Source organism: Kitasatospora sp. NPDC002522 (assembly GCF_053595195.1).
Genome location: NZ_JBSFXE010000031.1, coordinates 1 through 101,593, shown reverse-complemented (window position 1 = coordinate 101,593; position 101,593 = coordinate 1). Strand labels below are relative to the sequence as shown.

The following is a 101,593-nucleotide window of genomic DNA, read 5'->3' as shown; positions in this document are numbered from 1 at the left end:
CGCACCCGGGCGCACTCCACCAGCGACCGGAGTTCCGCGCCGCGCCCTTCGAGAACGGGCGCGGGCGGCAGCTTCGACGGCGCCCGCCCGGTCCGGCCGGCCGGCTGCCCCTCACGCGGCGGTCCGGACCGGCCCAGCAGCGCGGAGACCGGCGCTCCGCGCAGCATCCGCTCGTGCAGCCGCCGCAGCGGCTCGGCCGGCTCGGTGCCGTGGTCCGCCCGGATCCTGCGGCTGGTGTCGCGGAACAGGGCCAGCGCCTCCGCCTGCCGCCCGCTGCCGTAGAGCGCCGTCATCAGCTGCCCGGCGAGCCGCTCGTCCTGCGGGCGCTGCTCCACCAGCGGGGCCAGTTCCGGTACGAGGTCCGCGAACCTGCCGAGCCGCAGCTCGAGTTCGACCCTGGCCGCGGTGGTGGCCAGCCACTGGTCGTACATGGTGGTCCGGGTCAGCTGGGGCCAGACGCCGGGCAGACCGGCCAGCGGCTCGCCCTGCCAGAGGTCCTGGGCCCGGGCGAACGCCTCGAGTGCCTGCCGGTCCGCACCGGTCTCCGCCAGGTGGCGTGCCTCCTTGCCGAGCCGCAGGTACAGCTGCCAGTCGACCTGGTCGGGCCGGGCGTTCAGCTGGTACGTCCCGCGGCGTGAGGCGAGCTCGACGGGTGGCGCGCCGGCGGCCGCGGCCCGGGCGTTGGCCTCGCGCAGGACGGTGCGCAGCTTGGAAACGTAGCTCTGCAGGGTGCCGGCCGCGCTCGGCGGGGGCTGGTCGTCCCAGAGCCGCTCGGCCAGGACGGCGGCCGAGACCGGGCGGTTCAGGTCCAGGGCGAGGCAGGCCAGCAGGGCCCGGGCCTTGTGCGAACTGATCGTCAACGGTCGTCCTTCGACCGAGAGTTCGACAGTTCCCAGAAGATGGACGTGCAATCGAATGCCCCCCGTCGCCTGTTCCCCGGACGCGCAGGAGGCGAGCATGGCATGGGCGCGGGCGGCGATCCATAGCACTGCGGTGATTCGGAGTTCTGCTCAATCCGAATACTCTTCATGCTTATCGTGGCTTTCCGGTATACAGCGGACCCCCACCCGGGGCGCTCCCCCGCGCGCCCCGCGCCGTGCCGACCGATGCTCTAACTGGCGGAAGGAGAACCGGAGTTGACGGACCATACCGATCGCACGCCGAACTCCCCAGCTCAGCCGCATCCCATTCCGGGGGACGAGTACCGCAACACGCTGGCGGGGCGGGCGAGAGTCGAGGGGAGCGTCGTCCAGGCCCGGGACATCCATGGGGGCGTACACATTCGAATGCACGCTCCGGCGCAGCTTCCGATTCCCCGTCAGCTTCCGCCCGCCCCTGTGCACCTCCTCGGCCGCCGCCCCGAATTCGCCGCCCTCGACGAGGCCGCCGCGGACGCGGCGCCGGAGCGGGGCGGGCCGGTGGTGGTGCTGCACGGGCCGGCCGGGGTCGGGAAGAGCGCACTTGCCGTCAGCTGGTTACGGGAGCGGACCGACCGGTTCCCCGACGGGCTGCTCTACGCCGACCTGCGCGGACACGCGCCCGGCGGACCCGCCGACCCGGCCGAGGCGCTCGGCGGGTTCCTGCGCGCCCTCGGCCGGCGCACCGTCCCCGCCGACCTCGCCGAGGTGAGCGCGCTGTGGCGCTCCACCGCCGCACCGCTGCGGCTGGCCGTCCTGCTGGACGGCGCGGCCAGCGCCGCGCAGGTCAGGCCGCTGCTGGCGGGAGCGGCCCACACCGTCACCGTGGTCACCAGCCGGACCAGGCTGACCGGGCTGGCCCTGGACGGCGCACGGCTGCACGGCGTCGGGCTGCTCGACGCCGACCACGCCACCGCCGTCCTCGCCCAGCGGGTCGGCGCCGAGCGGATGGCCGCCGAACCACGGGCCGCCGCCGCGGTGGTGGAGCACTGCGCCGGCCTGCCGCTCGCCCTGTGCGTGGCCGGCGCCCGGATCGCCGCCCGCCCGCGCCACCCGCTGTCCGCCACTGCGGAGGCGCTGCGCCGCGAGGCGGACCGGCTGGCCGCGCTGCGGCTGGACGGCGACGCCGCCACCGCCGTCGAGGCCGCGCTGGACGCCTCGTACGCGGTGCTCGCGCCGGACGCCGCCCGGCTGTACCGGCTGCTCGGGCTGCTGCCCGTGGCCGAGTTCAGCTCCGCGGTGGCGGGCGCCGCCGCGGAGCTGCCGCTGCCGGAGGCCGACCGGCTGCTCGACGCGCTCGCCGCGGAGCACCTGCTGGAGGAGCTGGACGGCGAGCGTCACCGGTTCCACGACCTGATCCGGCTGCACGCGGGCGAACTCGGCCGCACCGGGGAGAGCGCGGCGGACGGTCGGGCGGCCGTCCGCCGGGTCGGCGAGCACCACCTGGCCGCCGCCACCGCCGCCGAGGCGGCGATCCACCCCGGCCACCGCACGCTCGCCCGCGACTACCGACAACCACCTTGGCACGTAACGGAGTTCGCCGACAGTGCGGCCGCCGTCGACTGGCTCGACCGGCACCGGGCCCAGCTCACCGCGGTGCTCCGCGCCGCCGCGCGCGACCAGCAGGACGGCCTGGTCTGGCAGTTGACCGACGCGATGTGGCCGCTGTTCAACCGCCTGCGCCTGCACCGGCTCCAGGTGGAGGCCCACGCACTGGGCCTGCAGGCGGCCCGGCGGGCCGGCGACCGGGAGGCCGAGAAGCGGATGCTCACCTCCGGCGGCTACGGCCTGCGCAGCGCCGGACGCCCCGCCGAGGCGGCCGACTGGTACCGGCAGGCACTGGAACTCGCCCTGGCCGACGGCGACTCCCGCACCGAGGCGCAGGCCCGCAGCGGCATCGGCAAGGCCCACCGGCTGGCCGGTGAACTCGACGCGGCCCGGGCGCAGTTCGAGCAGGTGCTGGGCCTGCGCGCGGCGATCGGCTACCGGCGCGGCGTGGGCCTGGCACACGTCGCGCTCGGCGAGGTCGCGGTGGACGCCCGCGACCTCGCCGAGGCGGTGCGCCAGTTCACCGACGCCGTCACCGCGTTGGCGCAGACGCCCGACCTGCACGAACTCGCCCGCGCCCGGGCCATGCTGGGCCGGGCCCACACCGCGACCGGCCACCACCGCCGGGCCGAACGCGAACTGACCACCGCGCTGGCCGAGTTCAGTGCCGCGGGCTCCACGCACTGGGCCGCCCGCACCGTCGAGTGGCTCGGCGAACTCGCCCTGGCGGAAGTCGACTTCGACCTCGCCCGGGAGCGCTTCGCCGAGTCGCTCGCGCGGTACCGCGAGCTCGGCGCACCCGACACCGCCCGGCTGGCCGACCGCCTCGAGCACGTGGCAGCGGGCGAGCGCACCCAGGCGCGCCGGGCGAGTGACAGGGCGACGGACGGGCGGCCGGAGGGGTGGGCTGACCTCCGGCCGCCGTCGACCGGCTAGGTTCCGGTGGTCAGCCGGGCGTGGGCGAGTGCGCCGGCCAGTGCCGCCGCGGTGCGGGCGTGGCCGGTCAGCAGGCGGTAGCGGCGGATCGCCGGCCGGTGGCGGGTGCCGATCCGCAGCACCCCGTCGGGGCCGTGCAGAGCGACCACCGCGCAGCCGGGGCACCGCCGGAGCAGGTCGCGCAGCAGGTGCTCGTCGCCCTCGCCGTACAGGACGTCGGCGCAGTGCAGGATCCGGCGGTCCTCGCCGAGCCAGGCGGCAAGGTGGTGGTCGGGGTGGGCGCTGCCGGGCAGGCGGACGGTGACGGTCAGTGCCATCGTTCGCCGCCGGTCAGCGGGGCGGGCAGGGCGAGCGGTGCGGGTTCGGGGGTGTGGGCGGGTTCGCCGAGGTCGAGGACGCGGTAGAGGAGTCGGCGGATCTTCTGCCGGAACCGGCCCGGTTCGGAGGAGATCCGCCGGCCGATCGCGGCGTACGCCGCGCGGTCGTAGCGCTGGTCGGCGTAGCCGAGTTGGGCGGCCAGCGGGTGCGCCGGGTGGAGGGCCGGCGCGGTGCGGGCCAGTTGGACGCCCGGCGAGCGGGGGTTGACGTCGCGGTGCGGGAACCGGGCGAGCAGGATCCGCGCCTCGGTGAGGGCGGCGTACAGCGTGACCGAGCCGTGGTCGCCGATCACGTAGTCGGCGGCGATCAGCAGCGGACGCCAGTCGGCCTCCGGGGTGACCAGCGAGACGGCCCCGCCGGAGATCCCCTCCACCCACCGGCGGACCTGCCAACCGCCGTGCCCCGCACTGACGTTGGGGTGCACCAGCAGGGCCGTGCGGTACTGGCCGGCCGGCAGCTCGCGGACCAGCCGGGGCAGCAGCGCGTCCAGCCGGCCGAAGACCGACAGCGGCCCCCAGGTCGAGGAGATCAGCACCAGCCGCTCCTCGGGCCCGAGGCCGAAGGCCGCGCGGAACTCGGCGCGACGGGGCAGTTCGGCGGTGATCCGGTCGTGGTCGCCGTCGCCGACCACCTCCGCCAGCGGCAGCGCCTCCGGGCAGGCCCGGGCCAGCTCCGCCAGGTCGTCGCGGTGCGCGAAGGCGTACGCCGCGGCGTTCGGCCGGCCCTGCCACAGCAGGTAGTCGCGGCCGAGGCCGGAGACGGGGCGCTGCCCGTCCGGTCCGGCCGCGCGACTGCCCAGCTCGTCCGGCGCGCCGGAGACCGAGGCCACCGGCGTGTGGCGGCGGGCCAGCTTGAGGTGGCCCGCCCCGTGCGGCAGCCGCACCAGCGGGCCGCGCAGCTGTTCGACGCCCTGCGACCCGGCCGCCAGGACCAGGTCGAACTCCGTGCGCACCGCCTCCTCCCAGGGCACCACGGTGCCGCCGACCGCGAGCAGCAGCGCCGCCACCCCGCCGTTGAAGGCGTGCGGCGCGACCGTGAACACCACCTGGACCCGCAGGTCCGACCCGAGCAGTTCGTAGATCTCCCGCAGCCGGTTCCCGTACACCACCGTGTGCACCACCACCAGGACCCGCTTGCAGTCGGGCAGAGTCGCCCAAGACACGACGCGTTCCCCCCTTCCCGGCCTCCCGCCGGACGACGGGCACCGTGCACCGCCGTTGCCGGGTGGATGTCCGCCCGTGGTGGCGGAACGGCTGGAGAACCCTTGCGCCGCCTTGCGGAAACCTTGCGTCCGGACGCACCGTCAGAAGCCGTGCGGGGCACCGGGGTTGGGTGCCGCCGCGGCGGCGGGTTAATTCGGTGGCGCGGCGGGACGCACGGGGCTAGCGTGGCGTCCGCCGATCGAGGCGCCCCGCGGCGGGGCGTACGAGGCGTGTGCCGAGAACAGGAGGTGAGGGCCATGACTGCCGAGCTTGCGCAGGCTGCTGCCCGCGTCCGGAAGTCCGTCGAATCCACCTCCCACCGCCTCCCGGCCGACCTCACCCAGGCGTCACCGACACGCTGACGCCGCCACCGCGCCCCACGGCGCCGGCCGGGGAAACCTCCTCGAAGGGTCACCCCCGTTGTTCTCCCTGTCTTCCGCTGCCCACCCGCTCTCCGGCCTCGGCTGGACGGCGGAGCGGGCCGTAGAGTTCGCCCCCCTCGCCGAGGCGGGCCTGCTCCCGGGCCGCATCTCCCGCGTCGATCGCGGACGCTGCGAGGTGCTGCTCGCCGATCCCGACACCGGCGGGCTGCGCACCGTCCGCGCGGAGTCCCCGCCGGTCGGCGCCGCCGACCGGACGGACGGGCCGTGCACCGGCGACTGGGTCGCCGTCGACCCGTCCGCCCAGCCCGTACCCGCGATCTCGGCGGTGCTGCCACGCACCACCGCGGTCGTCCGCAAGGGCGCCAACAAACGTTCCGAAGGCCAGGTGCTGGCCGCCAACGTCGACACCGTGCTGATCGCCGTCTCGCTCGCCGCGGAGCCCGATCTCGGCCGGGTCGAGCGCTTCCTCGCGCTCGCCTGGGAGTCCGGGGCCGAACCGCTGATCGTCCTCACCAAGGCAGACTTGGTCAACGACGCGGAGTTCGTCCGGGCGGATGTGGAGGCGGTCGCGCCCGGAGTCACCGTCCTGGTGGTCAGCGCCGAGGCCGGCCAGGGCGTCGACGAGCTGCGCGCCTGTGCCACCGGGACCTGCGCGCTGATCGGCCAGTCCGGCGCGGGCAAGTCCACGCTCACCAACGCGCTCGCCGGGGCGGAGGTGATGACGGTCCAGCAGACCCGCGCGGTCGACGAGAAGGGCCGGCACACCACCACCACCCGCGAGCTGATCCCGCTGCCCGACGGCGGCGTGGTCATCGACACCCCGGGGCTGCGCGGCGTCGGCCTGTTCGGCGGCGAGGGCATCAACCAGGCCTTCGCCGAGATCGACGCCCTCGCCGAGCAGTGCCGCTTCGACGACTGCGGCCACCGCACCGAGCCGGGCTGCGCCGTCCGCGCCGCCCTCGAGGACGGCGAGCTGCCCGAGCGCCGCTGGGAGAGCTACCTCAAGCTCCAGCGCGAGAACGACTGGATCGCCTCCCGCACCGACGCCCGGCTGCGCGCCGAGCGGGCCCGCCACTGGAAGATCGTCACCAAGTCCGCGCGGACGCTCACCCGGCCCTGACCGCGGAAGGCACCGGGCGCCGCCAGCCCCAGGCAGCGGCGCCCGCCCCGCCACCTGCGGCGACCCGCGGCCACTACTGCGGGAGCACCGGCCACGGCGATGTCCGATTCCCGCCAGTCGCCGCCGCCGGGATGTCGCAGACTGGATGACGTGATCGACGACGAGACCAGGTACCGCGCGGTGGACAGCCGGGACGCCCGCTTCGACGGGGTGTTCTTCACGGCCGTCCGCACCACCGGCATCTACTGCCGTCCGAGCTGTCCGGCGATGACCCCCAAGCGCACCAACTGCACCTTCTACCCGACCGCGGCCGCCGCCCAGGGCGCCGGCTACCGCGCCTGCCGCCGCTGCCGCCCCGACTCGGTGCCCGGTTCGCCCGAGTGGAACCACCGCGCCGACCTGGTCGGCCGCGCCATGCGGCTGATCGGCGACGGCGTGGTCGACCGCGAGGGCGTCGCCGGGCTCGCCACCCGCCTCGGCTACAGCGCCCGCCAGCTCCAGCGGCAGCTCACCGCCGAGGTCGGCGCCGGCCCGCTCGCCCTCGCCCGCGCCCAGCGCGCCCAGACCGCCCGCCTCCTCCTGCAGACCACCGAACTCCCGGTCACCGACGTGGCGTTCGCCGCCGGCTTCGCCTCCGTCCGGCAGTTCAACGACACCATCCGCGAGGTCTACGACCGCACCCCCAGCACGCTGCGCGTCGAACGCGGCGGCCACCGCCGCGTCCCCGCGCCGGCCGGCACGCTCAGCCTGCGCCTCGCCTACCGCGGCGCGATCGACACCGCCCACCTGCTGGACTTCCTCGCCCTGCGCGCCGTGCCCGGCGTCGAGGAGGTCGTCCCCGCCGACCGCCCCGGCGTGCGCACCTACCGCCGCACCCTCACCCTCCCGTACGGCCACGGCATCGCCGAGGTGGACGGACTCGCCCCCGGCGACGGCCCGACCCGCGGCTGGCTGGACTGCCGGCTCACCCTCACCGACCTGCGCGACCTCACCACCGCCGTGCACCGGCTGCGCGCCCTGTTCGACCTGGACGCCGACCCGGACGCGGTCGACGGCCGGCTCGCCGCCGACCCGCTGCTCGCCCCGCTGGTCGCGGCCCGCCCCGGGCTGCGCTCCCCCGGCCACGTCGACCCGCACGAACTGGCCGTCCGCGCCGTCCTCGGCCAGCAGATCACCGTCGCCGCCGCCCGCACCCTGGCCGCCCGGCTCGCCGAGACCTACGGCGCCGTGCTGCCCGCCGCCGACGGCGGCCTGCGGCTGCTCTTCCCCGGCTCCGCCGCGCTCGCCGCCGCCGACCCCGAGCACCTCGCCATGCCGCAGGCCCGCCGCCGCGCCCTGCTCGGCCTGTGCGCCGCACTCGCCGACGGCGCCGTCCGCCTCGACGCCGGGGCCGACCGCGAGGAGGCCGCCGCCGAACTGCTCGCACTGCCCGGCATCGGCCCGTGGACCGTCGGCTACCTGCGGATGCGCGCCCTCGCCGACCCCGACGTCTTCCTGCCCACCGACATCGGCGTCCGGGACGGCCTGCGCCGCCTCGGCGAGCCGGGCGACCCGCGCACCGCCGCAGCGCTCGGCGCCGCCTGGGCGCCCTGGCGCTCGTACGCCCTCCACCACCTGTGGTCCGCCGCCTCGGCCGACCGACCCGCCCCACCGACCCGGACCACCCGCGAGATGTGCAAGGAACCGGTATGACCACCGTCTTCACCACCATGGACAGCCCGCTCGGCACGCTGCTGCTCAGCGGAACCCTCGACGAGGAGCACGGTTTCGCGCTGACCGCGGTCACCGCGCCCCGCCAGAAGGGCGCCCTCGACACCCCCGCCGACGACTGGCGGCCCGACGCCGACGCCCTCGCGCCCGCCGTCGAACAGCTCACCGCCTACTTCGCGGGCGAGCGCACCGCCTTCGACCTCCCCCTCGCCCCGGTCGGCACCCCGTTCCGGCAGCAGGTCTGGGAGGCGCTCGACGACATCCCCTACGGCAGCACCGTCACCTACGGCCAACTCGCCGACGCCGCCGGGCAGTCGCCCCGCGCGGTGCGCGCCGTCGGCGGCGCGGTCGGCGCCAACCCGCTGCTGATCGTCCGCCCCTGCCACCGGGTGATGGGCGCGAGCGGCGCCCTCACCGGGTTCGCCGCGGGCATCGACGCCAAGCGCTGGCTGCTCGCGCACGAGAGCGGCCAGGCCCTGTTCTGAGGCAGGGCCACCCGGTAGCGGCACCGCTCCCCCGACCGGGCGGCTGACGCTGCGTCAGGCGACCGCGTCCGCCGTACGGGTGGCGGTCGCCGCGGTGCGGGCCTGGTCGTAGCGGGTGAGCAGCAGACGGGCCAGCTCCGGCGCCGGGCCGAGGACGGGCGCGAGGTGGTCGGCGCCCGCGGCCCGGGCGGCGGCGGCGATCCGGTCGGGGAGCAGCCCGGGGGCGAGCAGGTAGGGCGCGACGGCGGTGGCGGTGACGGCCGGGACGGCCCGCAGGGCGGCCAGCGCGTCGGCGACCGTGGGGGCGGTGGCGGAGGCGTACGCGGTCTCCACGGCGGCCCAGCCGCGGGTGCGGCGCCACTCGGCGGCGACCGCGCGGGTCGCGGCGTTGGCGCCCGCGTCGGAGGAGCCGGCCGCGGCGAGCACGACGCCGGTGCGGGCCCGCACCGCGGGGTCGGCGACGTCCAGGCCGGTCTCGGCGAGGCGGCGGTCGAGCGCGTCCAGCAGCAGCGGGGACGGTCCGAGGACGTTCGCGACCGGGACGGCGGACCCGGCGGCGCGCAGCGCGGCGGGGATGTCGTGCTTGGCGTGGAAGGCTCGGCCGAGCAGCAGCGGAACGGCGATCGCGTCGGTGAGCCGCGGGGCGACCTGCGCGATCCGGGGCGCGCAGTGGTCCAGGTAGGCGGTGGTGACCGGGAGTTCCGGGCGCAGCGCGCGGACGGCGGCGGCCAGGGCGTCGACGGTGGCGGCGTGGCGCGGGTCGCGCGAGCCGTGGGCGAGCAGGAGCAGTGCGGCCGCGCCGCGCCCCGGACGGGGCGCGGACGCGGAGCGGAGCTGATGGAGCGTCATGGTGGGCTACCGGGAGGTGACGAGCAGTCCGCGGCTGCGCAGCACGCGGCGTTCGATCGGGGAGAACACCAGCAGGTCGATGGCGACGCCGACGAAGAGGATCAGGATGATGCCGAGCAGGACGCCGGACATGTCGGAGAACTCGCGCTGGTTCTCCAGGTAGCGGCCGAGGCCGACGCCCAGGTCGGGCGAGGCGGCGATGAGTTCGGCGGCCATCAGGGAGCGCCAGGAGAAGGCCCAGCCCTGCTTGAGGCCGGCCAGGTAGCCGGGGAGGGCGGCGGGCAGCAGGATGTGGCGGGCGCCGCGCAGTCCGGTGGCGCCGAGGGTCTTGCCGGCCCGCAGGAACAGCGGGGGGACCTGGTCGACGCCGGCGATCAGGCCGTTGGCGATCGAGGGGACGGCGCCGAGCAGGATGACGGCGTACATCGCGGAGTTGTTGATGCCGAGCCAGATGACGCCGGCGGGCACCCAGGCGACCGAGGGCAGCGCCTGCAGGCCGGACAGCACCGGGCCGACGGCCGCGCGGACCGGCTTGACCTGGGAGACCAGCAGGCCGATCGGGGTGCCGATCACGACCGCGAGCGCGAAGCCGGACAGGCCGCGCCAGACGCTGGTCCAGATGATGGAGAACAGCGTTCCGGCGTACCAGAGGTCGGTGAGCGAGTGCCAGACGTCGGCGGGGCTGGGCAGCTTGTCGGGGGTGGTCAGCTCCAGGCTGTAGGCGAGCTGCCACAGGGCGAGCACCAGCACGATGCCGAGGACGGGCGGCAGCACCTTCTGACGCAGGATCACCGACGCCGGGGTGCGCTGGGCGTGGACGGTCTCCAGCGCGTCGAGCCCGGCCTCGACGCTGGCGGAGTCGACGGGCTGGTCCTGGACGCGGGCGGCGGTGTCAGTGCTGGACATGGCGGCGGATCTCCCCACGCAGTTCTTCGGTGATCTCGACGGACAGGTCCGCGACCCCGGCGGACTCGATGCGCCGCGGCTGCGGCAGGTCGATCCGCCACTCGCGGGCGATCCGGCCGGGCCGGGAGGAGAGCAGGACGACCCGCTGGGCGAGGCGGACGGCCTCGCGGACGTTGTGGGTGACGAACAGGACGGTGAGCTTGCGCTCGGCCCAGATCCGGGTGATCTCGTCGTGCAGCACGTCGCGGGTGATGGCGTCGAGCGCGGCGAACGGCTCGTCCATCAGCAGCACGTTGGAGCCCTGGGCGAGCGAGCGGGCCAGGGCGACGCGCTGGCGCATGCCGCCGGACAGCTCGTGGACGCGCTTCTTGTAGGAGCCGCCGAGCCGGACCAGCTCCAGCAGCCGCTCGGCCTCGGTCTCCCGCTCGGCCTTGCCGACGCCCGCCAGGCGCAGCGCCAGTTCGATGTTCTTGCCGGCGGTGAGCCACGGGAACAGCGCGTGGTCCTGGAACATCAGGGCGGGGCGGCCGCCGGGGACCTCGATGGTGCCGGAGGTCGGCTGGTCGAGGCCGGCGACCAGGTTGAGCAGGGTGGACTTGCCGCAGCCGGAGGCGCCGAGCAGGGTGGTGAACTCGCCGGGCGCGACGGTCAGGTTGATGTCCTCCAGCACCGGGGCGGAGCTGCCCGGGCGGCCGAAGGTCTTGTGCACGTGCGAGAGGCGGACGGCGTACTCGCCGTCCGCGCGGCCGACGCCGGGGGCGTCGGGCGACGTGGTCAGTGCCGTGGTCACGGGCACCTCCTGCGGGTGGGTTCCGGGCAAGGGCTGGATCCGGGCGGGGATCCGGGGTCCGGCCCCGCGCCCGCCCGGTGACTGGGCATCGGGTGGGCGGGCACGGGGCGCGGACCGCGGGGCGGTGGGGGGAGCCGGCTACTTGGCGCCGAGGCCGGCGTCGGCGACGGCGCTCTGCCCCTTCTCCTTGAGCACCTTGTTGAGCGGGGCCAGGTCGTAGATCCCGGCCAGGTTGGGCTTCTTCAGCAGGCCCGCGGTGACCGCGTGGTCTGCCTCGGCCTGCAGGGTGTTAGCCAGCGGGTCGTCGATGAAGTCGATGTCCTGCCACGCCGGGTCGAGGATCGCGGCGTCCAGCGCGTTGCCGGCGTCGGCCTTGATCTGGTCGTTGGCGGCGGCCTTGGCCTGGTCCGGGTTGGCCTTGATCCAGGCGTTGGTGTTCACCGAGCCGCGCAGCACGGCCTCCACCACGTCCGGGTGCTCCGTGAGGAACTTCTGCGAGACGATGATGTTGGTGATCACGAACTTCTTGTCGGGCCAGATGTCCTTCTCGTTGAGCAGCACCTTGGCGCCGAGGGTGACCAGCTTGGAGGCGGTCGGCTCGGGGACCCAGGCGCCGTCGATGGAGCCGGACTTGTAGGCGTCGGGGGTGACCTTGTTGTCGCTGCGGACCACGCTGACGTCGCCCGCGCCGGACTGCGCGTCGACCTTCCAGCCCTTGCCCGCGAGGTAGTTGAGCAGCGCCACGTCCTGGGTGTTGCCGAGCTGCGGGGTGGCGATCTTCTTGCCCTTGAGGTCGTCCACCGTCTTGATCTTGTCGGGGTTGACCACCAGCTTGACGCCGCCGGAGGCCGAACCGCCGATGATCTTCAGGGACTTGCCGCCGGACTGGGTGTAGCCGTTGATGGCCGGCGAGGGGCCGATCCAGCCAATGTCGATCGAGCCGGCGTTCAGCGCCTCGATCTCGGCCGGGCCGGCGTTGAAGACCTGGGTCTTGATCTGGGTGCCGCCGAGCTCCTTCTGGAAGAGGCCCTGCTTGAGGCCGACCAGCGCGGTGCCGTGGGTGAGGTTGGCGAAGTAGCCGATCTTCACGGTGTCCGCGGAGAGCTTGGCGCCCGAGGCCGCCGGGGCGGCGGACGCCTTGTCCGTGCTCTTGGAGCCGTAGGAGCAGGCGGTCAGCAGGCCGGTGGTGGCGACCAGGGCGACGGCCGCGACGGCGGCCCGTCTGATCCGGCCGGCGTTCGGACGGATCGGGGTATGGGAGGGCTGGGCGCTCGGTGCCATGAGGTGTCCCGTTCGTGAGAGAAGGAAGGTGTGCCTGACATCGGGCCGGGCCGCCCGCCGTGCCTGCTGTGGGAAGGCACGGCCGGGACGGGCTCGGTGACAGGGGATCAGTGCCCCTGTCCGCCCCCACATCGCGTCAGGCCGCCCTGGCCGCTGCCGAGGACGCCGCTGCCGATGCGGCCGCCTTCCTTGTCCATGCCCGAGAACGCCTCGCTGGGCATCAGACCCAGTCCTCCTCTGTCGGAGCGTCGGGAGCGTCGATGGTGCTGACGTTGTCGAAGGCCTCGCCCGCCATGCCGGCGGTGAGGGTGCTGCCGTCGGCCGGGTCGATCAGGATGAACGAGCCGGTCCGGCGGTTGTCGGTGTAGTCGTCGAGGGCCAGCGGCTCGGCGGTGCGCAGCACCACGTGGCCGATGTCGTTGACGTTCAACCCCTCGGCGCCGGAACGCCGTTCGAGGCTGTCGATGTCGATCCGGTAGCTGATCTCCTTGACCAGCGCGCGCACGGTGCGGGTGGTGTGCTTGAGCAGCACCTTCGCGCCGACGTGCAGCGGACGCTCGTTCAGGTGGCAGACGGTCGCCTCGATGTCCTTGGTGGGGACGGGCACCGCGCCGGCCGCGATCAGGTCGCCGCGCGAGATGTCGATGTCGTCCGCCAGCCGGACCGTCACCGACTGCGGGGCCCACGCCAGGTCGGTCGCCACGCCGAGCGCGTCGATCGCCGCGACGGTGGTGGTGTGGCCCGAGGGCAGCACCGTGACCGCGTCGCCGACCCGCAGCACACCGGAGGCCAACTGGCCGGCGTAGCCGCGGTAGTCGTGGTGCTCCTCACTCTGGGGACGGATCACGTACTGCACCGGGAAGCGGGCCGGCTCGAGGCTCGGGTCGGAGCCGACCGGGACGGTCTCCAAGTGCTCCAGCAGCGTCGGGCCGCCGTACCAGTCCATGTGCGCGGACGGCTCGACCACGTTGTCCCCGGCGAGCGCCGAGATCGGCACCGCCACCACGTCCTTGACGCCGAGCGAGGCGGCGTAGGCGGTGAACTCCTCGGCGATGGCGGCGAACACCGGCTCCGCGTAGTCGACCAGGTCCATCTTGTTGACCGCGAGGACGACGTGCGGGACGCGCAGCAGCGCGGCGACCGCGGCGTGCCGACGGGTCTGCTCGACCACGCCGTTGCGGGCGTCGACCAGCACCACGGCGAGTTCGGCGGTGGACGCGCCGGTCACCATGTTGCGGGTGTACTGCACGTGGCCGGGGGTGTCGGCGAGGATGAACCGGCGCCGGGCGGTGGCGAAGTAGCGGTAGGCCACGTCGATGGTGATGCCCTGCTCGCGCTCGGCGCGCAGGCCGTCGGTGAGCAGCGCCAGGTCGGGTGCGTCCTGGCCGCGGCGGCGGGAGGCGTGCTCGACGGCCTCCAGCTGGTCGGTCAGCACCGACTTGGAGTCGTGCAGCAGGCGGCCCACCAGGGTGGACTTGCCGTCGTCGACGCTGCCGGCGGTGGCGAAGCGCAACAGCGAGGTGGCGGTGGCTTCCTGGATGGTGCTCATGGTTAGAAGTACCCCTCGCGCTTGCGGTCTTCCATCGCGGCCTCGGACATCTTGTCGTCGGCGCGCGTCGCCCCTCGTTCGGTGAGGCGGCTGGCGGCGATCTCGGTGATCACGGCGTCGATGGTGTCGGCGTCGGAGTCGACCGCACCGGTGCAGGACATGTCGCCGACGGTGCGGTAGCGCACCAGGCGGCGCTCCACGGTCTCCGACTCCTTCGGGCCGCCCCACTCGCCGGCGGTCAGCCACATGCCGTCGCGCTTGAAGACGTCGCGCTCGTGCGCGTAGTAGATCTCCGGGAGCTCGATGCCCTCCCGCTCGATGTACTGCCAGACGTCCAGCTCGGTCCAGTTGGAGAGCGGGAAGACCCGGACGTGCTCGCCGACCGCGTGCCGGCCGTTGTACAGCGACCACAGCTCGGGGCGCTGGCGGCGCGGGTCCCAGGCGCCGAACTCGTCGCGCAGCGAGAAGACGCGCTCCTTGGCGCGGGCCTTCTCCTCGTCGCGGCGGCCGCCGCCGAACACCGCGTCGAACTTGTTGGACTCGATGGCGTCCAGCAGCGGGACGGTCTGCAGCGGGTTGCGGGTGCCGTCGGGGCGCTCGCGCAGCACGCCGCGGTCGATGAAGTCCTGCACCGAGGCGACGTGCAGCCGCAGGCCGTGCTCGGCCACCGTGCGGTCGCGGTACGCCAGCACCTCGGGGAAGTTGTGGCCGGTGTCCACGTGCAGCAGGGCGAACGGCACCGGCGCGGGGGCGAAGGCCTTCAGCGCGAGGTGCAGCATGACGATGGAGTCCTTGCCGCCGGAGAACAGGATCACCGGCCGCTCGAACTCGCCCGCCACCTCGCGGAAGATGTGCACCGACTCGGCCTCGAGCGCGTCCAGGTGCGACAGCGCGAACGGGCTCTCCCCGGTGTGGATCAGGCTCTGCGTCGCGACGGTCATGCCAGGCCCCTCTCGGTCAGGAAGGCGTGCAGCTCGGTGGCGGACTCGGCCACCGACCGGCCCTGTGTCTGGATCCGCAGCTCCGGGTCCTCCGGAGCCTCGTACGGGTCGTCGACCCCGGTCAGGCCGGAGATCTCGCCGGCCGCCTGCTTGGCGTACAGGCCCTTCACGTCCCGCTCCGAGCACAGCTCGACCGGGGTGGCGACGTGGATCTCCAGGAACTCGGTGCCGTTCGAGGCGTGCCGCTCGCGGACCGCGGCGCGGGAGTCGGCGAACGGGGCGATCACCGGGGCGAGCACCTTCACACCGTTGGCGGCGAGCTTCTCGGCGACGAAGCCGATCCGGGTGACGTTGGTGTGGCGGTCCTCGCGGCTGAACCCGAGGCCCTTGGAGAGGAACTCGCGGATCTCGTCACCGTCCAGCACCTCGACCTTGTGGCCGTCCGCGCGCAGCCGCTCGGCCAGCGCGAAGGCGAGGGTGGTCTTGCCCGCACTGGGCAGCCCGGTCAGCCACACGGTGGCGCCGCGCTCGCGGCCCGCGGCCAGAGTGTCGGCGGTGGTCACGGTGGTTACTCCTGACGGTCGGTGACGGTTGATCAACGGGGGGCGCGGGTCAGAGGTGGATGCCGCACTCGGTCTTGCCGGACCCGGCCCAGCGGCCGGCCCGGCCCGCCTCGCCCTCGCCGGGCTTGGCGGTGCACGAAAGCGGCGAGCAGCCGATCGAGGTGTAGCCCTCCCACAGCAGCGGGTTGAGCAGCACGCCGTTGGCCTGCACGTACGCGTCCACGTCGTCCTGGGTCCAGCGGGCGATCGGGGCGAGCTTCACCTTGCGGCGCTTGGCGTCCCAGGCCACCACCGGGGTGTTGGCGCGGGACGGCGACTCGTCGCGGCGCAGCCCGGTCGCCCAGGCGTCGTACGCGCCGAGGCCCCGGTTCAGCGGTTCGACCTTGCGCAGCGAGCAGCACAGGTCGGGGTCGCGGTCGTGCAGGTGGGGCCCGTACTGGGCGTCCTGCTCGGCCACGGTGAGCTTCGGGGTCAGCGTGATCACGTTGACCGGCATGGTCGCGGCGACCGCGTCACGGGTGCCGATGGTCTCCGCGAAGTGGTAGCCGGTGTCCAGGAAGACCACGTCCACGCCGGGCAGCGCGGTGGAGGCCAGGTGGGCGACGACCGCGTCCTCCATCGAGGAGGTGACGCAGAACCGCTTGCCGAAGGTGTCGGCCGCCCACCGCAGGATCTCCTGCGCGGTGGCCTCCTCCAGCTCCTGCCCGGCCTTCAGCGCGAGCGCCTCGTAGTCAGTCGCGGTCGTCATGTCCGGTACCCCCGTTGGTCGGTGACAGCAGGCCGAGGAACTTCAGCTGGAAGGCCCGGCGGCAGCCGCGGCATTCCCAGGCGCCGTGGCCGCTCTCGTTGGGGAAGAGGTCCTCGTCTCCGCAGTACGGGCAGAAGAACGGGGCCGCGCGCTCACTCACGACAGCTGCTCCTCACTGGCCCGGGCCGCCCACTGGGCGAAGCGCTCGCCGTCGTGGCGGTCGGCCTGGTAGCGGGTCAGCAGCCGCTCGACGTAGTCGGGCAGGCCCTCCGAGGTGACCTTCAGGCCGCGGACCTTGCGGCCGAAGCCGGCCTCCAGGCCGAGCGCGCCGCCCAGGTGGACCTGGTAGCCCTCGACCTGGTTGCCCTGCTCGTCGGTGACCAGCTGGCCCTTGAGGCCGATGTCGGCGACCTGGATGCGGGCGCAGGCGTTCGGGCAGCCGTTGATGTTGATGGTCAGCGGCTCCTCGAACTCCGGCAGGCGGCGCTCCAGTTCGTCGATCAGGGTGCGGCCGCGCTGCTTGGTCTCGACGATCGCCAGCTTGCAGTACTCGATGCCGGTGCAGGCCATCGTGCCGCGGCGGAACGGCGAGGGGGTGACCCGCAGGTCGAGCGCCTCCAGGCCGGCCACCAGCGACTCGACCTGCTCCTCGGCGATGTCGAGGACCAGCATCTTCTGCTCGGCGGTGGTGCGCAGGCGGTCCGAGCCGTGGGCGGCGGCGAGTTCGGCGATCTGGCCGAGGACCTTGCCGGAGACCCGGCCGACCCGCGGCGCGAAGCCGACGTAGAACCTGCCGTCCTTCTGCCGGTGCACGCCGACGTGGTCGCGCCACTGGCCGGTGGGCTGCTCGGGCGCCGGGCCGTCGACCAGCTTGTACTTGAGGTACTCGTCCTCCAGCACCTGGCGGAACTTCTCGGTCCCCCAGTCGGCGACCAGGAACTTCAACCGGGCGCGGTTGCGCAGGCGGCGGTAGCCGTAGTCGCGGAAGATCCCGATCACGCCGCCGTAGACGTCCGCGACCTCGTCCAGCGGGACCCAGGCGCCCAGGCGCACGCCCAGCTTGGGGTTGGTGGACAGGCCGCCGCCGACCCAGAGGTCGAAGCCGGGGCCGTGCTCCGGGTGGTTCACGCCGACGAAGGCGACGTCGTTGATCTCGTGCGCCACGTCCAGCAGCGGCGAGCCGGAGACCGCCGACTTGAACTTGCGCGGCAGGTTGGAGAACTCCTTGTTGCCGATGAAGCGGCGCTGGATCTCCTCGATGGCGGGCGTGCCGTCGATGATCTCGTCCTCGGCGATGCCGGCCACCGGGGAGCCGAGGATGACGCGCGGGGTGTCGCCGCAGGCCTCGGTGGTGGACAGGCCGACGGCCTCCAGCTTCTGCCAGATCGCCGGGACGTCCTCGATCCGGATCCAGTGGTACTGGACGTTCTGCCGGTCCGTCAGGTCCGCGGTGCCGCGCGCGTACTCCTCGGAGACCTCGCCGATCGCCTTCAGCTGGGCCACCGTCAGGCGGCCGCCGTCGATCCGCACCCGCAGCATGAAGAACTCGGCGTCCAGCTCGTGCGGTTCGAGGACCGCGGTCTTGCCGCCGTCGATCCCCTCCTTGCGCTGGGTGTACAGACCCCACCAGCGCATCCGGCCCCGCAGGTCGGCCGGGTCGATCGAGTCGAAGCCCCGGTGCGCGTAGATCGTCTCAATGCGTGTCCGCACATTGAGACCGTCGTCGTCCTTCTTGAACTGCTCGTTGGCGTTCAGCGGCGTGAAGTGGCCCATGCCCCACTGGCCCTCACCGCGGTGGCGGGTGACCTTGCGGGCGGCGGGGCGGGGCGCCTGGGCGGCGCCGGCCGGAGCGTCGACCGGTTCGGGAGTGCGGGCCATGATGTCAGTCCTTCGAGCGGCTAGGCAGGTGCGAGGGTGGTGGCGCCCCGGACGCGTGCCGCTCCGACCTGCGGTGTTGCACAGGCGGCAGGAGAGGTGACGCTGGGCCGGGAGGCGTCCGCGCATCCGCTACGGCGGGGATGGGCGTAGGGTGCGCCGGGTGCGGTGCTGCGACGCGGGTGGGGCTCAGGTCACCGGACAGATGGCGCTGGACACGCGAAGGAGGTCGACGTGGAGTCGACCAACCAGGGTGGTTCCGGCGCTAGACATGGCAAGAGATTCGCACGGGGAGCTACTCCCGGTCCACTAACGTCCGCATTGTGGACGTGTGCGTTTCGGATACTGGGACACCGCTGCAAACCCGCGGTCCGGCGGTCCTGTCGGGGCGTCAGATCCGGCCAGAGCGCCGGGCGCCCGCAGGCCCGGCCCCCGCCCGGGCGGGGGCCGGGGGCGCTCCACCGGCCGTGGGGCGCGGGCCGATACCGTAGGGGCGTGCAAGCAGCAGGCAGTACCCCGCACCCCCCGGGCAGCACCGTCCCGGCCGGCGACCGCCCGGCCCGCCGGCGCCGCGGACGGCGGCGCGCCGTGAAGCGCACCACCTGGTACCGCACCCTGTGGGCGCTGCTGAAGGACACCACCAACACCTGCGTCGAGTACCGGGTCACCGGACTCGCCGCCGAGGCGGCCTTCTTCACCCTGCTGTCGATCCCGCCGCTGCTGCTCTGCCTGGCCGGCACCCTCGGCTACCTCGACGACATCCTCGGCGCCGGCACCATCGAGAAGCTCAAGGCGGACATCGTCTCAGCAGCTGGGACGGTGCTCTCACCCTCGTCGATCGACCAGACCGTCCAGCCGCTGCTCACCAGCGTCTTCGACGCCGGCCGGCCCGACCTGATCTCGCTGGGCTTCCTGCTCTCGCTGTGGTCGGGCTCACGGGCGCTGTACATCTTCATCGACACCATCACCGTGATGTACGGCCTGGACGGCAAGCGCGGACTGGTGAAGACCCGGCTGATGTCGCTCGGCCTCTACCTGGGCGCGCTGGTGATCGGCTCCCTGGTGCTGCCGCTGCTGGTCGCCGGGCCCGGCCTGGTGGTCGGCGCGGTACGGGGCTCCGGCGCGGTGGTCAGCGCACTGTACTGGCCGGTCGCCATCGTGCTGCTGATCGTCTTCCTCACCACGCTCTACCACCTGGCCGTCCCGGTCAGCACGCCCTGGCGCGAGGACATCCCCGGCGCGCTGGTCGCCCTGCTGGTCCTGGTGGTCTGCAGCGTCGCGCTGCGGGTGTACCTGGTCAGCTCCGTCGAGGGCCACTCCGTCTACGGCTCGCTGGCCGCCCCGGTCGCCGTCCTGCTGTGGATCTTCGTGGTGGCGCTGGCGGTGCTGATCGGCGCCGCCATGAACGCCGCGATAGACCGCCGCTGGCCCACCGTGGAGACCGCCGACGCCCGCGCCGAGACCGAGCGCCTCAACGAGGACGCCGCCGTCCAGCGCGGCCGCGAGGCCGCCGCCCGCCGCGCCGTCGAACGCGCGGACCGGGCCCGCCAGTTCGGCCTCGCCGAAGGCCACGACGAGGAACTGTTCGACGAGGACGACGACCTCCCACCCCCGTCCGAGTACCCCGAGCGCTGGGCCGGCTTCCTCCCGCACGACGACGTCCGCCGCCGCCTGAACACCCGCCGCCGGCGCCCGCCCGGCCACTGACCGCCGTCCCGCCCGGCCTGACGGCATATCAATCCCCATGAACGGGGCGCGAGTCGGTAAAGAGAAGCCCGCGCCCCCACCCACTGCGGGAATCCGCCGATCGGTTCGTCGACGCAGCCCGCACGCGAACGGCCGCCGCCCGGCTCAGCCGGCCAGCCGCTCCCGCGCCCACGGGTCCGCGCACCGCCCGGCCGCCTCCCGGCGGGCCGCCAGGAAACGCTCCCCGAGTTCCCCGTACGGGGCGTCCGCCCACCGCCAGGCGCCCACCGCGCAGGCCTGCCGGTACGGCCCGCCGCGCTCCACGGCCTCCACCAGCGCCTGCTGCAGCCGCCCGCGCCCGCCCGCGGCGAGCAGCACCTGGGCCAGCCAGCGCGGCGAGCTGGGGTCGTCGTCGGCGAGCAGCGCGTCCAGCACCGCCGGGTAGTGCCGGTCGGTGGCCGCCCGGTCGGCGGCCAGCAGCCGGTAGGCGGCCTGCCGCTTGTGGCCGATCCGGTGGTACTGGGCATACCCGGGCGCGCGCTCGTCGAGCCTGGCCACCCGCGCGTCCTCGACCGGCTCGAACTCGGCCCCCACCGCGGCGAGCAGCGCGTCCAGCGCCGCCTCCTGCGCGTCCAGCCGCGCCTGCTGCTCCATCCCGCCACCCTATGCGGCCACCGGCCCACCAGGCGGCAGATAGTTGCACGCGCGGGCATTTGCGCCCTTGGACTAAACTGGGGGCCACGACACCCGAAGGGAGCGCGGCCCATGACCCGACCGGACCCAGGCCTGGCGCACGGCTGGGGCGCGCTGTCCGCGCTGCACGGCCGGATCGAGGCGCACGTGGAGCGCGCCCTGCAGGCCGGGCACGAGCTGAGCGTCCGCGAGTTCTCCGTCCTCGACGTGCTCTCCGAGCAGCACGACGGCGACGGCGGCCACTTCCGGATGAACCAGCTCGCCGACGCGGTGGTCCTCAGCCAGAGCGCCACCACCCGCCTGGTCACCCGCCTGGAGGACCGCGGCCTGCTCGCCCGCTACCTCTGCCCCACCGACCGCCGCGGCATCTACACCAACGTCACCCCCGACGGCCTCACCCTCCTCGAAGCGGCCCGCCCCACCAACGACCGCGCCCTGCGCGAGGCCCTCGACGCCGCCGAGCAGCGCCCCGAACTGGCCCCCCTGGTCACCGCCGTCCGCGCCCTGCAGCCCGCCCGCACCTGACCCGGGAGGCGCCCACCGGCGGCCCGCGTCGCCCCGCCCCGACCGCAGCCCTCACCAACGCCGAAGGCCGGCCCCCGTACGTTCCGGGGGCCGGCCTTCGTGGTTCGACGGTGCGTCAGTCGCTCTTGCGGCGCTGGCGGCCCGTGCCGTAGTTGGAGCCGCTCTTGGTGCCGGAGCCCGGCTTGGCGCGGCCCGCGGACTTGCCGATGAAGCCCGCGGCCATCTGGCCGGAGCCGCCGCCCGCGGCGCCACCGGGACGCTGCTTGGGGCGCGGACGGCGCGGGTTGCCGCTCATGTCGACGTCCTTGGGCAGGCCGCCGCGCTTCGCCGGACGCCGCCGCGCCTCGCCCTCGTGCTTGGGCGCGCCCTCGCCGCGACGCCCGTCCGCTCGCCGCCCGTCGCCCGCCTTCACGGCGGTCGCCGCGGCCGCCTCGACCTGCACCGCGGCCGAGGCCGGGAGCACGACCGGGACGCCGGTGGGGGTGCGGGCGCCGGTGATCCGCTTCAGCTCGGCGTCGGCGGGGCGGATCTTGGTGATGGTGGGCCGGATGCCGGCGATGGTCATCAGCCGGTTGACCTCGCGGCGCTGCTCGGGCAGCACCAGCGTGACGACGGTGCCGGACTCGCCGGCCCGCGCGGTACGGCCGCCGCGGTGCAGGTAGTCCTTGTGGTCGATCGGCGGGTCCACGTTGACGACCAGGTCGAGGCCGTCGATGTGGATGCCGCGGGCCGCGACGTTGGTGGCGACCAGCGCGGTGACCTGACCGTCGCGGAACTGGTCGAGCACCCGGTTGCGCTGCGGCTGCGACTTGCCGCCGTGCAGCGCGGCGGCGACCACGCCGTGGGCGCGCAGCTGCTTGGCGAGCCGGTCCGCACCGTGCTTGGTGTGCACGAACATGATCACCCGGCCCTCGCGGGCGGCGATCCGGGCGGTGGCCTCGGCCTTGTCGGTCGGCTCCAGCTGGAGCAGGTGGTGGTCCATGGTGGTCACCGCACCGGCGGACGGGTCCACCGAATGGGTGACCGGGTCGCTGAGGAAGCGGTTGACCAGCCGGTCCACGTTGCGGTCCAGGGTGGCGGAGAACAGCATCCGCTGCCCGCCCTCGGCGACCTGCTCCAGCAGCTTGCTGACCTGCGGCAGGAAACCCATGTCGGCCATCTGGTCGGCCTCGTCGAGGACGGTGATCGCCACGTCGTCCAGGAACGCGTCGCCGCGCTGGATCAGGTCGTCGAGCCGACCGGGGGTGGCGACCAGCACCTCGGTGCCGCGGCGCACCTGGTTGGCCTGCCGGGTGATCGACATGCCGCCGACCACGGTGGTGATCCGCAGGCCGAGCACCTCGGCGAACGGGGCGAGCGCCTCGGTGACCTGCTGGGCCAGCTCGCGGGTCGGCACCAGCACCAGGGCCAGCGGCCGGCGGGCGGAGGCGCGCTTGCCGGCGGTGCGCACCAGCAGCGGCAGGCCGAAGGCGAGGGTCTTGCCCGAGCCGGTGCGGCCCCGGCCGAGCACGTCCCGGCCGGCCAGTGCGTCCGGCAGGGTGGCGGCCTGGATCGGGAACGGCTCGGTGACGCCCTGCTTGGTCAGCGCGGCCAGCAGCCCGGCGGGCAGCTCCAGCGCGGCGAAGCTGGCGGCCGGCGGCCGGGACGGGGTGCCCTGGACCGGGGTGAAGTCGGCGGCGGGCGCGGGCGTCGGCGCCTGCGCGGTGCGCCGCGGCCGGCGGGGTCGGCGGGTGGTGTCGGTGCTACGGGGGCGGGACTGCTCGGTCATGCTGCTCCGGTTCCTGAGGGGCCGTCAGCCGCCGCGACGAGGGCGGCGGGGTGGGTCGGCCGTCGGGAAGAGGAGGGAGTGCGCCGCCCCGGCCGGTGGGCGACATGGGCGAGGGCCCGCACCCAGAGGTACGGGCCCTCGCCTGCGACGTGTGAGGTCGGCGTGGAGCCGGACTCAGATGACGCGGATGTTCTCGGCCTGCGGGCCCTTCTGGCCCTGCGTGACGTCGAACTCGACCTTCTGGCCCTCGACGAGCTCACGGAAGCCGGTGGACTGGATGTTCGAGTAGTGCGCGAAGACGTCGGCGCCGCCGCCGTCCTGCTCGATGAAGCCGTAGCCCTTTTCGCTGTTGAACCACTTCACGGTGCCGGTAGCCATAACCGTCTCCACTTTCACTGGGGCATTGGGACCCACACCTCGTGAGCCCCACGTAGCCGCGATCCCCATCCGGAGACAAAACACCGGACAAAACAAATGCGCCTGTTGGTTGGAACCAGCAGGCGCACACATACGTTCATGGGAACCAATACTGCAACTGCTTCGACAATAGCACGGCCGGGCCCGTCAACGGCGGGAAAAGTTCCGCTGGTCACACCGTGTTTCGCCGGGCGCGACAGGGGGCATGCGGCCCGGTCGGGCCGCATGCCCCCTGTCGGGGTCACCGGGTCAGACCCGGCCGGCCGTCTCCGGCTCCCGCTTGGCCAGCGGGTCGGCGTGCGGCTCGGGCATCGCGCCGTGGCCCGGCCACCAGGCGGCCTTGCCGATCAGCGCGGTCAGCGACGGGGTGAAGAACATCGCCATCACGAAGGCCGCCAGCGCGATGCCGAAGGCCATCCCGAAGCCGAACTCCAGCATGAAGACGTTGCCCGCCAGCATGAAGGTGGCGAAGGACGCCGCCAGGATGAAGCCGGCCGCTGCGACGGTCGGGCCGCCGTGGCGCAGCGCCTCGCGGGCCGCCTCGCGGGGGTTGCGGCCCTCGCGGGCCTCCTCGCGCAGGCGGGCGATGATCAGGATGTTGTAGTCGGTGCCGATCGCGACCACGAACAGGTAGATCAGGATCGGCAGCATGAACATCATGCCGCTCTCGCCCTTGACGCTCTGGAAGAGCAGGGTCGCCGCTCCCAGGGTGGCGGTGTAGCCGAGGCCGACCGAGGCCATCAGGTACCAGGGCGCGACCACGCTGCGCAGCTGCAGGCCGAGGACGAGCAGGATCAGCAGACCCGCGACCGGGAAGACCAGCGTGTAGTCGTGGGTCATCGCCAGGTTGATGTCCTTGTAGATGGCGCTGAGCCCGCCGACCTTGGCCTCGGTACCGGCCGGGGCCTCGCTGTGCGCCACGTTGCGGAGCTCGGTGACGGAGTCGATCGCCGCGTTGCTGTCGGGCTTGTCCTTCAGCATGACGGTGAAGTCGGCCGTGGTGCCGTCCTCGCTGACCTGCGGCTTGGCCGAGGCCTGGGCGACACCCGGGACCTGGCCGAGCTTGCCGGCGTACGACTCGAAGGCGCTCGGGTCGAGCTTGGTGCCGGCGGTGCTGGTCAGGTAGACGTGGCTCGGGTCGGCGGCGCCGGCCGAGAAGCCGTTGGCCAGCTTGTCCTGGACGACCATGGACTCCGCGGTCTTGGGCATGGAGCTGCCCGCCAGGTCGAAGATGCCGTTGTAGTTCAGCGCACCGGCCGACAGGGCGACCAGGACCGCGCCGGAGGCGAGCGCCACCAAGCCGGGACGCTTCTCGACCACCCGGCCGAGGGCGGCGAACCGGGCGTTGTTCGGCTCGTTCTTCCACTTCTTGCCGGGCCAGAACACGGCGCGGGCCGGGATGACGGCGAGCAGCGCCGGGGCCAGGGTGAGCGCGGCGAGGGCGGTGACCACGACCGCGATGGCCAGCGCCGGGCCGAGCGCCTTGAACATGCCGAGGCTGGAGAGGATCAGCGCCGCGAAGGCGATGGTGACCGCGCCGGCCGCGGAGGCGATCGCCTCGCCGACCCGGCCGACCGCGTTGACCACGGCCTCCTTGCGGTCGTCGCCGGCCCGCAGCCGCTCGCGGTAGCGGAAGGCGAGGAAGAGGAAGTAGTCGGTGCCGACGCCGAGCACGACCACGATCAGGATCGCCGACAGCACCGGGGTGCTGTCCAGGTTGAACGCCTTGGTGGCGTAGGCGATCAGGCCGTTGGCGGCGGGCATCGCGAACACCAGCGAGACCACCAGCGGGAGCACGCCGGCCAGCACGCTGCGGAAGATGATGCCGACGATGATCGCCACCAGCAGCACGGTGGCCAGGCCGATCACGGCGTCGGCCGAGCCGGAGGCGTCCTGCTGGTCCAGCGACTGGGCGGCGGGGCCGCCGAGCTGGAACTTGACGTCGGTGCCCTGCGCCAGGGACTTGCCGTCCTCGCGCAGCGCCTTGGCGACGTCGCCGTAGGCCTTGGAGTCCTGCTGCTTGGCCTTGTCGATGGCGATCATGGACAGCGCGTACTTGCCGTCCTTGGAGGTGCTCTGGTCACTGACCGGAACGACCTTCTCGACCGCGTCGATCTTCTTGTCGGTGAGGCCCTGGACGATCTTGGCGATGTCGCCCTTGTCCTTCTCGTTCAGCGCACCGCCGTCGTTGCGCTCGAACAGCGCGTACGCGGACGGCGTGAAGCTGCTCGGGAAGGCCTTCTCCTGCACCGAGGCGGCCTGGATCGACTCGTAGTGCTTCGGCAGGAACGATGCCTCGTCGGTCTGGGCGTTGATGGTCGGGGCGGTGGCCGCGACGGCGATCATGCCGACCACCCAGGCCGCGATCACCCACCACGCGCGCTTGACGACGAATTGTCCGATTCGGTGGAACATGCTCGAAATGCCTCCTGGGCATGGTTCACCGCCGCCGGGGGACGGGGACCGGGCAACGGCAGGACCGGGCCGCGAGCGCAGCGCGCTCTAGCCGGTCGGCAGGTAAGGACGTAGGAGCATCCTACGGGCCCTTACCTGCCGCCCGGCAAGTGGGTTTCCCGCGTGTCGCCCCCTAGGGGCGGCCGTATCGCCGCCCCCCACCATCCTCACCCGCGCCAGGCCCCTCCCACCTCGTGCTCCGGGTGGAGATTCGTCCGCCTCAGGGTGGACGCCGGGCTGACCTCAAGGAGGAGGGGGGAGGAGGCCGGGGGTAGGGATAACCCCAGCACACTCCCTGATGCCAGGACCAGGGAAAAGTGGGGAACCAGCCGGATGGTCCGTCAGATCGGCGGTCAATAGCGTCTGTTGTGCCGCCCGAGCAGCGCCGCGGCAGCCACCGCAACCGACCCGGGCGGCCCGAAGCCCGTCCGCATCCTGGGGGATCCACCACCGTGAAGCTAGGACTCGCCGCCACCATGGGCGCCTGGAGCGCCCGCCATCGGAAGACCGCGGTCTTCGGCTGGCTGCTCTTCGTCGTCCTCGCCGCCTACCTCGGCGGGATGCACGGCTCCACCAAGGTCACCGACGCCGAGGCGATGCCCGGCCAGGTGGCGCAGGCCGCCCGGATCCTCGACGACGCGGGCCTGAAGTCCCCGGCGGGCGAGACCGTGCTGGTGCAGAGCCGCACGCTCACCGCCGACGACCCGTCCTTCCGCGCCGCCGTCGACCAGGTCGCCGCCGCCGTCCAGGGCACCGGCCGCACCGCCGACCTGCGCAGCCCCTACGACACCAGGGCGATCTCCGCCGACCGGCACTCCGCCCTGCTCCAGTTCACCGTCTCCGGCGCCGACCGGGAGGCCGCGGTGGCCAACGTCCCCGTGGTGGTGGACGCGGTCGCCGGGGTCCAGGGCGCGCACCGCGACTTCACCATCGAGGAGTTCGGCGAGGCGAGCGCCGGCAAGTGGTTCGACGACCAGTTCAAGAACGACTTCGCCCGGGCCGAGTGGACGGCCGTGCCGCTCGCCCTCGGCATCCTGCTGGTCGCCTTCGGCGCGCTGGTCGCCGCGGTGCTCCCGGTGCTGCTGGCGATCACCGCCTTCGTCGCCGCCTCCGGCCTGGTCGCGCTCTCCTCCGGGATGCTGCACACCAGCAACGACGCCAGCTCCGTGATGCTGCTGGTCGGCCTCGCCGTCGGCGTCGACTACTGCCTCTTCTACCTGCGCCGCGAGCGCGAGGAGCGGGCCGCCGGGCACGACGCGGCCACCGCGCTGCGGATCGCCGCCGCCACCAGCGGCCGGGCCGTGCTGGTCTCCGGCGTCACCGTGGTGGTCGCGATGGCCGGCATGTTCCTCACCGGCATCGCCGACTTCCAGGCGATGTCCTTCGCCACCATCATCGTGGTGATCACCGCGGTGCTCGGCTCGCTCACCGTGCTGCCCGCCCTGCTCTCGCTGCTCGGCGACCGGGTGGAGAAGGGCAAGGTCCCGTTCCTGAACCGGCTGCGCCGGGCCGACGCCCAGCAGGGCGGCCGGGTGTGGAACGCGGTGCTCACGCCGGTGCTGCGCCGCCCGCTGGCCGCCGCGGTGATCGCCGGCGGCCTGCTGCTCGGCCTCGCCGCGCCGACCCTGACCATGCACACCGCCAACCTGACCATCCAGCAGCAGCTCCCCGAGGGCAACGCGCTGGTCGCCACCTCGGCCCGGATCGAGGCCGCCTTCCCCGGCAGCCCCGCCCCCGCCACCGTGGTGGTCAAGGCCCGGGACATCACCTCCCCCGAGATGACCAGGGCCCTCGCCGAACTGCAGTCCCGCGCCCTGGCCACCGGAAAGATGCACGGCCCCACCAACCTCCAGGTGCACGCCGCGCAGAACGTCGCCACCGTCGACATCCCGCTCTACGGCACCGGAAACGACGCGGTCTCCGCCGAGGCGCTGAAGACCCTGCGCACCGAGGTGGTCCCCGCCACGGTCGGCAAAGTGCCCGGCACCGAGGCCCCGGTCACGGGAAACACCGCGGGGTCGGTCGACTTCAACCGGCAGATGTCCGACTCGATGATCCCGGTCTTCGCCTTCGTGGTCGCCTTCGCCTTCATGCTGATGCTGGCCTCCTTCCGCTCGCTCGGCATCGCCGTCACCGCGGTGCTGCTCAACCTGCTCTCGGTCGGCGCCGCGTACGGCGTGCTCTCGCTGGTCTTCCAGCACGGCGTCGCCGCCTCGCTGTTCGGCACCGCCGGGGTCGGCGCGGTGGAGAGCTGGGTGCCGCTCTTCCTCTTCGTGATCCTCTTCGGCCTCTCGATGGACTACCACGTCTTCGTGGTCTCCCGGATCAAGGAGGCCCACGACCGCGGCCTGCCCACCCGCACCGCCGTCGCGCACGGCATCCGCACCACCGCCGGCACCGTCACCAGCGCCGCCGTGATCATGGTCGGGGTGTTCGGGGTCTTCGGCACCCTCTCCATGCAGTCGATGAAGCAGATGGGCGTCGGCCTCGCGGTGGCGGTGCTGATCGACGCCACCGTGATCCGGGCCGTGCTGCTGCCCGCCGCGATGTCGCTGCTCGGCGAGCGGAACTGGTACCTGCCGCGCTGGCTGGCCTGGCTGCCGAACCTGGACCACACCGAGGCGGCCGTCCCGGCGCCGCGGGAGAAGGCGCTCGCCGAGCTCTAGCCTCCCTCCCCCTGCGCCCCACTCCCCCGACAATGGTCGGGTGATCTTCGACGAACCCAGGGCCGAGGCCCTGCTCCGCGAGGCGTGCGCCCCGGCCGGGATCGATCCGGCCGGGGCCGCGCTCATCTCGCTCGGCCAGAACGCCGTCTTCGAACTGCCCGCCGAACGGCTGGTCGCCAAGGTGGGCCGCTCCCCCGGCGAGGCGGCCCGGGCCGAGCGGGAACTGCGGGTGGCCGGCTGGCTGGACGCGGCCGGGGTGCCGGTGGTGCGCCCGGCCGCCGCCGGGGTGGCGCTGGCCCAGGGCCACCCGGTGACGTTCTGGCACCGCCTCGCCCCCGCCGTCCGGCCGGCCCGCCCGGCCGACCTCGCCCCGCTGCTGACCGCCCTGCACGCGCTGCCCGCCGCACCGTTCCCGCTCGGCAGGCGCGACCTGCTCGCCCCGGTGGAGAGTTGGCTCGCCGTCGCGGAGGGTCACCTGGACCCCGCCGACACGGCCTTCCTGCGTGCCCGGAAAGAGAGCTTTGTCACCGCGATCGCCGAGCTCGCCCCCGCCCTGCCGCCCGGCCCGATCCACGGCGACGCCCTCCCGCGCAACGTGCACGTCACCCCGGACGGCCCGGTCCTGCTCGACCTGGAGTACGTCGCCTCCGACCTGCGCGAGCACGACCTGGTGGTGCTGGCGCTCAGTCAGGACCGGTACGGCGTACCGGCCGCGGACGTCGCGGCGTTCACCGCCGCCTACGGCTGGGACGTCCGCGACTGGCCGGGATTCGCCGTGCTGCGCGGTGCCCGGGAGACCGCCAGCGCCGCCTGGGTGGCCCAGCAGACGCCCGGAAACCCTTCCGCGCAGGCCGAGTTCCGTCGCCGGGTGACCTCGCTGCGTGAGGGCGACACTTCAGTACGCTGGTTCGCGTTCTGACCGTTCCCGTGCGGAGCCCGCCTTGTGGCGCAGCGCACACCGCGCGGAACCACCTCGTTCGTACCTGGCGTCGTTCTCGCTGAGACGCCCCGTCCAAGGCGGCCGGTACGACGTCAGGAGTCGCCCCATGGTGTTCCCCCGTTCTCTCGTCCGTCGTCGTCCGCTGATCCTCGGCGCCTCCGCGCTGCTCGCCCCGGCCCTGCTGGTGGCGTGCGGCGGGCAGGGCTCGCCCTCCGCGGCGGGCGATGCCGCGAGCCGCCCCCCCTCGGCGCTGCCGAGCGTGAGCAACAGCACGTCGATGGCGGCGAAGGCGACGCCGGGCGGCGACGCGGTCGCCTCCTCGCCGTTCGCCTCGGCGAGCGGCGACGGCGGGACGCCGGGCGTGGACCCGAGCCAGCCGAAGCCGACCCGGACGCCGTCCGCCCCGCACAGCTCCCAGACGCCGTCCCCGTCGGCGTCCGCGTCCTCGGCCGCGCCCTCCGCGCCGCAGTCCCCCGCGGGCGGCGGCCACGCCCCGGCCGGGTCGGTGCTGAGGCACACCGCCTCCGGCGGCAAGACGGTGGCGCTGACCTTCGACGACGGCCCGGGCCCGGCCACCGGCCAGGTGCTGGACCTGCTGGCGCAGTACGGCGCGCACGCGACGTTCTGCCAGATCGGCAACAACGCCAAGGCCAACCCGGCCGCGGTGCAGCGCATCCTGGCCGAGGGCCACCGGCTGTGCGACCACACCGTGGACCACCCGCAGCCGATGCACACGCAGTCCCACGACCAGCAGGTCGCGGAGATCGGCGACGCCAAGGCGATGATCCTGAAGGCGGCCGGCGGCAGCGCCGACATCACCTGGTGGCGTGCCCCGGGCGGCGACTTCACCGCGGAGAACGTGCAGATAGCCGCCGACCAGGGCATGAAGTCCCTGGGCTGGACGGTCGACCCGAAGGACTGGTCCCGCCCCGGCGTGCAGTCGATCGTCTCCACCGTGCAGCAGACCCTGCGCCCGGGCGGCGTGGTGCTGATGCACGACGGCGGCGGCGACCGCACCCAGACCGTGGCGGCGCTGAAGCAGCTGCTGCCCTGGCTGGTGGCGCAGGGCTACACCTTCGACTTCCCGCACTCCTGACCGCAGCTCTCTGACCGCTGTCCCGGCGGCAGTCCTGACGCCGGGTCAACTCACCTGTCAGGAAGCCGCCTTGAGCGGCCACCGGGGGTCGACCACGGCGGCCGGGTCCTTGCGGCGCAGCCAGCTCTCCAGGTCGACGGCCCAGTCCCGGTACCAGTCGATCTGACGGCGGTGCAGTTCGGCCAGCGGCAGGTCGCCGGCCTCCACCGGGTAGCGGTCGCCGAGCGCGACGGCGACCCGGACGGCGGCCAGCGCGTCGCTGCCCGCCTCGTGGGCGTCGTGCAGCTCGACGCCGTAGACCTCGCAGACCCGTTGCAGGGTGCGCGAGCCCTTGCGGTACTTGTCCAGCGCGCGGTCGACGACCATCGCGTCGACCACCGGGGAGACCTCCCGGCCGAGCCGTTCGGCGAGGGTGGGCCGGCGGTGGCGGCGCAGTTCGGCGTCGAGCAGCGACAGGTCGAAGGTGGCGTTGAAGGCGACCACCGGGCGGCCGGCGTCGAGCCGGCGGCAGAGCGCGTCGGCGATCTCCTCTATCGCCTCGGCGGCCGGCCGGCCGTGGCCGCGGGCCTCGGCGTCGGTGATGCCGTGGATCGCGGCGGCCTCGGCCGGGATCGGGATGCCCGGGTCGATCAGCCAGTTGGCGGTGGACTCGACGCGCCCGCCGAGGGTGTCGACCACGGCGGCGGTGACGATCCGGGACTCCTCCGGGTCGGTACCGGTGGTCTCCAGGTCGAAACCGGTCAGCGGCCCCTTCCACCAGGTCATATGGTGTGTCCTTCCGTCAGCACTGCCACGATGCGCACTATCATCCCGCGCGGCTGTGACAGCGCTGACGGCGCGTCCGGTCCGGAGCGTGCCGGGCGGGCTCAGACCGCGGCGAGCAGGCCGCTCCCGTAGTGGTCGTCGCGGTCGCGGACGCCGGGCAGTGCGAAGAAGTAGCCGCCGCCGGTGACCTGCAGGTACGCGGCGAGCGGCTCCCGGGCCAGCCGGTGCTGGACGGCCTCGAACTGGCGGGCCGGGTCCTGGTTGTAGCAGCAGAACTGGAGCCCCATCTCCTGGCCGCCGTCGGGCGCGATGCCGCGGTCGTAGTTGTAGCCGCGGCGCAGGATCCGGCTGTCCTCGGTGGCGGGGGTCTGCGGGTTGGCGAGCCGGATGTGCGCGGTCAGCGGGATCACCTTGCCGTCGGGGTCCTTGCGGTAGTCGGGCCGGTCCTCGATGCGGGTGCCGCCGAGCGGGGCGCCGGTGTCCCGGTGGCGGCCGATGATCCGCTCCTGGTCGGCGACCGGGAGGCGCTCCCACTCCTCCACCCGCATCCGGATGGTGCGCAGCACCTGGTAGCTGCCGCCGGTCGCCCAGGCCGGTTCGGCGCTGTTGGCGGTGACCCAGACCAGGTGGTCGAGTTCGCGGGCGGAGCCGGTGTCGGGGTTGGCGACGCCGTCGTGGAAGCCCATCAGGTTGCGCGGGTTGTGTTCGGGTCGGGGCGGGTTCTGGAAGCCGTCGACCCGCCAGCGCGGACGCACCAGGTCGCCGGCCGCCGCGCCCAGCGAGCGCAGGGCGTGCAGCACGGCGTCCTGGTCGGCGGCGCACAGCTGCAGCGAGAGGTCGCCGGCGCTCTCCGCCTCGCGCACCTCGTCGCCGGGGAAGGCGGGCATCGGGCCGAGGCGCACCGGCTTGGCCCGGTGGAGCCCGTACCGGGAGTCGAAGAGCGAGGCCCCGACGCCGACGGTGACGGTGAGGCCGTCGGCGGGTGCGGTGGGGCCGAGCATCCCGTTGTCGTCGGGCGCCGGGGTGCCCTCGGTGAGCAGCCGGGCCCGGTCGGTGAGGGCGCGCAGCAGCCGCTCCAGCGCGGCCCGGTCGGGGGCGAGCACGTCGTACACGGCGAACACGGCGTAGCCGGGAGCGGGTTCGGTGATGCCGGCCTGGTGCGGGCCGTGGAACGGGACGGTGGCGCGGGGCCGGGTGGTCTGGCGCGGGGCCGCCGCGGCGGGCGGGGCGCCGAGGGTGAGCGCGGCACCGGCGGCGAGGCTGCCGCGGACGAAGCCGCGGCGGTCGAGCGGGAACGGGCAGCGGCTGGACTGGTCGGCCATCGGGGCTGGCCTTTCTGCGACGGGCGGAGTGGGCACTGCCCGCTTCCGTACCAGCCCCGGCGGCCCGGCTAGCGGACTGGTCCCCGAGCTCCGCCCGCTTGCCACACCCGACCATCCGAACAGCCGATAATCACACGAAACATCACCCCGATGCCCGCACCGGAACCTCGCCCACGGCGCACCGGCCGGCTCGGCTCGCCGACGGTCCGTCAGGACACCGCCCGGGAGTCCCCCCAGAGCCCCTCGAACTCCTCGCGGTAGACCTCCAGCAGCCCGGGCTCGGTGCCGCCGGCCTCCTGGCCGGCCCCGCCGCGCAGCACCAGGGCGGGCGACTCGATGCCGCGTGCCTTGCGCAGGTAGGGCTGGATCACGCCGAGGTCGGTGGAGCGGCGGCGGCCGCCGGGACCGGTGGTGCGCGGACCCTCCACCAGGTAGGCGGTGAACCGGGGCAGCTCGTCGAAGACCCGGATCTCGAAGCCGCCGGGGTCCCGCAGCCGGGCCCGCACCCGCCGCACGTGCATGATGTTCATCTCCACGGCGCGCCCCAACTCGCCGCGCCCGAGGCCGAGTTCGCGCTCGCGCCGGCGTACCGCACTGCTCGCCGGGTTGAGGAACAGCAGCCGGACCCGGCAGCCCTCCGAGGCCAGCCGCACCAGCCGCTTGCCGGTGTAGTTCTGGCACAGCATGCCCAGCCCGATGCCGACCGCGTCGAGCCGTCGCGCCCCGTCGAGCAGGTCCTCCACCGGCAGGTCGCGCTGCAGCCGGACCCGGTCGGCGTGCACCGCGACCACGTCGGCGTACCGCCCGGCGACCAGTTCCTCGACCACGTCGGCGGGCACCCCGCCGTGGCCGCCGTCGAGCAGCGCGAGCAGCCGGGCGGCGGCCCGCTCGGTCTGGTCGAGCACGGTCTGCGACAGCGCCCGGTTGCGGGAGACCACGTGCCGGGCGACCTCCAGTTCGTCCAGCGCCAGCTCGATCTCCCGGCGGTCCAGCAGGTGCGGCTCGAAGCACGGCCAGTGCTGCACCATCAGCTCGCGCAGCTGGGGCAGGGTGAGGAAGACCAGCGGGTCGTCGTCGGCCGGGTCGAGCAGGTAGCCCTTGCGGCGGGAGACCTCGCGCACCGCGGCGGCCCGGTGCACCCACTCCTCGCCGGCCGGTCCGGCGGCGGCGGTCACCCACTCCTCGCCGTGCGCGGGCGCGTACACCGGGCGCAGCACCTCGTCGACCAGGGCGCGCATCCGCTGCTCCACCAGGTTCAGCCACACGTACGCCCGCCCGGCCAGCCGGACCCGGCGGTAGGCGTCGTCCCACTGCTCGGCGGCCCAGGCGGGCGGCAGGCCGCCCTCGGCGGGGCCGGGCTGCGGGGGGAAGGGGCCGCGTCCGCTGCCGGGCCGGATGACCAGCGTGGGGGCCTCGCTGCGCCCGGCCCGCGGGTCAGGACCGTCGCCGCCGGCGGGGAACCCCATCCACTACCTCACTTCTCACCCGCAGCCGCCGGGATGACGGTGCGTCCGCTGACACTCCACCATGGCGGCCCCGGTCAGCGTCGCATGGGCCCGGGAGTCTGCGCGGTCCGGACGATCAAGCGTATCGTCCGGGCCCGCCGCCACGCAGCCCTCTTGACAGCAAGCCCGACGCTCCGTCACCTCGGGCCCCGGCCAGGGAGACCGGCGCGACACCTGGGACACCCGTTCGGGCGAACAAAGGCCGAATGGACGCGGACTTCGCCCTCCCTTTGGGGAGTATGCGAATGTGCCGTGCGTCACGACGTGACGGCCATGCACATGCTCGGGCGCTCCGCCGGGAAACCCCTCGATGGAGCGCCAGTTCGCGTCTGGCACAGGGAAGTTGAGGACACATGCAGGTCTGGCCGGGGCAGCCGTACCCGCTCGGCGCCACCTATGACGGGGCGGGCACCAACTTCGCCGTGTTCTCCGAGAGCGCGGACCGGATCGAGCTCTGCCTGATCGCCGAGGACGGCTCGGAGACCGCGGTGGAGCTGCGCGAGACCGACGCCTTCGTCCGGCACGCCTACCTCCCGGGCGTCCAGCCCGGCCAGCGCTACGGCTTCCGGGTGCACGGCCCGTACAACCCGGGCCTGGGCCTGCGGCACAACTCCGGCAAGCTGCTGCTCGATCCGTACGCCAAGGCGATGAGCGGCCACATCGACTGGGACGAGTCGGTCTACGGCTACCACTTCGGCGCCCCCGAGCGCCGCAACGACCTCGACTCCGCGCCGCACACCATGCACTCGGTGGTGATCAACCCGTACTTCGACTGGGGCACCGACCGGCCTCCGCGCACCGACTACCACCGCACCGTGGTCTACGAGGCGCACGTCAAGGGCCTCACCCGGCTGCACCCCGGCATCCCCGAGGAGATCCGCGGCACCTACGCGGGCCTGGCCCACCCCGCCGTGATCGAGCACCTGGCCAAGCTCGGCGTCACCGCCATCGAGATGATGCCGGTGCACCAGTTCGTCCGCGACCACCGGCTGCGCGACCTGGGCCTGGCCAACTACTGGGGCTACAACACCATCGGCTTCTTCGCCCCGCACTCCTCGTACTCCTCCACCGGCGACCGCGGCCAGCAGGTGCAGGAGTTCAAGTCGATGGTCAAGGCGCTGCACGCGGCCGGCATCGAGGTCATCCTCGACGTGGTCTACAACCACACCGCCGAAGGCAACCACCTCGGCCCCACCCTCTCCTTCCGCGGCCTGGACAACGCCTCCTACTACCGCCTCGCCAAGGACCAGCGCTTCTACGAGGACACCACCGGCACCGGCAACTCCCTGCTGATGCGCAGCCCGCACGTGCTCCAGATGATCATGGACTCGCTGCGCTACTGGGTCACCGAGATGCACGTCGACGGCTTCCGCTTCGACCTCGCCGCCACGCTGGCCCGCCAGTTCCACGAGGTCGACCGGCTCTCGTCCTTCTTCGACCTGGTCCAGCAGGACCCGATCGTCTCCCAGGCCAAGCTGATCGCCGAACCCTGGGACCTCGGCGAGGGCGGCTACCAGGTCGGCAACTTCCCGCCGCTGTGGACCGAGTGGAACGGCAAGTACCGCGACACCGTCCGCGACTTCTGGCGCGGCGAGCCCGCGACGCTGGCCGAGTTCGGCTCCCGCCTCACCGGCTCCTCCGACCTCTACCAGGACGACGGCCGCCGCCCGATCGCCTCCATCAACTTCGTCACCTGCCACGACGGCTTCAGCCTGCGCGACCTGGTCTCCTACAACGACAAGCACAACGAGGCCAACCACGAGGACAACCGCGACGGCGAGTCCTTCAACCGCTCCTGGAACTGCGGCGCCGAGGGCGACACCACCGACCAGGCCGTCCTCGACCTGCGAGCCCGCCAGCAGCGCAACTTCATCGCCACCCTGATGCTCTCCCAGGGCGTCCCGATGCTCTCCCACGGCGACGAGCTCGGCCGCACCCAGCGCGGCAACAACAACGCCTACTGCCAGGACTCCGAACTCACCTGGGTGCACTGGCCCTCCGCCGCCCCCACCGCCGAGGGCGCCGACGCCCGCCTGCTGGAGTTCACCCAGGCGATGATCTGGCTGCGCCGCGACCACCCCGTCTTCCGCCGCCGCCGCTTCTTCCACGGCCGCCCGGTCTCCGGCACCCACGACGACCTCACCGACATCGCCTGGTTCACCCCCGGCGGCGAGGAGATGACCAAGCAGGACTGGTCCACCTCCTACGCGAAGTCCCTCACCGTCTTCCTCAACGGCAACGCCATCTCCGAGCCCGACCGCCGCGGCGGCAAGATCGTCGACGACTCCTTCCTCCTGATGTTCAACGCCCACTCCGAGGCCCTCACCTTCACCGTCCCCGCGGACCACGGCGAAGCCTGGCAAGTCGTCGTCGACACCTCCCTCCCCGCCGTCCCCCCACGCGGCACCGGCCCCCGTGTCAAAGCCGGCGACACCCTCCGCCTCACCGACCGCTCCCTGATGGTCCTCCAACGCCCCGCATAGCCTCCGGCGAAGCCGGCCAACCCGAGACCGAACGCCACTCGCCTCGCCGTTCCCCCACCCCCCGATCGGGGTAACCCCCTTGCGGCACAAGGCCGTTGATACAGGGGGTACGAAGCACATGGCACGTGGATGGCTGATCACCGGTTGTTCGTCCGGTCTCGGACTGGCGCTGACCCGGGCGGTACTGGAGGCCGGGGACTCGGTGGTGGCGACCAGCCGCCGGGCCTCGCCGCTGGAGGCGCTGGCGGCGGAGTTCCCCGACCGGCTGACGGTGACCCGGCTGGAACTGACCGACCCGGGCGCCTGCGCCGCCGCGGTCGAGCTGGCACAGGACCGCCTGGACGGGATCGACGTCCTGGTGAACAACGCCGCCGTCGGCCTGTTCGGCGCGGTGGAGGAGATCTCGGACGCGGAGCTGCGGGAGCAACTGGAGGTGCTGGCGGTCGCGCCGTGGCGACTGTCGCGCCTGGTGCTGCCGCTGATGCGGGCGCGGGGCGGCGGACACATCGTCAACGTCTCCTCGCTCGCTGGCCGGACCGGCTTCGCGGGCCTCGGCGCCTACGTGGCGGGCAAGTTCGCACTGGAGGGCATGAGCCTGACGCTGGCCGCCGAGGCCGCCCCGTTCGGCGTCCGGGTGACGGTGATGGAGCCGGGCGGCTTCGCCACCTCGTACGGCACCTCGATGACCGAGGCGGCGGACCGGCTGCCGGTGTACACGGAGGCGCTGGCGCCGATGCACGGCGCGCTGCGCGGGATGGCCGACAACGCGGAGCTGAACCGTCCGGAGCACTTCGCGGAGCTGGTGCTGCGCGCGGTCGCGGATCCCGCCGCGCCGCTGCGGCTGCCGGTCGGCCCGGACGCGTACGGGTTCCTGACGGCCGCGCACGCCGCCGAGGCCGCCGACCTGGCGGCGGGTCAGGCGCTCAGCGGCGCACTGCAGCCGGCGCCCGACCCGGCCTGACGGTCCGTCGGGAGGCGTGCCGTGCGCGCGTTCGCCGCGGTGCGCGGTACGCCTCCTCCGGGCCCGGGTTGGGGCGTGCCGTGCGCCCGTTCGGCGCAGTGCGCGGTACGCCTCCCCCGGCCCGGGTAGGGATCGGGTATGACGTCAGCCGCCGCACGCCCTCCGACGGCCAGTTACCGGCTCCAGCTGCAGCCGGAGTTCACGCTGCACGACGCCCTGCGGGCGGTGCCGTACCTGGCGGCGCTCGGGGTGTCGCACCTGCACCTGTCGCCGCTGCTGGAGGCCGCGCCGGGGTCGACGCACGGGTACGACACGGTCGACCACGGCCGGGTCAGCGAGCAGCTCGGCGGTGAGGGGGCGCTGCGGGAGCTGGCGGCGGAGTGCCGGCGGCACGGGCTGGGGCTGATCGCCGACGTGGTGCCCAACCACATGGCGCTGCCGGTGCCCGAGCAGTTGAACCAGCCGCTGTGGCAGGTGCTGCGGGACGGCCCGGACTCGCCGTTCGCGGCCTGGTTCGACATCGACTGGACCGCCCAGCCGGGCCCCGCGGACGCCCCGGGCCGCGGCCGGCTGCTGCTGCCGCTGCTCGGCGACCGGCTGGGCGCGGTACTGGACCAGCTGACCGTCGACGGCGACGTGCTGCGCTACCACGAGCACGCCTTCCCGCTGCGCCCCGGCACCGAGCAGCTGGCGCTGCCGGAGCTGCTGGAGCGCCAGTGGTACCGGCTGGCCTGGTGGAAGCTGGCCGACGAGCAGCTGAACTACCGCCGGTTCTTCACCGTGAACGAGCTGATCGCGGTGCGCATGGAGGTGCCGGAGGTCTTCGAGGCGACCCACGCGGTGCTGCTGCGGCTGCACGCGGAGGGCGTGCTGGACGGCTTCCGGATCGACCACCCGGACGGGCTGGCCGATCCGCGCGGCTACCTGCGGCGGCTGCACGAGGCGACCGGCGGGGCGTACACGGTGGTGGAGAAGATCCTCACCGGGGAGGAGCGGCTGCCCGACGACTGGCCGTGCGCGGGCACCACCGGCTACGACGCGCTGCGCCGGATCGACGGGGTGCTGACCGACCTGGTGGGCGCGGAGCAGCTGGTGGCCGCCTACCGGCGGGACGTCGGCGACCGGACGGGCGCGGCGGAGGCGGCCCGGCTGGGCCGGGCGGAGATGGTGGCGCCGGGCGGGGCGCTGGCGGCGGAGACCGACCGGCTGGTGCGGCTGGTGGAGCGGATCTGCGCGGCGGAGACGGCGCTGGCCGACCACTCGCCGCTGGAGGTGCGCCGGGCGCTGGAGGGCCTGCTGACGGAGTATCCGGTGTACCGGCCGTACGTGGTGCCGGGCGAGCCGGCCCCGCCGGCGGCGGTCGGGGCGCTGGCCGCGCCGGACGGGGCGTCGGGCACGGAGCTGCTGGTGCGGGGGCTGGCCCTCGGGGAGCTGGGGCGCTCGGCGGCGAAGGACGAGTTCTGCGCCCGGTTCGGGCAGACCGCGTCGGCGGTGGCGGCGAAGGGCGTGGAGGACACCGCCTTCTACCGGTGGAACGCGCTGCTGAGCCTGAACGAGGTGGGCGGGCTGCCGGAGCGTCCGGGGCTGCCGCCGGCCGAGTTCCACCGCTGGTGCGAGGAGCTGGAGCGGGCCTGGCCGCAGTCGATGACGGCGCTGTCCACGCACGACACCAAGCGCAGCGCGGACGCCCGGGCGCGGCTGATGGTGCTGGCCGAGCTGCCGCAGGCGTGGGCGGCGGAGTGCGCGGCGTGGACGGTGGCGGCGGGCCCGTGCGCGGACCGGCCGACCGCCTGGCTGCTGTGGCAGACCCTGCTGGCGGCGTGGCCGCTGTCCGAGGAGCGGCTGCTGGGGGTGGCGCTGAAGTCGGTGCGCGAGGCGAAGCGGCGCACCTCGTGGACCGAGCCGGACGAGCCGTTCGAGCGCTGGCTGACCGAGTACGCGCGGGGTGCGCTGGCCAATCCGGGCCTGTCCCCGCGGATCGCCGGGTTCGTGCGGCTGCTGGCCCCGTTCGCCCGGGTGAACTCGCTCTCCGGCGCGCTGCTCCACCTGCTGATGCCGGGCGTGCCGGACGTCTTCCAGGGCGGCGAGGAGCCGCTGTACACCCTGGTCGACCCGGACAACCGGGCGCCGGTGGACCTGGGCGCGCTGGCGGTGCGGCTGACCGACTCGGCCGCGCCGCGGGCCGGGGACCTGACGCGGGAGAAGCTGCACCTGACCACCAACGCGCTGCACCTGCGCCGTACCCGCGAGCTCGGCCCGTACCGGCCGCTGGCGGCGACCGGCCCGGCGGCCGAGCACCTGCTGGCCTTCGGCCGCGGCGAGCGGGTGATCTGCGCGGTGACCCGGCTGCCGTACGGCCTGCACCGGGCGGGCGGCTGGCGGGAGAGCGAGCTGGACCTGCCGGCCGGGAACTGGACGGACCTGCTGACGGACCGCCACTTCATGGGCGGCCCGGTCGAACTGTCTTATCTGTTCAAGCAGTTGCCGGTGGCGCTGCTCGCGGAGGGGTCATGACGTCGTACCAGGTGTGGGCACCGGACGCGAAGGTCGTCGAGGTCGAGGTGGGGGCGATCCCGTACCTGCTGGAGCGCGACCCGGACCGCCCCGGCTGGTGGCGGGGGGAGGGTCCGGACGGCGACTACGGCTTCCGGCTGAACGGCCTGCGGGCGCTGCCGGACCCGCGCTCGCCCCGCCAGCCGTTCGGCCCGGACGGGCTGAGCCGCCCGGTCGACCACGCCGCGTTCCCGTGGTCGGAGACGGCCTGGCGCGGCCGGCCGCTGCCCGGCGCGGTGGTGTACGAGCTGCACGTCGGCACCTTCACTCCCGCCGGGACCTTCGACGCGGCCGCCGAACACCTCGACCACCTGGTCGAACTCGGCGTCGACTTCGTCGAGTTGATGCCGGTCTGCCCGTTCCCCGGCCGCTCCGGCTGGGGCTACGACGGGGTGTCGCCGTGGGCCGTGCACGAGCCGTACGGCGGGCCGGACGGCCTGAAGCGCTTCGTCGACGCGGCGCACCGCCGCGGCCTGGGCGTGGTGCTGGACGTGGTGCACAACCACCTCGGCCCGTCCGGCAACTACCTGCCGAAGTTCGGCCCGTACTTCACCGACCGGCACCACACGCCCTGGGGCGCCGCGGTCAACCTGGATGCCCCCGGCTCGGACGAGGTGCGGGCCTACCTGATCGGCAGCGCGCTCGCCTGGCTGCGCGACTACCGGATCGACGGGCTGCGGCTGGACGCGGTGCACGCCCTGGCGGACGACCGGGCGCTGCCGTTCCTGGAGGAACTCGCCCGCGAGGTCGAGGCGTTGGCGCAGGCCACCGGCCGGCCGCTGTTCCTGGTCGCGGAGTCCGACCTGAACGACCCGCGCACCACCGCGCCGCGCCCGGCCGGGGGCCAGGGCGTGACCGCGCAGTGGAGCGACGACTTCCACCACGCGCTGCACACCCTGCTGACCGGCGAGTCCCAGGGCTACTACGCGGACTTCGCGGCCGACCCGTACGCCGCGCTGGCCAGGACGCTCACCCGGGGCTTCTTCCACGACGGCGGCTGGTCCTCGTTCCGCGGCCGCTCGCACGGCCGCCCGTTCCCCGCCGAGTACGGGCACCGGCTGCTCGGCTACGCCCAGACCCACGACCAGGTCGGCAACCGGGCCACCGGCGACCGGCTCTCGGCCTCGCTGCCGCCCGGCCGGCTGGCCGCCGCGGCGGCGCTGGTGCTGACCTCGCCGTTCACCCCGATGCTGTTCATGGGCGAGGAGTGGGGCGCCGGCACCCCCTGGCAGTACTTCACCGACCACACCGACCCGCAGCTCGCCGAGGCCGTCCGGCAGGGCCGGCGCCGGGAGTTCGCCGAGCACGGCTGGCGCGCCGAGGACGTCCCCGACCCGCAGGACCCGGCCACGGTCCGCGCCTCGACCCTCGACTGGTCCGAGCCCGGCCGCGCCCCGCACGCCGAACTCCTGGACTGGTACCGCCGGTTGATCCGCCTGCGGCGCTCCGCCCCGGAACTGGCGGCCGCCGACCTGTCGGCCGTCCGGGTCCGGTACGACGCGGCGGCGGGCTGGCTCGTCGTGCACCGCGGCAGCCACCGGGTGCTGGTCCGGCTCGGCGGCGAGCAGCCGCTGGCCGTCCCGCTGGACGGCGCCTTCGCCTCGTTGGCGGCCCTGTTCGGCGAGGGCGGCCCGGCCGGCGGCGAGGGCTTCCTGCTCGGCCCGGACGCGGTCGCCGTCGTCCGGGTGCGGTGACCGGCGGCCACTACCAGAGGAACTCGGCGATCCGGGCGTGCAGCCCGGCGGCGTCCAGGCCGTACGCGGCCAGGTGCTCGGGGATCGACCCGTACTGCCGGTGCTCGGCCACCGGCACGCCCAACCCCAGGACCCGGTGCGGCAGTTCGGCCAGGGCCTGGTGGGCGGCGTTGGCCGAGGTGCCGGCCAGGTACGGCTCGACCAGCACCACGTCCGCCCGGTCACCGACCGCGGCCCGCAGCCCCGCCGCGTCGAACGGCCGCACGGTCGCCGCGTACAGCACGGTGACGTCCAGCGTGTCGGTGGCCGCCAGCACCTCGTCCAGCAGCGGGCCGACCGCGACCACCACGCCGCGGCTACCCTGACGAACCGTCAGGAACTGTCCGGGGACGACCGGTTGCGCGTCGCGGTTCTGCTGCGCGGAGAGCCGGACGTACTGCAGGGAGTCGCCGTCCGCGACCGCGTGCCGCAGCAGCAGGTCCGCCTCGGCCGGGTGGCCGGGCACGTGGACGTTCCAGCCCGGCAGGGTGTCCAGCAGCGCCACGTCGCCCGGCGACATGTGGGTGCGGCCCCCGGCCGGCCAGTCGTAGGAGCCGGCGGCGCTCACCAGCACCGCGCCGACGCCCTGGTGCACCAGGTCCAACTTCACCTGCTCCCACGGGCGTTCGATCAGGAAGCTGGCGAAGGTGTGGGCCACCGGCCGCATCCCGGTGAGCGCCAGCCCACCGGCCGCGCCGATCAGCAGCTGCTCCCGGATGCCCACGTTCACCACCCGGTCGGGGAACCGGGCGGCCGCCCCGGCGAAGCCCGCCGTGCCGATGTCCGCCAGCACCACCGCCACCCGCGGGTCCTGCTCCAGCAGCTCGCTCACGGTCGCACCGAACTGCTCACGCATCGTCAATTCCAGGGTCTGCATCGGAGGTCCTCCCCTTCTCAGGCGTCTTCTCAGGCGTTCTTGGGCTCGGTACGGGCCACCACCGCGTGCGGGCGGCCGGGGTGCGGGGCGGTGAACGCGCGGTGGAGCTGCTCGTGGTCGCGGCCGTCCACCGTCGCGGTCGACCAGCCCTCGCCGGCGAACCGGGCCGCGATGCCGCCGTTCCAGCCGTGCGTGGCCGAGGAGTTGTCGATCACCAGGGTGTGCAGCCGCTCCAGTCCGGACGCCCCGGCGAAGGCCACCGCCTCGTGATTGCTGCCCTCGTCGAACTCGGCGTCCCCGATCAGCACCCACACCGCCGGGTCGGCCAGCCCCTGCGCCCGCAGTCCGAGCGCCGTCCCCACCGCCAGCGGCAGGCCGTGCCCCAGCGACCCCGACCCGATCTCCGCGCCCGGCACCAGCAGCCGGTCCGGGTGGTGGCCGAGTGGCGAGTCATACGACCCGAAGCTCCCCAGCAGCTCCACCGGGAAGAACCCCTTCGCCGCCAGCACCGCGTAGTACGCCATCGGCCCGTGGCCCTTGGACAGCAGGAACCGGTCGCGGTCCTGCGCCTCGATGTTCGCGGGGGTCGTGTTCAGCACCCGGTCGTACAGCACCCACAGCGCGTCGAGGGTGGAGTGGGCCGCCGGGCCGTGCTTCTCGTCGCCGGTCATCCGGGCGATCAGTCGCGGCAGGTCCGCGAATCCGTAACTCGTCATGGCGAAGAGCGTGCAACCTGAAGTCGACTTCAAGTCAAGCGCGCCCTCGGCGGTATCCTGACGATCATGGGACCGACCCGCCACGACCTCCTCACCATCGGCCAGCTCGCCGAGCGCAGCGGCCTGGCCACCTCGGCCCTGCGCTACTACGAGAAGCTCGGGCTGATCCACGCCGAACGCACCACCGGCAACCAGCGCCGCTTCGCCCGCTCCACGCTGCGCCGGGTCGCCTTCGTCCGCGCCGCTCAGCAGGTCGGCCTCTCCCTCGACGAGGTCCGCACCGCCCTCGCCCGGCTCCCCCACGACCGGGCCCCCAGCTCCCAGGACTGGACCGCCGTCGCCACCGCCTGGCAGAGCCGCATCGACCGCCAGATCGCCGAACTCCAGCACATGAAGGCCAAGTTGACCGGCTGCATCGGCTGCGGCTGCCTCTCCCTCACCCGCTGCGCGCTCTACAACGCCGCCGACCGCGCCGCCGAGGCCGGCCCCGGCGCCCGTTACCTGCTCACCCGCGACCCGGCCTCCGGCCCGGAACCCGGCCCGCGGGAGGCCTGAGACCGGGCGCCGGTGGCGGGCGGACGCCATCTGCCGGACCCGTCTCCCGCTCCCCACCCGTCCCGTCTATGCTGCCCCGGAAAGCGTGCCACTGCGACGGGGGAGCAGATATGACCGACCATCAGGAGATCTCGCTGGACTGGATGTCCGGCGACCAGGCCTCCCCGCCGCCCTCGGCCGAGCTCCGCCCCGAGGTGCCGCACCCGGCGCGGATGTACGACTACTACCTCGGCGGCAAGGACAACTTCCCGGCCGACCGGGCCGCCGCCGAGCAGGTGCTGTCGATCAGCCCGCTGGTGCGGATCAGCGCGCTGGCGAACCGCGCCTTCCTGCAGCGCGCCGTGCGCACCGTCGCCGAGCAGGGCATCGACCAGTTCCTGGACATCGGCACCGGCATCCCCACCGCGGGCAACACGCACGAGACGGCGCAGCGGGTGAACCCGGCGGCCAGAGTGGCGTACCTGGACAACGACCCGATCGTGCTGGTGCACGGGCGGGCGCTGCTGGCGGGGGCGAGCGAGGGCAGCGTCTCGGTGCTGCAGGCCGACCTGCGCGACCCGAAGGCGATCCTCGGCGACCCGGCGGTGCGCGACCTGCTGGACCTGGACCGCCCGGTCGGGCTGCTGCTCTTCGCGATCCTGCACTTCATCGACGAGGCGGACGACCCCTACACGACCGTGAAGACGCTGGTCGACGCGCTGCCCTCCGGCAGCTACCTGGCGCTGTCGCACGCGACCGGCGACTTCTCCTCGCCGGAGGACGCCGCCAAGGGCCCGGCGATCTACCGCTCGGCCACCGCGCAGCTGACCATGCGCACCCGCGAGCAGGTGCTGCGGTTCTTCGACGGCCTGGAGCTGCTGGAGCCCGGCCTGGTCACCGCGCCGCTGTGGCGCCCGGACCAGGCGCCGCAGGAGACCGACCCGCAGGTCGCGATCTGGGCGGGCGTGGCCCGCAAGCCGTAGGCCCCGCAGCCGGCCGCGGTCGGCGGTGCGATCATGGTGGCTTCCCCAACTCCCGGGAGGACGCCGTGAATCCGCTGCCGACCGTCGACCTGCCCGCCGCGCTGGTCGACGCCGACTGGCTGGCCGCCCACCTCGGCGCGCCCGGCCTGGTGGTGCTGGACGCCGGGATCGGCGCGCACCGCCACGCCCCGCTGCGGATCCCGGGCGCCCGGCCGTTCGACCTGGACGGCCCGCTCTCCGACCACGCCTCGCCGCTCCCGCACACCATGCCGTCCCCCGCGGACTTCCAGCGCGAACTGCGCGCCCTCGGCGTCGACGACCGCTCCACCGTGGTGGCCTACGACGGCGCGGGCGTGTACTCCGCTCCTCGCGCCTGGTGGATGCTGCGGGCGTCGGGCTTCGACCGGGCCGCCGTCCTGGACGGCGGCCTGCCCGCCTGGCGGGCCGCCGGACACCCCGTCACCGACGCCGAACCTGCCTACGCCCCGGGGGACTTCACCGCCCGGCCGCGCCCGGGCCTGCTGCTCGACCGGACCGCGGTGGCGGCCGCCCTCGCCGACCCGGACACCGCCGTCCTGGACGCCCGCTCCGCCGAGCGCTTCACCGGCGCCGTCCCCGAGCCCCGCCCCCACCTGCGCCGCGGCCACCTGCCCGGCTCCGCGAACCTGCCCTTCACCGAGCTGCTCGCCCCGGACGGCCGCTACCTCCCGCTCCCCGAGCTGCACGCCCGCCTCACCGCCGCCACCGCTGGCCGCCACCGCCTCGTCACCAGCTGCGGCTCCGGCGTCACCGCCTGCGTCCTCGCCTTCGCCGCCCACCTCACCGGCCACCCCGCCACCGCCGTCTACGACGGCTCCTGGTCCGACTGGGGTGCCACGGAGGCAAGCTGACGGACCGTCGGTCTCCGTGAGAGGGCGCTGGGCCACCACATGTGGTGGTCGAGGTCGACGGTCAGCGCGGTGACCAGGACGGAGCGGACCACCAGGGTGTCGAGCAGGACGCCGAGGGCGACGGTGAAGCCGATCTCGGCGAAGCCCACCACCGGAAGGGTGCCGAGGACGGCGAAGGTGGCCGCCAGGATCAGGCCGGCGGAGGTGATCACGCCGCCGGTCGCGGCGAGTCCGACGACCGCGCCGCGGCGGGTGCCGACGTGGGCGGACTCCTCCCGCACCCGGGTCATCAGGAAGATGTTGTAGTCGATGCCGAGCGCCACCAGGAAGACGAAGACGAACAGCGGGAACGCCTGGTCCTGGCCCTCGAAGTGGAAGACGTGCTCGAAGAGGAACACGCTGATGCCGAGCGCCGCGGCGTACGACAGCACCACGGTGGCGATCAGCACCAGCGGCGCGGTCACCGCGCGCAGCAGCGCGGCGAGGATCAGCAGCACCACACCCAGCACCAGCGGGATGATCACCTTGTTGTCGTGCGCGGCGGCCCGCCCGGCGTCCAGGACGACGGCGGTGGAGCCGCCGACCTTGGCGTCGGCGTCGGGGACGGCGTGCACCGCGTCCCGGACCCGGTCGACGGTGGCCTTGGCCTGATCGCTGTCGGGCGGGTCGGTCAGGGTGGCCTGGAAGAACGCCTCGCCCTCGTGCAGCGTCGTCGGCCCGATCCCGGCGATGCCGGGCGTGGCCGCGGCGGCCTGCCGGACCTGTTCGACCGGCGCGGCGTTGCTGATCACCGACAGCGGCGCGCCGGAGCCGCCGGGGAAGTGCTCGGCGAGCACCTGCTGCCCGGTGACCGAGTCGGGCGTGCCGGTGAAGGTCCCGGCGGTGCTCAGTCCGGTGGCGTTCAGCGAGACCAGGCCGACGGTGCAGGCGGCGAGCGCCAGGCCGGTGCCGATCCACACCTTGCGCGGGCGGCGCGAGATCCACGCGCCGATGTGCGCCCAGCGCCCGCTGCGGGTCGGCTCGGCGGTGCCGAACGCGGGCCGCACCGGCCAGAACACCCAGCGTCCGAAGGCCACCAGCAGCGCGGGCAGCAGGGTGAGCATGGCGATCAGCGCCACCACCACGCCGATCGCGCAAACCGGCCCCAGGCCGCTGGTGGAGTTCATCTCGGCGACCATCAGGCAGAGCATCGACGCCGCGACCGTCGCCGAACTGGCCAGGATCGCCGGCCCGGCGCGGTGCAGGGCGTAGGCCATCGCCTCGTGCCGGTCCTGATGGCGTCTCAGCTCCTCCCGGTAACGGGCGGTGAGCAGCAGCGCGTAGTCGGTGCCCGCGCCGAGCACCAGGACGATCAGGATGCCGGCGCTCTGCGCGTTGACGGTCAGTCCGGCGTGTTTCGCGAACAGGTAGATGACGGCTTCGGCGACGGTCAGCGCGGCGCCCGCGGACAGCAGCGGCAGCAGCCACAGCACCGGGCTGCGGTAGGTGAGCAGCAGCAGCACGATCACCACCGTGACGGTGGCGTACAGCAGGGTGCCGTCGATGCCCTGGAAGGCCTTGGACTGGTCGGCGCCGATCCCGGCGGGCCCGGTGACGTGGGTGGTCAGGCCGGGCAGGTCGCCGGAGGCGGCGGTGGCCCGCAGGCTGTCGACGGCCGGACCGAGGTTGTTCCACCCGCTGGTGCCGATCTCGACCGGGACCTGGGTCTGCAGCGCCTTGCCGTCCGCGGACGCCACCGGCCCGGTGATGGGCGTGGTGACGTGCGGGGCGGTGGCGAACGCGGCGGCGTCCCGCACCGCCTTGGCGTGGTCCTCGACGGTGATGCCGCTGTCGCGTTGGTACACCACGACGGCCACGGCCGTGTCGATCGGCTGGAACGCCCGCTGCTCGTTGAGGACCTGGGTGGACTCGGCGCTGCCGGGCAGCCAACTGGACGCCTGGTTGTCCTCGGCGCCCATCAGCTTCCCGGCCAGCGGTGCGGCCACCACCAGCAGGGCCAGCCACAGCGCCAGCACCACCCACTTACCGCGCCGCCCGCACGGCAGCGCCGCCAATCTCCTGCTGGGACTCATCGCGCCGGCCCCCTGAGGGCGTCAGGTACCTACGGCGGGCCGGTCGTCCGCCCCGCGCGCTCGTCCTCCCAGCATCCCCCGCCCGGCCCGGCGCCGCGCGCCGACGTTCAGCCCCGCGCGGCGGCCTGCCGCTCGCCCAGCTCCTGCCACAACCGGCCGACGCGCTCGGTGAGTTGCTCCAGAGTGCCGCTGTTGTCGAGCACCACGTCGGCGACCGCGAGGCGGTCCTCGCGGGTGGCCTGGGCGGCCATCCGGGCCTTCGCCTCGTCCTCGGCCATGCCGCGCAGCTCGACCAGTCGGAGCAGCCGCTGCTCGTCGGGGACGTCGACCACCACGACCAGGTCGTACAGCGGGGCGAGGCCGTTCTCGGCGAGCAGCGGGACGTCGTTCACCACGATCGCGTCCGGTCCGGCGGCGGCCTCCAGCTCGGCGGAGCGCTCGCGCACCAGCGGGTGCACGATGGCGTTCAGCACGGCCAGCCTGGCCGGATCGCCGAAGACCAGCCGGCCGAGCGCCGGGCGGTCCAGCGAACCGTCCGGCAGCAGCACGCCGGGACCGAACTCGGCGGCCACGGCGGCCAGTCCGGGCGTCCCGGGGGCGACCACCTCACGGGCGATCAGGTCGGCGTCCACGATCACCGCGCCCAGCGCGGCCAGTTGCCGCGAGACCTCGCTCTTGCCCGCGCCGATCCCGCCGGTCAGTCCGATCCTCAGCATGCCGCCAGGCTACCGGCCCGTAGCCGGGCCGCCGAGACCGGCTCGGCGCAGACGAACGCCGGTCGAACAGTGCGGGAACTCTCGCCCGCACGCCCCTTGTGCCGCTTGGTCCGAGTTGTCCGTACAGCTTCCGGGAGTCCGGCGCTCCGGTTAGGGTCGGCCGAACACCCTCGAACGAACGGAGCTCCCCGTGTCCAGCCTCTGGCCCGCCGGCCCGCGCCGGGTCCTGGTCGTCGGCATCGACGGCGTCCGCCTCGACCTGCTGGAGGCGCTGCACACCCCGCAGCTGGACGCGGTCGCCGCCGCCGGATTCCTCGCCCCGGTGCAGGTCGACGAGGCCACCCCGACCATGTCCGGGCCGTGCTGGGCGACCATCGTCACCGGCGTCGGCGCGGCCAAGCACGGCGTGTACGGCAACCACCTCGGCGGCAACCGGCTCGACGTCTTCCCGGACTTCACCACCCGCCTCGCCAGGACCCACCGCCGCCGCACCTTCGCCGTCGGCGGCTGGGAGCCGCTCTTCCTCGCCCGCGACGGCGGCCCGCTGTTCGCCGCACCCGCCCGGCTCTCCTACATCGCCCCGCTCGAGGACACCCCCGAGGCCTGGGAGGAGGTCGACGAGCGGGTCACCGCCGAGGCCGAGTACGTGCTCGGCCGCAGCGACGACGACCCGCAGGCCTCCTTCGTCTACCTCGGCGCGCCCGACGAGACCGCGCACTTCCGCGGCTGCGGCGAGGACTACCGCCGCTCCGTGGAGGCCGCCGACGTCCGCCTCGGCCGGCTGCTCGCCGCGGTCCGCGAACGCCCCCGCAACGCCGAGGAGCAGTGGACCGTCATCGTGGTCACCGACCACGGCCACCTCGACCAGGGCGGCCACGGCGGCCGCACCGAACTCGAACGCACCGCCTGGATCGCCGCCTGCGGCCCCGGCATCACCCCCGGCGCCCCCGTCGCCCCGCTCCACCACACCGACGTGGCCGCCCACGTCTACGCGGCCCTCGACATCACCCCCGACCCCCACTGGACCCTCGACGGCCGCCCCTTCACCACCACCGAACCCGCCCTCGCCTGACACCCCGCTGCGACCGGCGGCGCGCCGCCCGAGCTTGCAGTGCCGCTGCGCGGGACCGGGACGCCTTCCTCGTTCCGCTGCGCGGGGCTCACCCGGGGGCGCCGGGCCCCGCGCAGCGGCAGGAGCGCCGCCGGCAGGGCCCGCGCAGCCGAGGACACAGCCCAGGGCCCCGCGCAGCGGAACTCCCGGCACCGGGCGAACGCGCGTCGCCCTGCGCCCGGGAGGCCTTGTCAGGGCACGTCCACCGACTCGCCCGGGGCGAGGACGCGGTAGTCGGCGCCGCCGGTGCCCGGGCCCTCGGGGCCGAGCAGGCGGCCGTGGATGACCTGGCCGATCTCGCTCAGGGTGCCCTCGTGGATCGCCACCGCCTGTCGCGGCCGCGCCTCCCGCACGTAGTCCACCAGCTCGCCGGCCTTCAGCCAGGGCGCGCCGAGCGGCAGCAGCAGGGTGTCCACGGTGTCCGGCGGCACGGTGAAGGAGTCGCCGGGGTGGAAGACCCGGCCGCCCAGCAGGAAGCCGACGTTGCGCACCCGCGGAATGTCGGGGTGGATCACCTCGTGCCACTCGCCGTGCACGGTCACCGGCAGGCCGTCCAGGTCGAAGGCGTCACCGTCGCCGACCACCGTCACCTTCGCGCCGATGCCCTCCAGCAGCGGCGCCACCGCGTGGTTGGTCCAGATCCGCAGGCCGGGGTGGGCCTCCACCGCCGCCCGGACCCGCTCCTCGCTGAAGTGGTCCATGTGCTCATGGGTGATCAGCAGTGCGTCCGCGCCCTCGAGTGCCTCCGGCCCGGTGAACATCCCCGGGTCGATCACCACTGCCCCACCGGCGTGCTCCAGCCGCACGCAGGCATGTCCGAACTTCGTCAGTCGCATGCCGTCAGCCTACGACCCGTCAGGCCGATCAGCGTGCGACGCCCGCCAGTTCGGGGTCCATCGCGGGGCGCGGCGCCGGCAGCACCACCGGCTGCAGCGGCGGCAGTTCGACGTGCTCGTCCAGCCCGATGATCCGGTGCAGGCGGCGCAGCGGCGCCGGCGCCCACCAGTTGAGCCGGCCGAACAGGGTCATGGTGGCGGGCACCAGCAGCGTGCGCACCAGGGTGGCGTCCACCGCGACGGCGACCGCCAGGGCGATGCCCATCTGTTTGACCATCAGCATCTGCCCGGCGGCGAACCCGGCGAACACGATCACCATCAGCAGCCCGGCCGAGGTGATGATCCGGCCGCTGCGCTGCAGGCCCAGTTCCACGGACTTGGCGCAGTCGTATCCCTGGTCGTGCAGTTCCTTGATCCGGGACAGCAGGAAGACCTCGTAGTCCATCGACAACCCGAACGCGAAGGCGAAGACCAGCACCGGGATCACCGTCTCCAGCCCGCCGGTCGGGGTGAACCCGAGCAGCCCGCTGAAGTAGCCGTGCTGGAACACCAGGGTCAGCGCGCCCAGCGACGCGCCCAGCGAGAGCACGTTCATCAGCAGCGCCTTCACCGGCAGCACCACCGAGCCGGTCATCATGAACAGCAGCACCAGCGTGCCCGCCGCCACCAGCCCGAGCGCCCACGGCCCGCGGGTCCCGATCTCGTGCTGGAAGTCCACCAGCGACGCGGCGTCACCCGTCACGTACGTGGCCAGCCCGCCGCGCTCGGCGCGCAGCTCACCGACCACCCGCTTCGCCTCGGCGCCCTGCGGGTCGCCCTTGACCAGCACGTCCACCGTGCTCACCCGGTCCGAGACCGGGACCACCGCGCGGACGCCCGACACGCCGGGCAGCTTCGCCACCACGGAGTCCGCGTACTGCTGCGCCTGCTGCGGAGTGCCCTCGACGACCACCTGCACCGGCGCGGGGGCCTGGTCCGGGAAGCGCTGCTGGACCGCCTCGGCGACCTGCCGGGAGGCGAAGTTCTTCGGCAGCACGTCGGCGCCCGAGTTCCGGAAGTGCGACCCCAGGAACGGCGCCCCGGCGGCCAGCAGCAGCGCCACGCACGCCAGCATCACGGGGATCGCACGCTTCTGCACCCGGCGCACCGTCCGCGAGAAGAACCCCTCGTCCGGGACGGGCGCGGTCGGCGCCTTGATCCGCCCGCCGACGAAGCCCAGCAGCGCCGGCACCAGCGTCAGCGCCGCCGCCACCGCGATCACCACCACGCTCACCCCGGCCGCGGCCACCGCCCGGAACACCGGGCTGGTGAAGACGAACAGCCCGCTCAGCGCCACCGCCACGGTCAGCCCGGAGAACGCCACCGTCCGGCCTGCGGTCGCCGCGGTGCGCTCCACCGCCTGGGCGATCGTCGCCCCGTGCCCGCGTTCCTCCCGGAACCGGTTCACCATCAGCAGCGCGTAGTCGATCGACAGGCCCAGCCCCAGCACCGTCGCGATCGGCAGCACGCTCGTGTCGATGTCCATGATCTGGCTGAAACCGAACATCGCCAGCAGCGCCCCGCCGACCGAGGCGATCGCCCCGATCCCCGGCAGCCCCGCCGCGGCCAGCCCGCCGAACACCAGCACCATCACGATCAACGTCAACGGCAGCGTGACGATCTCCCCGAAACGGGTGTCCTTCGCCGTCTGCTGCTTGACCTCCTGCTGCAGCACCAGGTCGCCGCCGACCACGGTGTGCGCCCCCGACGCGGTGATCTGCTCCAGCCGGTCGGTCACGGCGCCCAGCTGCCCGCTGGTCGACCCGTCCGCCATCCGCACGCTCACCAGCGAGGCCTTGCCGTCGCTCGCGGTCAGCTGACCGCCGGTCGAGTACGTGTTCGCCACCGAGACCACGCCCGGCAGCTTCGAGACGTCCGAACTCGCCGCCTGCACGGCCGCCTTGACGCCCTCGTCCGCGACGCCCGGCCCGTCCACCACCGCGCTGACGGTCCCCTTCACCGGATCCGCGGCCTGCACCACGTTCCCGCCGCGCGCCGACTCCGACCCGCCGCTCCCGGTCGCCGCCACCGACCCCTCGAACACCCGGCCGCCGATCAGCACCCCCACGGCCAGCACCACCGCCCAGAACGCCAGCACCCAACGGCGGTGGCGGAAGCACACGCGACCAAGAGCGGCCAGCCGACCGGAAACCTGGACCTCGGCAGTGGAGCGGGACCTGCTGCGCATAAGCGGGAGCCTTTCGGACAAGTCCTCTCAATGTAGGCGCAGCGGCATGTTCGTCCTATAGACGGACGATGAGCCTCATCTCACAATTTCCTTCACATAAAAGGCACTTAAGATCCCCGGGTACGCCGAAGCCCCCACCCGAAAACCTCTCGGGTGGGGGCTTCTCAGCTATTCAGCCGATGCGCGGAGCCTGTTCAGCTCTGGCCGCCGGCCAGCTTCTCGCGCAGGGCCGCCAGGGCCTCGTCCGAAGCGAGAGCGCCGGAGCCCTCGTCGCTGCTGGAGGAGTACGAGCCGCCACCGGACACCGGGGCCTCCTCGCCGGCCTCGGCGGCAGCAGCCGCGTCCGCCTCGCGGGACTTGATGACCTGGGCCTGGTGCTGCTCGAAGCGGGTCTGGGCCTCGGCGTACTGCCGCTCCCACTCCTCGCGCTGCTTCTCGAAGCCGGGCAGCCAGTCGTTCGCCTCGGGGTCGAAGCCCTCCGGGTAGATGTAGTTGCCCTGGTCGTCGTACGAGGCGGCCATGCCGTACAGGGTCGGGTCGAACTCGACCGACGCCGGGTCGGCACCGAGGGACTCGTTGGCCTGCTTCAGCGAGAGGCTGATGCGACGACGCTCGAGGTCGATGTCGATGACCTTGACGAAGATCTCGTCGCCGACCTGGACGACCTGCTCCGGGATCTCGACGTGGCGCTCGGCCAGCTCGGAGATGTGGACCAGGCCCTCGATGCCCTCGTCCACGCGGACGAACGCACCGAACGGAACCAGCTTGGTGACCTTACCCGGGACGACCTGGGCGATCTGGTGGGTCCGGGCGAACTGCTGCCACGGGTCCTCCTGGGTCGCCTTCAGCGACAGGGAGACGCGCTCGCGGTCCATGTCCACGTCGAGAACCTCGACGGTGACCTCCTGGCCGACCTCGACAACCTCGTTCGGGTGGTCGATGTGCTTCCAGGACAGCTCGGAGACGTGCACCAGACCGTCGACGCCGCCGAGGTCGACGAACGCACCGAAGTTGACGATCGAGGAGACGACGCCGGAGCGCACCTGACCCTTCTGCAGGGTGGTGAGGAAGGTCTGACGGACCTCGCTCTGGGTCTGCTCCAGCCACGCACGGCGGGACAGGACCACGTTGTTGCGGTTCTTGTCCAGCTCGATGATCTTCGCCTCGAGCTCCTTGCCCACGTAGGGCTGGAGGTCGCGGACGCGGCGCATCTCGACCAGCGAGGCCGGGAGGAAGCCGCGGAGGCCGATGTCGAGGATGAGACCACCCTTGACGACCTCGATGACGGTACCGGTGACGATGCCGTCCTCTTCCTTGATCTTCTCGATCGTGCCCCAGGCGCGCTCGTACTGCGCACGCTTCTTGGACAGGATGAGGCGACCCTCCTTGTCCTCCTTCTGGAGAACCAGGGCCTCGATGTTGTCGCCAACGGAGACAACCTCGTGGGGGTCGACGTCGTGCTTGATCGAGAGCTCGCGGGACGGGATGACACCCTCGGTCTTGTAACCGATGTCGAGGAGCACCTCGTCACGGTCGACCTTCACGATGACGCCCTCAACGATGTCGCCGTCGTTGAAGTACTTGATGGTCTCGTCGATGGCGGCGAGGAAGGCCTCGGCGTCGCCGATGTCGTTGACCGCAACCTGCGGGGTGGTGCTGACAGAGGTGTCGGTGGGGCTCGTCATTAGGAAAAGGGCTCCGGTACGGACAAGAAGTCGTAGGTAATGCCACGCGGGGGGCCCTGATCGCTCCCACCGAAAGCCGTGCAGGCCAGAAAACGGCCACCGAATCGATCTCTACGATCGGAATCCCGGTGTCCGTCCGACGACCGTTGGGGTCTTCGACAGATGCGAGCGCGACCTGCTCCGTCCGAGGCGCGCAGGCCCGCAGCGCAACTTGTAGCATACGGGGACACCCAGGCACGGTCAACGCCGAAGCTGGCGAGACCGGTAGAGGCCGGGATGGATCAGGCCATATCCTCCGAATGCGCACCTCACGGCGGCCCCGGCCGGCCCTACCCCGGATGCCACGTGCCCGTCCCGATCCCCGTACAGGCCCGGTACCGTGCAGCAGCGCTTCCGCAGCCCCTAGCCTACGTGACGGACTCCATGACCCACTCCACCGCCCCCGGTTCCGACGAGCCCCGCGACTACGACCCGGCCGGGTACGAGGTCCCCGCCGTGTACGACGGGGAGGCGGAGGAGGAGGACGACGGCGACGAGGCGTTGCGGCGGGAGGCCGGGGCGGACGAGTCGAGCCGGGCCAGCCGGCACTGGTGGGACCGCAACGCGGACGAGTACCAGGACGAGCACGGGGAGTTCCTCGGGGACGACCGGTTCACCTGGTGCCCGGAGGGGGTGGACGAGGCCGACGTGCGGCTGCTCGGCGACCCGGCGGAGCTGAAGGGCCGGGACGTGCTGGAGATCGGCTCCGGCGCCGCGCAGTGCTCGCGCTGGCTGGCCGCCCGCGGCGCCCGTCCGGTGGCGCTGGACATCTCCTACCGGCAGCTGCAGCACTCCCGCCGGATCGACCTGGGCCGCGGCCTGGAGCCTGTCGCGGTGGTGCAGGCGGACGCCGCCGTCCTGCCGTTCGCGGACCGCTCGTTCGACCTGGCCTGCTCGGCGTACGGCGCGGTGCCGTTCAGCGCGGACACCGCCGCCCTGATGCGCGAGGTGCACCGGGTGCTGCGGCCCGGCGGGCGCTGGGTGTTCTCGGTGACCCACCCGATCCGCTGGGCGTTCCCGGACGAGCCCGGCGTGGAGGGGCTGACCGCCAGCTCCTCGTACTTCGACCGCACGCCGTACGTGGAGCAGGACGAGCAGGGCCGGGCCACCTACGTCGAGCACCACCGCACGGTGGGCGACCGGGTCCGGGAGCTGGTGGCGGCCGGGTTCACGCTGCTGGACCTGGTGGAGCCCGAGTGGCCCGAGGAGCTGGAGCAGGAGTGGGGCGGCTGGAGCCCGCTGCGCGGCCGGCACCTGCCCGGGACGGCGATCTTCGTCTCCCGCCGGGACGGCTGAGCGCAGTGCGACCCGGGGGGCTCGAACTGCCGGTCCGCTCCGCACTGCCCGGGCTGGCCGGCGCGCTGGCGGAGCACGGCGTCGCGGTGCTGTCCGCGCCGCCCGGCACCGGCAAGACCACCCTGGTGCCGCTCGCCCTGGCCGGGCTGGTGGCCGCCTTCCCCGGGCCGCCGCGCCGGGTGCTGGTCGCCGAACCGCGCCGGCTGGCCGTGCGGGCCGCGGCCCGGCGGATGGCGTGGCTGCTGGGCGAGCCGGTCGGCGGTGGGGGTACCTCCCAGCCCCCCTTGGGGCTGGGGGAGGTCGGCTTCACGGTGCGCGGCGAGCGGCGGGCCGGCCCCGGCACCCGGGTCGAGGTGGTCACCACCGGCGTCCTGCTGCAGCGCCTGCAGCGCGACCCCGAACTGCCGGGGGTCGACCTGGTGGTCCTCGACGAGTGCCACGAGCGGCACCTGGACGCCGACACCGCCCTCGCCTTCCTGCTGGACGTCCGCGCCGCGCTGCGGCCGGAGCTGCAGCTGGTACTGGCCTCGGCCACCTCCGACACCGCCGCCTGGGCCGAACTGCTCGGCGGCGCACCGGTGGTGGCCGCCGAGGGCGTCTCGCACCCGGTGCACACGGTGTGGGCGCCGCCGCCCGGCACCGTCCGTCCGCCGCACGGCACCAGGGTCGACCCGGCGCTGCTGGCGCACGTCGCGGCGACGGTCCGCCGGGCGCTCGCCGAACGGGCCGGCGACGTGCTGTGCTTCCTGCCCGGCGTCGGCGAGATCGCCCGGGTGGCGCAGCAGTTGGACGGCGTCGAGGTGCTGCAGCTGCACGGGCAGGCGGCGCAGGCCGTGCAGGACGCGGCGCTGACCCCCGGGGACCGGCGGCGGGTGGTGCTCGCCACCTCGGTCGCGGAGTCCTCGCTGACCGTGCCGGGCGTGCGGGTGGTGGTCGACTCCGGGCTGGCCCGCGAACCGCGCACCGACCACGCCCGCGGACTGTCCGGGCTGGTCACCGTGCGCGCCTCGCTGGCCGCCGCCCGGCAGCGCGCGGGCCGGGCCGGACGCGAGGCGCCGGGCACCGTGTACCGGTGCTGGGCCGAGGTGGAGGACGCCCGGGCCGCGCGCTTCCCCACCCCCGAGATCGCCCTCGCCGACCTCACCTCCTTCGCCCTGCAGGCCGCCTGCTGGGGCGACCCCGAGACCACCGGGCTCACCCTCCCCGACCCGCCCCCGCCCGGCGCCCTGGCCGCCGCCCGGGCCACCCTGCGGGCGCTCGCCGCCACCGACGCCGCCGGCCGCCCCACCGACCGCGGCCGCGCCATCGCCCGCACCGGCCTGCACCCCCGGCTGGCCCGCGCCCTGCTCGACGGCGCGCCCGCGGTCGGTCCGCGCCGCGCCGCCGAACTGGTCGCCCTGCTCTCCGAGGAGCCGCCGCGCGCCCTCGGCGACGACCTGACGGAGATCTGGCGCACCGTCCGCCGCGGCGACGACCCCTACGCGCGGCGCTGGAAGGACGAGACCCGGCGGCTGGAGCGGGCGCTCCGCGAGGCGGGCGCGGCGGCGGACGAGGGCGCGGTGGCAGCCCCGCAGGGTCCCGGCCGTGACGCCGTGTCAGTGGGCGGCCCCGACGCCGTGGCGGCCGGGCTGATCGTCGGACTGGCGTATCCGGAGCGGGTGGCCAGGGCCCGGGACGGCGGGGAGGGCTCGTACCTGATGGTGTCCGGGACGGCGGCGCAGCTGATGGCGGGCTCCCGGCTGCCGGCCGGCGGCTGGCTGGCCGTCGCGGTGGCGGACCGGCCCGCCGGGGCGCCCTCGGCGCGGGTGCTGCGGGCCGTGGCGATCGACGAGGCGACGGCGCGGCAGGCGGCCGGGGCGCTGCTGGACTCCCGTGCGGAGGTCGCCTGGTCGCTGCGGCAGCGGGAGGTGACGGCCCGTCGGGTGGAGACGCTCGGCGCGGTCGAACTGGCGGCGGCGCCCCTCACCGATCCGGATCCGGCGCTGGTGCGGGCCGCACTGCTGGACGGGCTGACGCGCGAGGGCGTCGGCGCGCTGCTGGGCTGGTCTCAGGCGGGCACCGGGCTGCGCGAGCGGCTGGCGTTCCTGCACCGGACGATCGGCGAGCCCTGGCCGGACGTCAGCGACGCGGCGCTGCTCGCGGCGGCGGACGCGTGGCTGGAACCGGAGCTGTCCAGGGCCCGGCGGCGGGCCGACCTGGAGCGGATCGACACCGCGAGTGCCCTGCAGCGGCTGCTGCCGTGGGCGAGCGGCCAGGCCGGCCGGCTGGAGGAGCTGGCCCCGGAGCGGATCACCGTGCCCAGCGGCAGCCGGATCCGGGTCGACTACGCGGGCGACCGCCCGGTGCTGGCCGTCAAGCTCCAGGAGCTGTTCGGCTGGGACGCCGCCCCGGCCCTCGCCGACGGCCGCGTCCCGCTCACCGTCCACCTGCTCTCCCCCGCCGGCCGCCCCGCCGCCGTCACCGGCGACCTCGCGGTCTTCTGGCGCGAGGGCTACCGCGCCGTCCGCGCCGACCTCCGCGGCCGCTACCCCCGCCACCCCTGGCCCGAGGACCCCACCACCGCAGAGCCCACCAGGCGGGCCAATCCGCGGAAGTGACGCCGGGTCAGAGACGAGCCCCGGGGGGCACCGTGCCGGCGGTGAAGCGCGAAGGGGACGCCGCGGGGTTGGGCAGCGGGCTGAGCGACAGGATCGGCCCGCAGGCCATCAGCCGCCCCTGCGCGTCGTAGTGGCAGTCGGGATTGCGCGACGGCGTGGTGTTGTCGCAGTTGCAGTGCGTGCCCGGGGTCACCTCGGTGATCGGCGTCTTCGACGCGTGCGCCTTGGCTGCCGTCGCCTGCGGCGTGGTGGTGGGCGTCGCGGGGTCGGGACTCGGCGTCGGCGAAGGCGTCGGTGACAGGGTGGGCGAGGGCGTCGGCGTGGGGCTGTCGCTCGGCGTCGCGGGTGCGGAGCTCGCGGCCGGCAGCGGTAGCGGGTGCGGACCGCCCGAGGTCGGGGTCGCCGCCCACACCGCGCCGCCGGTCACCACCGCGGCGGCCGCGACGGCGATCCCCACCTGGCGGCCCCTGACCTGCAAGACGTTCACTGCTCCACCCCACGACGTACCCGAATCGGCGCGCGCAGCCTAGCGGGTCAGTGCCACTCCTCCGCGAGCACCGCCATGTCGATGTCGTCGATCCACTCGTCGCCCCAGCGCAGGACCTGGCGGCGGATGCCCTCGACGCGGAAGCCGGCCTTCTCGTAGGCCCGTCGGCCGCGGGCGTTGAAGGCGTAGACGGAGAGCGAGACCCGGTTGAGGCCGAGGGTGCGGATGGCGTGGTCGGTGAGGAGGCGGACGGCTTCGGTGCCGAGGCCGCGGTCGCGGCCGTCGGGGCCGATGGCGATGCGGAGGTTGCAGGCGCGGTTGGGGGCGTCCCACTCGTTGAGGACGACCTCGCCGACGCCGCGGCCGGTGGCGCGGTCGACGATGATCAGGTCGAGCCGGTCCGGCTGGTCGTTGCGGGTGGTGTACCAGTCCTGGACGCGCCGCTCCATCGCGTCGTCCCAGGGCGGCGGCACGGGGGTGTAGGAGGCGGAGGTGTAGCGGAGCACCTCCGGGTCCTGGATCACGGCGCGGAGCATGGGCAGGTCCTGCTCCGGCCGGACCGGCCGGAGCAGGACCCGCTCCCCCGTCAGCGTCGGCTTGTCGGCGAACGTGCCTGCGGGGGTGGGAAGTTGATCACTCATCAGGCGATTGTCGATTCGTCGATCAATCCCCGGCAAGCGATTTAGTGCGCGGCGGCCTCCCAGTTGGCGCCGACGCCGACCGAGACGTCCAGCGGGGCGCGCAGCGGGTACGCGCCGGCCATCTGCTCGCGGACGACCGCCTCGACCTGCTCGCGCTCGCCGGGGGCGACCTCCAGCACGATTTCGTCGTGCACCTGGAGCAGCATCCGGGAGGAGAGCTTCGCGTCGCGCAGCGCCTCGTCGACCCGGAGCATGGCGATCTTGACGATGTCGGCTGCGGAGCCCTGGATGGGCGCGTTGAGGGCCATCCGCTCGGCCATCTCGCGGCGCTGGCGGTTGTCGCTGGTGAGGTCGGGCAGGTAGCGGCGGCGGCCGAGCAGGGTCTCGGTGTACCCGACCGCGCGGGCCTCCTCGACCACGTTGTGCAGGTAGTCGCGGACGCCGCCGAAGCGCTCGAAGTAGGTGTCCATCAGGCCCTGCGCCTCGGCGGGCCGGATGCCGAGCTGCTGGGACAGGCCGTACGCCGACAGGCCGTAGGCGAGGCCGTACGACATGGCCTTGATCTTGCGGCGCATCTCGGCGTCGACGTCGCCGGGGGCGACCGAGAAGACCTGGGAGGCGACGGTGGTGTGCAGGTCCTCGCCGGAGGCGAAGGCCTCGATCAGGGCGGCGTCCTCGGACAGGTGCGCCATGATGCGCAGTTCGATCTGCGAGTAGTCCGCGGTGAGCAGCGTCTCGTAGCCCTCGCCGACCACGAAGGCGCGGCGGATGGCGCGGCCCTCCTCGGTGCGGACCGGGATGTTCTGCAGGTTGGGGTCCTGCGAGGAGAGCCGACCGGTGGCGGCGACCATCTGGTTGAAGGTGGTGTGGATCCGGCCATGCGGGGAGACGGTCTTGAGCAGGCCCTCGACGGTGGTGCGCAGCTTGGCCTGGTCGCGGTGGCGCAGCAGGATGACCGGCAGTTCGTTGTCGGTCTGGCCGGCCAGCCAGGTGAGGGCGTCGGCGTCGGTGGTGTAGCCGGTCTTGATCTTCTTGGTCTTGGGGAGCGCGAGGTCGCCGAACAGGATCTCCTGGAGCTGCTTGGGCGAGCCGAGGTTGAACTCGCGCCCGGCGGCGGCGTGCGCCTCCTCGACGCAGCGCTGGATCTCGGCGGCGAACTGCGCCTCCAGGCCCTGCAGCCAGGCGCGGTCGGCGGCGATGCCGTAGCGCTCCATCCGGGCCAGCAGTTCGGCGATCGGCAGTTCCATGTCGTGGAACAGTTCGACGGCGCCGACCTCGGCGAGCCGGGTGTCGAAGAGTTCGGCGAGGTCGTGGACGGCGCGGGCCTGCGTCATCAGCGCCTGGGCGCCGGCCGTCGGGTCGGACTCCTCGGCGTCGAAGGTGAGTTGGCCGGTCTCGGCCTCGGCGGCGGGGGCCAGCGAGCGGGCCAGGTACTCCTCGGCGAGCACGTCGAGGGTGAAGGCGCGGCGGCCGGGCTTCTCCAGGTACGCGGCGAGCGCGGTGTCGGCGGTGACGCCGGCGAACTGCCAGCCCTGCTCGGCGAAGGCGCGCATCACCTGCTTGGCGATGTGCAGCGCCTTGGGCCGGGCGGGGTCGGCGAGCCAGGCGGTGAAGGCCCGGTCGTCGTCCTCCTCCTGCGCGCTCGGGTCGAACCAGGCGGCGGCGGTGCCGGTGGCGAGCGCGACCTCGGTGACCCGGCCGCTGCCGAGCGCCCAGGTGTAGTCGGCGGCCAGCGCGGTGCGGCCCTCGCCGGTGTGCTCGGCCAGCCAGGCGGCGAGCGCGCCGGGCACGGTCAGCAGGTCGCCGTCGACGGCGGGGCCGGGGGCGGCCTCGGCCTCGGCGGCGCCCTCGGCACCGGCCGGGTCGATGCCCTGGACCCGGTCCCGGAAGTTGGGGTTGCGGAACTCCAGCGCCTCCATCAGCCGGCCGACCTCGTCCTTGTCGAACGGGCCTCGGGCCAGGTCGCCGACACCGAGCGGGAGTCGGACGTCCCGCACCAGCTCGGTGAGCTTGCGGTTGCGCTGCACCGACTCCAGGTTCTCCCGGAGCTTCTCGCCGATCTTGCCCTTGACCTCGTCGGCCCGGTTCACCAACTCCTCGAAGGAGCCGAACTGGTTGACCCACTTCGCGGCGGTCTTCTCGCCGACGCCGGGGATGCCGGGCAGGTTGTCGGACGGGTCGCCGCGCAGCGCCGCGAGGTCGGGGTACTGGTTCGGCTGGACGCCGTACTTCTCGGCGACCTTCTCCGGGGTGTAGCGGGTCAGCTCGGAGACGCCCTTGGTCGGGTAGAGCACCGTGACGTGCTCGGAGACCAGTTGGAGCGAGTCGCGGTCGCCGGTGACGATCAGCACCTCGAAGCCCTCGGCCGCCGCGGCGGTGGCGAGGGTGGCGATGATGTCGTCGGCCTCGTAGCCCTCGGCGGTGATCCGCGGGATGCGCATGGCGTCGAGGAGTTCGCCGATCAGCGGGACCTGGCTGCGGAACTCGTCGGGGGTCTTGGCGCGGTTCGCCTTGTACTCGGGGAACTCCTCGGCGCGGAAGGTCTGCCGGGACAGGTCGAAGGCGACCGCGAGGTGGGTGGGCGCCTCGTCGCGGACGGTGTTGACCAGCATCGAGGTGAAGCCGTAGACCGCGTTGGTGCTCTGGCCGGTGGTGGTGGAGAAGTTCTCCACCGGCAGCGCGAAGAACGCCCGGTAGGCCATCGAATGCCCGTCCAGCAGCATCAGTCGGGGCCGCTCGGCCGTACCCTTGCCTGCACTCTGCGTAGCCACGTCACGTCCTGTCCTGCCGGTTGCACTGCCGCCTCAGATCCTAGGGGCAGCCGGCGACATCTCCCGGAGCGGCGCGGAGCACCTCCCTACCGGCGGGTAGACAGTCGTACGATCAACGGGCACGAGGAAGTGACACCCCGAACAGGAGCACCATGACCGACGCGGCGCCCGTACTGAAAGTGCCCCAGGACGTGCTGGACCACTTCGCCAAGCTGGGGGTGAGCCCGGAGACCTTCTCCGGCGGGCACCTGGGCGAGAAGCTCGGCATCACCATCGTGGAGGCGTCGCCGGACCGGGTGGTCGGGACCATGCCGGTGGAGGGAAACCAGCAGCCGTACGGGCTGCTGCACGGCGGGGCGTCGGCGGCGCTGGCGGAGACCCTGGGGTCGATCGGCGCGATGCTGCACGCCGGTCCGGGCCGCTACGCGGTGGGCGTCGACCTGAACGCCACCCACCACCGCTCGGCCACCTCGGGCCTGGTCACGGGCGTGGCCACCGCGGTCTTCAAGGGCCGCACCGCCGCCACCTACGAGATCGCGGTCACCGACGACACCGGCCGCCGCATCACCAGTTGCCGGCTCACCTGCATGCTGCGCGACCTGTAGCCCGCGTCGTTCGCGCCCCCTGCGCCCCCTTGGTTTGGCCGTGCTCCGGTAGGGGCAATCTTGGCTGGACAAGGGGGCGTCGCTATGTCCGGGGACGATGAACTGCCAAGCAGCGCAGGGGGTTTCCTCGGGCCGGTGGAGGCGGGCGAGGGCACCTGGACGCCGCTGCGGCCCATTCACGATCCCGAGCAGCCGTTGCTGAGTGGGCGTCAGAAGCTAGTCCTGGTCTCGGTGTTGCTGCTGATCGCCGCCGCGCTGACCGCCCGGCACGCCGCGCACCGGCCCGCGCAGGACGCCAACTCCCCTCCGCCGCCGCCGTACCCCTCGCAGGCGATGCGGTTCGGCTACGGCGGTCCGGCGCCGTTCGGGCAGGAGGACTTCGCACTGAAGTTGACGGCGCACAACGGGAGCGCCGCGCCGGTGGACGTGCTCGGGGTGAGCCAGGGCTACCGGGGGCTGTCGGTGGTGGTCTCGGGCTGGCTGCCGCAGACCGTTCCGGCGGGCGCCTCGGTGGAGTTGCGGGTGGGACTGAAGGTGACCGACTGCTCGGCCGCGCCGGCCGACGCGGGACTTCCATTCCTGGATGTAACGCTGCGTAACACGCGCGCAATGGAGACGGTGAGTCAGATTCTCGGCGACTCCTACGCCCGCGACCTGTCACTGGCGATACATTCCGCCTGCCCCGGTTCCGATAATCGGACGCGCACGCCCACGGCCAGCCCGGCGGACACTTCCGTCCGATAACCGGTGAACATCGCCATGACCAGCGGGTTACCGGTGGGCTCCTTCCGAACAGCGAGACGAGGCCCGGAATTCCGGGGTCCGGGTGGCACCACCATCCAGCATGTGAGATGGATTCAACCGCTACTCATAACAAGAGAATCACAGCCTGTCCGCGCCCAGTGCCCGAGGCGTCGTCGGCGGTTTAGAGTCACGGCCAGTCACCGCGCCGTCGGATATCCCTTTTCGGGCCTCGGCCCGGGCGCGACCGGCACCGCCTGCCCTGTGCGCGTGTCTTCCAGACCCTGAAGGAGACCCTCGTCGTGCGAAAGAGCTCACTGCTTGTCGTGACCATTGCAGTCACCGGAGCGCTCACCCTCTCCGCCTGCGGCTCGCGCGGCGCCAAGTCCGGCACGGACAGCGCGGCCGGCGGCACGAAGGTCGTCATCGGCGTCGACGCCCCGCTCACCGGCAAGCTGTCCGCGCTGGGCCTGGGCATCAAGAACTCGGTCGACCTGGCCGTGAACAAGGCCAACAAGGACAAGACCGTCCCCGGCGTCACCTTCGCCATCGAGGCGATGGACGACCAGGCCAACCCGACCTCGGGCCAGCAGAACGCCACCGCCCTGGTCGGCAAGTCCGAGGTCGCCGGCGTGGTCGGCCCGCTGAACTCCAGCGTCTCGCTGACCATGCAGAAGGTCTTCAACGACGCCCACCTGGCCCAGGTCTCGCCGGCCAACACCAACCCGCAGCTGAGCCTCGGCCCGGACTGGGGCAGCAGCAAGTTCGTCCGCCCGTACGCCTCGTACTTCCGCACCGCCACCACCGACGTGGTGCAGGGCAAGTTCGCCGCCCAGTACCTGTACAGCGAGGCGAAGAAGACCAAGGTCTACGTCATCGACGACAAGAAGACCTACGGCGCGGGCCTCGCCGCCATCTTCCAGGAGGAGTTCAAGAAGCTCGGCGGCACCGTGGTCGGCGCCGACCACATCAACCCGGACGACAAGGACTTCTCCGCGGTCGCCACCAAGGTCGCCTCCTCCGGCGCCGACTCGGTCTACTACGGCGGCGAGTACCCCGAGGGCGGCCCGCTCAGCGACCAGATCAAGAAGGCCGGCGCCAAGGTCCCGCTGTTCGGCGGCGACGGCCTGTACGACGACGAGTTCATCAAGCTGTCGAACAACAACAGCAACGGCGACCTGGCCACCTCGGTCGGCGCCCCGGTCGAGGAGCTGGACTCCGCCAAGACCTTCATCAGCGACTACAAGGCGGCCGGCTACAAGGACCCGTACGCGGCCTACGGCGGCTACTCGTTCGACGCCGCCTGGTCGATCATCGAGGCCGTCAAGAAGGCCGTCGCGGACAACGGCGGCAAGGTCCCGACCGACCTGCGCGCCAAGGTCATCGACTCGCTGAGCAAGGTCAGCTTCGACGGCGTCACCGGCAAGGTCTCCTTCGACCAGTACGGCGACACCACCAACAAGCAGCTGACGGTCTACACCGTCAAGGACAACAAGTGGGTCCCGGTCAAGAGCGGCACCTACACCGGCTGACCCTTCGTCACCACAGCGTTGTCCGGGCGGGGGGCGCCACGAGTGCCCCCCGCCTTTCCCATCCCCCAACCACGGAGGCCTGCGGTGCACGAACTGCCGCAAAACCTGGCCAACGGCCTGATGCTGGGCCTGATGTACGGCCTGATCGCCGTCGGCTACACGATGGTCTACGGCATCGTCCAACTGATCAACTTCGCCCACGGCGAGATCTTCATGATCGGCGGCTTCGGCGCGCTGACGTCGTACGCCGCGCTGCCCCACGGCACCCCGCTGTGGGTCGCGCTCCCGGTCATGCTGGTGGGTGGCGTGATCGCCTCCGTGCTCACCGCCACCGCGGCGGAGCGGTTCGCCTACCGCCCGCTGCGCACCGCGCCCCGGCTGGCCCCGCTGATCACCGCGATCGGCCTGTCGATCGCCCTGCAGCAGCTGGTCTGGGCGTTCTACCCGGGCGCCAAGAAGGCCGTCTCGTTCCCGCAGTTCAGCGGCGACCCGATCAGCCTCGGCGCGTTCCACCTGCAGCGCAACGACCTGTTCCTGCTGATCGCCGCACCGCTGTGCATGATCATCCTGGCCTCGTTCGTCCGGCTGACCCGCACCGGCCGCGCCATGCAGGCCACCGCGCAGGACCCGGACACCGCCAAGCTGATGGGCATCAACACCGACCGCATCATCGTGGTCGCCTTCGCCCTCGGCGCGGCCTTCGCCGCCGTCGCGGCCGTCGCGCACGGCCTGCGGTACGGCCAGGTCGACTTCATGATGGGCTTCCTCGCCGGCCTGAAGGCCTTCACCGCCGCCGTGCTCGGCGGCATCGGCAACATCTACGGCGCGATGCTCGGCGGGCTGGTCCTCGGCGTCGCCGAGTCGATGGCCACCGCGTACATCCAGAACGTCCCCGGCATGCACCAGCTCGGCGGCGCCGCCTGGGCCAACGTGTGGGCGTTCGTCCTTCTCATCGTCGTCCTGCTCGTCAGGCCCCAGGGCCTGCTGGGCGAGCGCGTCGCAGACCGGGCGTGAGGCAGATGACCAACTCCGCAGCTTCGCACGAGACTTCTCCCGTCCTCCCGATTCCGGTCGGCGCCGCGCGCGCCGCGACGGTGGCCGGCGGCGCCCTCGCGGCGGCCTCCGCGCTGATGTCCTGGACCTGGACCGACGCCTTCCCCGGCGACCTCACCTACTACGGCTCCCCGGCCGGCCTGCAGTGGCTGGCCCTGGTCGGCGGCCTGCTCACCGTCCTGCTGGCGCTGGCCGCCGCGCAGGTGCCCGGCCTGCGCTGGCTGAGCCCCTCCGGCGGCAACAACGGCGTGCTGTTCGCCGCCCTCGGCACCCTCGCGGTCGGCGGCTACTCGGCCGGCGCGATCGCCGTCCAGCTCGGCGGCCTGGCCAACCTGGAGCCCGGCGGCTGGGTCGTCCTGCTCGGCTCCCTGCTCGCCGTGGCCGGCGCGCTCGGCCTGCCGCTGGACCGCCGCACCACCGTCAAGCTGCGCATCCTGCAGTGGTGGTGGTTCGCCGTCGCCGCCGCGGCCGTCCTGTTCCGGATCGGCCTCGCACAGGGCTGGGCGCTGGACGTGGTCCCCACCGGCATCCGGCCGATCTTCAGCGAGAACGCCTGGTTCTTCGTCGCCCTGCCCGTTGGCATCGTGGTGATCCAGATCGGGCTGCTGACGGACTGGTTGCTGCGCCTCGGCCGGATCGAGCGCCCGCTGCCCGCCGCGAAGCAGCTCAGCTCCTGGGTCGAGATCCTGATCGTCACCGCGGTCTTCGCGGTCGGCCTGGCCGCCGCCGACTTCGGCATCTCCACCGAGTACGGCGAGCTGTTCATCGGCTTCCTGCTGCTGACCGCCTTCGCCACGGCCGCGCTGAACGCCTCCGGCGCCGTGGCCCGGCTGCGCGAGCTGACCACCCGTCACCGGGCGGTGACCACCGGCGCGGCCTTCGCCGCGGCCGCCGCGTTCCCGTTCACCCAGAGCGGCGACACGTACGTGCTGATCGGGGTCAACATCCTGATCTTCGCGACCGTGGCGCTCGGCCTGAACGTGGTGGTCGGCCTGGCCGGCCTGCTGGACCTCGGCTACGTGGCCTTCCTCGGCGTCGGCGCGTACGCCGCGGCCCTGGTCTCCGGCTCGCAGTTCTCGGTCTTCCGCGGCGTGCACCTGCCGTTCCCGGTCGCGGTGCTGATCGGCGCGGCCGCCGCGCTGGTCTTCGGCGTGGTGATCGGCGCACCCACCCTGCGGCTGCGCGGCGACTACCTGGCGATCGTCACCCTCGGCTTCGGTGAGATCTTCCGGATCGCCATGAACAACCTGGACGGCAACTCCGGCCCGAGCCTGACCAACGGCCCGAACGGCATCGCCGCCATCCCGGACGTCAACCTGCTCGGCTTCGACTTCGGCCAGCCGCACGACATCCTCGGCCTGCACCTGGGCAAGTTCGGCAACTACCTGCTGCTGATGCTGGTGGCCACCGCGATCGTGGTGACCGTCTTCAGCCGCGTCGCCGACTCCCGGATCGGCCGGGCCTGGGTCGCCATCCGCGAGGACGAGACCGCCGCCGAGGCGATGGGCGTCAACGGCTTCCGGGTCAAGCTGATCGCCTTCGCGCTCGGCGCCACCCTGGCCGGCCTGGCCGGCGCCGTGCAGGCCCACGTGGCCAGCGCGGTCTCCCCCGACCAGTACCAGTTCGCCGGGGCCGTCCCGCCGAACTCCGCCTTCCTGCTCGCCGCGGTGATCCTCGGCGGCATGGGCACCATCAGCGGACCGCTGGTCGGCGCGGCGATGCTCTTCCTGATCCCGGCCAAGCTGCAGTTCCTGCAGTCGTACCAGCTGCTCGCCTTCGGCATCGCGCTGATCCTGCTGATGCGCTTCCGCCCGGAGGGCCTGATCGCCAACCGCCGCCAGCAGTTGGAGTACCACGAGGCGCAGGTGCCCGAGCAGGGCGGCGCGCCGACCGACGAAGCACTGACCAAGGCAGGGGCGTGAGCACCTCATGACCACCGACACCGCCCCCGCCCCGGCGTCCGCGCCGCTCGCCGAACCCGTGCTGGAAGCCTCCGGCGTGGTGATGCGCTTCGGCGGCCTGACCGCCGTCAACCAGGTCGACCTGACGGTCCGCCAGGGTGAGATCGTCGGTCTGATCGGCCCGAACGGCGCCGGCAAGACCACCTTCTTCAACTGCCTGACCGGCCTGTACGTGCCGACCGAGGGCACCGTGACGTACCGCGGCCAGGTGCTGCCGCCCAAGCCGCACCTGGTCACCCAGGCCGGCATCGCCCGGACCTTCCAGAACATCCGGCTGTTCTCCAACATGACGGTGCTGGAGAACGTGCTGGTCGGCCGGCACACCCGGACCAAGGAGGGCCTGTTCTCGGCCATCCTGCGCGGTCCCGGCTACAAGCGGGCCGAGCAGCAGAGCCGGGCCCGGGCGATGGAGCTGCTGGAGTTCTGCGGCCTGGCGGGCAAGGCCGAGCACCTGGCCCGCAACCTGCCCTACGGCGAGCAGCGCAAGCTGGAGATCGCCCGGGCGCTGGCCAGCGAGCCCGGCCTGCTGCTGCTCGACGAACCGACCGCGGGCATGAACCCGCAGGAGACCCGGGCCGCGGAGGAACTCGTCTTCGCCATCCGGGACCTGGGCATCGCGATCCTGGTGATCGAGCACGACATGAAGTTCATCTTCAACCTGTGCGACCGCACCGCGGTGCTGGTGCAGGGTCAGAAGATCGTCGAGGGCGACCGGGAGACGGTCCAGAACGACGAGCGGGTGATCACCGCCTACCTCGGTGCTCCGCTCGAGGGAACCACCGCCGCTACGGAGGCCGACCAGTGACCGCTCTGCTCGAGGTCGAGGACCTCCGCGTCGCCTACGGCAAGATCGAGGCCGTCAAGGGGATCAGCTTCACCGTCAACCAGGGCGAGGTCACCACCCTGATCGGCACCAACGGCGCCGGCAAGACCACCACCCTGCGGACCCTGTCCGGTCTGCTCCGGCCGACCTCGGGCAAGATCCTGTTCGAGGGGGCGGCGATCGACACGGTGCCCGCGCACCGGATCGTCGCGCTGGGCATGGCCCACTCCCCCGAAGGCCGGCACATCTTCCCGCGGATGACGATCGAGGAGAACCTGCTGCTCGGCGCCTTCCTGCGGAAGGACTCGGCCGGGATCACCGAGGACGTGGAGCGCGCCTACACGCTCTTCCCGATCCTCGGCGAGCGTCGCAAGCAGGCGGCCGGCACCCTCTCCGGCGGCGAGCAGCAGATGCTGGCGATGGGCCGGGCGCTGATGTCCCGTCCGAAGCTGCTGATGCTGGACGAGCCGTCGATGGGCCTCTCCCCGCTGATGATGCAGAAGATCATGGCGACCATCGTGGAGCTGAAGGCGTCCGGCATGACCATCCTGCTGGTCGAGCAGAACGCGCAGGCCGCGCTCTCGCTCTCGGACCGGGCGTACGTGATGACCACCGGGCACATCACGCTCTCCGGCACCGGCGCGGAGCTGCTGCGCGACGAGTCGGTGCGCCGCAGCTACCTCGGCGAGGACTGACCCCCCGTCAACGGGCGAGCGCCCCACCCGGGTTTCCGGGTGGGGCGCTCGCCGCGTCTGCGGGCCTTCGCTCAGCCCTCGGCCGCGTCGGACTTCTTGCGGTCCTGGGCGGCACCCTCCTCGATCACGGCCTCGGCGACCGCGGCCATGGTCATCCGGCGGTCCATCGAGGTCTTCTGGATCCAGCGGAACGCGGCGGGCTCGTTCAGACCGAACTTGGTCTGCAGCACGCTCTTCGCCCGGTCGACCAGCTTGCGGGTCTCCAGCCGCTGCGAGAGGTCCGCGATCTCCTGCTCCAGGGTGCGCATCTCGGTGTAGCGGGAGACCGCCATCTCGATGGCCGGGACCAGGTCGCTCTTGCTGAACGGCTTGACGATGTAGGCCATCGCCCCGGCGTCGCGGGCCCGGTCGACCAGTTCGCGCTGCGAGAAGGCGGTGAGCATCAGCACCGGCGCCAGGTGCGCCTCGTGGATCCGCTCGGCCGCGGAGAGGCCGTCCAGGACCGGCATCTTGACGTCCAGGATGGCGAGGTCGGGCTTGAGCTCCTCGACCAGCCGGACCGCGGTCTCACCGTCGCCGGCCTCACCGACCACGGTGTAGCCCTCCTCCTCCAACATCTCCTTGAGGTCGAGGCGGATCAGTGCCTCGTCCTCGGCGATGACGATTCGGGTGATCTGGGGCGAGTCGGTGTCAAGCGGCTGGGCCTGCTCGTCGGCGGTGCTCACGGGGCTCCTCGGTCCGGCGGGGTGCTGCATGCACGAGCCTACCCAGACACGGTATGTTTGGTTCACCACGGTGGGGGTTTGACCTTCGATCCGCTGGGCCCCGATAGCCCAATCGGCAGAGGCAACGGTCTCAAACACCGTACGGTGTGGGTTCGAATCCCACTCGGGGCACTTACCTTGCTTTCCAAGGTCGCTCACTCCAGCGTGATGGCGGCGGGCGCGGCCCCCGCGTCGGTCGCCGTCAGCGTGTAGCGTCCCGCGGTCGGTCCGTCGAAGTCGAACCAGGCCGCCAGGTTGCCGGAGCCGGGGATGCCCTCCCCCGTGGCCATCAGGTTCAGCGGCCCGGTCGGTGCGAGGGTGCGACCGTCCGGCAGGGTGAGCCGCAGGGCCAGGCCGTCGCCGGTGGTGCCGAACGGGACGTCGAACTGGACCGTGACGGTGTGTCGGCCTGCGTCCAACGCGCTGACCGGCCGCCCGGGGAGGTTCCCGCCGCCGACGTTCAGCGTGCAGTCGCCGCGGAGTTCGGCCGCGTGCAGCGCGAGCCGGTACCGCCCGGTGGCGAGGATGTCGGCGGAGGCGTGCAGCGGTACGGGGGCCAGCGGTTCGGCTCCGGGCGCGCCGGGTACCAGCGGCAGGACCGCCCGCACCTTGCCCGGCGCGGTGATCACCAGCGAGAGGTCCTCCAGGTGCAGTTGCTGCCCGGCGCCGCCGAGGTCACGGGCCTCGAGCAGGCCGCCCTCGCTCACCGTCGCCGTGTTCTCCCCCCACGGGGCGGGGCCGGTCAGCTCGGCCAGCGGTTGCCCGTGCGTTTCCAGGAAGTAGTGCGGCCGGACGGAGGCGAGGGTCGCCGGCCCGGCGAGGGTGGCCGCGACGAGCACACCGACCGCCGGCCGTCCGTCCGGCTGCCGGGTCTCGTACGCGCTCTGCAGGTCGATGACGTCGCCGCCCCAGTAGGCCGTGGCACCGACCTGGAGCGTCCTGGTCGGCGCGGGCGCCGTCCCGCCGTCCGGGCCGCAGGCGGACAGCAGGGCGGCCGCGAGGAGCATCGCGGCCGGACCCGTGGCGTTCCTCCTCATGGTTCCGCTCACCTCCGTCACACCGGTGCCTGGGTCGGGGAGCCCCCGTCGGTGGGGGCCTCGTGCAGGGTCAGGGTGGCCGGAGGGGCGCCGCGGTCCGCGGCCTCGAGGGTGTAGACGCCGGTGGTGCCGCCGTAGAAGTCGAACCAGGCGGACAGGTTCACCGCGTCGTGGCGGCCCTGGTAGTCGAGCACGACCGGCGGGGTGCTCGGGGCGATCCGGCGGCCGTCGGGCAGGGTGAGGTGCAGGTCGAGGCCGTCGGGGGTGGTGCCGGGCGGGGCGTCGAACCAGACCACGACGGAGTGCTGACCGGGCTTCAGCGCGTCCAGTGCCCGGCTGCCGTGGTCGATGCCGTCGGGGCTGCTGCCACCCAGCTGGTGCACCGCGTCCGGGCTGCCGGTGCAGTCCTGGCGCAGCTGGGCGGCCGCCTGGGCCAGCCGGTAGCGGCCGGTCTCCAGCGTGGCGGCGGAGGGCTTCAGCGCGATGGGCTCCAGCAGCTCGGTGACGCCCGGCTGCGGCGCGCCGAGCGGGATCACGGCACGGACCAGGCCGGGCGCGGTGAGCACCAGCGTGAGGCCGTCCGCATCGAGCGGCTTCCCGTCCAGGCCGACGTCCTTGGCCTTGAAGGTGGTGGTCGTGGTCATGCCCCCGGAGCCGGACATCATCGGTTTGCCGAGGTCGGCCACGGCGAGGCCGTCGGCCTCCAGGCTGAGGTGCGGCTGGTCCCCGATCACGCTGAACGGGAAGCCGGTGGTGGCCTGCACGACCAGGGTGACCTGGTTGCGGCCGTCGGGCTGGGCGGTGACGGTCAGGTCGGTGACCCGGTAGGCCTCGCCGGCGAACCACGCCGTCCTGTTGACCGTCACCTTCTGGGTCAGGAACGGCAGCTGACGAGTACTCGGGACCTTGGAGTCGGCGCGGTCGGCGGACGGCGCGGCGCAGCCGGCCGCGAGCAGGGCGGCGGCGAGTATCGCGGCGGTGGCGGTGAACTGTCGGTGCATGGTGGTTCCCCCCGTTACTGCGTGTGCCCGGGCGCGGTGGACGCGCCCGGGCGAGGTACTGACGATGGTTCGGGATCAGGCGAGCGGGCCGCTGTCGGCGACCGCGGCGGCGGTGAGCTTGACCGGGGCGGCGGCGCCCGGGGCGTCGGTGACGGAGAGCGTGTAGTCGCCGTCGGTGGCGCCGTTGAAGACGAACCAGGCGGCCATGTCCTGGCGGGTGGGGCGGTCGGGGTAGATCGCCTCGATGGGGGCGACGGTGGGGCCGACCTCCTGGCCGTTGGGGAGCTTGAGGCGCAGGAAGGAGCCGTCGACGGCCATGCCGGCCGGGCCGACGTTGCCCTTCATGTCGAAGACCACCAGGACGGCGCGCTGGCCGGGCTTGAGGGTGGTGACGCCGTTGCCGTCGCCGAAGTCGGCGCGCAGCTGGGCGTACTTGAGGTCGAGGGTGAGCCGGCCGGAGGTGATGGAGTTCCCGGCGAGCTTGAGGTCGACCGGCTTGAGGGTGACCGCCGTCCGGCCGCCCTTGCCGAGCGGGGCGACCGCCTGGGCGACGCCCGGGTCGCCGAGGACGAAGGAGGCGCCGTCGAAGCTGAACGGGTGCTTGGGGTCGACGTTGCCCTTGAAGGTGACCGGTAGCGGGTTGGTGGCGCCGGGGACCGGCGGGGCGGCGGTGCCCAGGTCGCCGGTGACCGGGCTGCCGGACAGGTCGAGGGCGAGGCTCGGCCAGTAGTGGATGGCGGTGGTCTTGAAGGTGTTGGTGACGTTGGTGTTCAGCGTCACGGTGTAGTCGCCGTTCGGGCCGGCGGCGTAACTGGCGTCCTTGACCTCGAACTTGAGGCCGCCCCACCAGACGGTCTTGCCGACCTGCACGGAGGTCGGCGCGGTGGGGGCGACCGCCGGGGCGCTGGCGGTGGGGGCGGTGCCCTTGGCGGCGGCGGTGGACGCGGCCGGCGCCGGGGTGTCCGACGGGTCGCAGGCGGTGGCGAGCGCGGCGACCAGGACGGCGGCGGCGACGGCGGCGGCCGCCTTGACGGAGCGTCTGGCCGGGCGCGGAGTGCTGCTGTTCATCGCGGGGTTCCCTCCCTCGGCGCCGCTCGGGGTGTGTGGGTTACGACGCCGTCGGCAGGACGGTACCCACCCGCGGACCGGCCGGACCGGTCCGTGACGGATCCGGGACGAGGCCGCGTCCTGGCGGTGAAGTCGCTACAGGGAAAGGGTAGTTGGCGAACCTTCCGGTGTCCCGCCGGTTGCCGGATCAGGAGGCCGCGGAGAGTCCGGCCACGCCGTGCGGCAGTCCGGCGCGGTGGGCCAGCGCGGCCGCCTCGCCGCGGGAGCCGACGCCGAGTTTGGCCAGGATGTTGGCCACGTGGAACTTCACCGTGGACTCGCTGATGTGCAGCGCCGCGGCGATCTCCCGGTTGCGGCGGCCGCGGGCGAGCTGGCCCAGCACCTCCAGCTCGCGCGGCTGGAGGCCGTCCAGCGGGTCGGTGGCGAGGCCGGGGCCGGGCGGGGCCGGCGGCAGGTCGACGGTGACGGTGGTGCCCCAGCCGGGCACCGCCTCGACGGTGTGCCGGCCGCCGAGCGCGGCGATCCGGTCGGCGGTGCGGTGGACGGTGAGCGCGTCGGCGGCGAGCAGGCCGAGACCGTCGGCGCGGACCACGGCGCGCAGCGTCGCGTCCGGGGTGAACTGCCAGCTCACGTGCAGCCGGGTGGGCTTCTCCTGGTCGAGCATCAGCAGGACGGCCGCCCGGACGGCGTCCCGGGCGGTGTGCGCGGTGTCGGCCGCGACGGTCCGGTCGCCCTCCACCGGGGGGACGGCGTCCATCCGGACCCGGGTGTGCCGGAGCAGCGGCCGCAGTTCGCGGGCCAGCCGGGCGAAGGCGGCGTCGGCGGGCTCCTCGCTGAGCGTGCGGTCCAGTTCGGCCCCGCGGCGCAGGTCGAGCAGGGCGGTGACGGCGAGTTCGGTGGCGGCGCGGCGGGCGGCGCCGTCGTCCAGGTCGGCGGAGCGCAGCGGGGCCAGGATCGCGGCGAGGGCGGCGCTGTGCGCTCCGGTGGACTCGGCGATGGCCCGGGCCCGGGCGTTGGCGGTGACCCGGGAGACGGCGGTCTGGGTGGGGGCGGCGTCGGTGGCGCGGTGGTCGGAGTGGGCGACCACCAGGTCCCACAGGCGTTGCAGGACGGCGAGCGCGCCCGCGGCGACCGGCGTGGCGTCGGCCCGGATCAGCACCAGCACGGCGCCCTTGCCGTGGCCGGGGTCGGCGCTGACCACCACCACCGGCCGGGTGTGGCCCGCGAGTTCGGCCTCGCCCTGCCAGGGCCGGCGCTCGCCGCTCCGCTCGGCCGCGCCGGCCGCCAGCTCGCCGAGCTGGGAGAGTTCCACGGCGCCGATGCCCTCGGTGAGCGCGGCCGGGCCGGTGACGTTGGTCGGGGAGAACACGCAGACGCCGCTGAGCTGGGCCGCCGCCTGGTGCGGGACGAGCGTGCCGACCGCCTCCGACACCCGCGGCAGCAGGCCCGGGCGCGGGGTGCGCAGCACCTCGACCGCCCTGGCCAGCGCGTCCTCGGGTCGGCCCCAGTGCTCCTGCCAGCTCTCGTCCATGCCGACCAGCCTAACCCCGCCGCACCGGTCGCCGGCCTGTCCGTTCGGCCAGGTCGAACCGTCCGAAAGGCGGGCCGGGGCGGGGCCGGACAGGTCGCAGGATGGAGCTGTCGCAAGGCCCAACCCTCCTCGATCCCAAGGACGTTCCCATGACCAAGGCCATCGCCTTCCCGCACTACGGCGGCGTCGACGTGCTGCGCCCCGTCGACGTCGAGCTGCCCGCCCCCGGTCCCGGCCAGGTGCGGGTGGCGGTCCGCGCGGCGGGCGTCAACCCGCTCGACCACAAGCTGCGCAGCGGCGCGCTGGACGGCGTCTTCGCGGTCGCGTTCCCGTTCGTGCCGGGCTACGAGGTGGCCGGCACGGTGGAGGCGGTCGGCGCGGGCGTCACCGGCTTCGCGCCCGGTGACGAGGTGTTCGGCGGCACGGTCGGCGGCGGGTACGCCGAGCACGCGCTGGTGGACGCCGCCGCGCTGGTCCGCAAGCCGGCCTCGCTGGGCTGGGCGGAGGCCGCCGCGCTGCCGGTGGCGGCGGAGACCTCCGAGCGGGTCCTGGACGTCCTGGGGGCGCGGCCCGGCGAGACGCTGCTGGTGCACGGCGCGGCCGGCGGGGTCGGCACGCTGCTGCTGCAGTTCGCCCGGGCCCGCGGGATCACCGTGGTGGGCACCGCGAGCGAGGCCAACCACGACTACCTGCGCGAGCTCGGCGCGATCCCGGTGGCGTACGGGGAGGGCCTGGCGGAGCGGGTGCGGGCGGCCGCCCCGGGCGGGGTGGACCGGGCGGTGGACGCCGCCGGGCAGGGCGGGGTGCTGCCGCTGTCGATCGAACTGACCGGCGGCGCGGACCGGGTGGTGACGATCGCGGACGCCGCGGGCGGCCACCAGTACGGCGTCCGGTTCACCGGCGGCGGCGAGGGCGGCGAGTCGTACCACGCGCGGGCCTTCGCGGCCGTGCTGGCGCTGCACGAGGCGGGCACCCTGCGGCTGCCGCTGCACCGGGTGCTGCCGCTGGCGGAGGCCGCCGAGGCGCACCGGATCAGCGAGCACGGGCACCTGCGCGGCAAGATCGTGCTGACGGTCTGACCACCGGCCCGGCTGACGGCCCGTCGGACAGGAGGCCTGCTCGACGGACCGTCAGATGCCTTCCGGCATCGGCTAGTTGACGGTACCCACGTGGTGCACGCGGACCAGGTTGGTGGAGCCGGCCAGGCCGGGCGGGGAGCCCGCGGTGATCACCACGATGTCGCCGGGCCGGCAGCGGCCGAGGCTGAGCAGCGCGGCGTCCACCTGGGCGACCAGCTCGTCGGTGGTGGGCACGAACGGGCCGAGGAAGGTCTCCACGCCCCAGGTCAGCGCCAACTGGCTGCGCACCGCGGGCTCGTAGGTGAAGGCCAGGACCGGGATCGGCGAGCGGTAGCGGGTCAGCCGGCGGGCGGTGTCGCCGCTCTGGGTGAAGGCGACCAGGTACTTGGCGTCCAGGAAGTCGCCGATCTCGGCGGCGGCACGGGCCACCGCGCCGCCCTGGGTGCGCGGCTTGCTGCTCTCGGTCAGCGGCGGCAGGCCGGCGGCCAGGATGTCGGTCTCGGCGGCCTCGACGATCCGGGCCATCGTCCGGACCGTCTCCACCGGGTACTTGCCCACCGAGGTCTCGCCGGAGAGCATCACCGCGTCGGTGCCGTCGAACACCGCGTTGGCGACGTCGGAGGCCTCGGCCCGGGTCGGCCGGGAGGCGTTGATCATCGAGTCCAGCATCTGGGTGGCGACGATCACCGGCTTGGCGTTGCGCTTGGCCAGCTTGACCGCGCGCTTCTGGACGATCGGCACCTCCTCCAGCGGGAGTTCGACGCCCAGGTCGCCGCGGGCGACCATCAGGCCGTCGAAGGCGTCGACGATCTCGGCGAGGTTCTCCACCGCCTGCGGCTTCTCGATCTTGGCGATGACCGGGATCCGGCGGCCCTCCTCGTCCATCACCCGGTGCACCTCCTCGATGTCCCGGGCGCTGCGCACGAACGACAGCGCGATCAGGTCGGCACCGGTCCGTACGGCCCAGCGCAGGTCGTCGACGTCCTTGTCGGACAGCGCGGGCACGGAGACGGCGACTCCGGGCAGGTTGAGGCCCTTGTGGTCGGAGACCAGGCCGCCTTCGATGACGATGCAGTGGACCCGGGGGCCCTCCACGTGGGTGACCTCCAGGCAGACCCGGCCGTCGTCGACCAGGATCCGCTCGCCGCGCGACACGTCGGCGGCCAGGCCCTTGTAGGTGGTTCCGCAGATCTCCCGGTCACCCGGGACGTCCTCCACGGTGATGGTGAACTCGTCGCCGCGTTCCAGCAGGACCGGTCCGTCGGCGAAGGTGGCCAGCCGGATCTTGGGGCCCTGCAGGTCGGCGAGGATGCCGACACTGCGGCCGGTCTCGTCGGCGGCCTTGCGGACCCGGTGGTAGCGCTCCTCGTGCTCGTGCTGGGAGCCGTGGCTGAGATTGAGTCGGGCGATGTCCATGCCGGCGTCGACCAGGGCCTTGATCTGGTCGTACGAATCCGCGGCAGGCCCGAGAGTACAGACGATTTTTGCTCGGCGCATGGCTCAGAAGCCTAGGCATTACCGGGGCGTAGCCAGAACGCTCCAGGCTGCTCTGCCATGGCAGTTGGCGAAAGATTCGATGAACGGCCCGATACCGCGGGGGTTGACGGAAGCGTGTACGAGCGGATCGGGCCGAGCGGTGCCCCGTCACGGACGGGTCGCCCAGTGCTCATCTGATGGAAACGTCGGGGGGCTGGTCTGCGGCGGAATTAACCGGCAGACTTCTACGCGCGTTTCTCTACGCGCGTCACCGTGCTGCCGTAACGTCATCGCCCGTGCCACCGGCCGCAGCTGACGGCCCGCCTGTTCGATCTGGAGTCCTCGATGTCCCTGAACCGCCGTGACTTCGTCACCCGCTCCGCCGCCACCGCGGCCGGGGCCGCCCTCGTCGGCGGCATCACCACCGCGACCGCGACGCCCGCCTCCGCGGCGGAGGCCGACCAGGACGAGGCCCGCGGCCGGGGCCCGGTCCCGTTCAAGGCGAGCTTCACCGTGATGGGCACCACCGACCTGCACGGCCGGGTGCTCAACTGGGACTACTTCACCGACGCCGAGTACGACGACAAGGCGCACAACGACGTCGGCCTGGCCAAGATCTCCACCCTGGTGGACCAGGTCCGCGCCGAGAAGGGCCACTGCCACACCCTGCTGATCGACGCCGGCGACATCATCCAGGGCACCCAGCTCACCTACTACTACGCCCGGGTCGAGCCGATCACCGGCAAGCGCCCGCCGCGCCACCCGATGGCCGAGGCGATGAACGCCATCGGCTACGACGCCGCCGCGCTCGGCAACCACGAGTTCAACTACGGCATCTCCACCGTCCGCGCCTTCGAGGAGCAGTTGGAGTTCCCGCTGCTGGGCGCCAACGCGCTGTTCGCCAAGAACGAGAAGCCGGCCTTCCCGCCGTACGTCATCAAGGAGATGCACCTCGGCCACGGCCGGCCGCTGCGGGTGGGCATCCTGGGCCTGACCAACCCCGGCATCGCGATCTGGGACAAGGCCAACGTGCAGGGCCAGATGATCTTCCCCGGCATCGTCGAGATGGCCGCCAAGTACGTGCCGCGGATGAAGGCGGCCGGCGCCGACGTGGTGGTGGTCTCCGCCCACTCCGGCATCGACGAGCCCTCCTCCTACGGCGACCAGCTGCCCTGGCCCGAGGACGCCTCCGGCGAGATGGCCGTCACCGTCCCCGGCATCGACGCGGTGCTGGTCGGCCACACCCACAAGGAGGTGGCGCAGCGGCTGATCACCAACCAGAAGACCGGGAAGACCGTCGTCCTCTCCGAGCCGCTGTGCTGGGCCCAGCGCCTGTCCTGCTTCGACTTCGAGGTGGAGTTCGCTCGCGGCCAGTGGACCGTCTCCTCGGTCACCTCGCGGGTGCTGAACAGCAACACCGTCGCCGACGACCCGAAGATCGTGAAGCTGATCGACGCCCAGCACAAGAAGGTCGTCGCCTACGTCAACCAGGTCATCGGCACCTGCAAGGAGACGCTCTCGATCGCGGAGTCCCGTTTCAAGGACACCCCGATCATCGACCTGATCGGCCGCATCCAGGCCGACGCCGTCCGCACCGCGCTGGCCGGCGGCCAGTACGCCAAGCTGCCGGTGGTCGCCCAGGCCGCGCCGTTCAACCGCACCGCGGTGATCCCGGCCGGCGAGGTCAAGCTGCGCGACGCGGCCGGCCTGTACATCTACGAGAACACCCTGGAGGCCCGTCTCCTGACGGGTGCCCAGCTGAAGGACTACCTGGAGTTCTCCGCCAAGTACTACGCCCAGCTGGCCCCCGGTGACCCGATCAACCTGGACACCCTGACCAACCAGGCGAACAACACCCCCGACTACAACTACGACTCGATCTACGGCCTGACCTACGACATCGACATCTCGCAGCCGGTCGGCAGCCGGATCGTCGGCCTGTCGTACCAGGGCGCCCCGGTCGACCCGGCCGCGCAGTTCGTCCTCGCGGTCAACAACTACCGTGCCAACGGCGGCGGCAACTTCCCGCACGTCGCCAAGGCGCAGCAGATCTGGGCCAACTCGGACGAGATCCGCAACACGATGATCGCCTGGGTGAAGGCCAAGGGCGTCATCGACCCGACCGAGTTCTACGGCAACGGCGGCTGGCGCCTGGTCCGCCAGGGCGTTCCGCTGTTCTGACCTCCGGCGCGGCCGGCGCCTTGAGCCGATGCCGCGGGTGAACGCGTTCCCGCAGGGGCCGTTCCGGGTGCGACCGCCGCGCCCGGGACGGCCCCTGACGCGTGGTCAGGCGCCGACGCAGCACAGGGCGGCGGACAGGTCGAGCCGGGCGTCCAGCCGGAGCAGGTCGCGGCCGGTGAGCTCCTCGATCCGGCGGATCCGGTAGTGCACGGTGTTCACGTGGACGTGCAGCGCCTCGGCGGTGCGGGTCCAGGAGGCGTCGTGGCGCAGGAACGCCGCCAGGGTCGCCAGCAGGGCCTCGTGCCCGGCGAGCGGCCCGAGCAGCCGCTCCCGGTAGGCCGCCCGTACCTCGGCGGGCAGCCCGTTGCACAGGTTGCCGCCGACCGTGGCCGCGTTCCAGATCTTCCAGGACGCCAGGAAGGCCCGGCAGCACTGCTCCACCAGGCCCGCCGCCGCACTCGGCGACTGCCGTGCGTGGCGGGAGAGTTCGGCGATGGTGCAGGTCGCGGCGAGCTCCAGCCCGCCGTCCGGGGTCGGGGTCAGCGGGGGCCAGCCGAACCGCTGGAGGTCGATCAACCGCCGCGCCGCGGGCTGGGGTTCGGAGAACAGGTGAGTCAAGCAATCCCCCGGCCCCGCCCGGCAGTGGTGCGCCCTACCAGAACGCCCCTCCGGCGCTGGACGATCGACCAGCGGAAGCCGCTGCGACCGGTCCGCCGGAGGGGCGTCGGTGTACTGCCGGGGGTGCGTCGGAAGGGGTGCGTCAGAACGGGCTGCGTCAGAACGGGAACTGGGACCGCTCGTGCTGGATGGATATCCACTTCAGCGTGGTGAAGGCGTCGACGGTGGCCTCGCCGCCCAGCCGGCCGATGCCGGAGTTCTTCTCGCCGCCGAACGGGACCAGCGGTTCGTCCGCGATGGTGCCGTCGTTGACGTGGACCATGCCGGTGTCGATCCGCTGGGCGAACCGGACGCCGCGCTCGACGTCCGCGGTGTGCACGGCGCCGGAGAGGCCGAAGGGCGTGTCGTTGGCGATCCGCACGGCCTCCTCCTCGCCGTCGAACGGGATCAGCAGCGCCACCGGGCCGAACACCTCGCGGCGCAGGATCGGCGCGTCCTCGGGGATGTCGGTGAGCACGGTGGGGTGCACCAGGGTGCCCACGGTGCTGCCGTGCAGCAGCGGGCGGGCGCCGGCCGCGATGGCCCTGGCGACCTCGGCGGTGACCGACTCGGCCTGGGCGGTGTTGATCAGCGGGCCGAGCTGGGTCTCCGGCTCGCCGGGGTCGCCGGCCCGCAGCGAGGACACCTTGGCGGTGAACTTCTCGCTGAACTCGGCGAACAGGCTGCGGTCCACCAGGATCCGGTTGGCGGCCATGCAGATCTGGCCCTGGTGCAGGAACCGGCTGGCCACCGCCGCGTCCACCGCGTAGTCCACATCCGCGTCGTCCAGCACCACCAGGGCGCTGTTGCCGCCCAACTCCAGGACGGTGCGCTTGAAGTGGCTCGCGGCGACGGTCGCCACGTGCCGGCCGACGGCGTCCGAGCCGGTGAAGGAGATCACCTTGGGCACGGGGTGCTCGAGGAAGGCGTCACCGATCTCGGCGATGTCGGTGAGCACCACGTTCAGCAGGCCGGCCGGCAGCCCGGCCTCCTCGAAGATCTTCGCCAGCAGGGTGCCGCCGCTGACCGGGGCGTCCTGGTGCGGCTTCAGCACCACGCCGTTGCCGAGCGCGAGCGCCGGGGCGACCGCCTTCAGCGAGAGGAACACCGGAGCGTTGAACGGGCTGATCACGCCGACCACGCCGACCGGCAGCCGGTACAGGCGGTTCTCCTTGCCGGGCACCGGCGAGGGCAGGATCTTCCCCTCGGCGCGCATCGCCAGCGCCATCGACTCGCGCAGCATGTCCCGGCAGAGCCCGAGTTCGAACGCCGACTTGAGCAGCGTCCCGCCCAGCTCGACGGTCATCACCTGGAGGATCTCCGCCTCGCGCTGCTCGATCACCCGCAGCGCCCGCTCGAACACCAGCCGCCGCTCGTACGGGCTCTGCCGCGCCCACACCTTCTGCGCGCGCTCGGCGGCCCGGTACGCCTGGTCGACCTCGTCCGCCGTGGCCACCGTGAACGAGGCGAGCTTCTCACCGGTGTACGGGTCGAGGTCGACGATGTCCCAGGAGCCGGTGCCCGGCCGCCACTGGCCGTCGATGTACTGCTGGGCGAGTTCCGTGATCAAGGACATCCGATGATCCCTTCGGGACTGTCACCTCAAGAGGCACTGTCGCCTTCTGACGGATCATCATCTTAATTGCGTACTAGTCCTCTTGGAGGATCTCCGCCAGAAGCGCCCGGGTCTCTTCCTCGGACAGCGCCGCCGCCGACACCTTCTCCAGCGCGGCGTTGTACTCGGCCACCTCGACCGCCTTGTCGAGGTACATCGCCGTGGTGAACTGCTCCACGTACACCACGTCGGAGAGGTCCGGCTCGGGGAAGGCCAGCACCGTGAACGCCCCGCTGTCCGCGGCCAGCGCGCCCATCCCGAGCGGCAGCACCCGCAGGCTGATGGTCTCGCGCAGCGACAGCTCGGCCAGCCGGGCCAGCTGACCGCGCATCACCTCGGGCCCGCCGCGCGGCCGCCGCAGCGCCGTCTCGTCGACGATCAGCTCCAGCCGGGCGGTCGTCCCCTCGGCCAGGAACCGCACCTGGCGGCGCAGCCGCACCGCGGCCCGCCGCTCGATCTCCTCCTCGGGCACGCCCGGGCTGCCGGCCCGCATCACCGCGTGCACGTACTCGGGGGTCTGCAGCAGCCCGGGCACGAACTGCACCTCGTAGCTGCGCACCAGGTTCGCCGCGTCCTCCAGGTTGAGGTACGTCTGGAACCACTGCGGGATCACGTCGCCGTAGCCGTGCCACCAGGCCGGGGCGTTGGTCTCGCCGACCAGGCCGAGCAGGGCGGCGCGGGACTCCTCGTCCTGCACGCCGTACAGGGTCAGCAGGTCCGCGACGTCGCGCTGCTTGAAGCCGACCCGGCCGAGCTCCATCCGGCTGATCTTGGACTCCGAGGCGCGGATCGAGTACCCCGCGTCCTCCCGGGTCACGCCACGGGCCTCGCGCAGCCGCCTCAACTGGGCACCCAGTTGGATACGGCGCGCGGTCGCTCCGCTGCCCGTCGGCAGGCCCGTCATGCAAACCTCCGCCCAAGAACGACAGTTGGACCCCGTGGGATGCAGTCTGCCACTGCGTGGCGACACTCCGCGAGATCCTGAGCGCTTTTGGCCAAGCCGTTGTAATGCGACGCGTGTCGACTGTTCGCACCGAATCGGCCGGTGGCCGGAAAAGGACCCGGCGCGGGAATGGCACCGCGCCGGAAAAGACTTCGGCGCCTGCCCTTACCTGGTCGGGGAGTGGGCAGGCGCCGTCATGACCGGGCCCGGCGGCTCTGGCGGGTCGGTGTTTGTCGGCCGGGCCCCCGCGAACTTGCGGTCGCGGGGGACAGGCGTTCGTGGGCCGGCGGTCGGTCAGACCACCAGCGGCCGGTCGGTCGGCTTGATCGGGGCGGGGAGAGGGGTCTTCCCGCCCAGGTACTTGTCGACCGCCGCGGCGGCGGAGCGGCCTTCGGCGATCGCCCAGACGATCAGCGACTGACCGCGGCCGGCGTCACCGCAAACGTACACCCCATCGACGTTGGTGCCGAACTTGCCGTCCCGCGCGATGTTGCCGCGGGCGTCCAGCTCGACGCCCAGCTGCTCGACCAGGCCGTTGCGAACGTCGGTTCCGGTGAAGCCCATCGCCAGGGTGACCAGCTGGGCCGGGATGGCCCGCTCGCTGCCCGGCACCGGCTCGAACTTGCCGTTCTTGAACTCGACCTCGACCAGGTGCAGTTCCTGGACGTTGCCGTCCTCGTCGCCGGCGAAGTGGGTGGTGGAGACGGAGTAGATCCGCTCACCGCCCTCCTCGTGCGCCGAGGTCACCTTGTACGTCATCGGCATGGTCGGCCAGGGCTGGCCGGCCGGCCGGGCCTCCGACGGCTGCGGCATGATCTCCAGCTGGGTCACCGACGCGGCGCCCTGGCGGTGCGCGGTGCCGACGCAGTCCGCGCCGGTGTCGCCGCCGCCGATCACCACGACGTGCTTGCCCTTGGCCGAGATCGGGGAGTCGACGTAGTCGCCCTCCTGGACCTTGTTGGCCAGCGGCAGGTACTCCATCGCCTGGTGGACACCGTTCAACTCCCGCCCGGGGACGGGCAGGTCGCGCGCGGTGGTGGCGCCGGCCGCGACCACCACGGCGTCGAAGCGCGAGCGCAGGTCCTGGCCGGTGATGTCCTCGCCCACGTGCACGCCGGTGCGGAACCGGGTGCCCTCCGCGCGCATCTGCTCGATGCGGCGGTTGATGTGGCGCTTCTCCATCTTGAACTCGGGGATGCCGTACCGCAGCAGGCCGCCGATCCGGTCCGCGCGCTCGTACACCACCACGGTGTGCCCGGCCCGGGTGAGCTGCTGGGCGACGGCCAGGCCGGCCGGGCCGGAGCCGACCACGGCGACGGTCTTGCCGGACAGCCGCTCCGGGACCTGCGGGGTGACCCCGCCGCGGTCCCAGGCCTTGTCGATGATGGTGACCTCGACGTTCTTGATGGTCACCGCGTCCTGGTTGATCCCCAGCACGCAGGCCGACTCGCAGGGAGCCGGGCACAGGCGGCCGGTGAACTCCGGGAAGTTGTTGGTCGCGTGCAGCCGCTCGATCGCGCCGGACCAGTCGTCCCGGTAGGCGAGGTCGTTCCACTCGGGGATCAGGTTCCCGAGCGGGCAGCCGTTGTGGCAGAACGGGATGCCGCAGTCCATGCAGCGGCCGGCCTGCTTGGTGATGATCGGAAGGAGGCTGCGCTCGACGTAGACCTCGTTCCAGTCACGGAGCCGGACGTCCACCGGACGGCGCTCCGCCAGCTGCTTGGGCGTGGTCAGGAAGCCCTTGGGGTCAGCCATTTGCCGCCTCCATCATCTTGCGAGTGGTCTCCACCTCGGAGAGGCCATCGCGCTCAGCGGCGTCCTTGGCGGCGAGCACAGCCTTGTAGTCGGTGGGCATGATCTTGGAGAAGCGGGAGACCCCGCTGCCCCAGTCGGCCAGGAGCTCGGCGGCGACGGTGGAGCCGGTCTCCTCGTAGTGCTGCTGGACGGTCTCGCGCAGCCACTCGCGGTCGGCGGCGCTGGGGGCCTCGATGCCCACCATGCCGCTGTTCACGTTGGCCGGGCGCAGGTCGAGCACGTAGGCGATGCCGCCGGACATGCCCGCCGCCAGGTTGCGGCCGGTCTCGCCGAGGATCAGCACCCGACCGCCGGTCATGTACTCCAGGCCGTGGTCGCCCACGCCCTCCACCACCAGGGTGGCACCGGAGTTGCGGACCGCAAAACGCTCGCCGGCCTTGCCGCGCAGGTGGATGCGGCCGGAGGTGGCGCCGTAGCCGATGGTGTTGCCGGCGATCACGTGGTTCTGCGCGTCGGCGCCGATCGCGGCCGCGTCCCGGGCCGGGCGGACCACGAGCACGCCGCCGGACAGGCCCTTGCCGACGTAGTCGTTGGCGTCGCCCTCCAGGCGGAGCGTCACACCGTTCGGCACGAACGCGCCGAAGGACTGGCCGGCCGAGCCGGTGAAGGTGACGTCGATGGTGCCCTCGGGCAGGCCCTCACCGCGGTACCGCTTGGTCACCTGGTGGCCGAGCATGGTGCCGACCGTGCGGTTGACGTTGCGGATCGGCAGCTGGATGCGCACGGCCTCGCCGCGCACCAGGGCGTCCTCGGCCAGCTCGATCAGCTGGTTGTCGAGGGCCTTGTCCAGCGCGTGGTCCTGCTCGGTGGTGCGGTACAGGGCCGCGCCCTCGGGCAGCTCGGGGACGTGGAACAGCGGGGCCAGGTCGAGACCGGCGGCCTTCCAGTGGTCGATCGCGGCCTCGGCGTCGATGTGCTCGGCGTGGCCGACGGCCTCCTCGATGGAGCGGAAGCCCAGCTCGGCGAGGATCTCGCGGACCTCCTCGGCGATGAACTCGAAGAAGTTGACCACGAACTCGGCCTTGCCGGAGAACCGCTCGCGCAGCACCGGGTTCTGCGTGGCGACGCCGACCGGGCAGGTGTCCAGGTGGCAGACCCGCATCATGATGCAGCCGGAGACCACCAGCGGGGCGGTCGCGAAGCCGAACTCCTCGGCGCCCAGCAGCGCGGCGATCACCACGTCGCGGCCGGTCTTCAGCTGGCCGTCCGTCTGGACCACGATCCGGTCCCGCAGGCCGTTCAGCAGCAGGGTCTGCTGGGTCTCGGCCAGGCCGAGCTCCCAGGGGCCGCCCGCGTGCTTCAGCGAGGTGAGCGGGGAGGCGCCGGTGCCGCCGTCGTGGCCCGAGATCAGGACCACGTCGGCGTGCGCCTTGGAGACGCCCGCGGCGACCGTGCCGACACCGACCTCGGAGACCAGCTTCACGTGGATGCGGGCGTCCGGGTTGGCGTTCTTGAGGTCGTGGATCAGCTGAGCCAGGTCCTCGATGGAGTAGATGTCGTGGTGCGGCGGCGGGGAGATCAGGCCCACGCCCGGGGTCGAGTGCCGGGTCTTCGCGACCCACGGGTAGACCTTGTGGCCGGGCAGCTGGCCGCCCTCGCCGGGCTTGGCGCCCTGGGCCATCTTGATCTGGATGTCGTCCGCGTTGACCAGGTACTCGGAGGTGACGCCGAACCGGCCGGAGGCGACCTGCTTGATCGCCGAGCGGCGCTCCGGGTCGTACAGGCGCTCCGGGTCCTCGCCGCCCTCACCGGTGTTGGACTTGCCGCCGAGGCGGTTCATCGCGATCGCGAGGGTCTCGTGCGCCTCCATCGAGATGGAGCCGTAGGACATCGCGCCGGTGGAGAACCGCTTGACGATCTCGGAGACCGGCTCGACCTCGTCGATGGAGATCGGGGTCCGGCCGAGGCCGTCCAGCTTGAACAGGCCGCGCAGCGTCATCAGGCGCTCGGACTGGGCGTTCACCCGGTCCGTGTACTGCTTGAAGACGTCGTAGCGCTTGGTGCGGGTCGAGTGCTGGAGGCGGAAGACCGTCTCCGGGTCGAACAGGTGCGGCTCGCCCTCGCGGCGCCACTGGTACTCGCCGCCGATGTCCAGCGCGCGGTGCGCGGCGGCGATGCCGGAGGCCGGGTAGGCCTTGGCGTGGCGGGCGGCGGTCTCCTTGGCGATCTGCTCCAGGCCGATGCCGCCGAGCTTGGTGGTGGTGCCCGCGAAGTAGGCGTCCACCAGCTCCTGGGCGAGGCCGATGGCCTCGAAGACCTGCGCGCCGCGGTAGGAGGCGACGGTGGAGATGCCCATCTTGGACATCACCTTCAGGACGCCCTTGCCGAGCGCCTTGATCAGGTTCTTGATCGCCTTCTCGGGCTCGATGTTCGAGACGAACACGCCCTGGGCGACCAGGTCCTCGACCGACTCCATGGCCAGGTACGGGTTGACCGCGCCGGCGCCGTAGCCGATCAGCAGCGCGACGTGGTGCACCTCGCGGACGTCGCCGGCCTCGACCAGCAGCGACACCTGGGTGCGCTGCTTGGTACGGATCAGGTGGTGGTGGATCGCCGAGGTGAGCAGCAGCGACGGGATCGGGGCGTGCTCGGCGTCCGAGTGGCGGTCGGAGAGCACGATGATCCGGGCGCCGTCGGCGATCGCCGCGTCGGCCTCGGCGGCGATCTCGGCGAGCCGGGCCGCCAGGCCCTGGCCGCCGGTCGCGACCTTGTACAGGCCGGACAGCGTGACGGCCTTCAGGCCGGGCTGGTCGCCGTCCGCGTTGACGTGGATCAGCTTCGCCAGCTCGTCGTTGTCGATCACCGGGAAGGTGATGCCGACCGAGCGGCAGTGCGCCGGGGAGGCGTCCAGCAGGTTGCCCTCGGGGCCGAGGTTGCTGTGCAGGGAGGTGACCAGCTCCTCCCGGATGGCGTCCAGCGGCGGGTTGGTGACCTGCGCGAACAGCTGGGTGAAGTAGTCGAACAGCAGGCGCGGCTTCTCGCTGAGCGCGGCGATCGGCGAGTCGGTGCCCATCGAGCCGAGAGCCTCGCCGCCGGTCTTGGCCATCGGCGCGAGGATGACCCGCAGCTCCTCCTCGGTGTAGCCGAAGGTCTGCTGACGGCGCGTCACCGAGGCGTGGGTGTGCGCGATGTGCTCGCGCTCGGGGAGCTTGGCGAGCTGGATCTGCCCGGCGGCGACCCACTCCTCGTACGGGTGCTCGGCGGCGAGGGCGGACTTGATCTCCTCGTCCTCGACGATCCGGTGCTCGGCGGTGTCCACCAGGAACATCCGGCCGGGCTGCAGGCGGCCCTTCTTGACGACCTTCTGCTGGTCGATGTCGAGCACGCCGGCCTCGGAGGAGAGGACGACCAGGCCGTCCTCGGTGACCCAGTACCGGGACGGGCGCAGGCCGTTGCGGTCGAGGACCGCGCCGATCTGGGTGCCGTCGGTGAAGGTGATGCTGGCCGGGCCGTCCCAGGGCTCCATCAGGTTGGAGTGGTACTGGTAGAAGGCGCGGCGGGCCGGCTCCATGGTGGCGTGGTTCTCCCACGCCTCCGGGATCATCATCAGCACCGAGTGCGGCAGCGAGCGGCCGCCCAGGTGGAGCAGCTCCAGCACCTCGTCGAAGGAGGCGGAGTCGGAGTGGTCCGGGGTGCAGATCGGGAAGATCCGGTTCAGGTCGCCGGGGATCAGGTCGGTGGCGAGCTGGGACTCCCGGGCGGTCATCCAGTTGCGGTTGCCCTTGACCGTGTTGATCTCGCCGTTGTGCGCGACGAAGCGGTACGGGTGGGCCAGCGGCCAGCTCGGGAAGGTGTTGGTGGAGAAGCGCGAGTGCACCAGGCCGATCGCGGAGGCGTACAGCCGGTCCGACAGGTCGGGGAAGAAGGGCTCCAGCTGGCCGGTGGTCAGCATGCCCTTGTAGACCAGGGTGCGGGCGGACAGCGAGGGGAAGTACACCCCGGCCTCCCGCTCGGCGCGCTTGCGCAGCACGAACGCGACCCGGTCCAGCTCGATGCCGGTGCGCTCGCCGTGGCCCACGAAGACCTGGCGGAAGCGCGGCATGACGGAGCGGGCGGTGGCGCCCAGCAGGTCGGGGGTGACCGGGACGTCGCGCCAGCCGAGGACGGTCAGGCCCTCCTGCGCGGCGATCGCCTCGATCTGCGCGACGGCGGCGGCGTCGGCCGCGTCCTCGTCGGGCAGGAAGGCGATGCCGACGGCGTAGGAGCCGGCCGCGGGGAGCTCGAAGTCGACCTTGCTGCGCAGGAAGGCGTCCGGGACCTGGGTCAGGATGCCCGCACCGTCACCGGAGTCCGGCTCGGCGCCGGTGGCGCCGCGGTGCTCCAGGTTGCGCAGCACGGTCAGCGCCTGCTCGACGATCTTGTGGTCGGCGATGCCGGTCAGCGTGGCCACGAACCCGACGCCACAGGCGTCGTGCTCGTTGCGCGGGTCGTACAGACCCTGGGCCAGAGGGCGCGCATCCGGAACGAGGGCGTAGGGGCCTGCGGCCTTCACGTTCCCGTGGCCGGAGTGCATGGATGCAGACAGCATCGGCTCTCCCGTCGTCGTCATTGGCTGGTGCGTGATGCAGCGGGGACGACGTTGGCCCTGATGCGATTTCGTGCAGGTTACATGATGCCCAAGATCCCGGGAAGTGGATTCCTGCGTCCATATCCCGGACACAATCCGCAGGTCACAGGGCGGATGGGGGGACGCGCAGCGCCGCGCATCCCCTCCAGTGTGCCCTCCGCCCGGACCGGCGAAACAGGGGCGAAACGCCCTCGGCACACCTCTGACGCGGGGGTGGCCTGCGATTCCGCTCCCGGGGGCCGACCCGGGATGGGAATGTGCGGGTCGACGGCCGGATGTCGAGACCAGGACAAGGCACCAGGGCCCGCCCATGTGTGGAACGTCACCCGGTCCAAGGCATAACCATGCAGTGCGCTGGGTGATTCCACAGGCCCGTTCGGGTCGCCGGTCAGCCGACCGCGCCGCCGATCAGCCGGCCGAGCAGGTAGGTCACCCCGGCCGCCGAGCCGCCCAGCGCCAGCTGCCGCAGTCCGCTGTACCACCAGCTGCGCGCGGTCACCCGGGCCACCACCGCGCCGCAGCCGAACAGGCCGAGCACCGCCAGCAGCGCGGCCGGCCACAGCGCGGTCGCCCCCAGCAGGTAGGGCAGCACCGGGATCAGCGCGCCCAGCGCGAAGCAGGCGAACGAGGAGCCGGCGGCGACCAGCGGCGAGGGCAGGTCCTCGGGGTCGACGCCCAGCTCCTCGCGGGCGTGCACCGCCAGCGTGGTGTCCGGGTCGGCGGACAGCTGCCGGGCCACCGCGTGGGCCAGCTCCTCGTCGACGCCGCGGGCCATGTACAGCTGCGCCAGTTCGGCGAGCTCGCCGTGCGGGTTGCGCTTGAGCTCGAGGCGCTCGGCCTCCAGCTCGGCCTCCACCAGCTCGCGCTGGGAGGCCACCGAGGTGTACTCCCCCGCCGCCATCGAGAAGGCGCCGGCCGCCAGGCCGGCCAGGCCGGTGAGCACCACGGTGCCCGGCGCGGCGGCGCCGCCGGCCACGCCGGTCATCAGGGCGAAGTTGGAGACCAGGCCGTCCATCGCGCCGAACACCGCCGGGCGCAGCCAGCCGCCGTTGACGTCCCGGTGGTGGCCCTCGGCGGGTATCCGCGGCTGCGGGCCCTCGGTCTGCGGTGCGGCGGTGATCGTGGTCATGGCTGTTGCTGCCCCTTCCGGACACGGCGGACTCCCCCCTGGCCGTGCACCGGCAGGGCTGCGCTCACCCTGTGAAAGTAACCCCTTGACCTGGGCATTTCCAGCAAAGTTAGCCTGCCCAAAGGCAGTTGGGGCCGTCTCCGCCGAGTCGGCGGGGACGGCCCCAACGGGGGTTCAACTTCCTTGCTCAGGAAGGCTTTTCGGAGTCCTTCGAGGTCTCCGGGGCGACCTCCTGCGGGGCCTGCTCGGGCTCCGCGGGCGTGTCGGACGGAACATCGGCGGACGGCGCCCCGTCGGCCGTCCCGTCGGCGGGCTCGGCGTCCTTCGCGTCCTTCGCGTCCTCGGCGGCCTTCGCCTCGGCCCGCTCACGGGTGGCCTGCGGGTCGATCGCGTCCGGGTCCTCGCGGCCGGGGCGGAGCCGGGCGGAGAGCACCAGGTAGACCACCGCGCCGACGAAGACCAGGATCGCCACCCAGTCGTTCAGCCGCAGGCCGAAGAAGTGGTGCGCCTCGTCGATGCGCAGCCACTCGGTCCAGAACCGGCCGACGGTGTAGGCGGCGACGTACAGCGCGAAGGCCCGGCCGTGGCCGAGGGTGAAGCGGCGGTCGGCCCAGATCACCAGCAGGGCGACGCCGACGCACCAGAGCGACTCGTAGAGGAAGGTCGGCTGGTAGACGCCGTGCACGACGGTGCCGTCCTCCAGCGTCTTGTCGATCTTCAGGCCCCACGGCAGGTCGGTGGGCCGGCCGTACAGCTCCTGGTTGAACCAGTTGCCCCAGCGGCCGCAGGCCTGGGCGAGCGCGATGCCGGGGGCGATCGCGTCGGCGTAGGCGGGCAGCGGGACGCCGCGGCGGCGGGCGCCGATCCAGGCGCCGACGGCGCCGAGGGCGATGGCGCCCCAGATGCCGAGGCCGCCCTGCCAGATCTTCAGCGCGTCGATCGGGTGCTTGCCCTCGCCGAAGTACAGCTGGTTGTCGGTGATGACGTGGTAGAGGCGGCCGCCGACCAGGCCGAACGGCACCGCCCAGACCGCGATGTCGCCGACGGTGTGCTTGCCGCCGCCGCGGGCGACCCAGCGCTTGCTGCCGAGCCACACGGCCACGACGACACCGATGATGATGCAGAAGGCGTAGGCGCGCAGCGGGATGGGCCCCAGGTAGAGGACGCCCCGCGACGGGCTCGGAATGTATGCGAGATCCATGGCACTGCCGACGCTACCGTGTCCCGCCCGGCACACCGGCACCGGAGCGGGTCACGGAAGCGTCACTCCTGTCCCGGCCCGCCCTACGGCGAGGGCGGGGTGTTGGACTCGGCGGCGGTCGACGACGGCGCCGGGCTCTGGCCGTGCGAGCCGGGGGTGCCCAGCGGCTTGCCCTGGTTGGCCTGGTCGACCCACTTCACCAGGTTCTCCGGGCTGATCTGCTCGTCGCCCTTCTTCGCGTAGATCGGCTCGCCGTTCAGCAGCACCGTCGGGGTGGACTTGTAGCTGGACTTGTCGAAGTCCTGCTGCACCGCGGAGACCCAGCCGCCGAACTGGTTGGAGTTGACGCAGTTCTCGAACTCGGGGGTGTCCAGGCCCGGCACCTGCTTGGCCAGGGTGATCAGGGTCTGCTTGTTGCCGAAGGAGTCCTCGGTCTCGTCGGGCTGGTTGCGGTACAGCACGTCGTGGTAGTCCCGGAAGTGCCCGGCGTTCTGCGCGCAGGCGAGCGCGTTGGCGCCGTACTTGGAGCCGTTGCCGCCCAGCGAGCGGTCGATGAACGAGACGATGTGGTAGTTCACGACCACCTTCCCGGCGTCCTCCAGCTGGTCGATGGTGGGCGAGAAGGTCCGCTCGAAGCTGCCGCAGGCCGGGCAGCGCGGGTCCTCGTACACGGTCAGCGTGGAGGGAGCGTTGCTCGCGCCGGACGGGATCACCAGGTTCTTGTCGCCGATCGCGCCGGCCGGGGCCGCGGCCGGGGTCTCCGGCTTGGAGCGCTGGTTCTGCACCACCACGCCGATCACCACGGCCGCCGCGATCACCGCGAGCACCGTGCCGCCGACGATCAGCTTCTTGTTCCGGCTCGCCCGCGCCTGCTCGGCGGCGCGCTCCTGCGCCATCCGCTCGCGGGCGGTGCGCTTGCCTTCTCGGTTCTTGTCGCTCATGGGGTGCTCTTGCCAGTCCTGGGGGTTCGGTTCTTCTGATCAGTGGTCAGCGGCCGTGCGGCGTCAGGCGGCCAGCCAGGCGTCCAGCGAGAGCTTGGTCCTGGGCCGGTAGATCAGCCACGCCGACAGCAGCAGGAACCCGGAGTCGCGCAGGATCTCCTGCAGGTACTTGGTCTGCGACTCGTCCACCGCGCCGCCGCCGCCGAAGCAGCCGCAGTCGATCGAGATGCCGCGGGCCCACGCCGAGGAGATGCCGGCGATGAACACGAGCAGCAGCGCCGCCGAGATCACCGCGACGATCCGGGTGCCCAGACCGAGCACCAGCAGCAGCGCCAACGCCAGCTCCAGGAAGGGGAGTCCCCAGCCGACCGGCTTCACCAGCGCCTCGGGGAGGATCTCGTACGCCCGCACCGCCTGCGCCGCCTCGGCCGGGTCGGAGACCTTCGCCCAGCCCGCCCAGCCCCACACCACCGCGAGGCCTAGCCGCACCGCCAGTCCGAACCACTCGGCCGCCGGGGAGTCCACCGCCCGGCGGACCGCCCGGCCGCGATCGGCCTGCTGACTGGCCATCAGTTCCCCCTCGGGCGTGCTGCCACCGTTTCCTGCCTGATGAACCGTAGGGGATGGCGGGTGGTTCCTCCACATTGGCGAGTTACGCCGTATGAGCGATACTAAACGGTCATACGTCCGAATTGACGGATCATCGGTCCGGCGCGTTGCAGGGGACCGCGGGCTGCCGGCACTCCACCGCCCGCTCCGCGCCCGCCCGCGCCAACTCCCGTTCCACGCCCCCGCTCCCGGCCAGCGCGGCGGCCAGCGCCAGCCCGGCCAACGCCGCCCGCCACAGCACCGACTTCTGCACCCACGCCACGCGCACGCCCTTTCGCCGACGAACCATCCGGGGGTTCAACGCCGGGGTCCCGGGCCCGGGTTTGCTGATTCACCCGTCGGGAGTAGACGAAAAACCGCCCGGGGAGCAGGAGTTGCTCCCCGGGCGGCTTCCACGGCCGTGCGGTCAGCGCCGGCGGACGCCCTCCGCCAGCTCGGCGGCCAACGCGCGCACCGCGTCGACGCCGGCGTCCGGGTCCGGGGCGTCCAGCAGGCGCTGCACGAACGCCGAGCCGACGATCACGCCGTCGGCGAAGGCCGCGACCTCCGCCGCCTGCTTCGCGTTGGAGACGCCGAGGCCGACGCAGACCGGCAGCGGCGTGGTGGCCCGGGTCCGGGCGACCAGGTCCTCGGCCATCGAGCCGACGGCGGCCCGGGTCCCGGTGACGCCCATCACCGCGGCGGCGTAGACGAAGCCGGAGCCGGCCGCGGTCACCTCGGCGAGCCGGGCGTCCTGGGAGGACGGGGCGACCACGAAGACGGTGTCGAGACCGTGCTCGGCGGCGGCCTTGCGCCACTCCGCGGATTCCTCGACCGGCAGGTCGGGCAGGATGCAGCCCGCTCCCCCGGCCGCGGCCAGGTCGGCGGCGAACCGGGCGGTGCCGTAGCGGTCCACCGGGTTCCAGTAGGTCATCACCAGCACCGGCACCGCCGGGTGGGCGGCGGCGACCTCGGCGACGGTGCGCAGCACGTCCTTGATCCTCACGCCGCCGCGCAGCGCGATGTCGTCGGCGGTCTGGATCACCGCGCCGTCCAGCACCGGGTCGGAGTGCGGCAGGCCGACCTCGACGGCGTCGCAGCCGCCCTCGATCAGCGCGTTGATCGCGGCGATGCCGCCGTCCACGGTCGGGAACCCGGCCGGGAGGTAGCCGATCAGGGCCGCGCGGCCCTCCGCCTTGGCGGCGGCGAGGGCGGTGGTGAGCAGGGTGTCGGCCATGTCAGTTGGTCCCCTCGGCGTCGTAGAGGCCGAAGTACTCGGCGGCGGTGTGCATGTCCTTGTCCCCGCGGCCGGAGAGCGAGACCAGGATGGTCGCCTCCGGGCCGAGCTCGCGGCCGAGCTCGAGGGCGCCGGCCAGGGCGTGCGCGGACTCGATGGCCGGGATGATGCCCTCGGTGCGCGACAGCAGGCGCAGGGCCTCCATCGCCGCGCGGTCGGTGACCGGGCGGTACTCGGCGCGGCCGGTGTCCTTCAGCCAGGCGTGCTCCGGGCCGACGCCCGGGTAGTCCAGGCCCGCCGAGATCGAGTGCGACTCGATGGTCTGGCCGTCCTCGTCCTGCAGCACGTAGGTGCGCGAGCCGTGCAGCACGCCCGGGTCGCCCTTGGTGAGGGTGGCGGCGTGCCTGGGGGTCTCGGCGCCCTCGCCGGCCGCCTCACAGCCGATCAGGCGCACGCCCGCGTCCGGGATGAACTCGTGGAAGATGCCCATCGCGTTGGAGCCGCCGCCGACGCAGGCGACCACCGCGTCGGGCAGCCGCCCGGTGCGGTCCAGCACCTGCTGCCGGGCCTCGATGCCGATCACCCGGTGGAAGTCGCGGACCATCATCGGGAACGGGTGCGGGCCCGCGACGGTGCCGAACAGGTAGTGGGTGGAGTCGACGTTCGCGACCCAGTCGCGGAACGCCTCGTTGATGGCGTCCTTGAGGGTGCGGCTGCCGGACTTCACCGGGATGACCTCGGCGCCCAGCATCCGCATCCGGGCGACGTTCAGGGCCTGCCGCTGGGTGTCGACCTCGCCCATGTAGATGGTGCAGTCGAAGCCGAACAGGGCGCAGGCGGTGGCGGTGGCCACGCCGTGCTGGCCGGCGCCGGTCTCCGCGATGATCCGGGTCTTGCCCATCCGCTTGGTGAGCAGCGCCTGGCCCAGCACGTTGTTGATCTTGTGCGAGCCGGTGTGGTTGAGGTCCTCGCGCTTGAGCAGGACCCGCGCCCCGCCCGCCTCGGCGGAGAACCGGTGGACGTCGGTCAGCGGGCTGGGCCGGCCGGTGTAGTCCTTGAGCAGCGCGTCGAGTTCGGCGGCGAAGGCCGGATCGGCCTTCGCCTTCTCGTACTCCTCGGCGACCTGCTCGACGGCGGCGACCAGCGCCTCGGGGATGAATCGGCCGCCGTAGGCGCCGAAGTAGCCGCGTGCGTCCGGGACCTGGGTACCCGGAAGGTGAAGCTCGGACATGATCCGTCCTCGGATGAAGGGTTGACGGCGTGCAAGGTGGAACGGGCGGCGGGATTCAGCCGCGGGTTCCGCGCCATCGGCGTCCGGGGACCTGTCCGGGCTCGCTGCCGATCACGTAGCGCACCCGCCGCCCCAGCACCCGGCGTGCGGGCGCGCGGCAGCCGCGCGGGCGGCAGCCGGGAGCGAGACGGGTGGCGATCGACATGGCGGAGGCTCAGCCCCGCCCGTTGTTGCGCAGCGCCGGGTGGGCCCCGGCGGCGACCAGGTCGGCGACCGCGGCACGCGGGTCGCGGCCGGTCACCAGGGACTCGCCGACCAGCACCGCGTCGGCGCCCTGGTTGGCGTAGGTGATCAGGTCGTGCGGGCCGCGGACCCCGGACTCGGCGACCTTGACGACGTGCGCCGGGATGGCGTCCACCACGTTGCCGAAGGTGTTCCGGTCGACCTCGAGGGTCTTCAGGTTGCGGGCGTTGACGCCGATGATCCGCGCGCCGGCGTCCACCGCGCGGGCGATCTCCTCCTCGTCGTGCACCTCGACCAGCGGGGTGAGTCCGATCGACTCGGCCCGCTCGATCAGCGAGACCAGCGCGGGCTGGTCCAGGGCGGCGACGATCAGCAGCGCCAGGTCCGCGCCGTGCGCCCGGGCCTCCCACAGCTGGTAGGCCGTGACGATGAAGTCCTTGCGCAGCACCGGGGTGTCCACCGCGGCGCGCACCGCGTCCAGGTCGGCCAGCGAGCCGCCGAAGCGGCGCTGCTCGGTGAGCACGCTGATCGCGGCCGCGCCACCGGCCGCGTAGTCGACCGCCAGGGCGGCCGGGTCCGCGATCGCCGCGAGCGCACCCTTGGAGGGGCTGGAGCGCTTGACCTCGCAGATCACCCGGACGCCGTCGCCGCGCAGCGCGGCCACGCCGTCCTTCGCCTCGGGTGCCTTGGCGGCGAGCTCCTTGAGCTCGTCCAGGGAGACCCGGGCCTGTCGCTCGGCGAGGTCCTCCCGGACCCCGTCGATGATCTCGTCGAGCACAGTCACGCGTGCGCCCCCATCGTTTCTTCTGGCTGGAGCCGGGGTGGGTGTTCGGGCACTCCCCGACCATTCGATGGTATCGGGCGCAGGGGGCGCATCCCGCATCCGCCCGGCGCGCGTCTCGATCGGCGGACCGCCCGCGCCGCCCTCACACCACCGGCGGCGCCAGCCCGACCCCGACCGGCAGGTTGCGCAGCACCGTGAACAGCGTGAGCAGGACGACCAGCAGGACGGTCTGCCGTCCGGTCATCCGGAAGCCCGGCTTGGGCAGGCCGCGCACCGCGGTGTAGACCCAGCGTCCCCAGAACGCCAGGAAGACCACCGCCAGCGCCACCACCAGCACGTTGTCGTGCAGCGCGGACAGCACGTCGCCGCGGGTCAGTGCGTGCACCGAGCGCAGCCCGCCGCAGCCCGGGCACCACCAGCCGGTCGCCTGCAGCACCGGACAGACCGGGTAGTGGCCCGGCGAGTTGGGGTCGACCAGACCGACGAAGGCGGTCGGCAGCGCGACGGCGGTCAGCGCGGCCAGCGGGGAGGCCAGCCGGCGCAGCGGCGAGCCCGCCGGGGCCGGCTGCGGGGCGGCGGGCTGCGGGGCAGCGGGAGCGTTCACGGCGATGATTGTGCCCCCGATCGGGCGCACTGCACCCGGAAAGGCGGAACGGCGGGCGCGCCGCCCGCCGTCCGAGGTGACACCGACGCCTGGTCAGCTCGCGGTGACCGCCGTGCGCTCCGCGGACTCCACCGGCGCGAAGTTCTTGCTGGCCGGCTTGCCCATGCCCGCCATCGACATCGCCTTGCCGACCACGCCGCCGATCAGGACCACGGCGATACCCGCGACGACCAGCAGGACGTTCGGGATGATCATGGCCACGCCGGCGATGCAGAAGCCGACGAACGAGATGGTCACGCCGGTCCAGGCGGCGGGGGTGTGGCCGTGCGCTGCTGACGACATCTTGTTGGTGCTCCTTGTATCTTCGGGGCCCGGTCGCGCGGTCCGGGGTGGCGCTCGACGGGGTTGACGCTCTCCATTGTGCCGGGCCGTACACGGCGTCCCCAAGCGGGGGCACTCTGGTGAGACGGAGCCCTCAGTCGACCCGGACGGAGCCCTCAGCCGGTCGGGTCCTCGCCGCGGTCCAGCGCCTTCCACAGGTCAGCGGGGGTGGTGGCGGGGGTGGTGACGGCCGAGCGGGCGGCCGCGGCGCGGGTCGGCGCCTCATAGCGCGAGCCCATCGCCGGCCAGGACCGGCCGAACCGCACCGTCAGCAGGCCGGCCAGGGCCAGCAGCACGCCGCCGGCCAGGGCGACCCAGGGCCACGCGGTGCGGGTGATCTGCTCGGCGTGGGCGCCGCTCACCGCCAGTTTGCTGGCCGCGGCGGCGTGCAGGCCGGCGGTGTCGCTGTTGCCGAGCAGTGCGCCCGCGACGGTGCCCAGGCCCGCCAGCACGGTCAGCGCCCCGACCAGTAGGCGGGCGCGGCCGCGGACCGCGAAGACCGCGACCATCGCCGCGAGCGCGACCATCGCCATCCCCGTCGGCAACCCCGTCAACGCGCTCCCCGTGGCACTCACCGCCAGCCGCCCGCCCTCCAGCCCCGCAGCGGTCCCCTCCGCCCACGTCCGCCCCACGGAGGTCAGCACCAGCACGGCCCCGAGCACGGTCAGCACCAGCATCAGCCCGAGGGCGCGCCGGGATTTCGCAGAAACAGCGGTCTCACTCACCCGACCAGTGTCCCCGACCCAACACCACCCCCACCACCAGCCCCTCCGCACGGCACCACGCTGCCGGCCCGCCACCCGCGAGAGCCACGACCCTGCGGGGCGCTGCGAACACCACCTACGGAGCGGCCCCCGGGGGCGGGGGTAAGGGGACGACATCCGGACTGGCCCGGCCGGCTCGCCGCAGGCGGGTGACAGGGGAGCCCACCGGGGCGGAGCCAGGACCGACACCCGGAGCAGCCCGGCCAGCCCGCCGCAGGCGGCCACGCCCACCCGGACGACTGCCCGCGCAGCGGCCCGCCGGGGTGGGATCAGGAGCGCCCGCTGAGCGGCCCGCCGGGGGCGGGGCCAGAGGCGACATCCGAAATGGCCCGGCCGCCCGCCGCAGGCGCAGGCAGGGAGCCCGCGGAGCGGGCCGCTGTAGGCGGGGTCAGCGGGGCGACATCCGAAATGGCCCCGCCGGCTCGCCGCAGGCGGCTGCACCTGCACGGGGCGCGGCGCAGGCGGGGGCGGGGGCTTAGCGGAGTGTGTTGGCGGCGGCCACTGCGCGGAGGACGGCGGTGGCCTTGTTGCGGCATTCGGTGTCTTCGGCGTGGGGGTCGGAGTCGGCTACGACGCCGGCGCCGGCTTGGACGTAGGCGGTGTGGTCGCGGATGACGGCGGTGCGGATGGCGATGGCGGTGTCGGAGTCGCCGGCGAAGTCGAGGTAGCCGACGCAGCCGCCGTAGAGGCCGCGGCGGGTGGGTTCGAGTTCTTCGATGATCTGCATGGCGCGGGGCTTGGGGGCGCCGGAGAGGGTGCCGGCGGGGAAGCAGGCGGTGAGGACGTCGAGCGCGGTGCGGCCCTCGGCGACGGTGCCGGTGACGGTGGAGACGATGTGCATGACGTGGCTGTAGCGCTCGACCTGCATGAACTCGACCACCTCGACGGAGCCGGGCGCGCAGACCCGGCCGAGGTCGTTGCGGCCGAGGTCGACCAGCATCAGGTGCTCGGCCCGTTCCTTGGGGTCGGCGAGCAGCTCGGCGGCGAGCTCGGCGTCCTCGTGCGGGGTGGCGCCGCGGTGCCGGGTGCCGGCGATGGGGTGCAGCATGGCGGCGCCCTCGGCGACCTTGACCAGGGCCTCGGGGCTGGAGCCGACCACGTCGAAGCCGCCGTCCGCGCCGCCGTCGGGGCCTGGGAAGCGGAAGAGGTACATGTAGGGGCTGGGGTTGGTGGTGCGCAGCACCCGGTAGACGTCGAGCGCGGAGGCCTCGCAGGGGGCTTCGAAGCGCTGCGAGGGGACGACCTGGAAGGCCTCGCCGGCCCGGATGCGCTCCTTCACCACGTCGACGGCCTTGCGGTACGGCTCGCCGCCGAACGGCGAGTGCGCGTCGACCGCGACCGGGGTGAAGGTGGCCAGGCCGGGGTCGACCGGGCGGCGCAGGTCGGCCTCCATCGCGTCCAGCCGGGCGACGGCGTCGGCGTGGGCCTCGTCGACGCCGGTGGCGAGGTCGTTGTGGTTGACCGCGTTGGCGATCAGCAGCACGGTGCCGTCGGCGTGGTCGAGGACGGCGAGGTCGGTGGCGAGCAGCAGGGTGAGCTCGGGGAGCTTCAGGTCGTCCGGGGTGAGGTCCGGCAGCTTCTCGAGGCGGCGGACCACGTCGTAGCCGAGGTAGCCGACCAGGCCGCCGGTGAGCGGGGGCAGGCCGTCGTCGGGGTGGCGGGGGGTGTGCAGGGCGGTGAGGGTGGCGCGCAGCACCTCCAGCGGGTCGCCGGAGACCGGGATGCCGACGGGGGGCTCGCCGAGCCAGCGGGCGCCGCCGTCCTGACCGACCGTCAGGACGGCGCCGCTGCGCACCCCGACGAACGAGTAGCGGGCCCAACTGCGGCCCTGCTCGGCGGATTCCAGCAGGAAGGTGCCGGGGCGTTCGGCGGCCAGGCTGCGGTAGACGCCGATCGGTGTGAGGCCGTCCGCGAGGAGCCGGCGGGTGACGGGGATGACCCGGGTGTCTGCGGCGAGCGTGCGGAAGGCCTCAAGGTCCATGGGACACCGATCAGATGAGAAGGGCGGACGGTCGGGGAAAGGCTACTGGGCGGCGAGCGGCAGGACGTCGGCGTCGAAGCAGGTGCGCTCGCCGGTGTGGCAGGCCGCGCCGACCTGGTCGACCTTGACCAGCAGGGTGTCGCCGTCGCAGTCCAGGGCGACCTGCTTGACGTGCTGGACGTGGCCGGAGGTGTCGCCCTTGACCCAGTACTCGTTGCGGCTGCGGCTCCAGTAGGTGCAGCGGCCGGTGGTGAGGGTGCGGTGCAGCGCCTCGTCGTCCATCCAGCCGAGCATCAGCACCTCGCCGGTGTCGTACTGCTGGGCGACGGCGGGGAGCAGGCCGTCCGGGGTGCGCTTGAGGCGGGCGGCGATCGCCGGGTCGAGGGCGGTGCTGCCGGGGGCGGCGGGGTTGGTCGACATGCGGTTCATTCTCGCAGGCCGTACGGGCCCGCCGGGCCCCGGCGTTCAGGATGCGGACGGATCAGTGGACGCTTCCGTCGGCCGCGGGGCTCTGGCAGCCGTCGGGCCAGACCACCTCCACGTAGAGCCCGGCGGCCCGGGCGGCGGCGACGGTCTCGGCGGTGGCGCTGCCGGGGCGGCCGTCCCAGACCGCGACGAGTTCGTCGATCATGCCGATCAGGGCCCGGCGGGTGTCGTCGCCGAGGCCGCCGTGCTCGGCCGGGGCGAGCCGGTGGACCGCGGTGGAGTGGTTGAGCAGCCTCCGGCGGGTGCGGCCGCAGCCGTCGCCCAGGAACGCACCGGTGCGGTGGGCGGTGGCGGAGACCACGGTCTCGATCTTGCCGCCGTGGTCCAGGACGGCCTGGGCGAACCAGGTCTCCGGCCCTTCGGCGAGGCAGCCGACGCCGACCAGGTCGTAGGCGGCGTGGCCGGTGACCAGCCGCCAGAGCTCGCCCCGGACCAGCATCTCGGTGATCTCGGACAGCCCCCGGTGCCCGGCGATGCCGACGCGCATGTTGTGACCCCTCGAAACTCAGGGCCGTGCCGCGTCCCAGGGTAGGCGACGCGCGGGCGGCGGGGCGCCGACGGTCCGTCAGCGCCCATAGCTCCGGGAGGAGGTGATCGCTGTGGCAGTCGATGCCCCCACAGCTCACCCTCGCCCACTACGTCCTCCATCCCGT

85 protein-coding genes, 1 tRNA gene and 1 pseudogene are annotated in these 101,593 nt (G+C 73.1%); 29 read left to right on the top strand and 58 right to left on the bottom strand.

From position 1 onward, the window contains the following. Positions 1-860, bottom strand: an 860-nt coding sequence (locus tag ACWD4U_RS24830; RefSeq protein WP_449787300.1) for an AfsR/SARP family transcriptional regulator, incomplete at its 3' end; no start/stop codon positions are given. Between the two features lie 477 nt (positions 861-1,337). On the opposite strand from ACWD4U_RS24830, the gene ACWD4U_RS24825 reads away from it, so the two are divergent. Continuing rightward, positions 1,338-3,401, top strand: a complete 2,064-nt coding sequence (locus ACWD4U_RS24825; RefSeq protein WP_449787299.1) for an ATP-binding protein — start codon at positions 1,338-1,340, stop codon at positions 3,399-3,401. Here ACWD4U_RS24825 and ACWD4U_RS24820 read toward each other — a convergent pair. Beyond that, complete coding sequence (locus ACWD4U_RS24820) at positions 3,398-3,718, bottom strand: hypothetical protein (protein WP_363452913.1); 321 nt, start codon at positions 3,716-3,718, stop codon at positions 3,398-3,400. The two genes, ACWD4U_RS24825 and ACWD4U_RS24820, sit on opposite strands and share 4 nt — an antisense overlap. Next, positions 3,709-4,941 carry a hypothetical protein gene (locus ACWD4U_RS24815; protein WP_363452915.1) on the bottom strand — a complete coding sequence of 411 codons (1,233 nt, stop codon included), beginning with the start codon at positions 4,939-4,941 and terminating at the stop codon, positions 3,709-3,711. The genes ACWD4U_RS24820 and ACWD4U_RS24815 overlap by 10 nt, the downstream gene beginning before the upstream one ends. 460 nt (positions 4,942-5,401) lie before the next feature. On the opposite strand from ACWD4U_RS24815, the gene rsgA reads away from it, so the two are divergent. The 3 genes from rsgA (at position 5,402) to ACWD4U_RS24800 (ending at position 8,679) form a co-directional block, all read left to right on the top strand. Further along, positions 5,402-6,484 (top strand): ribosome small subunit-dependent GTPase A, encoded by a 1,083-nt coding sequence (rsgA, locus tag ACWD4U_RS24810; protein WP_449787298.1) that lies wholly within the window; start codon positions 5,402-5,404, stop codon positions 6,482-6,484. 99 nt (positions 6,485-6,583) lie between these two features. Continuing rightward, positions 6,584-8,176: an AlkA N-terminal domain-containing protein gene (locus ACWD4U_RS24805; RefSeq protein WP_363452917.1), complete on the top strand. Its 1,593-nt coding sequence runs from the start codon at positions 6,584-6,586 to the stop codon at positions 8,174-8,176. Continuing rightward, positions 8,173-8,679, top strand: coding sequence for a methylated-DNA--[protein]-cysteine S-methyltransferase (locus ACWD4U_RS24800; protein ID WP_363452919.1), 507 nt, complete (start codon positions 8,173-8,175; stop codon positions 8,677-8,679). Before ACWD4U_RS24805 ends, ACWD4U_RS24800 begins: the two co-directional genes overlap by 4 nt. A 54-nt stretch (positions 8,680-8,733) precedes the next feature. Here the strand turns inward: ACWD4U_RS24800 and ACWD4U_RS24795 are convergent, their stop codons facing one another. The 11 genes from ACWD4U_RS24795 to ACWD4U_RS24745 form a co-directional block, all read right to left on the bottom strand. Beyond that, positions 8,734-9,528: a sirohydrochlorin chelatase gene (locus tag ACWD4U_RS24795; protein WP_363452921.1), complete on the bottom strand. Its 795-nt coding sequence runs from the start codon at positions 9,526-9,528 to the stop codon at positions 8,734-8,736. A 6-nt stretch (positions 9,529-9,534) separates the two neighbouring features. Then, complete coding sequence (locus tag ACWD4U_RS24790) at positions 9,535-10,434, bottom strand: ABC transporter permease (RefSeq protein WP_363452923.1); 900 nt, start codon at positions 10,432-10,434, stop codon at positions 9,535-9,537. Then, positions 10,421-11,224, bottom strand: a complete 804-nt coding sequence (locus ACWD4U_RS24785; RefSeq protein ID WP_363452925.1) for an ABC transporter ATP-binding protein — start codon at positions 11,222-11,224, stop codon at positions 10,421-10,423. The genes ACWD4U_RS24790 and ACWD4U_RS24785 overlap by 14 nt, the downstream gene beginning before the upstream one ends. Positions 11,225-11,362: 138 nt before the next feature. Next, positions 11,363-12,505 (bottom strand): aliphatic sulfonate ABC transporter substrate-binding protein, encoded by a 1,143-nt coding sequence (locus ACWD4U_RS24780; protein ID WP_363452927.1) that lies wholly within the window; start codon positions 12,503-12,505, stop codon positions 11,363-11,365. Positions 12,506-12,725: 220 nt separating this feature from the next. Next, a complete protein-coding gene (locus tag ACWD4U_RS24775) occupies positions 12,726-14,054 on the bottom strand; it encodes a sulfate adenylyltransferase subunit 1 (protein ID WP_363452929.1) in 1,329 nt (442 codons plus the stop codon). 2 nt (positions 14,055-14,056) lie between these two features. After that, entirely contained in the window at positions 14,057-14,995 is a 939-nt protein-coding gene (cysD, locus tag ACWD4U_RS24770) for a sulfate adenylyltransferase subunit CysD (RefSeq protein WP_363452931.1), read from the bottom strand. Then, positions 14,992-15,558 carry an adenylyl-sulfate kinase gene (gene cysC / locus ACWD4U_RS24765; protein ID WP_363452933.1) on the bottom strand — a complete coding sequence of 189 codons (567 nt, stop codon included), beginning with the start codon at positions 15,556-15,558 and terminating at the stop codon, positions 14,992-14,994. Before cysC ends, cysD begins: the two co-directional genes overlap by 4 nt. A gap of 49 nt (positions 15,559-15,607) precedes the next feature. Next, on the bottom strand, positions 15,608-16,306 hold the full coding sequence (locus ACWD4U_RS24760) for a phosphoadenylyl-sulfate reductase (RefSeq protein ID WP_363452935.1): 699 nt from the start codon (positions 16,304-16,306) through the stop codon (positions 15,608-15,610). Further along, positions 16,290-16,466 (bottom strand): hypothetical protein, encoded by a 177-nt coding sequence (locus ACWD4U_RS24755; protein WP_363452937.1) that lies wholly within the window; start codon positions 16,464-16,466, stop codon positions 16,290-16,292. The genes ACWD4U_RS24760 and ACWD4U_RS24755 overlap by 17 nt, the downstream gene beginning before the upstream one ends. Then, positions 16,463-18,184, bottom strand: coding sequence for a nitrite/sulfite reductase (locus ACWD4U_RS24750; RefSeq protein WP_363452939.1), 1,722 nt, complete (start codon positions 18,182-18,184; stop codon positions 16,463-16,465). Before ACWD4U_RS24750 ends, ACWD4U_RS24755 begins: the two co-directional genes overlap by 4 nt. 186 nt (positions 18,185-18,370) lie before the next feature. Continuing rightward, a complete protein-coding gene (locus tag ACWD4U_RS24745) occupies positions 18,371-18,454 on the bottom strand; it encodes a putative leader peptide (protein WP_318264789.1) in 84 nt (27 codons plus the stop codon). Positions 18,455-18,676: 222 nt separating this feature from the next. Here ACWD4U_RS24745 and ACWD4U_RS24740 point away from each other — a divergent pair, with 222 nt between their 5' ends. Continuing rightward, positions 18,677-19,888, top strand: a complete 1,212-nt coding sequence (locus tag ACWD4U_RS24740) for a YihY/virulence factor BrkB family protein (protein ID WP_363452941.1) — start codon at positions 18,677-18,679, stop codon at positions 19,886-19,888. Between the two features lie 144 nt (positions 19,889-20,032). Here ACWD4U_RS24740 and ACWD4U_RS24735 read toward each other — a convergent pair whose 3' ends face one another. Further along, on the bottom strand, positions 20,033-20,521 hold the full coding sequence (locus tag ACWD4U_RS24735; RefSeq protein ID WP_363452943.1) for a hypothetical protein: 489 nt from the start codon (positions 20,519-20,521) through the stop codon (positions 20,033-20,035). 111 nt (positions 20,522-20,632) lie between these two features. Here ACWD4U_RS24735 and ACWD4U_RS24730 point away from each other — a divergent pair, with 111 nt between their 5' ends. After that, a complete protein-coding gene (locus ACWD4U_RS24730; RefSeq protein ID WP_363452945.1) occupies positions 20,633-21,085 on the top strand; it encodes a MarR family winged helix-turn-helix transcriptional regulator in 453 nt (150 codons plus the stop codon). 115 nt (positions 21,086-21,200) lie between these two features. On the opposite strand, the gene ACWD4U_RS24725 is transcribed toward ACWD4U_RS24730, so the two are convergent. The 3 genes from ACWD4U_RS24725 to ACWD4U_RS24715 all read right to left on the bottom strand — a co-directional run bounded on the left by ACWD4U_RS24725 (position 21,201) and on the right by ACWD4U_RS24715 (position 25,685). Then, entirely contained in the window at positions 21,201-22,853 is a 1,653-nt protein-coding gene (locus ACWD4U_RS24725) for a DEAD/DEAH box helicase (protein ID WP_363452947.1), read from the bottom strand. A gap of 174 nt (positions 22,854-23,027) precedes the next feature. Next, entirely contained in the window at positions 23,028-23,231 is a 204-nt protein-coding gene (locus tag ACWD4U_RS24720) for a cold-shock protein (RefSeq protein WP_363452949.1), read from the bottom strand. A 288-nt stretch (positions 23,232-23,519) separates the two neighbouring features. Further along, on the bottom strand, positions 23,520-25,685 hold the full coding sequence (locus ACWD4U_RS24715) for an MMPL family transporter (protein WP_363452951.1): 2,166 nt from the start codon (positions 25,683-25,685) through the stop codon (positions 23,520-23,522). A gap of 515 nt (positions 25,686-26,200) precedes the next feature. Between ACWD4U_RS24715 and ACWD4U_RS24710 the strand changes: the two genes are divergently transcribed. The 3 genes from ACWD4U_RS24710 (at position 26,201) to ACWD4U_RS24700 (ending at position 30,426) form a co-directional block, all read left to right on the top strand. Continuing rightward, entirely contained in the window at positions 26,201-28,390 is a 2,190-nt protein-coding gene (locus ACWD4U_RS24710; RefSeq protein ID WP_363453129.1) for an MMPL family transporter, read from the top strand. A gap of 40 nt (positions 28,391-28,430) precedes the next feature. Then, positions 28,431-29,309, top strand: a complete 879-nt coding sequence (locus ACWD4U_RS24705; RefSeq protein WP_363452953.1) for a phosphotransferase enzyme family protein — start codon at positions 28,431-28,433, stop codon at positions 29,307-29,309. A 127-nt stretch (positions 29,310-29,436) separates the two neighbouring features. After that, positions 29,437-30,426, top strand: a complete 990-nt coding sequence (locus ACWD4U_RS24700; protein WP_363452955.1) for a polysaccharide deacetylase family protein — start codon at positions 29,437-29,439, stop codon at positions 30,424-30,426. 57 nt (positions 30,427-30,483) lie between these two features. Here ACWD4U_RS24700 and ACWD4U_RS24695 read toward each other — a convergent pair whose 3' ends face one another. The 3 genes from ACWD4U_RS24695 to ACWD4U_RS24685 all read right to left on the bottom strand — a co-directional run bounded on the left by ACWD4U_RS24695 (position 30,484) and on the right by ACWD4U_RS24685 (position 33,979). Then, on the bottom strand, positions 30,484-31,191 hold the full coding sequence (locus ACWD4U_RS24695; protein ID WP_363452957.1) for an exonuclease domain-containing protein: 708 nt from the start codon (positions 31,189-31,191) through the stop codon (positions 30,484-30,486). A gap of 101 nt (positions 31,192-31,292) precedes the next feature. After that, on the bottom strand, positions 31,293-32,513 hold the full coding sequence (locus tag ACWD4U_RS24690) for a Dyp-type peroxidase (RefSeq protein ID WP_363452959.1): 1,221 nt from the start codon (positions 32,511-32,513) through the stop codon (positions 31,293-31,295). Between the two features lie 209 nt (positions 32,514-32,722). Further along, entirely contained in the window at positions 32,723-33,979 is a 1,257-nt protein-coding gene (locus tag ACWD4U_RS24685; RefSeq protein ID WP_363452961.1) for an SAV2148 family HEPN domain-containing protein, read from the bottom strand. Between the two features lie 392 nt (positions 33,980-34,371). On the opposite strand from ACWD4U_RS24685, the gene glgX reads away from it, so the two are divergent. The 4 genes from glgX to treZ all read left to right on the top strand — a co-directional run bounded on the left by glgX (position 34,372) and on the right by treZ (position 41,709). Then, on the top strand, positions 34,372-36,501 hold the full coding sequence (gene glgX / locus ACWD4U_RS24680; protein ID WP_363452963.1) for a glycogen debranching protein GlgX: 2,130 nt from the start codon (positions 34,372-34,374) through the stop codon (positions 36,499-36,501). A 118-nt stretch (positions 36,502-36,619) separates the two neighbouring features. Beyond that, positions 36,620-37,462, top strand: coding sequence for an SDR family oxidoreductase (locus ACWD4U_RS24675; protein WP_363452965.1), 843 nt, complete (start codon positions 36,620-36,622; stop codon positions 37,460-37,462). Positions 37,463-37,600: 138 nt separating this feature from the next. Next, on the top strand, positions 37,601-39,976 hold the full coding sequence (treY, locus tag ACWD4U_RS24670; protein ID WP_363452967.1) for a malto-oligosyltrehalose synthase: 2,376 nt from the start codon (positions 37,601-37,603) through the stop codon (positions 39,974-39,976). Continuing rightward, entirely contained in the window at positions 39,973-41,709 is a 1,737-nt protein-coding gene (gene treZ / locus ACWD4U_RS24665; protein ID WP_363452969.1) for a malto-oligosyltrehalose trehalohydrolase, read from the top strand. Before treY ends, treZ begins: the two co-directional genes overlap by 4 nt. A gap of 10 nt (positions 41,710-41,719) precedes the next feature. On the opposite strand, the gene ACWD4U_RS24660 is transcribed toward treZ, so the two are convergent. Next, positions 41,720-42,625, bottom strand: a complete 906-nt coding sequence (locus ACWD4U_RS24660) for a transketolase family protein (protein ID WP_363452971.1) — start codon at positions 42,623-42,625, stop codon at positions 41,720-41,722. 29 nt (positions 42,626-42,654) lie between these two features. Further along, complete coding sequence (locus ACWD4U_RS24655; protein WP_363452973.1) at positions 42,655-43,341, bottom strand: transketolase; 687 nt, start codon at positions 43,339-43,341, stop codon at positions 42,655-42,657. A gap of 66 nt (positions 43,342-43,407) precedes the next feature. Between ACWD4U_RS24655 and soxR the strand changes: the two genes are divergently transcribed. The 3 genes from soxR to ACWD4U_RS24640 all read left to right on the top strand — a co-directional run bounded on the left by soxR (position 43,408) and on the right by ACWD4U_RS24640 (position 45,748). Beyond that, positions 43,408-43,896, top strand: a complete 489-nt coding sequence (gene soxR, locus ACWD4U_RS24650) for a redox-sensitive transcriptional activator SoxR (RefSeq protein WP_363452975.1) — start codon at positions 43,408-43,410, stop codon at positions 43,894-43,896. Positions 43,897-44,006: 110 nt separating this feature from the next. Then, positions 44,007-44,858 carry an SAM-dependent methyltransferase gene (locus tag ACWD4U_RS24645; RefSeq protein WP_363452977.1) on the top strand — a complete coding sequence of 284 codons (852 nt, stop codon included), beginning with the start codon at positions 44,007-44,009 and terminating at the stop codon, positions 44,856-44,858. Positions 44,859-44,923: 65 nt separating this feature from the next. After that, the gene (locus ACWD4U_RS24640; protein ID WP_363452979.1) at positions 44,924-45,748 is read left to right on the top strand and encodes a sulfurtransferase; all 825 of its coding nucleotides are present in this window, start codon (positions 44,924-44,926) and stop codon (positions 45,746-45,748) included. Here ACWD4U_RS24640 and ACWD4U_RS24635 read toward each other — a convergent pair. Both ACWD4U_RS24635 and coaE read right to left on the bottom strand, forming a co-directional pair. After that, on the bottom strand, positions 45,703-47,820 hold the full coding sequence (locus tag ACWD4U_RS24635) for an MMPL family transporter (RefSeq protein WP_363452981.1): 2,118 nt from the start codon (positions 47,818-47,820) through the stop codon (positions 45,703-45,705). The genes ACWD4U_RS24640 and ACWD4U_RS24635 overlap by 46 nt on opposite strands. 107 nt (positions 47,821-47,927) lie before the next feature. Beyond that, entirely contained in the window at positions 47,928-48,536 is a 609-nt protein-coding gene (gene coaE, locus ACWD4U_RS24630) for a dephospho-CoA kinase (protein WP_363452983.1), read from the bottom strand. A 190-nt stretch (positions 48,537-48,726) separates the two neighbouring features. Between coaE and ACWD4U_RS24625 the strand changes: the two genes are divergently transcribed. After that, complete coding sequence (locus ACWD4U_RS24625; RefSeq protein ID WP_363452985.1) at positions 48,727-49,608, top strand: alkaline phosphatase family protein; 882 nt, start codon at positions 48,727-48,729, stop codon at positions 49,606-49,608. A 230-nt stretch (positions 49,609-49,838) separates the two neighbouring features. On the opposite strand, the gene ACWD4U_RS24620 is transcribed toward ACWD4U_RS24625, so the two are convergent. The 3 genes from ACWD4U_RS24620 to rpsA form a co-directional block, all read right to left on the bottom strand. Then, a complete protein-coding gene (locus ACWD4U_RS24620) occupies positions 49,839-50,483 on the bottom strand; it encodes an MBL fold metallo-hydrolase (protein ID WP_363452987.1) in 645 nt (214 codons plus the stop codon). A 28-nt stretch (positions 50,484-50,511) separates the two neighbouring features. Continuing rightward, entirely contained in the window at positions 50,512-52,644 is a 2,133-nt protein-coding gene (locus tag ACWD4U_RS24615) for an MMPL family transporter (RefSeq protein WP_363452989.1), read from the bottom strand. Between the two features lie 260 nt (positions 52,645-52,904). Further along, the gene (gene rpsA, locus ACWD4U_RS24610) at positions 52,905-54,395 is read right to left on the bottom strand and encodes a 30S ribosomal protein S1 (RefSeq protein ID WP_363452991.1); all 1,491 of its coding nucleotides are present in this window, start codon (positions 54,393-54,395) and stop codon (positions 52,905-52,907) included. 423 nt (positions 54,396-54,818) lie between these two features. Here rpsA and ACWD4U_RS24605 point away from each other — a divergent pair, with 423 nt between their 5' ends. Both ACWD4U_RS24605 and hrpB read left to right on the top strand, forming a co-directional pair. Then, a complete protein-coding gene (locus tag ACWD4U_RS24605) occupies positions 54,819-55,730 on the top strand; it encodes a class I SAM-dependent methyltransferase (RefSeq protein ID WP_363452993.1) in 912 nt (303 codons plus the stop codon). Between the two features lie 5 nt (positions 55,731-55,735). Further along, the gene (hrpB, locus tag ACWD4U_RS24600) at positions 55,736-58,327 is read left to right on the top strand and encodes an ATP-dependent helicase HrpB (protein ID WP_363452995.1); all 2,592 of its coding nucleotides are present in this window, start codon (positions 55,736-55,738) and stop codon (positions 58,325-58,327) included. Between the two features lie 7 nt (positions 58,328-58,334). Here hrpB and ACWD4U_RS24595 read toward each other — a convergent pair whose 3' ends face one another. The 3 genes from ACWD4U_RS24595 to polA are packed head-to-tail and all read right to left on the bottom strand — an operon-like array spanning position 58,335 to position 62,178. Beyond that, positions 58,335-58,814 carry a hypothetical protein gene (locus tag ACWD4U_RS24595; protein ID WP_363452997.1) on the bottom strand — a complete coding sequence of 160 codons (480 nt, stop codon included), beginning with the start codon at positions 58,812-58,814 and terminating at the stop codon, positions 58,335-58,337. A 47-nt stretch (positions 58,815-58,861) separates the two neighbouring features. Then, positions 58,862-59,455: a GNAT family N-acetyltransferase gene (locus ACWD4U_RS24590; protein ID WP_363452999.1), complete on the bottom strand. Its 594-nt coding sequence runs from the start codon at positions 59,453-59,455 to the stop codon at positions 58,862-58,864. A gap of 41 nt (positions 59,456-59,496) precedes the next feature. After that, positions 59,497-62,178 carry a DNA polymerase I gene (polA, locus tag ACWD4U_RS24585; RefSeq protein WP_363453131.1) on the bottom strand — a complete coding sequence of 894 codons (2,682 nt, stop codon included), beginning with the start codon at positions 62,176-62,178 and terminating at the stop codon, positions 59,497-59,499. 200 nt (positions 62,179-62,378) lie between these two features. Here polA and ACWD4U_RS24580 point away from each other — a divergent pair, with 200 nt between their 5' ends. The 7 genes from ACWD4U_RS24580 (at position 62,379) to ACWD4U_RS24550 (ending at position 69,636) form a co-directional block, all read left to right on the top strand. Continuing rightward, positions 62,379-62,831 (top strand): PaaI family thioesterase, encoded by a 453-nt coding sequence (locus ACWD4U_RS24580; protein ID WP_014135167.1) that lies wholly within the window; start codon positions 62,379-62,381, stop codon positions 62,829-62,831. An 84-nt stretch (positions 62,832-62,915) separates the two neighbouring features. Next, complete coding sequence (locus ACWD4U_RS24575; protein ID WP_363453001.1) at positions 62,916-63,575, top strand: Tat pathway signal sequence domain protein; 660 nt, start codon at positions 62,916-62,918, stop codon at positions 63,573-63,575. A gap of 299 nt (positions 63,576-63,874) precedes the next feature. Beyond that, on the top strand, positions 63,875-65,104 hold the full coding sequence (locus ACWD4U_RS24570) for a branched-chain amino acid ABC transporter substrate-binding protein (protein WP_363453003.1): 1,230 nt from the start codon (positions 63,875-63,877) through the stop codon (positions 65,102-65,104). A gap of 84 nt (positions 65,105-65,188) precedes the next feature. After that, on the top strand, positions 65,189-66,118 hold the full coding sequence (locus ACWD4U_RS24565) for a branched-chain amino acid ABC transporter permease (protein WP_363453005.1): 930 nt from the start codon (positions 65,189-65,191) through the stop codon (positions 66,116-66,118). A 5-nt stretch (positions 66,119-66,123) separates the two neighbouring features. Next, on the top strand, positions 66,124-68,079 hold the full coding sequence (locus ACWD4U_RS24560) for a branched-chain amino acid ABC transporter permease (RefSeq protein WP_363453007.1): 1,956 nt from the start codon (positions 66,124-66,126) through the stop codon (positions 68,077-68,079). Between the two features lie 7 nt (positions 68,080-68,086). After that, positions 68,087-68,923 carry an ABC transporter ATP-binding protein gene (locus ACWD4U_RS24555; RefSeq protein ID WP_363453009.1) on the top strand — a complete coding sequence of 279 codons (837 nt, stop codon included), beginning with the start codon at positions 68,087-68,089 and terminating at the stop codon, positions 68,921-68,923. Further along, on the top strand, positions 68,920-69,636 hold the full coding sequence (locus ACWD4U_RS24550) for an ABC transporter ATP-binding protein (protein WP_363453011.1): 717 nt from the start codon (positions 68,920-68,922) through the stop codon (positions 69,634-69,636). The genes ACWD4U_RS24555 and ACWD4U_RS24550 overlap by 4 nt, the downstream gene beginning before the upstream one ends. Before the next feature lie 71 nt (positions 69,637-69,707). Here ACWD4U_RS24550 and ACWD4U_RS24545 read toward each other — a convergent pair whose 3' ends face one another. Beyond that, positions 69,708-70,391, bottom strand: coding sequence for an ANTAR domain-containing response regulator (locus ACWD4U_RS24545; protein ID WP_449787297.1), 684 nt, complete (start codon positions 70,389-70,391; stop codon positions 69,708-69,710). Positions 70,392-70,458: 67 nt separating this feature from the next. Here ACWD4U_RS24545 and ACWD4U_RS24540 point away from each other — a divergent pair. After that, a tRNA-Leu gene (locus ACWD4U_RS24540) sits at positions 70,459-70,532 on the top strand. 23 nt (positions 70,533-70,555) lie between these two features. Here the strand turns inward: ACWD4U_RS24540 and ACWD4U_RS24535 are convergent. The 4 genes from ACWD4U_RS24535 to ACWD4U_RS24520 form a co-directional block, all read right to left on the bottom strand. Continuing rightward, positions 70,556-71,437, bottom strand: a complete 882-nt coding sequence (locus tag ACWD4U_RS24535; protein ID WP_363453015.1) for a hypothetical protein — start codon at positions 71,435-71,437, stop codon at positions 70,556-70,558. Positions 71,438-71,454: 17 nt separating this feature from the next. Beyond that, positions 71,455-72,438: a hypothetical protein gene (locus ACWD4U_RS24530; RefSeq protein WP_363453017.1), complete on the bottom strand. Its 984-nt coding sequence runs from the start codon at positions 72,436-72,438 to the stop codon at positions 71,455-71,457. A 75-nt stretch (positions 72,439-72,513) separates the two neighbouring features. After that, on the bottom strand, positions 72,514-73,506 hold the full coding sequence (locus ACWD4U_RS24525; protein ID WP_363453019.1) for a hypothetical protein: 993 nt from the start codon (positions 73,504-73,506) through the stop codon (positions 72,514-72,516). A 187-nt stretch (positions 73,507-73,693) separates the two neighbouring features. Then, positions 73,694-75,037 carry a helix-turn-helix transcriptional regulator gene (locus tag ACWD4U_RS24520; RefSeq protein ID WP_363453021.1) on the bottom strand — a complete coding sequence of 448 codons (1,344 nt, stop codon included), beginning with the start codon at positions 75,035-75,037 and terminating at the stop codon, positions 73,694-73,696. A 149-nt stretch (positions 75,038-75,186) separates the two neighbouring features. Between ACWD4U_RS24520 and ACWD4U_RS24515 the strand changes: the two genes are divergently transcribed. Next, complete coding sequence (locus ACWD4U_RS24515) at positions 75,187-76,116, top strand: NADP-dependent oxidoreductase (protein WP_363453023.1); 930 nt, start codon at positions 75,187-75,189, stop codon at positions 76,114-76,116. Positions 76,117-76,188: 72 nt separating this feature from the next. On the opposite strand, the gene pyk is transcribed toward ACWD4U_RS24515, so the two are convergent. Next, positions 76,189-77,613 carry a pyruvate kinase gene (gene pyk / locus ACWD4U_RS24510; protein WP_363453025.1) on the bottom strand — a complete coding sequence of 475 codons (1,425 nt, stop codon included), beginning with the start codon at positions 77,611-77,613 and terminating at the stop codon, positions 76,189-76,191. Between the two features lie 324 nt (positions 77,614-77,937). On the opposite strand from pyk, the gene ACWD4U_RS24505 reads away from it, so the two are divergent. Beyond that, entirely contained in the window at positions 77,938-79,773 is a 1,836-nt protein-coding gene (locus ACWD4U_RS24505; RefSeq protein WP_363453027.1) for a bifunctional metallophosphatase/5'-nucleotidase, read from the top strand. Between the two features lie 105 nt (positions 79,774-79,878). On the opposite strand, the gene ACWD4U_RS24500 is transcribed toward ACWD4U_RS24505, so the two are convergent. The 21 genes and pseudogenes from ACWD4U_RS24500 to ACWD4U_RS24400 form a co-directional block, all read right to left on the bottom strand. Further along, entirely contained in the window at positions 79,879-80,055 is a 177-nt protein-coding gene (locus tag ACWD4U_RS24500; RefSeq protein WP_449787302.1) for a helix-turn-helix domain-containing protein, read from the bottom strand. Positions 80,056-80,124: 69 nt separating this feature from the next. Continuing rightward, a pseudogene (locus ACWD4U_RS24495) lies at positions 80,125-80,463 on the bottom strand (FAD binding domain-containing protein); the annotation flags it as partial. A gap of 85 nt (positions 80,464-80,548) precedes the next feature. Next, entirely contained in the window at positions 80,549-82,006 is a 1,458-nt protein-coding gene (locus tag ACWD4U_RS24490) for an aldehyde dehydrogenase family protein (protein ID WP_363453029.1), read from the bottom strand. A gap of 73 nt (positions 82,007-82,079) precedes the next feature. Continuing rightward, positions 82,080-82,949 (bottom strand): helix-turn-helix domain-containing protein, encoded by an 870-nt coding sequence (locus ACWD4U_RS24485; protein WP_363453031.1) that lies wholly within the window; start codon positions 82,947-82,949, stop codon positions 82,080-82,082. Positions 82,950-83,282: 333 nt separating this feature from the next. Then, positions 83,283-84,743 carry a glutamate synthase subunit beta gene (locus tag ACWD4U_RS24480; RefSeq protein WP_363453033.1) on the bottom strand — a complete coding sequence of 487 codons (1,461 nt, stop codon included), beginning with the start codon at positions 84,741-84,743 and terminating at the stop codon, positions 83,283-83,285. Then, on the bottom strand, positions 84,736-89,316 hold the full coding sequence (gene gltB / locus ACWD4U_RS24475) for a glutamate synthase large subunit (protein WP_363453135.1): 4,581 nt from the start codon (positions 89,314-89,316) through the stop codon (positions 84,736-84,738). Before gltB ends, ACWD4U_RS24480 begins: the two co-directional genes overlap by 8 nt. 442 nt (positions 89,317-89,758) lie before the next feature. Further along, positions 89,759-90,499, bottom strand: coding sequence for a VIT1/CCC1 transporter family protein (locus ACWD4U_RS24470; RefSeq protein WP_363453035.1), 741 nt, complete (start codon positions 90,497-90,499; stop codon positions 89,759-89,761). A 187-nt stretch (positions 90,500-90,686) separates the two neighbouring features. Then, positions 90,687-91,700 (bottom strand): prolipoprotein diacylglyceryl transferase, encoded by a 1,014-nt coding sequence (gene lgt, locus ACWD4U_RS24465; RefSeq protein ID WP_363453037.1) that lies wholly within the window; start codon positions 91,698-91,700, stop codon positions 90,687-90,689. 83 nt (positions 91,701-91,783) lie between these two features. After that, the gene (locus ACWD4U_RS24460; RefSeq protein WP_363453039.1) at positions 91,784-92,641 is read right to left on the bottom strand and encodes a DsbA family protein; all 858 of its coding nucleotides are present in this window, start codon (positions 92,639-92,641) and stop codon (positions 91,784-91,786) included. A 63-nt stretch (positions 92,642-92,704) separates the two neighbouring features. Next, complete coding sequence (locus ACWD4U_RS24455; RefSeq protein WP_363453041.1) at positions 92,705-93,211, bottom strand: MauE/DoxX family redox-associated membrane protein; 507 nt, start codon at positions 93,209-93,211, stop codon at positions 92,705-92,707. A 130-nt stretch (positions 93,212-93,341) separates the two neighbouring features. Then, entirely contained in the window at positions 93,342-93,512 is a 171-nt protein-coding gene (locus ACWD4U_RS24450) for a hypothetical protein (protein ID WP_363453043.1), read from the bottom strand. Positions 93,513-93,656: 144 nt separating this feature from the next. Continuing rightward, on the bottom strand, positions 93,657-94,466 hold the full coding sequence (gene trpA / locus ACWD4U_RS24445; protein ID WP_363453045.1) for a tryptophan synthase subunit alpha: 810 nt from the start codon (positions 94,464-94,466) through the stop codon (positions 93,657-93,659). 1 nt (position 94,467) lies between these two features. After that, positions 94,468-95,700: a tryptophan synthase subunit beta gene (gene trpB / locus ACWD4U_RS24440; RefSeq protein WP_449787301.1), complete on the bottom strand. Its 1,233-nt coding sequence runs from the start codon at positions 95,698-95,700 to the stop codon at positions 94,468-94,470. A 52-nt stretch (positions 95,701-95,752) separates the two neighbouring features. Further along, positions 95,753-95,902: a tryptophan biosynthesis modulator TrpM gene (gene trpM / locus ACWD4U_RS24435; protein WP_449787296.1), complete on the bottom strand. Its 150-nt coding sequence runs from the start codon at positions 95,900-95,902 to the stop codon at positions 95,753-95,755. A gap of 9 nt (positions 95,903-95,911) precedes the next feature. Beyond that, positions 95,912-96,724 carry an indole-3-glycerol phosphate synthase TrpC gene (gene trpC / locus ACWD4U_RS24430; protein ID WP_363453049.1) on the bottom strand — a complete coding sequence of 271 codons (813 nt, stop codon included), beginning with the start codon at positions 96,722-96,724 and terminating at the stop codon, positions 95,912-95,914. A 142-nt stretch (positions 96,725-96,866) separates the two neighbouring features. Next, positions 96,867-97,328, bottom strand: a complete 462-nt coding sequence (locus ACWD4U_RS24425) for a DUF2752 domain-containing protein (RefSeq protein ID WP_363453051.1) — start codon at positions 97,326-97,328, stop codon at positions 96,867-96,869. Positions 97,329-97,421: 93 nt separating this feature from the next. Next, positions 97,422-97,670, bottom strand: coding sequence for an HGxxPAAW family protein (locus tag ACWD4U_RS24420; RefSeq protein ID WP_363453053.1), 249 nt, complete (start codon positions 97,668-97,670; stop codon positions 97,422-97,424). Between the two features lie 155 nt (positions 97,671-97,825). Next, positions 97,826-98,434, bottom strand: a complete 609-nt coding sequence (locus ACWD4U_RS24415; RefSeq protein WP_363453055.1) for a TIGR02234 family membrane protein — start codon at positions 98,432-98,434, stop codon at positions 97,826-97,828. Between the two features lie 514 nt (positions 98,435-98,948). Next, positions 98,949-100,454, bottom strand: coding sequence for an anthranilate synthase component I (locus tag ACWD4U_RS24410; protein ID WP_363453057.1), 1,506 nt, complete (start codon positions 100,452-100,454; stop codon positions 98,949-98,951). A 42-nt stretch (positions 100,455-100,496) separates the two neighbouring features. Further along, positions 100,497-100,883, bottom strand: coding sequence for a phosphoribosyl-AMP cyclohydrolase (gene hisI, locus ACWD4U_RS24405; protein WP_449787295.1), 387 nt, complete (start codon positions 100,881-100,883; stop codon positions 100,497-100,499). Positions 100,884-100,935: 52 nt separating this feature from the next. Then, entirely contained in the window at positions 100,936-101,427 is a 492-nt protein-coding gene (locus ACWD4U_RS24400) for a hypothetical protein (RefSeq protein ID WP_363453061.1), read from the bottom strand. Positions 101,428-101,593 lie beyond the last annotated feature (166 nt).

Bases quoted from the DNA above. Each gene is read 5' to 3' on its own strand.
- ACWD4U_RS24820 (WP_363452913.1), bottom strand. From the start codon at position 3,718: ATGGCACTGACCGTCACCGTCCGCCTGCCCGGCAGCGCCCACCCCGAC.
- ACWD4U_RS24805 (WP_363452917.1), top strand. From the start codon at position 6,584: ATGTCCGATTCCCGCCAGTCGCCGCCGCCGGGATGTCGCAGACTGGAT.
- ACWD4U_RS24800 (WP_363452919.1), top strand. From the start codon at position 8,173: ATGACCACCGTCTTCACCACCATGGACAGCCCGCTCGGCACGCTGCTG.
- ACWD4U_RS24795 (WP_363452921.1), bottom strand. From the start codon at position 9,528: ATGACGCTCCATCAGCTCCGCTCCGCGTCCGCGCCCCGTCCGGGGCGC.
- ACWD4U_RS24790 (WP_363452923.1), bottom strand. From the start codon at position 10,434: ATGTCCAGCACTGACACCGCCGCCCGCGTCCAGGACCAGCCCGTCGAC.
- ACWD4U_RS24780 (WP_363452927.1), bottom strand. From the start codon at position 12,505: ATGGCACCGAGCGCCCAGCCCTCCCATACCCCGATCCGTCCGAACGCC.
- ACWD4U_RS24775 (WP_363452929.1), bottom strand. From the start codon at position 14,054: ATGAGCACCATCCAGGAAGCCACCGCCACCTCGCTGTTGCGCTTCGCC.
- cysD (WP_363452931.1), bottom strand. From the start codon at position 14,995: ATGACCGTCGCGACGCAGAGCCTGATCCACACCGGGGAGAGCCCGTTC.
- ACWD4U_RS24760 (WP_363452935.1), bottom strand. From the start codon at position 16,306: ATGACGACCGCGACTGACTACGAGGCGCTCGCGCTGAAGGCCGGGCAG.
- ACWD4U_RS24750 (WP_363452939.1), bottom strand. From the start codon at position 18,184: ATGGCCCGCACTCCCGAACCGGTCGACGCTCCGGCCGGCGCCGCCCAG.
- ACWD4U_RS24745 (WP_318264789.1), bottom strand. From the start codon at position 18,454: ATGTCTAGCGCCGGAACCACCCTGGTTGGTCGACTCCACGTCGACCTC.
- ACWD4U_RS24735 (WP_363452943.1), bottom strand. From the start codon at position 20,521: ATGGAGCAGCAGGCGCGGCTGGACGCGCAGGAGGCGGCGCTGGACGCG.
- ACWD4U_RS24730 (WP_363452945.1), top strand. From the start codon at position 20,633: ATGACCCGACCGGACCCAGGCCTGGCGCACGGCTGGGGCGCGCTGTCC.
- ACWD4U_RS24725 (WP_363452947.1), bottom strand. From the start codon at position 22,853: ATGACCGAGCAGTCCCGCCCCCGTAGCACCGACACCACCCGCCGACCC.
- ACWD4U_RS24720 (WP_363452949.1), bottom strand. From the start codon at position 23,231: ATGGCTACCGGCACCGTGAAGTGGTTCAACAGCGAAAAGGGCTACGGC.
- ACWD4U_RS24715 (WP_363452951.1), bottom strand. From the start codon at position 25,685: ATGTTCCACCGAATCGGACAATTCGTCGTCAAGCGCGCGTGGTGGGTG.
- ACWD4U_RS24710 (WP_363453129.1), top strand. From the start codon at position 26,201: ATGGGCGCCTGGAGCGCCCGCCATCGGAAGACCGCGGTCTTCGGCTGG.
- ACWD4U_RS24700 (WP_363452955.1), top strand. From the start codon at position 29,437: ATGGTGTTCCCCCGTTCTCTCGTCCGTCGTCGTCCGCTGATCCTCGGC.
- ACWD4U_RS24695 (WP_363452957.1), bottom strand. From the start codon at position 31,191: ATGACCTGGTGGAAGGGGCCGCTGACCGGTTTCGACCTGGAGACCACC.
- ACWD4U_RS24690 (WP_363452959.1), bottom strand. From the start codon at position 32,513: ATGGCCGACCAGTCCAGCCGCTGCCCGTTCCCGCTCGACCGCCGCGGC.
- ACWD4U_RS24685 (WP_363452961.1), bottom strand. From the start codon at position 33,979: ATGGGGTTCCCCGCCGGCGGCGACGGTCCTGACCCGCGGGCCGGGCGC.
- glgX (WP_363452963.1), top strand. From the start codon at position 34,372: ATGCAGGTCTGGCCGGGGCAGCCGTACCCGCTCGGCGCCACCTATGAC.
- ACWD4U_RS24675 (WP_363452965.1), top strand. From the start codon at position 36,620: ATGGCACGTGGATGGCTGATCACCGGTTGTTCGTCCGGTCTCGGACTG.
- treY (WP_363452967.1), top strand. From the start codon at position 37,601: ATGACGTCAGCCGCCGCACGCCCTCCGACGGCCAGTTACCGGCTCCAG.
- treZ (WP_363452969.1), top strand. From the start codon at position 39,973: ATGACGTCGTACCAGGTGTGGGCACCGGACGCGAAGGTCGTCGAGGTC.
- ACWD4U_RS24660 (WP_363452971.1), bottom strand. From the start codon at position 42,625: ATGCAGACCCTGGAATTGACGATGCGTGAGCAGTTCGGTGCGACCGTG.
- ACWD4U_RS24655 (WP_363452973.1), bottom strand. From the start codon at position 43,341: ATGACGAGTTACGGATTCGCGGACCTGCCGCGACTGATCGCCCGGATG.
- soxR (WP_363452975.1), top strand. From the start codon at position 43,408: ATGGGACCGACCCGCCACGACCTCCTCACCATCGGCCAGCTCGCCGAG.
- ACWD4U_RS24645 (WP_363452977.1), top strand. From the start codon at position 44,007: ATGACCGACCATCAGGAGATCTCGCTGGACTGGATGTCCGGCGACCAG.
- ACWD4U_RS24635 (WP_363452981.1), bottom strand. From the start codon at position 47,820: ATGAGTCCCAGCAGGAGATTGGCGGCGCTGCCGTGCGGGCGGCGCGGT.
- coaE (WP_363452983.1), bottom strand. From the start codon at position 48,536: ATGCTGAGGATCGGACTGACCGGCGGGATCGGCGCGGGCAAGAGCGAG.
- ACWD4U_RS24620 (WP_363452987.1), bottom strand. From the start codon at position 50,483: ATGCGACTGACGAAGTTCGGACATGCCTGCGTGCGGCTGGAGCACGCC.
- rpsA (WP_363452991.1), bottom strand. From the start codon at position 54,395: ATGACGAGCCCCACCGACACCTCTGTCAGCACCACCCCGCAGGTTGCG.
- ACWD4U_RS24605 (WP_363452993.1), top strand. From the start codon at position 54,819: ATGACCCACTCCACCGCCCCCGGTTCCGACGAGCCCCGCGACTACGAC.
- ACWD4U_RS24590 (WP_363452999.1), bottom strand. From the start codon at position 59,455: ATGAGTGATCAACTTCCCACCCCCGCAGGCACGTTCGCCGACAAGCCG.
- polA (WP_363453131.1), bottom strand. From the start codon at position 62,178: ATGCTGCTGGACGGGCATTCGATGGCCTACCGGGCGTTCTTCGCGCTG.
- ACWD4U_RS24580 (WP_014135167.1), top strand. From the start codon at position 62,379: ATGACCGACGCGGCGCCCGTACTGAAAGTGCCCCAGGACGTGCTGGAC.
- ACWD4U_RS24575 (WP_363453001.1), top strand. From the start codon at position 62,916: ATGTCCGGGGACGATGAACTGCCAAGCAGCGCAGGGGGTTTCCTCGGG.
- ACWD4U_RS24560 (WP_363453007.1), top strand. From the start codon at position 66,124: ATGACCAACTCCGCAGCTTCGCACGAGACTTCTCCCGTCCTCCCGATT.
- ACWD4U_RS24555 (WP_363453009.1), top strand. From the start codon at position 68,087: ATGACCACCGACACCGCCCCCGCCCCGGCGTCCGCGCCGCTCGCCGAA.
- ACWD4U_RS24545 (WP_449787297.1), bottom strand. From the start codon at position 70,391: ATGCAGCACCCCGCCGGACCGAGGAGCCCCGTGAGCACCGCCGACGAG.
- ACWD4U_RS24535 (WP_363453015.1), bottom strand. From the start codon at position 71,437: ATGAGGAGGAACGCCACGGGTCCGGCCGCGATGCTCCTCGCGGCCGCC.
- ACWD4U_RS24530 (WP_363453017.1), bottom strand. From the start codon at position 72,438: ATGCACCGACAGTTCACCGCCACCGCCGCGATACTCGCCGCCGCCCTG.
- ACWD4U_RS24525 (WP_363453019.1), bottom strand. From the start codon at position 73,506: ATGAACAGCAGCACTCCGCGCCCGGCCAGACGCTCCGTCAAGGCGGCC.
- ACWD4U_RS24520 (WP_363453021.1), bottom strand. From the start codon at position 75,037: ATGGACGAGAGCTGGCAGGAGCACTGGGGCCGACCCGAGGACGCGCTG.
- ACWD4U_RS24515 (WP_363453023.1), top strand. From the start codon at position 75,187: ATGACCAAGGCCATCGCCTTCCCGCACTACGGCGGCGTCGACGTGCTG.
- pyk (WP_363453025.1), bottom strand. From the start codon at position 77,613: ATGCGCCGAGCAAAAATCGTCTGTACTCTCGGGCCTGCCGCGGATTCG.
- ACWD4U_RS24505 (WP_363453027.1), top strand. From the start codon at position 77,938: ATGTCCCTGAACCGCCGTGACTTCGTCACCCGCTCCGCCGCCACCGCG.
- ACWD4U_RS24490 (WP_363453029.1), bottom strand. From the start codon at position 82,006: ATGTCCTTGATCACGGAACTCGCCCAGCAGTACATCGACGGCCAGTGG.
- ACWD4U_RS24485 (WP_363453031.1), bottom strand. From the start codon at position 82,949: ATGACGGGCCTGCCGACGGGCAGCGGAGCGACCGCGCGCCGTATCCAA.
- ACWD4U_RS24480 (WP_363453033.1), bottom strand. From the start codon at position 84,743: ATGGCTGACCCCAAGGGCTTCCTGACCACGCCCAAGCAGCTGGCGGAG.
- gltB (WP_363453135.1), bottom strand. From the start codon at position 89,316: ATGCACTCCGGCCACGGGAACGTGAAGGCCGCAGGCCCCTACGCCCTC.
- ACWD4U_RS24470 (WP_363453035.1), bottom strand. From the start codon at position 90,499: ATGACCACGATCACCGCCGCACCGCAGACCGAGGGCCCGCAGCCGCGG.
- lgt (WP_363453037.1), bottom strand. From the start codon at position 91,700: ATGGATCTCGCATACATTCCGAGCCCGTCGCGGGGCGTCCTCTACCTG.
- ACWD4U_RS24460 (WP_363453039.1), bottom strand. From the start codon at position 92,641: ATGAGCGACAAGAACCGAGAAGGCAAGCGCACCGCCCGCGAGCGGATG.
- ACWD4U_RS24455 (WP_363453041.1), bottom strand. From the start codon at position 93,211: ATGGCCAGTCAGCAGGCCGATCGCGGCCGGGCGGTCCGCCGGGCGGTG.
- trpA (WP_363453045.1), bottom strand. From the start codon at position 94,466: ATGGCCGACACCCTGCTCACCACCGCCCTCGCCGCCGCCAAGGCGGAG.
- trpM (WP_449787296.1), bottom strand. From the start codon at position 95,902: ATGTCGATCGCCACCCGTCTCGCTCCCGGCTGCCGCCCGCGCGGCTGC.
- ACWD4U_RS24420 (WP_363453053.1), bottom strand. From the start codon at position 97,670: ATGTCGTCAGCAGCGCACGGCCACACCCCCGCCGCCTGGACCGGCGTG.
- ACWD4U_RS24410 (WP_363453057.1), bottom strand. From the start codon at position 100,454: ATGGACCTTGAGGCCTTCCGCACGCTCGCCGCAGACACCCGGGTCATC.
- hisI (WP_449787295.1), bottom strand. From the start codon at position 100,883: ATGAACCGCATGTCGACCAACCCCGCCGCCCCCGGCAGCACCGCCCTC.
- ACWD4U_RS24400 (WP_363453061.1), bottom strand. From the start codon at position 101,427: ATGCGCGTCGGCATCGCCGGGCACCGGGGGCTGTCCGAGATCACCGAG.